Source organism: Acinetobacter kookii (assembly GCF_900096895.1).
GTDB classification, from domain to species: Bacteria; Pseudomonadota; Gammaproteobacteria; order Pseudomonadales; family Moraxellaceae; genus Acinetobacter; species Acinetobacter kookii.
The window spans coordinates 115344-226451 of record NZ_FMYO01000004.1 but is presented as its reverse complement, the minus strand read 5'-3'; the positions used below and the strand labels follow the sequence as shown (position 1 = coordinate 226451).

102 protein-coding genes, 1 rRNA gene, 6 pseudogenes and 1 riboswitch (1 of these 110 cut by a window edge) are annotated in these 111108 nt (G+C 41.0%); of the genes and pseudogenes, 55 read left to right on the top strand and 54 right to left on the bottom strand.

Going from position 1 to position 111108, the window contains the following annotated elements; all coding sequences use genetic code 11:
* The 3 genes and pseudogenes from rrf to BLP85_RS15175 all read left to right on the top strand — a co-directional run.
* Positions 1 to 87 (top strand): 5S ribosomal RNA (rrf, locus tag BLP85_RS08630); the annotation flags it as partial.
* A 233-nt stretch (positions 88 to 320) separates the two neighbouring features.
* Positions 321 to 434: pseudogene (locus tag BLP85_RS15180) on the top strand (DUF4256 domain-containing protein); the annotation flags it as partial.
* A gap of 20 nt (positions 435 to 454) precedes the next feature.
* Positions 455 to 571, top strand: coding sequence for a DUF4256 domain-containing protein (locus BLP85_RS15175; RefSeq protein WP_143002182.1), 117 nt, complete (start codon positions 455 to 457; stop codon positions 569 to 571).
* Positions 572 to 624: 53 nt separating this feature from the next.
* Here BLP85_RS15175 and BLP85_RS08625 read toward each other — a convergent pair whose 3' ends face one another.
* The 7 genes from BLP85_RS08625 to BLP85_RS08595 all read right to left on the bottom strand — a co-directional run bounded on the left by BLP85_RS08625 (position 625) and on the right by BLP85_RS08595 (position 7595).
* Complete coding sequence (locus BLP85_RS08625) at positions 625 to 1200, bottom strand: lytic transglycosylase domain-containing protein (RefSeq protein WP_092819704.1); 576 nt, start codon at positions 1198 to 1200, stop codon at positions 625 to 627.
* A 215-nt stretch (positions 1201 to 1415) separates the two neighbouring features.
* Entirely contained in the window at positions 1416 to 1958 is a 543-nt protein-coding gene (locus tag BLP85_RS08620) for a type 1 glutamine amidotransferase domain-containing protein (protein ID WP_092819703.1), read from the bottom strand.
* 362 nt (positions 1959 to 2320) lie between these two features.
* Positions 2321 to 2806 carry a GNAT family N-acetyltransferase gene (locus BLP85_RS08615; RefSeq protein ID WP_092819702.1) on the bottom strand — a complete coding sequence of 162 codons (486 nt, stop codon included), beginning with the start codon at positions 2804 to 2806 and terminating at the stop codon, positions 2321 to 2323.
* A gap of 95 nt (positions 2807 to 2901) precedes the next feature.
* On the bottom strand, positions 2902 to 4101 hold the full coding sequence (locus BLP85_RS08610) for an acyl-CoA dehydrogenase family protein (RefSeq protein ID WP_092819701.1): 1200 nt from the start codon (positions 4099 to 4101) through the stop codon (positions 2902 to 2904).
* Positions 4102 to 4125: 24 nt separating this feature from the next.
* Positions 4126 to 5412, bottom strand: coding sequence for an acyl-CoA dehydrogenase family protein (locus BLP85_RS08605; protein WP_171259686.1), 1287 nt, complete (start codon positions 5410 to 5412; stop codon positions 4126 to 4128).
* A 237-nt stretch (positions 5413 to 5649) separates the two neighbouring features.
* Positions 5650 to 7023, bottom strand: coding sequence for an ABC1 kinase family protein (locus tag BLP85_RS08600; RefSeq protein ID WP_092819699.1), 1374 nt, complete (start codon positions 7021 to 7023; stop codon positions 5650 to 5652).
* Between the two features lie 266 nt (positions 7024 to 7289).
* Positions 7290 to 7595: a hypothetical protein gene (locus BLP85_RS08595; protein ID WP_092819698.1), complete on the bottom strand. Its 306-nt coding sequence runs from the start codon at positions 7593 to 7595 to the stop codon at positions 7290 to 7292.
* A 205-nt stretch (positions 7596 to 7800) separates the two neighbouring features.
* On the opposite strand from BLP85_RS08595, the gene BLP85_RS08590 reads away from it, so the two are divergent.
* The 5 genes from BLP85_RS08590 (at position 7801) to BLP85_RS08570 (ending at position 12700) form a co-directional block, all read left to right on the top strand.
* Positions 7801 to 8166 carry a lysozyme inhibitor LprI family protein gene (locus BLP85_RS08590; protein WP_092819697.1) on the top strand — a complete coding sequence of 122 codons (366 nt, stop codon included), beginning with the start codon at positions 7801 to 7803 and terminating at the stop codon, positions 8164 to 8166.
* A 102-nt stretch (positions 8167 to 8268) separates the two neighbouring features.
* Positions 8269 to 9279 carry a 50S ribosomal protein L3 N(5)-glutamine methyltransferase gene (gene prmB, locus BLP85_RS08585; RefSeq protein ID WP_092819696.1) on the top strand — a complete coding sequence of 337 codons (1011 nt, stop codon included), beginning with the start codon at positions 8269 to 8271 and terminating at the stop codon, positions 9277 to 9279.
* A 12-nt stretch (positions 9280 to 9291) separates the two neighbouring features.
* On the top strand, positions 9292 to 10386 hold the full coding sequence (gene aroC, locus BLP85_RS08580; protein ID WP_092819695.1) for a chorismate synthase: 1095 nt from the start codon (positions 9292 to 9294) through the stop codon (positions 10384 to 10386).
* A gap of 111 nt (positions 10387 to 10497) precedes the next feature.
* Positions 10498 to 11040, top strand: a complete 543-nt coding sequence (locus tag BLP85_RS08575; RefSeq protein ID WP_092819694.1) for a GNAT family N-acetyltransferase — start codon at positions 10498 to 10500, stop codon at positions 11038 to 11040.
* Between the two features lie 178 nt (positions 11041 to 11218).
* Positions 11219 to 11307, top strand: a riboswitch (glycine riboswitch).
* A 148-nt stretch (positions 11308 to 11455) separates the two neighbouring features.
* Positions 11456 to 12700, top strand: a complete 1245-nt coding sequence (locus tag BLP85_RS08570; protein WP_092819693.1) for a D-amino acid dehydrogenase — start codon at positions 11456 to 11458, stop codon at positions 12698 to 12700.
* Between the two features lie 78 nt (positions 12701 to 12778).
* Here the strand turns inward: BLP85_RS08570 and BLP85_RS08565 are convergent, their stop codons facing one another.
* Together BLP85_RS08565 and BLP85_RS08560 are read right to left on the bottom strand one after the other, a co-directional pair.
* Positions 12779 to 13327, bottom strand: coding sequence for a hypothetical protein (locus BLP85_RS08565; protein WP_092819692.1), 549 nt, complete (start codon positions 13325 to 13327; stop codon positions 12779 to 12781).
* Positions 13320 to 13970, bottom strand: coding sequence for an A1S_1983 family putative colistin resistance protein (locus tag BLP85_RS08560; RefSeq protein WP_092819691.1), 651 nt, complete (start codon positions 13968 to 13970; stop codon positions 13320 to 13322). The genes BLP85_RS08565 and BLP85_RS08560 overlap by 8 nt, the downstream gene beginning before the upstream one ends.
* Positions 13971 to 14069: 99 nt before the next feature.
* Here BLP85_RS08560 and ispF point away from each other — a divergent pair, with 99 nt between their 5' ends.
* Complete coding sequence (gene ispF, locus BLP85_RS08555) at positions 14070 to 14561, top strand: 2-C-methyl-D-erythritol 2,4-cyclodiphosphate synthase (protein ID WP_092819690.1); 492 nt, start codon at positions 14070 to 14072, stop codon at positions 14559 to 14561.
* On the opposite strand, the gene BLP85_RS08550 is transcribed toward ispF, so the two are convergent.
* The 3 genes from BLP85_RS08550 to BLP85_RS08540 form a co-directional block, all read right to left on the bottom strand.
* Positions 14549 to 15073, bottom strand: a complete 525-nt coding sequence (locus BLP85_RS08550) for a protein tyrosine phosphatase family protein (protein ID WP_092819689.1) — start codon at positions 15071 to 15073, stop codon at positions 14549 to 14551. The two genes, ispF and BLP85_RS08550, sit on opposite strands and share 13 nt — an antisense overlap.
* Before the next feature lie 61 nt (positions 15074 to 15134).
* A complete protein-coding gene (locus tag BLP85_RS08545; protein ID WP_131272825.1) occupies positions 15135 to 16226 on the bottom strand; it encodes a 3-deoxy-7-phosphoheptulonate synthase in 1092 nt (363 codons plus the stop codon).
* 127 nt (positions 16227 to 16353) lie between these two features.
* Positions 16354 to 17244 carry a sulfite exporter TauE/SafE family protein gene (locus tag BLP85_RS08540; RefSeq protein ID WP_092819687.1) on the bottom strand — a complete coding sequence of 297 codons (891 nt, stop codon included), beginning with the start codon at positions 17242 to 17244 and terminating at the stop codon, positions 16354 to 16356.
* Positions 17245 to 17956: 712 nt separating this feature from the next.
* On the opposite strand from BLP85_RS08540, the gene lpxB reads away from it, so the two are divergent.
* Positions 17957 to 19156, top strand: coding sequence for a lipid-A-disaccharide synthase (gene lpxB / locus BLP85_RS08535; protein WP_092819686.1), 1200 nt, complete (start codon positions 17957 to 17959; stop codon positions 19154 to 19156).
* On the opposite strand, the gene BLP85_RS08530 is transcribed toward lpxB, so the two are convergent.
* The gene (locus BLP85_RS08530) at positions 19153 to 20076 is read right to left on the bottom strand and encodes a cupin domain-containing protein (RefSeq protein ID WP_092819685.1); all 924 of its coding nucleotides are present in this window, start codon (positions 20074 to 20076) and stop codon (positions 19153 to 19155) included. The two genes, lpxB and BLP85_RS08530, sit on opposite strands and share 4 nt — an antisense overlap.
* 192 nt (positions 20077 to 20268) lie before the next feature.
* Here BLP85_RS08530 and BLP85_RS08525 point away from each other — a divergent pair, with 192 nt between their 5' ends.
* The 9 genes and pseudogenes from BLP85_RS08525 (at position 20269) to BLP85_RS08485 (ending at position 28357) form a co-directional block, all read left to right on the top strand.
* The gene (locus tag BLP85_RS08525) at positions 20269 to 21483 is read left to right on the top strand and encodes an alkane 1-monooxygenase (protein ID WP_092819684.1); all 1215 of its coding nucleotides are present in this window, start codon (positions 20269 to 20271) and stop codon (positions 21481 to 21483) included.
* Between the two features lie 250 nt (positions 21484 to 21733).
* The gene (locus BLP85_RS08520) at positions 21734 to 22198 is read left to right on the top strand and encodes a MarR family winged helix-turn-helix transcriptional regulator (RefSeq protein ID WP_092819683.1); all 465 of its coding nucleotides are present in this window, start codon (positions 21734 to 21736) and stop codon (positions 22196 to 22198) included.
* A gap of 437 nt (positions 22199 to 22635) precedes the next feature.
* Positions 22636 to 23103: a Cys-tRNA(Pro) deacylase gene (gene ybaK, locus BLP85_RS08515; RefSeq protein ID WP_092819682.1), complete on the top strand. Its 468-nt coding sequence runs from the start codon at positions 22636 to 22638 to the stop codon at positions 23101 to 23103.
* Positions 23104 to 23347: 244 nt separating this feature from the next.
* A pseudogene (locus BLP85_RS08510) lies at positions 23348 to 24566 on the top strand (MFS transporter).
* Between the two features lie 212 nt (positions 24567 to 24778).
* Complete coding sequence (locus BLP85_RS08505) at positions 24779 to 25408, top strand: 2'-5' RNA ligase family protein (protein WP_409449182.1); 630 nt, start codon at positions 24779 to 24781, stop codon at positions 25406 to 25408.
* Entirely contained in the window at positions 25405 to 25923 is a 519-nt protein-coding gene (gene cobU / locus BLP85_RS08500) for a bifunctional adenosylcobinamide kinase/adenosylcobinamide-phosphate guanylyltransferase (protein WP_092819680.1), read from the top strand. The genes BLP85_RS08505 and cobU overlap by 4 nt, the downstream gene beginning before the upstream one ends.
* Complete coding sequence (gene cobT / locus BLP85_RS08495; RefSeq protein WP_092819679.1) at positions 25923 to 26975, top strand: nicotinate-nucleotide--dimethylbenzimidazole phosphoribosyltransferase; 1053 nt, start codon at positions 25923 to 25925, stop codon at positions 26973 to 26975. The genes cobU and cobT overlap by 1 nt, the downstream gene beginning before the upstream one ends.
* Before the next feature lie 27 nt (positions 26976 to 27002).
* Positions 27003 to 27611 (top strand): histidine phosphatase family protein, encoded by a 609-nt coding sequence (locus tag BLP85_RS08490; protein WP_092819678.1) that lies wholly within the window; start codon positions 27003 to 27005, stop codon positions 27609 to 27611.
* Positions 27608 to 28357, top strand: a complete 750-nt coding sequence (locus tag BLP85_RS08485; protein ID WP_092819677.1) for an adenosylcobinamide-GDP ribazoletransferase — start codon at positions 27608 to 27610, stop codon at positions 28355 to 28357. The genes BLP85_RS08490 and BLP85_RS08485 overlap by 4 nt, the downstream gene beginning before the upstream one ends.
* Before the next feature lie 68 nt (positions 28358 to 28425).
* On the opposite strand, the gene BLP85_RS08480 is transcribed toward BLP85_RS08485, so the two are convergent.
* On the bottom strand, positions 28426 to 29118 hold the full coding sequence (locus tag BLP85_RS08480) for an LrgB family protein (protein ID WP_092819676.1): 693 nt from the start codon (positions 29116 to 29118) through the stop codon (positions 28426 to 28428).
* A gap of 1 nt (position 29119) precedes the next feature.
* Positions 29120 to 29554: a CidA/LrgA family protein gene (locus BLP85_RS08475; RefSeq protein ID WP_092819675.1), complete on the bottom strand. Its 435-nt coding sequence runs from the start codon at positions 29552 to 29554 to the stop codon at positions 29120 to 29122.
* A 96-nt stretch (positions 29555 to 29650) separates the two neighbouring features.
* Between BLP85_RS08475 and BLP85_RS08470 the strand changes: the two genes are divergently transcribed.
* Positions 29651 to 30550, top strand: coding sequence for a LysR family transcriptional regulator (locus tag BLP85_RS08470; RefSeq protein ID WP_092819674.1), 900 nt, complete (start codon positions 29651 to 29653; stop codon positions 30548 to 30550).
* A gap of 171 nt (positions 30551 to 30721) precedes the next feature.
* Positions 30722 to 31204 carry a winged helix-turn-helix transcriptional regulator gene (locus tag BLP85_RS08465; protein ID WP_092819673.1) on the top strand — a complete coding sequence of 161 codons (483 nt, stop codon included), beginning with the start codon at positions 30722 to 30724 and terminating at the stop codon, positions 31202 to 31204.
* Positions 31205 to 31221: 17 nt separating this feature from the next.
* Here the strand turns inward: BLP85_RS08465 and BLP85_RS08460 are convergent, their stop codons facing one another.
* From BLP85_RS08460 to tusD, 4 genes are read right to left on the bottom strand one after another with little or no spacing between them, the layout of a single operon-like run.
* Positions 31222 to 31533, bottom strand: coding sequence for a TusE/DsrC/DsvC family sulfur relay protein (locus BLP85_RS08460; protein ID WP_092819672.1), 312 nt, complete (start codon positions 31531 to 31533; stop codon positions 31222 to 31224).
* 13 nt (positions 31534 to 31546) lie between these two features.
* Positions 31547 to 31831, bottom strand: coding sequence for a DsrH/TusB family sulfur metabolism protein (locus BLP85_RS08455; RefSeq protein WP_092819671.1), 285 nt, complete (start codon positions 31829 to 31831; stop codon positions 31547 to 31549).
* Between the two features lie 20 nt (positions 31832 to 31851).
* Entirely contained in the window at positions 31852 to 32202 is a 351-nt protein-coding gene (locus BLP85_RS08450; RefSeq protein WP_092819670.1) for a hypothetical protein, read from the bottom strand.
* Positions 32203 to 32244: 42 nt separating this feature from the next.
* Entirely contained in the window at positions 32245 to 32613 is a 369-nt protein-coding gene (tusD, locus tag BLP85_RS08445) for a sulfurtransferase complex subunit TusD (RefSeq protein WP_092819669.1), read from the bottom strand.
* A 264-nt stretch (positions 32614 to 32877) separates the two neighbouring features.
* Between tusD and BLP85_RS15155 the strand changes: the two are divergent.
* Positions 32878 to 33063 (top strand): annotated as a pseudogene (locus BLP85_RS15155) (site-specific integrase); the annotation flags it as partial.
* 36 nt (positions 33064 to 33099) lie between these two features.
* Here BLP85_RS15155 and BLP85_RS08435 read toward each other — a convergent pair.
* Both BLP85_RS08435 and BLP85_RS08430 read right to left on the bottom strand, forming a co-directional pair.
* Positions 33100 to 33361, bottom strand: a pseudogene (locus BLP85_RS08435) (transposase); the annotation flags it as partial.
* A gap of 85 nt (positions 33362 to 33446) precedes the next feature.
* The gene (locus tag BLP85_RS08430) at positions 33447 to 33827 is read right to left on the bottom strand and encodes a MerR family transcriptional regulator (protein ID WP_092819668.1); all 381 of its coding nucleotides are present in this window, start codon (positions 33825 to 33827) and stop codon (positions 33447 to 33449) included.
* 101 nt (positions 33828 to 33928) lie between these two features.
* Here BLP85_RS08430 and BLP85_RS08425 point away from each other — a divergent pair, with 101 nt between their 5' ends.
* Positions 33929 to 35005: an SDR family oxidoreductase gene (locus BLP85_RS08425; protein WP_092819667.1), complete on the top strand. Its 1077-nt coding sequence runs from the start codon at positions 33929 to 33931 to the stop codon at positions 35003 to 35005.
* Between the two features lie 886 nt (positions 35006 to 35891).
* Here the strand turns inward: BLP85_RS08425 and BLP85_RS08415 are convergent.
* A protein-coding gene (locus BLP85_RS08415) for an IS3 family transposase (protein WP_092819665.1) occupies positions 35892 to 37030 on the bottom strand; the annotation gives its coding sequence in 2 pieces (ribosomal slippage) (positions 35892 to 36772 and positions 36772 to 37030; 1140 coding nt in all).
* A gap of 209 nt (positions 37031 to 37239) precedes the next feature.
* The gene (locus BLP85_RS08410; protein WP_092819664.1) at positions 37240 to 37584 is read right to left on the bottom strand and encodes a hypothetical protein; all 345 of its coding nucleotides are present in this window, start codon (positions 37582 to 37584) and stop codon (positions 37240 to 37242) included.
* Between the two features lie 395 nt (positions 37585 to 37979).
* Between BLP85_RS08410 and BLP85_RS08405 the strand changes: the two genes are divergently transcribed.
* From BLP85_RS08405 to BLP85_RS08390, 4 genes are all read left to right on the top strand, one after another.
* Positions 37980 to 38987, top strand: a complete 1008-nt coding sequence (locus BLP85_RS08405) for an SDR family NAD(P)-dependent oxidoreductase (protein ID WP_092819663.1) — start codon at positions 37980 to 37982, stop codon at positions 38985 to 38987.
* Positions 38988 to 39119: 132 nt separating this feature from the next.
* Positions 39120 to 40514, top strand: coding sequence for a class II fumarate hydratase (fumC, locus tag BLP85_RS08400; protein ID WP_092819662.1), 1395 nt, complete (start codon positions 39120 to 39122; stop codon positions 40512 to 40514).
* Positions 40515 to 40828: 314 nt separating this feature from the next.
* Positions 40829 to 41029 (top strand): hypothetical protein, encoded by a 201-nt coding sequence (locus tag BLP85_RS08395; protein WP_092819661.1) that lies wholly within the window; start codon positions 40829 to 40831, stop codon positions 41027 to 41029.
* Between the two features lie 576 nt (positions 41030 to 41605).
* Complete coding sequence (locus tag BLP85_RS08390) at positions 41606 to 42007, top strand: DUF3147 family protein (protein ID WP_228143272.1); 402 nt, start codon at positions 41606 to 41608, stop codon at positions 42005 to 42007.
* An 89-nt stretch (positions 42008 to 42096) separates the two neighbouring features.
* Here BLP85_RS08390 and BLP85_RS08385 read toward each other — a convergent pair whose 3' ends face one another.
* Positions 42097 to 42525 carry a hypothetical protein gene (locus BLP85_RS08385; RefSeq protein ID WP_092819660.1) on the bottom strand — a complete coding sequence of 143 codons (429 nt, stop codon included), beginning with the start codon at positions 42523 to 42525 and terminating at the stop codon, positions 42097 to 42099.
* Positions 42526 to 42705: 180 nt separating this feature from the next.
* On the opposite strand from BLP85_RS08385, the gene BLP85_RS08380 reads away from it, so the two are divergent.
* The 3 genes from BLP85_RS08380 (at position 42706) to BLP85_RS08370 (ending at position 45480) form a co-directional block, all read left to right on the top strand.
* Positions 42706 to 43845, top strand: coding sequence for a GGDEF domain-containing protein (locus BLP85_RS08380; protein ID WP_228143271.1), 1140 nt, complete (start codon positions 42706 to 42708; stop codon positions 43843 to 43845).
* Between the two features lie 258 nt (positions 43846 to 44103).
* Positions 44104 to 44595: a hypothetical protein gene (locus tag BLP85_RS08375; protein WP_092819658.1), complete on the top strand. Its 492-nt coding sequence runs from the start codon at positions 44104 to 44106 to the stop codon at positions 44593 to 44595.
* Between the two features lie 282 nt (positions 44596 to 44877).
* Positions 44878 to 45480: a nitroreductase family protein gene (locus BLP85_RS08370; RefSeq protein ID WP_092819657.1), complete on the top strand. Its 603-nt coding sequence runs from the start codon at positions 44878 to 44880 to the stop codon at positions 45478 to 45480.
* Between the two features lie 90 nt (positions 45481 to 45570).
* Here BLP85_RS08370 and BLP85_RS08365 read toward each other — a convergent pair whose 3' ends face one another.
* Both BLP85_RS08365 and BLP85_RS08360 read right to left on the bottom strand, forming a co-directional pair.
* A complete protein-coding gene (locus tag BLP85_RS08365) occupies positions 45571 to 46776 on the bottom strand; it encodes an MFS transporter (RefSeq protein ID WP_092819656.1) in 1206 nt (401 codons plus the stop codon).
* Complete coding sequence (locus tag BLP85_RS08360) at positions 46773 to 47210, bottom strand: MarR family winged helix-turn-helix transcriptional regulator (protein ID WP_092819655.1); 438 nt, start codon at positions 47208 to 47210, stop codon at positions 46773 to 46775. Before BLP85_RS08360 ends, BLP85_RS08365 begins: the two co-directional genes overlap by 4 nt.
* Positions 47211 to 47501: 291 nt before the next feature.
* Between BLP85_RS08360 and BLP85_RS08355 the strand changes: the two genes are divergently transcribed.
* Genes BLP85_RS08355 through BLP85_RS08345 form a run of 3 tightly spaced genes read left to right on the top strand, consistent with a single transcriptional unit; the run spans position 47502 to position 50065 of the window.
* A complete protein-coding gene (locus tag BLP85_RS08355) occupies positions 47502 to 48941 on the top strand; it encodes a cytochrome ubiquinol oxidase subunit I (protein ID WP_092819654.1) in 1440 nt (479 codons plus the stop codon).
* On the top strand, positions 48938 to 49942 hold the full coding sequence (gene cydB / locus BLP85_RS08350) for a cytochrome d ubiquinol oxidase subunit II (RefSeq protein ID WP_092819653.1): 1005 nt from the start codon (positions 48938 to 48940) through the stop codon (positions 49940 to 49942). Before BLP85_RS08355 ends, cydB begins: the two co-directional genes overlap by 4 nt.
* A gap of 9 nt (positions 49943 to 49951) precedes the next feature.
* Positions 49952 to 50065: a DUF2474 domain-containing protein gene (locus tag BLP85_RS08345; RefSeq protein ID WP_086198210.1), complete on the top strand. Its 114-nt coding sequence runs from the start codon at positions 49952 to 49954 to the stop codon at positions 50063 to 50065.
* 127 nt (positions 50066 to 50192) lie between these two features.
* On the opposite strand, the gene BLP85_RS08340 is transcribed toward BLP85_RS08345, so the two are convergent.
* Both BLP85_RS08340 and BLP85_RS08335 read right to left on the bottom strand, forming a co-directional pair.
* Positions 50193 to 50747, bottom strand: coding sequence for a thermonuclease family protein (locus tag BLP85_RS08340; protein WP_092819652.1), 555 nt, complete (start codon positions 50745 to 50747; stop codon positions 50193 to 50195).
* Positions 50748 to 51112: 365 nt separating this feature from the next.
* Positions 51113 to 52030, bottom strand: coding sequence for a LysR family transcriptional regulator (locus tag BLP85_RS08335; protein WP_092819651.1), 918 nt, complete (start codon positions 52028 to 52030; stop codon positions 51113 to 51115).
* A 91-nt stretch (positions 52031 to 52121) separates the two neighbouring features.
* On the opposite strand from BLP85_RS08335, the gene BLP85_RS08330 reads away from it, so the two are divergent.
* From BLP85_RS08330 to BLP85_RS08305, 6 genes are all read left to right on the top strand, one after another.
* On the top strand, positions 52122 to 53366 hold the full coding sequence (locus tag BLP85_RS08330; protein ID WP_092819650.1) for an acyl-CoA dehydrogenase family protein: 1245 nt from the start codon (positions 52122 to 52124) through the stop codon (positions 53364 to 53366).
* A gap of 126 nt (positions 53367 to 53492) precedes the next feature.
* Positions 53493 to 54614 (top strand): phosphotransferase family protein, encoded by a 1122-nt coding sequence (locus BLP85_RS08325; RefSeq protein WP_092819649.1) that lies wholly within the window; start codon positions 53493 to 53495, stop codon positions 54612 to 54614.
* Positions 54611 to 55309 (top strand): histidine phosphatase family protein, encoded by a 699-nt coding sequence (locus BLP85_RS08320; protein ID WP_092819648.1) that lies wholly within the window; start codon positions 54611 to 54613, stop codon positions 55307 to 55309. The genes BLP85_RS08325 and BLP85_RS08320 overlap by 4 nt, the downstream gene beginning before the upstream one ends.
* Positions 55310 to 55335: 26 nt before the next feature.
* Positions 55336 to 56079, top strand: a complete 744-nt coding sequence (locus tag BLP85_RS08315) for an SDR family oxidoreductase (protein WP_092819647.1) — start codon at positions 55336 to 55338, stop codon at positions 56077 to 56079.
* A gap of 261 nt (positions 56080 to 56340) precedes the next feature.
* Positions 56341 to 57051 carry an SGNH/GDSL hydrolase family protein gene (locus BLP85_RS08310; protein ID WP_092819646.1) on the top strand — a complete coding sequence of 237 codons (711 nt, stop codon included), beginning with the start codon at positions 56341 to 56343 and terminating at the stop codon, positions 57049 to 57051.
* Between the two features lie 30 nt (positions 57052 to 57081).
* A complete protein-coding gene (locus tag BLP85_RS08305; protein WP_092819645.1) occupies positions 57082 to 57675 on the top strand; it encodes a uracil-DNA glycosylase family protein in 594 nt (197 codons plus the stop codon).
* Positions 57676 to 57696: 21 nt separating this feature from the next.
* Here the strand turns inward: BLP85_RS08305 and BLP85_RS08300 are convergent.
* The 3 genes and pseudogenes from BLP85_RS08300 to BLP85_RS08290 all read right to left on the bottom strand — a co-directional run bounded on the left by BLP85_RS08300 (position 57697) and on the right by BLP85_RS08290 (position 60679).
* Positions 57697 to 58178: pseudogene (locus tag BLP85_RS08300) on the bottom strand (pyridoxamine 5'-phosphate oxidase family protein).
* A gap of 201 nt (positions 58179 to 58379) precedes the next feature.
* On the bottom strand, positions 58380 to 58817 hold the full coding sequence (locus BLP85_RS08295) for a hypothetical protein (RefSeq protein ID WP_092819644.1): 438 nt from the start codon (positions 58815 to 58817) through the stop codon (positions 58380 to 58382).
* A 302-nt stretch (positions 58818 to 59119) separates the two neighbouring features.
* Complete coding sequence (locus BLP85_RS08290; RefSeq protein ID WP_092819643.1) at positions 59120 to 60679, bottom strand: phospholipase D family protein; 1560 nt, start codon at positions 60677 to 60679, stop codon at positions 59120 to 59122.
* A gap of 122 nt (positions 60680 to 60801) precedes the next feature.
* Here BLP85_RS08290 and BLP85_RS08285 point away from each other — a divergent pair, with 122 nt between their 5' ends.
* Complete coding sequence (locus BLP85_RS08285; protein ID WP_092819642.1) at positions 60802 to 61917, top strand: S-(hydroxymethyl)glutathione dehydrogenase/class III alcohol dehydrogenase; 1116 nt, start codon at positions 60802 to 60804, stop codon at positions 61915 to 61917.
* Between the two features lie 53 nt (positions 61918 to 61970).
* Here the strand turns inward: BLP85_RS08285 and BLP85_RS08280 are convergent, their stop codons facing one another.
* The 3 genes from BLP85_RS08280 to hppD form a co-directional block, all read right to left on the bottom strand.
* Positions 61971 to 63176: an amino acid aminotransferase gene (locus BLP85_RS08280; RefSeq protein ID WP_092819641.1), complete on the bottom strand. Its 1206-nt coding sequence runs from the start codon at positions 63174 to 63176 to the stop codon at positions 61971 to 61973.
* Between the two features lie 31 nt (positions 63177 to 63207).
* Positions 63208 to 64608 (bottom strand): amino acid permease, encoded by a 1401-nt coding sequence (locus BLP85_RS08275; RefSeq protein WP_092819640.1) that lies wholly within the window; start codon positions 64606 to 64608, stop codon positions 63208 to 63210.
* A 197-nt stretch (positions 64609 to 64805) separates the two neighbouring features.
* The gene (gene hppD / locus BLP85_RS08270) at positions 64806 to 65867 is read right to left on the bottom strand and encodes a 4-hydroxyphenylpyruvate dioxygenase (RefSeq protein WP_092819639.1); all 1062 of its coding nucleotides are present in this window, start codon (positions 65865 to 65867) and stop codon (positions 64806 to 64808) included.
* Between the two features lie 989 nt (positions 65868 to 66856).
* Between hppD and BLP85_RS08265 the strand changes: the two genes are divergently transcribed.
* Complete coding sequence (locus tag BLP85_RS08265) at positions 66857 to 67918, top strand: 3-deoxy-7-phosphoheptulonate synthase (RefSeq protein WP_092819638.1); 1062 nt, start codon at positions 66857 to 66859, stop codon at positions 67916 to 67918.
* A 335-nt stretch (positions 67919 to 68253) separates the two neighbouring features.
* Positions 68254 to 69450, top strand: a complete 1197-nt coding sequence (locus tag BLP85_RS08260) for a PilT/PilU family type 4a pilus ATPase (protein ID WP_092819637.1) — start codon at positions 68254 to 68256, stop codon at positions 69448 to 69450.
* A gap of 82 nt (positions 69451 to 69532) precedes the next feature.
* Here BLP85_RS08260 and BLP85_RS08255 read toward each other — a convergent pair whose 3' ends face one another.
* The 14 genes and pseudogenes from BLP85_RS08255 to plsB all read right to left on the bottom strand — a co-directional run bounded on the left by BLP85_RS08255 (position 69533) and on the right by plsB (position 86063).
* A complete protein-coding gene (locus tag BLP85_RS08255; RefSeq protein ID WP_092819636.1) occupies positions 69533 to 70714 on the bottom strand; it encodes an MFS transporter in 1182 nt (393 codons plus the stop codon).
* Positions 70715 to 71024: 310 nt separating this feature from the next.
* Entirely contained in the window at positions 71025 to 71399 is a 375-nt protein-coding gene (gene gcvH, locus BLP85_RS08250; RefSeq protein ID WP_092819635.1) for a glycine cleavage system protein GcvH, read from the bottom strand.
* A 71-nt stretch (positions 71400 to 71470) separates the two neighbouring features.
* The gene (locus tag BLP85_RS08245) at positions 71471 to 72499 is read right to left on the bottom strand and encodes a helix-turn-helix transcriptional regulator (RefSeq protein ID WP_092819634.1); all 1029 of its coding nucleotides are present in this window, start codon (positions 72497 to 72499) and stop codon (positions 71471 to 71473) included.
* A 108-nt stretch (positions 72500 to 72607) separates the two neighbouring features.
* Positions 72608 to 73057, bottom strand: coding sequence for a MaoC family dehydratase (locus BLP85_RS08240; RefSeq protein ID WP_092819633.1), 450 nt, complete (start codon positions 73055 to 73057; stop codon positions 72608 to 72610).
* Positions 73057 to 74910, bottom strand: coding sequence for an ABC transporter ATP-binding protein (locus tag BLP85_RS08235; RefSeq protein WP_092819632.1), 1854 nt, complete (start codon positions 74908 to 74910; stop codon positions 73057 to 73059). The genes BLP85_RS08240 and BLP85_RS08235 overlap by 1 nt, the downstream gene beginning before the upstream one ends.
* A gap of 200 nt (positions 74911 to 75110) precedes the next feature.
* Positions 75111 to 75371 (bottom strand): annotated as a pseudogene (locus BLP85_RS08230) (IS5/IS1182 family transposase); the annotation flags it as partial.
* 114 nt (positions 75372 to 75485) lie between these two features.
* On the bottom strand, positions 75486 to 76907 hold the full coding sequence (locus tag BLP85_RS08225) for a cryptochrome/photolyase family protein (RefSeq protein ID WP_092819631.1): 1422 nt from the start codon (positions 76905 to 76907) through the stop codon (positions 75486 to 75488).
* Positions 76908 to 76998: 91 nt separating this feature from the next.
* Complete coding sequence (locus BLP85_RS08220; protein ID WP_092819630.1) at positions 76999 to 78255, bottom strand: mechanosensitive ion channel family protein; 1257 nt, start codon at positions 78253 to 78255, stop codon at positions 76999 to 77001.
* 214 nt (positions 78256 to 78469) lie between these two features.
* The gene (locus BLP85_RS08215; RefSeq protein WP_092819629.1) at positions 78470 to 79006 is read right to left on the bottom strand and encodes a DUF2058 domain-containing protein; all 537 of its coding nucleotides are present in this window, start codon (positions 79004 to 79006) and stop codon (positions 78470 to 78472) included.
* Between the two features lie 14 nt (positions 79007 to 79020).
* On the bottom strand, positions 79021 to 79695 hold the full coding sequence (locus BLP85_RS08210; RefSeq protein ID WP_092819628.1) for a YoaK family protein: 675 nt from the start codon (positions 79693 to 79695) through the stop codon (positions 79021 to 79023).
* A gap of 33 nt (positions 79696 to 79728) precedes the next feature.
* Positions 79729 to 80922 (bottom strand): serine/threonine transporter SstT, encoded by a 1194-nt coding sequence (sstT, locus tag BLP85_RS08205; protein ID WP_092819627.1) that lies wholly within the window; start codon positions 80920 to 80922, stop codon positions 79729 to 79731.
* A 306-nt stretch (positions 80923 to 81228) separates the two neighbouring features.
* On the bottom strand, positions 81229 to 82959 hold the full coding sequence (locus tag BLP85_RS08200; RefSeq protein WP_092819626.1) for a SulP family inorganic anion transporter: 1731 nt from the start codon (positions 82957 to 82959) through the stop codon (positions 81229 to 81231).
* 101 nt (positions 82960 to 83060) lie between these two features.
* Entirely contained in the window at positions 83061 to 83378 is a 318-nt protein-coding gene (locus BLP85_RS08195) for an ArsR/SmtB family transcription factor (protein ID WP_092819625.1), read from the bottom strand.
* A gap of 183 nt (positions 83379 to 83561) precedes the next feature.
* Positions 83562 to 86063, bottom strand: coding sequence for a glycerol-3-phosphate 1-O-acyltransferase PlsB (gene plsB / locus BLP85_RS08190; RefSeq protein ID WP_092819712.1), 2502 nt, complete (start codon positions 86061 to 86063; stop codon positions 83562 to 83564).
* Positions 86064 to 86329: 266 nt separating this feature from the next.
* Here plsB and cysK point away from each other — a divergent pair, with 266 nt between their 5' ends.
* Both cysK and BLP85_RS08180 read left to right on the top strand, forming a co-directional pair.
* A complete protein-coding gene (cysK, locus tag BLP85_RS08185; RefSeq protein ID WP_092819624.1) occupies positions 86330 to 87328 on the top strand; it encodes a cysteine synthase A in 999 nt (332 codons plus the stop codon).
* A gap of 350 nt (positions 87329 to 87678) precedes the next feature.
* Positions 87679 to 88614, top strand: a complete 936-nt coding sequence (locus BLP85_RS08180) for a LysR substrate-binding domain-containing protein (RefSeq protein ID WP_092819623.1) — start codon at positions 87679 to 87681, stop codon at positions 88612 to 88614.
* A 22-nt stretch (positions 88615 to 88636) separates the two neighbouring features.
* Here the strand turns inward: BLP85_RS08180 and BLP85_RS08175 are convergent, their stop codons facing one another.
* The gene (locus BLP85_RS08175; protein ID WP_092819622.1) at positions 88637 to 89236 is read right to left on the bottom strand and encodes a TetR/AcrR family transcriptional regulator; all 600 of its coding nucleotides are present in this window, start codon (positions 89234 to 89236) and stop codon (positions 88637 to 88639) included.
* An 827-nt stretch (positions 89237 to 90063) separates the two neighbouring features.
* On the opposite strand from BLP85_RS08175, the gene BLP85_RS08170 reads away from it, so the two are divergent.
* From BLP85_RS08170 to BLP85_RS08145, 6 genes are all read left to right on the top strand, one after another.
* Positions 90064 to 91845 carry an acyl-CoA dehydrogenase C-terminal domain-containing protein gene (locus BLP85_RS08170; protein ID WP_092819621.1) on the top strand — a complete coding sequence of 594 codons (1782 nt, stop codon included), beginning with the start codon at positions 90064 to 90066 and terminating at the stop codon, positions 91843 to 91845.
* A 105-nt stretch (positions 91846 to 91950) separates the two neighbouring features.
* Positions 91951 to 93120, top strand: a complete 1170-nt coding sequence (locus BLP85_RS08165; RefSeq protein WP_092819620.1) for a thiolase family protein — start codon at positions 91951 to 91953, stop codon at positions 93118 to 93120.
* 118 nt (positions 93121 to 93238) lie between these two features.
* Positions 93239 to 94738 (top strand): succinate CoA transferase, encoded by a 1500-nt coding sequence (locus BLP85_RS08160; RefSeq protein WP_171259684.1) that lies wholly within the window; start codon positions 93239 to 93241, stop codon positions 94736 to 94738.
* A gap of 532 nt (positions 94739 to 95270) precedes the next feature.
* Positions 95271 to 95612 carry a DUF2147 domain-containing protein gene (locus tag BLP85_RS08155; RefSeq protein ID WP_092819619.1) on the top strand — a complete coding sequence of 114 codons (342 nt, stop codon included), beginning with the start codon at positions 95271 to 95273 and terminating at the stop codon, positions 95610 to 95612.
* 947 nt (positions 95613 to 96559) lie between these two features.
* Positions 96560 to 97060, top strand: a complete 501-nt coding sequence (locus tag BLP85_RS08150; RefSeq protein ID WP_092819618.1) for a pyridoxamine 5'-phosphate oxidase family protein — start codon at positions 96560 to 96562, stop codon at positions 97058 to 97060.
* Positions 97061 to 97798: 738 nt separating this feature from the next.
* Positions 97799 to 98989 (top strand): MFS transporter, encoded by a 1191-nt coding sequence (locus BLP85_RS08145; RefSeq protein WP_092819617.1) that lies wholly within the window; start codon positions 97799 to 97801, stop codon positions 98987 to 98989.
* A 96-nt stretch (positions 98990 to 99085) separates the two neighbouring features.
* Here BLP85_RS08145 and BLP85_RS08140 read toward each other — a convergent pair whose 3' ends face one another.
* Positions 99086 to 100519, bottom strand: coding sequence for an alpha,alpha-trehalose-phosphate synthase (UDP-forming) (locus BLP85_RS08140; RefSeq protein WP_092819616.1), 1434 nt, complete (start codon positions 100517 to 100519; stop codon positions 99086 to 99088).
* Complete coding sequence (gene otsB, locus BLP85_RS08135) at positions 100507 to 101304, bottom strand: trehalose-phosphatase (protein WP_228143270.1); 798 nt, start codon at positions 101302 to 101304, stop codon at positions 100507 to 100509. Before otsB ends, BLP85_RS08140 begins: the two co-directional genes overlap by 13 nt.
* Positions 101305 to 102445: 1141 nt before the next feature.
* Between otsB and BLP85_RS08125 the strand changes: the two genes are divergently transcribed.
* Both BLP85_RS08125 and BLP85_RS08120 read left to right on the top strand, forming a co-directional pair.
* The gene (locus tag BLP85_RS08125) at positions 102446 to 102715 is read left to right on the top strand and encodes a hypothetical protein (RefSeq protein WP_092819613.1); all 270 of its coding nucleotides are present in this window, start codon (positions 102446 to 102448) and stop codon (positions 102713 to 102715) included.
* 44 nt (positions 102716 to 102759) lie between these two features.
* Entirely contained in the window at positions 102760 to 103101 is a 342-nt protein-coding gene (locus BLP85_RS08120) for a hypothetical protein (RefSeq protein WP_143002181.1), read from the top strand.
* Between the two features lie 165 nt (positions 103102 to 103266).
* Here the strand turns inward: BLP85_RS08120 and BLP85_RS08115 are convergent, their stop codons facing one another.
* Positions 103267 to 103707, bottom strand: a complete 441-nt coding sequence (locus tag BLP85_RS08115) for a DUF2147 domain-containing protein (RefSeq protein WP_092819710.1) — start codon at positions 103705 to 103707, stop codon at positions 103267 to 103269.
* 590 nt (positions 103708 to 104297) lie between these two features.
* Between BLP85_RS08115 and BLP85_RS08110 the strand changes: the two genes are divergently transcribed.
* From BLP85_RS08110 to BLP85_RS08100, 3 genes are all read left to right on the top strand, one after another.
* On the top strand, positions 104298 to 106496 hold the full coding sequence (locus BLP85_RS08110) for an OsmC domain/YcaO domain-containing protein (RefSeq protein ID WP_092819611.1): 2199 nt from the start codon (positions 104298 to 104300) through the stop codon (positions 106494 to 106496).
* Positions 106497 to 106876: 380 nt separating this feature from the next.
* The gene (locus BLP85_RS08105; protein WP_092819610.1) at positions 106877 to 108040 is read left to right on the top strand and encodes a zinc-dependent alcohol dehydrogenase; all 1164 of its coding nucleotides are present in this window, start codon (positions 106877 to 106879) and stop codon (positions 108038 to 108040) included.
* A gap of 440 nt (positions 108041 to 108480) precedes the next feature.
* Complete coding sequence (locus BLP85_RS08100; protein WP_092819609.1) at positions 108481 to 109368, top strand: DMT family transporter; 888 nt, start codon at positions 108481 to 108483, stop codon at positions 109366 to 109368.
* A gap of 71 nt (positions 109369 to 109439) precedes the next feature.
* On the opposite strand, the gene pcaD is transcribed toward BLP85_RS08100, so the two are convergent.
* The gene (pcaD, locus tag BLP85_RS08095; RefSeq protein ID WP_092819608.1) at positions 109440 to 110219 is read right to left on the bottom strand and encodes a 3-oxoadipate enol-lactonase; all 780 of its coding nucleotides are present in this window, start codon (positions 110217 to 110219) and stop codon (positions 109440 to 109442) included.
* A gap of 103 nt (positions 110220 to 110322) precedes the next feature.
* Positions 110323 to 111108, bottom strand: partial view of a 3-oxoadipyl-CoA thiolase gene (pcaF, locus tag BLP85_RS08090; protein ID WP_092819607.1) — the 3' portion only. The gene runs 417 nt beyond the window's last position; the window shows 786 of its 1203 coding nt (coding positions 418-1203); its start codon lies beyond the right edge, outside the window — the gene reads right to left on this strand; the stop codon is at positions 110323 to 110325.

Sequence of the window (111108 nt, the reverse complement as noted above, 5' to 3'; positions counted from 1 at the left end):
CTGATCCCTTCCCGAACTCAGAAGTGAAACCTCTTAGCGCTGATGGTAGTGTGGGATTACCCATGTGAGAGTAAGTCATCGCCAGCTCATTATTCGAAAGCCCCCTCTAATGAGGGGGCTTTTTTTATGCGGGGAGTTTTAAAAAAATTTAGATGAAGAAGAATCAGTAAATTTTTTGGTATTTAAAAAGGATTTGAACAGAATGTGCATTGGCATAAATCCATCCATTATATCTTTATTGATTTGTCGTGTAGAGAGTCCATTTGGTCGAAGAAGTTGCTCTTATGCTTGAGAGGCATTAGCTTCTAAAAGCCAATAAACCTGACTGCTCTGTACCAGATATGCTTTCATATATGGGTGTCGAATTGCTAATAGAGCGTAATTATTATGAGCTTCAGACAATAGGTTCAATTGATATGAAAATTTTAACCTAGTTATTTAATCTGGAAAATATTTGAAAAAAAGTGGAGCTTTATTTGGTGATAAGCATTATAGTGAAGTTTTTATTTATCATAATGGCGCTGAATCATATTATATTGATCGTTATTTTCAGACTTTATCAAAAGTCTGAAAATAACTTAACCTAAAAACTTCTCTCATTAAATGGAAAATTTTAGGCTAAATTTATAAGGCATCTTTTAGTGTTTCTTGATGTTGTTTAACTTGTTCTGCATATTTTTCCCCTTGTTTTTTCATCTTACTATTGGAGTTATAACCCGTAGGACCTACATTATAATAAGCTAAAGCCTTTGGCCAACTCCCGGCTTTACTGTTGTAGGAGGCTAAAATATAAGTACCGCAATTGATATTATTATATTCTTCAATCAGATCACCTGGGCAAGTTTGTTGCCAATAACGTGGAATGACTTGAGTTAATCCGACCGCTCCAGCAGGTGAAATCACATAGTTTCTATAGCTTGATTCTTGGCGAATCACGGCAGCCAATAATATTGGATCCACATTATATTTATCAGCACTCTGAATAATCATCGGGGAAACACGGTTGGCAGTGTCTGGTGCTACTGAATAGGCTTTTTGAATGCCTGTTGATAATTTTGCAGACCGTTTAACAACTGAGTGGCTAGAAGAACATCCAGCAAAAGCTAACGTAGTAATAATGATAGCTACAGATTTAAATGTATATAAATGATAGTTTGAATTTTTTGACGATAAATGTGAGAAATATTGTGTAAACAACAAAGTTCAAAACCCAAAGTAAAAGTTTATTGCAGCTATGCTAATGGGCTAAATAGGATGAGTCAAGCACCCACATTTTGATGGATTCGATCAATGGATAAATATGGTCAGGCTCTTAAATTATAATTAAAACTAATTCAATTATTTAAACTAGAAATACATTGTTCCATTAGTTGAATGGGACTTTTCAGCTAAAGATATTTATTAAAAAATGTTTTTTAATGATCCAGTTCCTGCAAAATTGCCTGATTAAATGCAGGAATATCATCTGGAGATCGTGATGTGATCAACGGCCAATTATTGGTATTGCATCGATGTACTTCTTCATCTACCCACTTGGCACCCGCATTTTCCAAATCTAAGCGGATACTTTTATAAGAGGTTAAATTTTTATCTTTAATCCGCTGTGCATTAATTAAGGTCCAAGGGCCATGGCAAATAGCTGCAACCGGTTTGGCATTGTCGGTAAAGTGCTGAATAATTTTATGGGCATTTTCATTCAAACGGAGAGTATCAGCATTTACTGTCCCTCCTGGGATGACTAAAATATCATAATCTTCTGGAGAGACTTTAGCCAAAGTTGTTTGCGGAGTGTAAGCCATGGCATGTTCTTTATCACTCTTAACAGTTTGGACGTCTTTTTGTTCTTCTGCAGCATGAATGACTTCAATTCCTTTAGATTGTAGAAATTCAAGAGGTTTGATCAGTTCATCTTGTTCAACACCGATATTGGAAGTTATGAATAAGGCTTTTTTAGTCATGTTAATGATCCTGAATCATTTAGATAAACTTTGACATTAACAAAGCGACTCAATCAAGCTGTACAATTTTTGGCTTATTCTTGTTAAGGTTTGAAAATGTCAAAAAATAAGCCCCATAGCTGGATGAGGCTTATTTATCTTATGAGGGTGATTAACTTCTGTTTTAGCATCCTGCTTAGATCGTTTATTCTTTTTATTAGGGAAACTTCCTGCTTTCTGAGGCTTTTAGCATAAATTTATGACTCGATATACTGTAGAAGTTAATGAATACTTTCAGTGTAGGTAAAAGTAGACAACAAGGCGTCAATTCAATCGCAAGAACCCCTAATGGTTAAATGGATAAAACAATAAAATAAGACCGATTATAATTGCTTTTCCATCCAGATTTCGCAGGCATGGCTATGACCCGTGTTGCCTCTAGGTTGCTCTAAATATTGAAAACCTAATTTTTCATAGAGTTTTACTGCTTGCCATAGTTCCTTGGTTGTTTCCAGGTAACATGATTGAAAACCTTGCAGTTGTGCAAACTGAAAGGCTTTTTCTAAAAGTTGTTTGGCAAAGCCCAAGCCTCGGACTTCAGGCAAAAAATACATTTTCTGAATTTCTAAAATTGTAGGGTCGCCCTTTAAAAGTGATAAGCCACCGCCACCCAGAATTTTGCCCTGTTGATTTTCAATTACCCAGTATTGTGCATTTGCTTGCTGATAAACTGTATATAAATCATCTAAAACGGGATCGGCAACTGCAAAACCAGATTCGGGAGCGAGTCCAAATTCTTTAGAAACTTCGCGAATAACCTGTGCAATTTCAGCATTATCTTGGGGTTGAATAGGTCGAATTTGGTACATAAAGTTAAAGTGAAGGAATTCAAAAGAAGAGATGGATTCTTATAACAAAAAATCCATCTCTTGCAAGGTGTTTATCCATTAAACCTGTTAAAAACTTATTTTAATTCACTTGAACTCTTAGCTAATTCACGTCGTGCGATAATCAGTTGTTGAATTTGTTGAGTACCTTCAAAAATATCAAGAATTTTTGAGTCACGTGCCCATTTTTCTAACAATTCCTCTTCGTTATATCCCACGCTTGCTGCAAGCTCTACGCATTTTAAGGTGATTTCATTACAGATTCGACCTGCCTTGGCTTTAGAAATGGAGGCTTCTCTTGAGTTTGGCTTTTTGTTGTCAGCCATCCAGGCCGCCTTCATGGTGAGTAAACGTGCCGCTTCCCATTCAGCTTCCATTCGGTAAATCTGTGCGGCAATATGCGAGGTCTGTAAATAGGGTGTCCGGTAATTTTCATCTAATTGATCTTTGAAAATTTCCTTAATTCTTTCCAGGGATGCTTTGGCACATCCGACAGCCATAGCTGCGACCAGTGGGCGAGTATTGTCAAAAGTTTCCATGACGCCAGCAAAACCTTTGGCGACATCAATTTCAGCATGTCCCAACAGATTTTCTGCAGGCACGCGGCAGTCAATAAAGCGGATGACAGCGGTATCAGATGCTTTGATGCCCAGTTTATGCTCCAGGCGTTCTACTTTCATGCCGGGTGTTCCTTTAGGAACGACAAAGGATTTAATGGCAGCCCGGCCGAGTTTCTTGTCTAATGTTGCCCAGACCACTATAGCATCGGCACGCTCACCCGAGGTGACGAAAATTTTTTCACCATTGAGGATGTAGTCATTGCCATCTTTGGTTGCTGTGGTTCGAATGGCTGCCGAGTCTGAACCGCAACCGGGTTCAGTAATGGCCATGGCCGCCCATGTGCCTTTAAAGCGTTCTAGCTGTTCATCATTTGCGACAGCGGCAATGGCAGAGTTTCCCAAGCCCTGACGCGGCATACTGAGTAATAGGCCAGTATCTCCATAGCACATCTCGATCACGCCAAGTACAGTGGACATATTGACGCCATTTTTGTTGCCTGAATCTGTATTGCCACGCTTGCCCACTGCAGCACCGGCATTGATGCCTTCGCCCCCATCATTCATGCCATCAATGAGTGAGGCGAACATGTCGAGTTCCTTTGGATAGCTTTGTTCGGCTTTGTCATATTTTCGTGAAATGGGGCGTAGTACATTTAAAGCTGATTCATGCGCTTGATCAATCAGCATCTTAAACTTTTTAGGATTTTGTAAATTCATCTGCATAATTCCTGATCTGATAGATTAAGCATGTAAGCCTGAATGCAAAATTGCTGTAGCGCGTAAATCGCGATACCAGCGCTCAACGGGATGTTCTTTGGTAAAGCCATGGCCACCCAGAATTTGCACTCCATCAGTACCAATTTTCATGGATTTTTCAGCACACAGTAGACGTGCGAGATAAGCCTCACGATGAAAGGGTTTTCCTGCTTCAGCCAGACTGGCCGCATTTAAAATCAACATGCGCATGGCATCAATTTCAATGGCCATATCCGCAATCATAAAGGCAATACTTTGGCGATGTGAAATAGGCTCACCAAATGCAGTACGTTCATTGGCATATTGAATGCAGTAAGCTTTGACGGCTTCACATGTGCCAACCGCCATGGCACACCACATTAAGTTCCCCAGATCTAAAAATGCAAGATAATCAAAGTCATCATCACCTAACAGTTCAGCAGGCGTATTATGGAATTTTAAGCTAACGGTTTCGGTTGCCTTTAGACCCATAGCCGGACTTTTTTGAGCCGTAATACTGCTATCACGTTTAACAATAAACACTTCTGGCGAGCCATTGAGTTCAGCATTGACCAGAAACAGATCAGCCGTTTCACCCAGAATCACCAAGGTTTTTTCGCCATTAATATAGTATTGTCCATTAGCGGAACTGGCTTTGGTTTTTAGTTCCAGTGGGTTAAAGGCAGGCGTGGCTTCTTGGATGGCAAAGGTAGCATGTATCTCGGAATCATCTGCAAAGCTGGATAAATAGGTCGCTTGAACTGGTTCAGAACCCCATTGGGTAATGGCATTAATCACACTGAAGGTGGACAGGAGGCCTGTGCATAAGCTGAAATCACCCTTGGCTAAATGTTCGGCAATTAAAATATTGCTTAAAATATTCTTTTCAGCAGCTACACCGCCCAATGCTTCAGGAAGTGCGTAATAGTTTAGGCCTAGGTCAGCAGCATGTTGCCAAAGTATGGCTGGAAATTGCTCGTTATTGTTTGCCTCAGCTGCCAGTGGGTAAAGCACTTCGGATGCAAACTGCTCCATGGCATCACAGCTCATTTGCTGTTCTTCAGACAGGCTCAAATCAAAGAGTGATTTTTGCTGATTGGGTAAACGTTGCTTGCTGACCCCGGAACTGGCTTTAAAGACTTTTTGGGTTTTGCTTAAAGTTTTAAAACCCATTTTTGAGCTTTGATAGAGATATTTTTCCAGAAATTTGCGCAGTTTGAATTGATCAAGTACCTCGCTACCTGCAATTCTGGTAATGAGGGATAGCCCAAGTCCTTGAGCCTTGTTTACCATATTGGTCATTTTTAGTCATCCATTGGTTTTTGATTCTTTATATTTTTTATGCTGACATGTGAATATGGAAATGACTATGTCATCGCTGACAATTAAAATTGACTTGGATGAACGGTTAAAATGAAGTTTAAATTTGATTAAATAATTGAATATTATTTATTTTATTATAAGTAAAAAATGGGGTGAACAATAAAAATTGACTAGAATGACAAGACATCATTCTAGTCTGTGCACAGCTTATAGAAAATTCGCCACCATTTTCCGTACATTGGTTTTTGCATCAATGACGGTCATGAAGGTATATGCACCAATGAATTTACGGCTAATAAACATAAACTCTTTAGGGGGTACACTGAAATAACGTGATGCCATCGATTTTGAAGCACGTTGCATGACACGGCTATGAAGTTGACTTTTTTTCCAGTCATAGCGCTGATTTGCATCCATCACACCTTCCGGCAAGTCTGGATTATTCATTATGCTACTAAAGGCTTCGGTGGCCAATAAAAACACTTTAGCCATATCTGGCTTGATGCTTTGCGGAATGGAATCAAAAAATTCATAGCCAGTCATGGCATGAACCATTTCATCGATATTATGATCATAACCGGCTTTAATCAGGTTGCGGGCGACTTTCAGCAAATGTTCATCAAACTGGCGAATTGCCCCGAAATCCAGCAATACAATCTTGTCTTGAGCTTCTGCACCATCTCCCAAGCGGACCAGATAATTGCCAAAATTTGGATCGGTCTGCATTTCTCCCCATTCAAAGATCTCACGAACGGCAATCTCGAGAGAGGCTTCGCCTAACTGGTTGCGACGTTCTTGAGGAAGAGAGAGCATCACAGGGCTGTTGATCGGCACGCCACGCTCAAAAGTCATACACAGCACTTGATCGGTACAATACTCATCCACAATTTGCGGGACGATATAACGAGGATCATCTTTTAAACGGTCGGCAAAACGGCGAGTGGTCGCGGCTTCAATTTCATAATTGACTTCACGATGCATCATTTCACGAACTTCATCAAACCACTGATCAAATTCACGGGTTTGCGGCACCATACGGGTCAGTTTGAGCATGTTTTTAAACAGGCTCATGTCTGAATCAATGGCATCTGCCACGCCGGGATACTGGATTTTTAATACGATTTCCAAACCATCCGAATTGCGTGTGGCGCGGTGTACCTGGGCTAAAGAGGCGGTGCCCAAAGGTTCACGGTCTACGGTCAAATCATGCAGCTTGGCGCCGAGCTGCTGTTCCAGTTGTTGCTTGATGGCCGGCCAGGCAAGTGCAACGGTCTGATTGTTTAAGGTATTTAAAGCCTGAGTGATTTCTTCAGGTAAAAAATGTTCGCCATACAGGGCCATCATTTGCCCGATTTTTACAATCGAACCTTTTAATTTACCAATTTCAGAAACAAGATAATCGGCTTGTTCTTTCATGGCTTTTTTACGTTTCTTTTCTTTTTCTGCTTCGCTTGAAAATAGGGTGGTTGCACTCGATGCAGCCCAGCGCGTTCCTGCGAGTAAGGAGGCTTTAGCGATAGATAAGCGTCGATCCATGGAAGAAGTTTTGAGTTGTTTAAGCTTATCGTTCTGATCTGACATTAAACAAAATCCTTAATCAGCAAGTCGCAGAATATTTAATTGTAGCGGATATTACCGTTTATTCACGTATTAAAAAAGTTCAATGTGCTGAATGGAGAGTAAATATGTTTAATATTTCATTTATTTTCCATGAAAAGTGTCACGGTACTTAGACAAAATAGAATTCAAGTGACACCTGCGCTTTGATCATAGACTTCCGATGACATTTATCAGGATTAAAGATAGGGATAGAGCAGAAAACCTGCTGCTCAGGGATGAGCTGAGATTTACATCCGAAATTGAATTTTAATATCGCTTTTCTGCTTTAATAAATTTTTATTGTCCTGAATATGTTTAAAAATCATGGCTTGAACCGTGTCATGCTGAAAACCAAGCGCATAACCTTTAACAATAATGATGCTTGGAAAACTAAAAAACAGATATTTTGCATCATCCTCGGATGGGCTGCTATGAATGGCGTGTTCAAGTAAAGTGTGTTGAAAGAATTTTTTTTCCTTCTGTACCTGTGCAGAATCGGTATCATTCCAGTAGTTTTCACGCATTGCCATTAAATTATTGTGTTTGTAGCTCATAAAAATAAAAATATTTTGTAGAAAAAGAATTGAAAATATATGGGGATATTTTAGTCAGATTCAATATGCAATTTGAATGAATTTGTTATTGGAGCTGAGGTCATAAAGGCTAAGCTTATAGGAATTTGCACATGATTGATGTAGTATCAAAGGATAAGCACAATAATAGTATTTAAATTTGAGTCATTTAAGACAGGGGAATATTATGCGATTGGCAATATCTGTGATGCTGAGTCTGGCTGCTTTCTGGTCAAATTCAGTTTTAGCTCAAGGCTATTCTGACGAATATAATAAATGTCTCAACACTTCTTATGGTGAAATTGAAACAGTCAAAAAATGTGTCGACAAAGAACTGAAAAATCAGGAAAAAATTTTAAATAAAGCTTATAAGGGCTATATAAATAAGAATGTGGTTAATCAAAGTAGTATCGAGCAACAGCATAAACTTTGGCTTAACCGTGTGGATCAAAAATGCTATTTTAAAGTAACATCTACCTATATGGCCGTTAAACAATCCAAGTGTGTACTCGAAATGACAATGGAGCGTACTTACTATTACCAGGCCAAATAAATTCGCCATAGATATTTGTTTTTAATCTGGTCGAAACATTATAAAACCCCGCAAAACAAGGTATCATAAGGCGTTTTAAAATTGACCTTGGAGATGCCTTAAGTGGATCAACTGACTATTAGCCCTGAACATTTACAGGAAGCCGCTGAAAACCTAAGCACAATTCGCGATTTTATCCGTTTTGGTGTTTCAGCTCTACGTCAATACGATGCACACTTAGGTCAAGGTACAGAAGATTTTTTTGCTGAAAGCTCGGCTTTAGTCCTGCAAACACTGGCATTGGACTGGAATGCCAACCCGGAAATTTTAGATGCGAAATTGTTGCCAAGCGAAAAGGCAGAATTTATTAGCTTGCTGGAGCGTCGTATCAATGAAAAAGTGCCCACCTCTTATTTATTAAATCTGGCTTATTTCTGTGGTAAACCGTTTTATGTTGATGAACGTGTACTGATTCCGCGTTCACCAATTGCAGAATTGATCAATCAACGCTTTGCACCTTACTGCCTAGATGAACATGGCCAGATGCGTGAAGCTTTGAATAATCTTCCGGAAAATGATCAGCCACAAACTCCGCGTCGTATTTTAGATATGTGTACCGGTTCAGGCTGTATCGCAATTGCTTTGGCTTATGCATTCCCTGAATCTGAAGTGGATGCCACCGATATTTCTAAAGAAGCTTTGGAAGTGGCTTCTATTAACGCTGAACATCACAATATGCAATATCAGGTTGCCTTGATGGAATCCGACTTATTCGCCAAAATTCCTGCCGAAAATCAATACGATTTAATCGTATCCAATCCTCCCTATGTGGATGCTGAAGATATGGCAGATTTACCGGCAGAGTTCCTGCATGAACCTGAGCTTGCACTCGCTGCGGGTCAAGATGGTCTGGATCTGGTGCGTAAAATGCTGGCACAAGCGGCAGATTATTTGACTGAAGATGGTTTGATTGTCATTGAAGTGGGCAATTCTGAATGGGCGATGAAACAGAATTTTAATACTGTGGATTTCCATTGGCTCACTTTCCAGAATGGCGGTTCAGGCATTTTTGCTTTAACCGCAGAGCAATGCCGTAAATACCGTGATTTATTTGTACAATCTGTTCAAGCATAAGGAGTTGTGAACATGGCGGGTAATAGTATTGGACAACTGTTCCGTGTAACGACTTGCGGAGAATCTCATGGCGTTGGCCTGATGGCAATTGTCGATGGTGTGCCGCCCGGGATTGAACTGACTGAAGCCGATTTACAAAAAGATTTGGACCGCCGCAAACCGGGCACTTCCAAGTTTGCAACTCAGCGTAAAGAGCCGGATGAAGTCGAAATCATTTCCGGTGTTTTTGAAGGTAAAACCACAGGTACATCGATTGGTTTGTTGATTCGTAATACCGACCAGAAATCGAAAGATTACGGCAATATCGCGCAAACTTTCCGTCCGGGGCATGCTGATTATACCTATACGCAAAAGTATGGTTTCCGCGATTATCGTGGCGGTGGCCGCTCAAGTGCGCGTGAAACAGCAATGCGTGTAGCTGCGGGAGCAATTGCGAAAAAATATCTGGCTGAAAAGTTTGGTATCGTGATTCGTGGTCATGTGACGCAAATCGGTACTGAAAAAACCGAAAAACTGGACTGGAATGAAGTTCCAAACAATCCGTTTTTCTGCGGTGATATCGATGCCGTGCCACGTTTTGAAGCTTTAGTGACTTCATTACGTGAACAAGGTACCAGCTGCGGTGCGAAGCTGGAAATTCTGGCCGAGAATGTTCCTGTAGGTTGGGGCGAGCCGGTATTTGATCGTTTAGATGCAGATATTGCCCATGCCATGATGTCTATTAATGCTGTTAAAGGCGTGGAAATTGGTGATGGTTTTGCGGTTGCCGAACAGTTTGGTCATGAATCGCGTGATGAATTAACCACAGATGGATTTCTGGCCAATCATGCCGGCGGTATTCTGGGCGGAATCTCAAGTGGTCAAACCATTCGTGTCGCGATTGCATTGAAACCGACTGCAAGTATCACGACTCCAGGTAAAACCATTAACATTCAGCGTGAAGATACGGACGTGTTGACCAAAGGCCGTCATGACCCGTGTGTAGGCGTACGTGCAACGCCAATTGCGGAAGCCATGTTTGCCATTGTACTTATGGACCATTTTATGCGCCATCGTGCACAAAATGCCGATGTTGTTGCACCGTTTGCTCCAATTGAGCCTAAGTGAAGAGCTTTTGTGATCCCCTAAAAAACCAGACGCCAAGTCTGGTTTTTTATTGCTTGATTTTTTAGCTATTATTTATGATCGTTTCTACGAAACAGAAATGTTTAGAAAAAAATGAAAGCATTAAAATATAGATTGGCAAATGCCAATGATGTTAAAACGCTTGTTGTATTGATCAATCAGGCTTATCGCACAAATACTGGTCGCAGTTGGACCAATGAGCAGCATATTGTCACTGGAGACAGGATTAATGCCCAGCAGCTAAAGCAAACCTTGGCACAAGAGAATTTTTGTCTATTTATAGCTGAAATGGTCGAGGATTTAGAATCGGTTTTAGTGTCATGTATTGGCTTAACTTTTCTACAGAATAGTGTCGAAATAGGTACTTTTTGTGTAGCTTCAGCTTGGCAAAATCAGGGCATTGGAAAGCAGATGCTAGCCCATGCTGAAAGGAAAGCTTTAGAAATCTTTCCGGCATTCCAACAGTATGAAATGTATGTACTGCATGTAAGAACAGAGCTGATTCAATATTATGAACGCTGTGGCTATTCAAAAACAGCATGTGTTGAGTCTTATCCGATTGGCGCCAATGTAGGGCAGCCCTTGATTGATCTGCAATTACAACAGATGTCAAAACCGGTGCTAAAATTGGGATAGGTGAAACATTCAAAACAGTGCATCTTGTGGATATAAGAGTTTAAGCTGAATCATTAAATGAAATTTTTAAATATAAGTATTTGAAAATAATATTAATTTTTATTGAAATAACAGTGCTTAACAAATAAATGAATTTAGTGCTCGCGCATGGTATAAAAATTGCTCATATTAATAGAAGCAAATTATTGCAGGAGAGATGTTCTTCTGTGAACACGCCGAAGGAGCAACGACCCGGAAACTCTCAGGCAAAAGGACTGTAATAATTTCAAAAATCTGGAGAGAAGCATAGCAACATATATGCTCACCGAAGGGGATGGTCGACGTTATGGATAATAACGAGATGATCGAAGCTCTCAGGTAAAAATGACAGATGGGGCGCATAGAAATGTAAATCTACATTTCCAAGGAGTGTGCTATGTGTCATATCGTTGTGATTGGATCCGGCATTACCGGAGTTACCACGGCCTACGAACTCGCCAATTTAGGTTATAAAGTCACGGTTCTGGATAAGCATTTGTATCCTGCCATGGAAACTTCATTTGCCAATGGCGGACAACTTTCCGCGTGTAATGCGGAAGTGTGGAATCAAAAAGCCACCGTACTGAAAGGTATCAAGTGGATGGCGAATAAAAATGCACCCTTATTACTCAACCCATCTTTCGATTTGCATAAATATGGCTGGTTGATGGAATTCGTGGGCAATATCAAACATTATGAAGCCAATACCCGCGATACCGTTAAAATGGCACTTTTAGCGCGTGAGCATTTATTTGCTGTTGCTGAAAAAGAACATATTCAGTTTGATCTGGAGAAACGCGGCATTCTGCATTTTTACCACAGCAAGCTGGATTATGAGATCGCCACCAAAGTGAATGATTTATTGACCACGGGAGGGCTGGAAAGAATAGCAGTTACTCCTGCAGACATCAAAGCCATCGAGCCAAGTCTGAAAGGTGAATATTATGGCGGTTTTTATTGTCCTGGGGATGCGACAGGTGATATTCATAAATTTACCAAAGGTCTGGCTGAAGCCTCTGAAAAATATGGGGTGAAATACCTGTTTGGGATGGAAGTCACCGATGTAAAACACCATAAAAAAGGTGTCACTGTGCTTTACCATGCCAGTAATGAAAATATGCATTTGGATGCAGCTGTGGTGGAATCTTTAGAAGCTGATGCCGTGGTGGTGTGTGGCGGTGTGGGAAGCTATCATTTGGCAAATTTACTGGGTGATCGGGTCAATGTCTATCCTGTGAAAGGATATTCGATTACGCTGCATCTGAATGATGAAGAAAGTGTCAGAAATGCGCCGTGGGTCAGTTTGCTGGATGAAAGTGCAAAGATTGTGACTTCACGTTTAGGTGCAGATCGTCTGCGTGTAGCCGGAACGGCAGAATTTAATGGTTATAACCGGGATATCCGTGCCGACCGTATTCAACCGCTAACAGATTGGGTGAATAAAAACTTTAATATTACCACTGAAAATGTCGTCCCTTGGGCAGGTTTACGTCCGATGATGCCCAACATGATGCCGATGGTCAGTCGCGGTCGCCGTGAACGGGTTTTTTATAATACCGGACATGGCCATTTGGGCTGGACTTTGTCTGCAGCGACAGCAGTGATGATTAGTCAGCAAGTCGCGTCGCAGCATCCTGTTTGAGATATTAAAAAAGCATGAAGTTCATACTTCATGCTTTTTATGATTCTATCTATTTTGGTTAATTAAATTCTGTGAGATCTAAAAATGATAATTATAAGAACTTTTAAGCCAAATATTATTAAAATTTTCCCAGTTAAGTTTACCGTTTGGCGTATAGCCATCTAAAGAACCAATTTTGATTTTATCAAATAGGAAATCATAGTGAAGCTCTGTTAATTTATCGTATTCATGTTTTTGTTTATCGGATGGAACTGGATATTTACCATTCCAAATAATGGATTCAGTAAAAAATTTTAAAAATTTAGATTCTTCATCAGTAATATCTATTTGTGCATCTTTCGCAAGAATGATTAAGTTGTGAGTGGATTTAAATTTTATATCTTTTCTTACACAGATAGCTTTGTAAAGAACCTCTAATGAAAGTCCACATAACATGGGAAAAACAGGATAACAAGCGATCCCCATAGAAAAGCCACTGCCTAATTTTAAATGTTCAGCAATATTATTATCTGAATCCCTCATGGCAAACCATAGCGCACCAGCAGAGGCTCTTAAATCATTTGATTTGTTATACCAATATTGATGAGTCTTTTTTCTAAATTCAAAAAAACCGATATCTTCAATCATAAAGCCGGTATATACCTGCAAACCGTTCACAGCCTTTTTGTTTGGTTGTAACCGATAAAATTGCCTTGTTAAAATCGAAATGGTATTTGCAATCATGTTCGTTATCGACAATCTCACTTTTCTGGTCAGCCGTGGTATAGGCTAGAAAGGGGATCGTTTGTGTTTCCAGTTTATTGTTTGGATTACGGTAGGCAATCCCTTCAATTTTAATTTTATCTTTGGTGAGCTGATGCACCTGTAAATGTACAGGTTGAGTGGCAAATTGGCCATTTTCAAATTTTAAATAATGATTGGTCAGGCTCTGGTTTAATGAGGTATAAAAATTCAGATCTTCAATGCGTATTTCAAATTGCTGCTTATAACAGTCCAGACTTTTACAGAGTTGTAAACGTTTAAGCCATAAATGATGGGTATCTTCCAGTAAGCGAACTGGTGCATCGCTGACCAAAAATGCCGTAATATAGTGGTTACTCAGTTTTTCTCGCGATTCCGCAAAATTATCAGCGCAAATTTTTTTCATTGAGGCTGTATCAGGCCGTGTACAGTCAATGTCTTGAGCATATGCCATGGTTGAGCACAAACAGCCAATACTGAATAATGTGCCTAATGTTTTAATGAGATTAATATCGGTATTCACCAGCATGATCGCTTATAATTTCACTATGTTGCGCTGCCGTAACTATAGCGAAATAGAAAGCGTGAATACAACATCTCAATTATTTATTTCTTAAGGATGCTTAACGTGGTCGCACAAATTCGAATTGGTCAGGGAATGGATGTACATGCCTTTGAAGAAGGGGATTTTGTTACTCTGGCTGGGGTCAAGATTCCGCATACGCATGGCTTAAAAGCACATTCGGATGGTGATGTGGTATTGCATGCACTCTGTGATGCCTTGTTGGGGGCTTTGGCTCTGGGCGATATTGGACAGCATTTTCCCGATACCGATGCAAAATTTAAGGGAGCAGACAGCCGGGTATTGCTGAAACATGTTTACCAGCTGATTCTAGACCGTGGCTATGTATTGAATAACGCAGATATTACCGTCGCCTGTGAGCGGCCAAAGCTGGCCAAACATAATCTGGAAATGCGCCAAAGTATTGCAGACGTTCTGGATGTAGAAGTGACCCAGATTAGTGTAAAGGCAACGACTACCGAAAAACTGGGGTTTACCGGACGTCAGGAAGGGATTCTATCGATGGCAACAGTACTGATTTCACATCAGGCAAAATGATCTGGTTGGCTCAACGACTGTTGTAGTTCCTGGGTAGCTTTACGACCTTGCAGTTGTAGGGCTACTGCATGGATTAAACCGGTCCAGGTTTCATTCGGTTCCCAAATACTGTGCATTAACTCCTGTGCCGTAGGCATGTCCATATCCATATAATATTGACGATATAAATACATCAGGCTGCTGACATGATGGTTGGTTGCACAGTGAACCCAAACCATCTGTTCTTGTACTAAATGATTGAGCAGGTCCAATACCAGTAAACACTGGTCATCAGAAGGTGTTTCTGCTGAAATGGGCAGCTTAATATAATTTAAACCTAAACCTAAACAAATCTTATCTTCATGGTCGAGATGCGGCTCGGCATCAGACAATGCCAGATTTACAATGGTCGTAATTCCATATTCTTTAATCAGCTTGAGCTGTTCCGCCGTAGGCTGAGCAGAAGTGAATAGATGCTCGTGAATAAACTGGAAATTTTCAATATGGCTAAGGGCATTTTCAATTTCATTCATAAGAAAAAATTCCAAAGGTTAAAGTAGAAACGCCATCTGTTCAGATGGCGTTTTAAATCTCTTAGCGATTTGGTAAAACGTCTTTCAATGCTTCATGCATATCGAGCAGGGCTTTTTCAGTGGTTTCCCAATCGATACAGCCGTCAGTCACCGATTTGCCATATTCCAGATCATCCAGATTGTCAGGAATATCCTGACGACCACCTTTCAGATGACTTTCAACCATAATACCAACAATGGACTTGTTGCCATCCTGAATCTGTTCAGTAATGTTTTTCAATACCAGTGGTTGCAGGTACGGATCTTTGTTGGAATTGGCATGGCTGGCATCAATCATGATCTTGTTGCTGACTTTGGCTTTAGCCAAGGCATTTTCAGCTTCTGCAACAGAGCCTGCATCGTAATTCGGCTTGCCATTACCACCACGCAGTACCACGTGTGCATACGGGTTACCGCTGGTACGAATCACCGAAACCTGACCTTGGTCATTCAGGCCAAGGAAGCTATGGCCATGTTTAACCGACTGCATGGCATTGGTTGCTACGGTTAAGCCACCATCGGTACCATTTTTAAAGCCTACCGGAGAAGATAAACCTGAAGACATTTCACGGTGCGTCTGGCTTTCAGTGGTACGTGCACCAATCGCTGACCATGAAATCAGGTCTTGATAATATTGTGGTGAGTTTGGATCGAGTGCTTCAGTGGCACATGGCAATCCTTTTTCATTTAGTTCAACCAAAAGCTGACGACCAATACGAAGACCTTTTTCAATATTGAAAGAGTCATTCATGTCAGGGTCATTAATCAGACCTTTCCAGCCTACTGTGGTACGCGGTTTTTCGAAATAAACGCGCATGACAATATAAAGGCTGTCTTTCACTTTTTCGCTTAAAACTTTGAGACGATCGGCATATTCGTGCGCAGCGACAGTATCATGAATTGAGCAAGGACCAATAACGACAAATAAGCGTTTGTCTTTACCATCCAGGATATTGCGAATAGTTTCACGGCCTTTAAGGACGGTTTGATAGGCATGCTCAGTCAGAGGTAACTCTTTTTTTAATTCAGCTGGAGTCACAAGAGGCTGAATGCTTTGTACATTCACGTCGTCGATGTCAGATTGTGTAATAGGTTTTGACTGTAGTGTATTCATTGCCGTCACTGGTTCGATCATACAAAAGTTTATTTCATAACCCGAATATAACACGAATATACGTTCACAATGTTATAAAAAAGATCAATATATAGGTCAAAAAAAAGTGATGAATCGTATAGTTAAATTACACAAGCGCCGATTTTTCAACAATGATCACTTGCGCCGTAGCCGGTTTTGCAACAGGTTTTGCCTTGACCGGGTGCAGCATGAAATTCATGCCTAATGCAAATAGGGTAATACCCAGAATCTTGCGGATAATTTTCTCAGGCAGACGGGAACTGATTAAAGTACCCACCACAATTGCAGGAATGGAACCGACCAATAACCAGCCAAGCAAGTGTAAATCGACATTACCGGAACTCATGTGTCCAAGACCTGCAACCAAAGTCAACAATACAGCATGCACAACATCGGAACCGATAATCCGGATCATCGGTAAATTCGGGAACATCAGCACCAGTGCCATAATACCGAATGCACCAGCACCGACTGAAGATAAGGTAACGAATATACCCAATACAATGCCCATAATCACGATATAAGCACGTTTGTCTTTCGCCTGGAGATTGACCTTTTCCATATCCTGGGTCATATCCAAAGGGACATCTTTACGCAGCTTGTTAAAGAAGCGTTCAATATGACCGCGGAACACGATAGAAACACCGGTCAGGGTCAACATAAAGCCCAAAACCATGGTCAAGACAGCTTTGTAGCTACTGGATTGGCTAAGATAGTTTTCCAGTACCCAATGCGTTGCAAATGAGGCAGGAATACTGCCTACAGCAAGCCAGATCACAATTGGCCAGACAATATTCATTTTTTTTGCATGAACCAGAGACCCGCAGAATTTTGAAATCGCGGCATACAGCAAGTCGGTGCCAATGGCTATGTGCGGCTCGATTCGAAACAGGCTAATCAGGATGGGAGTCATTAAAGAACCGCCACCTACACCTGTAATTCCCACGCAGAAACCGACCAAAACACCCGCTAAAATAAATTCCAATGGACCAAACATGGTTATATGCCAAATATCAAAAAACGTGCATATGTTATGACTTTTCCATATAAGTCGTTGTCTTGATTATTGATTTGCTTATTCTAAAAAGAGATAAAGCAGGATGGATATTTTTTCTTTTACCTTATTTCGTGCGTTTAGGATTTTGTATCGTGGAGAGTATTAAACATAGAAAATTCAGCAGGATATGAATTCTTTAAATATAGATCGGAATAATGAAAGTTGATTATATGGCAGTTTAACTTAGACGATATTTGGGCGACTGTTATGGGATACTATTTTCATAAAAAGTTTCGATCGCCTTTTTTATAGTGGAACTATTCATATAGGTACAATTTGCAGTCTATTTTTTCATGAATATAAAGGATGCGATTTGCCTTTAAAACCAGAACTGGTGGCTGCTGTAGCGTCATGGTTTTAAGTTAAGCGGGAACCCTATATTGAGACAAAGTATAAGAATGAAGAACTGAACATTAATGCAGAATATCAGGCTGAAAGAAAATGTTTGTTTGCCCATCGCCACCGTAACTGAAAAAATGGTAAAACCTGTTGTTGAAGCCAAGTATGTATCGAACGCAAATTTTTCCCTTACACGACAACTAAATTGATTGCGTTGCTATCGTTTAAAGAGATCAATGCTTAGTCATGTAAACTCAAAGGACTATGCTAAAATATTGAACTATTCAGCCGAAGGACGTATGGGGAAAAACACTTGCAAAATAGAAAACTAAAAATTGGGATGGTGGTTGGTGAGGTTTCAGGCGATACCCTGGGCGCTAAGCTGATCCGTAGTTTTCGTGAGCAAGGCATAGATGCCGAATTTGAAGGCATCGGTGGTCCGCAGATGATTGCTGAAGGTTTCAAAAGCTATTATCCGATGGATATTTTGTCTGTTATGGGCATTGTAGAAGTTTTAAAAGATCTTAAAAAACTTTTTGCAGTGCGTGATGGCTTGCTTGAAATCTGGAGCAAAGAACCGGTGGATGTCTTTGTCGGTATTGATGCGCCAGACTTTAATTTAAGGTTATCTAAAAGCCTGAAACAGAAAAATCTGCCTATCAAAACCGTGCAATATGTCAGTCCTTCAGTGTGGGCATGGCGTCAGGGGCGGGTACATGGCATTAAAGCCAGTATTGATCTGGTGCTGTGTTTATTTCCTTTTGAAAAAACCTTTTATAAAAAATTTGATGTACCGGCTGCTTTTGTCGGGCATCCATTGGCTAGCCAGTTGCCTTTGCAAAACCCGCTGATTGAAGCGAAGCAGGAGCTGGGACTGAATGTGGAACATAAGCATATTGCACTGTTACCGGGTAGCCGACGTGGTGAAATTGAAAGATTGGGTCCATTGGTACTTGATGCAGCCAAAATCGTGAGTCAAAAGCACCCTGAATATGTGTTTCTGATTCCTGCAATTAATGATGCACGCAAACAGCAGATTGAAGCCTTGCTGCAACAATATCCTGCTGATTTAGTGGATAAAGTCTGTTTGCTGGACAATACCGATACGGAATCGAAAATTGGCCGTCAGGTGATGAATGCCTCTAATATTGTGGCCTTGGCTTCAGGAACGGCAACACTGGAAGCCATGCTGTTACATCGGCCGATGGTGACTTTCTATAAACTGAACTGGCTGACCTATCATCTGGTCAAGTTCCTGATCAAGATTCCATATTACTCCTTACCGAATATTATTGCCGGGAAAAAGGTCATTCGGGAACTGATTCAGCATGATGCAACGCCAGAAAATCTGGCTGCCGAAATTGAAAAACTGATGAATATTGAAACCGCACAAATTCAGGCCATGCAGCACATCACCATGCACAAGCAGTTACTTTCCGGAAATAGTGAAGATCCGGTTCAGGCGATTCTGAATATTTTAAATGCAGGCACAGCTGGATCAGGCATAACTTAATGGAACTGCTGGCGATATTGACTCGGGGTTAAATCAAACAGGCGTTTAAAGGTCTGGCTAAAGGCCGTTTCGGAAGAATAGCCGACCCGATGGGCAATCTGCTGTATGGATAATTGTCCTTCACGTAAATGCTGCGATGCCAAACGGAAACGGTATTGCTGTAGATAAGCCAGTGGGGTTTCACCGACTATGCTGCTAAACAAGGTGGCGAACTTGGAGCGGGACATGCAACATTGTTCAGCCAGACTTTCTACCGTCCAGGCCTGTTCCGGTTTGCCGTGAATCGCAGCTAAAGCATTGGCCAGTTCGGTATGGGAAAGTGCCCGTAGCCAGTTATTGGAATCGCTTAACTGGGCAATATAATCGCGTACGCATTCAATAAACAGAATACTGACCAGATGATCGAGAATTTTGTCGCGGCCTGGTTGAATTTGATAGGCTTCTACGGCCAAAAAATGTAATCCGATTTGTAGCCATTCAGGGGCGGTACTGCCGGTAATATGCTGAATATGGATGTAGTCGGGCAGGGCATTCAGTAAAGGACGTGCCATAATGGTATCAATATGACAACGAATGGCCAGAATCAGTGCAGGTTCACCACTGGAACTGCCAAATTCGATGGTTTCTTGCCTTCTTTTATCAAAAAAATCATTAATATTCAGTGCCTCAAGCAAATTTTCCTTATTATCACTGCGGCAAATATGGCTTTGTCCTGAAGGGATCAGGATTAAATCTCCTGCTTCTAGCTGCAACAATTTTTGTGATTCAAACTGGATGTTGAGGGTGCCCACCAGAACCACATAGCCAATCATGGCATCCTGCTCCTGATATGCATAGGCCCAGTGACCTTGTGGTTTTAAATAAATGTATTCAGATTTATTCAGATGAATATCGTCAAAAATTTTGCTTAAGGCATCCATGTCTTATCGTTCTGTCATCATCTAATAAAAATTATAAAAAGCCTTGATTGATATCCGCATGTGTTTTCAGGTCAAATATTGGCTAGATATGCCAAGGACGTTTGCATAGCTTTTTTGGACGTTTACAACTGTTCTTGAGGACCTATTTCTAGAAATATAACGTTAGAACAAAAAATAGGGAAGGTCGCCAACATGAATGCACCAGTAAATTTAAATCAAACTCCAATTCAGACCCTGCCGAATGCTTCAGGTTTAGCCCTCGATAAAAAACGCTACTGGTGGCTGCTGAGCCCCGGTTTACCGGTGATCGGGATGGGGATTCTGGCTGGCTACCAGTTTGGTCCTAAAGCCACGAAAAAAATCTTTGCTTTAGGGGGACCCTTATTGCTGCATGTGATTATTCCAACTGTTGATGCTATTGTGGGCAATGACAGTAATAATCCTAGCGATGAAGAAATCAAGTCACTGGTAGCAGACCCTTATTATGACCGCATTGTAAAATTGTTTATTCCCTTGCAGATGGCGGCGAACCTTTTTGCCGGTTATGTGGTGAGCCGTAAAGAAACTTCTTTTATTGACCAGATCCTGCTGGGTATTTCCATGGGCGCGATTAACGGTGTGGGTGTGAATACCGCACATGAGCTGTCGCACCGACCGGATAAAAAGGATCATTATCTTGCCCATGCGACATTAACACCGCTGTTTTATAATCACTTTCGTGTTGAACATCCGTATGGGCACCATAAACGTGCGGCCACGCCTGAAGACCCAGCCTCTTCGAAAATGGGTGAAACTTTCTATGAATTTTGGCCAAGAACGGTATTTGGTGGAATTAAATCCTCCATTGAAATTGAGAAAAACCGTTTGAAACGTAAAGGCTTATCTTTCTTTAGCAAGGAAAATGAATTGTTTCAAGGCTGGGCCATGAGTGCCGCTTTCCATGCCAGCATGCTGAAGCTGTTTGGTAAAGACGTGATTCCTTATTTGGCCACGCAGGCATTTTATGGAATCAGTTTGTTTGAAATTATTAACTATATTGAACATTACGGTTTAATGCGCGATAAAAAGGAAGATGGGACTTATACACGGACCATGCCTGAGCATAGCTGGAACAATAACAATATTACGACCAACCTATTTTTGTACCAGTTGCAGCGTCATTCCGATCATCATGCCTATCCGACACGTCCATTTCAGGCTTTACGTCACTTTGATGAAGCACCTGAATTGCCGAGTGGTTATGCTACCATGTTATTGCCGGCTTTAATTCCATCGCTCTGGTTTAAAATGATGGATAAACGCGTTTTCGACCACTATAAGGGTGATTTAAATAAAGCCAATATTCATCCAAAACGCCGTGCCAAGATATTCAAGAAGTTTGGATTGTCACTACAAAATGAAGAGTGATTAAAATAGTAGTGCAATGAAAAACATCATGAAAAAGCCCAGTTGTTGAATTAGGGCTTTTTTATTTTATAAGAATTCTGTTGGACAACATTAAATATTTTTGTAGACTTTTTAATCAATTTATAAGAATATAAATGCTTCAAATAAGCAATAAAAATAATTTAATATATTGCTAAAAAAACGACTTTAAAACAGACTTAAGAAATTTAAAATTATTTTAATTAAAACAATAGATTAGGGGTTTTTGACCATGACAAGTAAGTACAGTAAATTTTTTTCCGCAGCATCTGAATTTAATTTAGATAATTTTCCATACTACTGGATTACTCAAGTACATTCTCAATATGTGCAGAATGTGGATCATGCATTAAAAAAATACGGTTTAGACAATTCTCGTCGGCGTATCTTGTTAGCTTTAAAATCAAAGCCCAATGCGAGTGTATCCGACTTATCCGATATGTTGATTTTCAAGATGTCGACGACGACCAAAATTATTTACCGTTTAAAAGATGAAGGCTTGGTAGATACTTATTGTTGTGAAGAGGATGCGCGAATTACCCGTGTCGTTTTAACTCATATGGGCGAGCAAATGGTGGAAAAAATTAACGATCTGAGTCATATCGTTTTAGATCAGTCTTTTGAGGGGTTGACGCCGCTACAAATTGAAAAAATGTTGGACAGCCTTAAACTTATTTTCAGAAATTTGGCTCATTAATTTTAATCTTATCAATTTAATATCATCAAGAAAGCGTGGATGTCGTATCCACGCGTTCTTTTTCTTGTCGGCTTTGCTCTTTTAAATTAAAAATCATACTTTGATGCACTTTAATTTAAGCCTAGGCATCTCGCTATAGCAGCTTAGCTGGGGAAAATCCGTTCTCCCATTAAAAGAAGCCAGATATCAAGTATCACAATAAAGGCTTGTAAAAAATGCTGGGTTTGCTTGAAAGTGGAATAGGTATAGCAGCAGGCATTTGTTTAGGGTTTAGCCATATCCATCATCTGACTTTTAACATACATATCCTGAGAAAATTTTCAATTTTCATAAACTGATGAAATTTAATCATGAACTTAAAATAGCCTAAGTATGCTAAACATTCACTTTTAAAAAGCCTATAATTTATTTAACCTGTTTTTAATATCATCGAAGAAATGACCCCTGCTTGCAAAATTTTAAAATCCAATAAAATTGAATTCTCTATTCACGAATATGAACATGATGCCAATGCCAAAAGTTTTGGTCTGGAAGCAGCCGAAAAACTCGGTTTGAGTGTTGAAGAAGTTTTTAAAACGCTGTTGGTGACGGATGACAAGAACTATTTTGTCGCGGTATTACCGGTAAATCACCAATTGAATTTAAAGAAAGTCGCGGCAGCAGTCGGCTGTAAAAAACTGCAAATGGCCGATCCGAAAAATGCGGAACGCTTGACTGGCTATCTGGTCGGAGGAATTAGCCCGGTTGGACAGAAGAAACGCTTAAAAACAGTGATCGATGCTACGGCACAAGACTTGCCAAAAATATATGTCAGCGGTGGAAAAAGAGGCCTGGATATTGGCCTGAAACCGCAAGATTTAGCGCAGATTTTGAGTGCACAGTTTGCAGATGTGCTGGATTGCTAAAATATCAAATGAAGTGATTCTGATTAGCCCTAAAGAAATTTAGGGCTTTTTTTGTGCAAGTTTTGGCGATTGGCGGTACTGACAAAGCCCAGCAAGATGCGATTAAATAGGGTTTTGTTTACCCATACTGAACTTATGGCCAAGGCTCTGATCTGAAAGGTACTATCACATCTTAAAAACACCCGCATAGATTGCCTCTAATTGCTTGTAAATGTAGACCTGTATTAGGAATTAAAAATAAACAATGGATAAAAATAACAAAATCTTTATTGCAGCAAGTCTAGCCAATGGGGCAAGTTTTTCAATGATTTTACCTTTGCTGGCACCTCGGGTTCGCCAATTAAAGCTGTCGGAATTGCAAGGCGGTGCCATGGTATCGGGTGGGGCCTTACTGATGGCGATTGCGGCAATTTATATTTCTAAAAATCAAAATAAATTTTCGATATACCAGTTGCTTAGTCTTGGCTTTATGGGTATGACCATGACCTGGGGCATTTTTACTGTCGTGCTGTTTTATGGCCTGTGGGTTCAGGTCTCGTTAATCAGTCTGTTTGGCTTGCTCATGGCGGAGCGTGCAGGAACAGGGGGATTTATGGCTATGCCGCAAATTGCGCTACAAACCTATGTGATGACCCGTTATACCAATGAACAGCAACGCAGCCAGACCATGTCAACATTTGGTGCCTTAAATAGTGTAGGGGTAATCGTCGGGCCTTTTTTAACAACTTTACTATTGGCATGGGGCATCTTGGCGCCTTTATGGGCTGCGATTATCATTTTAAGCTTAATTAGTCTGGTGATTGTGTTTGGATATGAGCGAAACAGCTCATTGCAATCTTCAAAGCAGGACCCTGAGCTTTGGAAACCCGTCGCGATTTGGACTTTTCCATGCAGCAATGTTTTGTCTGGCTGCTGCTTGGTTTTAGTCTCTATTTGGCAATTGTGACAGTGAATCTGACGGCTGGTTTTTATATACAGGATCATTTTCACATGAGCATTGCACAAAGTGCCGTGTACTTTTCCCAGTGTTCTTTAATTGTCGGTATTGCCTTAGTGATTATCAAAGCCTGATTTCTAAGTATCTGCAATGGTCCGTTTATCGCCTGTTATGGGTGGGCCTGCTGTGCATGACCGCAGGACTGCTCATTTCTGTACTGACCGAGCATATCCGTATTTTTCAGTACAGTTATATTCTTTATGGAATTGCAGTGGCATGCCAAATTCCTGCTTTTACCACCGGAGCGGCACAAAATGCACCGAAAACCCTGCAAGCCAAGGTTGCCAGCTGGTGTACTGCAACCCAAGCCTTAAGTTTTGTTTTAGGCCCGATAGTGAGCACCGGCCTGTATCAGTGGCATAAAAGTTATCCCTATTATTTTTTGCTGTGCTTAATGCTGGGTTTAATGATCTATTTTTCAATGCAAGTATTGCTGCAGGAAAAGAAAAATATCATTGAATCATGAGAATATAACAGATGGCTAAAAATTTATCGGGCTGATCTCGAAGAGAGGAATATATAGGGCTATTGGTCTGTAAAAAATAGCCGTTCGCAGTAGAAGGTGCTGAAAGAGCTGAATAAATTTCAGCACAGGCTGAATATTGTTAAACCAATACTTTAATCAATTGCATCAAATTCATGGTTAAATAACGTAATTGAATTTAATGTGAATTTTACGTGTTTCTGAAACCCTCTATGCCGGTCGTGCCTACGCTTGCACAGGACTATCCTGAGTGGCATAAAGGGCGCACGGATTATTCACTCTGGTATCTGGAAATACAGCAGCCCGAATTGCTGCATTATTTACATCATCTTCGTCAGCACTTTTCCGACTTGCTGTACGCGCCAAATACGCGCCAGTTTCATATCACCTTATTTATTTGCGGATTTTTGACTGCCCACCCACAGGTTTGGGATGACGATTTTAGCCATCAGCAATTACAGCAGCAGATTGAAATTTTAAGGCCGCAACAAAGATCTTCATTTAAACTGAAGTCCGGACGCTTAAATAGTTTTGAAAGTGCACTTTTTATTGAAATTGAGGATATTGAAGGAAGCCTGGCCGAGATCCGTCAACAGTTATATGCCTGTTCAGAAGAGGTTGCACCCTTACAATATTGTCCGCATATCACTTTGGGTTTATATAAAGATACTATCAATAGTGATGCAGTTTTTGAGCGCATGCAACATATTTCACAGCAGCAATTTGAATTTCAGAACCGGCAATTAACATTTGGAACCTATCATGCACAAACGTTGCAGGGGCCATTAACACCGTACCATCAATTTATTTTGGGTGATGCATGATCCAACTCATTTTAGGCGGCGCCCGTTCTGGCAAAAGTCGTCTGGCAGAACAAACTGCCCAAGATTCAGGCCTGGCTGTAACTTACATTGCAACGGCCCAGGCTTTAGACACAGAAATGCAGCAGCGAATTGCCCATCATCAGATGCAGCGTCCTGCCGATTGGCAGCTGGTTGAAGAACCTTACTTACTGGCGGAGCGATTACAGCAAATTGATGCAGCCAATCAGTTGATCTTGGTCGATTGCCTGACCCTATGGATGAGCAATCTATTGATGCATGAAGATAAAACTCTGCAAGCCACCGAATGTCAAAAATTACTCGATGTGCTGCCAGGCTTACAATCACAAATCATTCTGGTAAGCAATGAAACCGGATTGGGCGTTGTTCCCATGGGTGAGATCAGCCGTAAGTTTGTGGATGAATCCGGACGGTTGCATCAGCAACTTGGCCAGATTGCCGACAAGGTGGTTTTTTGTGTGGCTGGTTTTCCAATGATTTTAAAAGGAGAGAAATAATGAACTGGTGGTTAGATGCGTGTAAAACGCCAAGTGCAGAAGCCAGACTACAGGCTGCAGAGCGTCAATTACAGCTCACCAAACCGACCGGTTCACTTTCCGAACTGGAAAATGTAGCGATTCAACTGGCCAGTTTGCAAAACACTCCGCGCCCGAACATTGATAAACCGTGGATTACCATTTTTGCCGGTGACCATGGGGTGATGGAAGAAAACATTTCAGCCTATCCGCAAGCGGTAACCCGGCAGATGCTGCAAAATTTTACCGGTGGCGGTGCGTGCATTAGCGTGATTGCCAAAGAATACAATGCCAAACTGCAAGTCATTGACTGTGGTTCTGTTGGAGATGCCTATGAATATGCAGGAGTAGAACGACATTGCATTATCCCGGGTACGGCCAACTTCGCCAAACAACCGGCCATGACCGAAGCGCAATGTGCTGAAGCCATGCTGCTGGGAGCAAAAAGTGTAGAGCAAGCCGTTGCGTCTGGGGCTTCTATTTATGTGGCTGGGGAAATGGGCATTGGCAATACCTGTTCTGCTTCAGCCGTTGCCTGTTTCTTGCTGAATGAGCCTGCCGAGCAATTGACCGGCGTGGGTACCGGCATTCGTGAAGAACAGCTCAATCACAAAAAAAATGTGATTAATCAGGCTTTGGCTTTACATCAGCAATATGTCGGTCAGGATACTTTCAAGGCTCTATGCGCAGTAGGTGGACTGGAAGTGGCTGCAATGGTCGGTGCTTATATTCGCTGCGCACAGCTGGGTTTGCCTATGGTGGTCGATGGCTTTATTACTACGGCATCTGCATTGGTAGCCGTACGCTTAAATCCGGCCGTACGTGAATGGATGCTGTTTGGTCACCAATCGGCTGAATATGGGCATCAGCGTTTATTGCAGGAACTGAATGCCAATCCGTTGCTGAAGCTGAATTTACGCCTGGGAGAAGGCAGTGGTGCCGGTGCAGCTTTAGGAATCATCAAGTTAGCCTGTAGCCTGCATAACAATATGGCGACTTTTGCCGAAGCCGCCGTGACGGGTGAAAAAGTTTAATCTACCTGGATTTAAAGGTGATTTAAGATGTACAGGATTGATCTACTGCGTCATGGCGAGACAGAGCTGAGCCATACTTTGCGTGGATCGACTGATGATGCCCTGACGGATTCAGGCTGGCAACAAATGCGCCACACGGTAGATCAGTTCTTAAAAAATAATTCACCTAACCCCTGGGATATTGTGTTTAGTTCACCTTTGCAGCGCTGTGCTTTATTTGCAGATGAAATTGCAAAGCAGTTACAGCTGGAGCTAATCCAAGATACCAATTTACAGGAAATGCATTTTGGCGATTGGGAAGCGGTTTCGACTCAAGAGATCTATGAAAAGCAGCCGGAGGTATTGGCGCAGTTCTGGGAAACGCCAACCCGATTTAGTCCACCCAATGCAGAAACCATGCAGCAGTTTCAGCAGCGTATATTAAATGCAATGCGACAGATCCAAGGTTCCATGCAGCAAAGTCACTTGAGCCATGCCATGGTCGTGACGCATGGCGGGGTGATTAAACTGTTAAAATGTCTGGCATTACAGCAACCCCTAGATAATATTTTAAAAATGTCTGCTGAACTGGGGCAGTTGAATCATTTTATTTTGCATGATGATTTAAGCCTTGAATATGTGGAGCAATCCGGATGACACCATTTTTTATTGCGCTGCAATTCTTAACCACATTTCCGGTTCAATTAAAACAGATGCCAACTAAACAGCAAAATGGTCAATCATTGCTGTTTTATCCAGTGGTCGGTTTACTCATTGGATTCATCTTGTTTGCACTTGCAAATCTTTTACATGCTCTGCCCATCATTTTATTAAGCAGTGTAATTTTAGTGGCGTGGATCTGGCTGACAGGTGGCTTGCATCTGGATGGTCTGGCCGATACTGCCGATGCCTGGGTGGGGGGATTTGGTGATCCTGAACGTACCTTGGCCATCATGAAAGATCCGAGCTGTGGCCCTATTGGCGTGCTCAGCTTGATTATTCTGTGCCTGCTGAAATGGTCTGCGCTGTATATATTATTGCAGCAGCACTTATATTCAGCCCTGATTTTATTTCCGCTATTGGGTCGTTTAGCGCCGTTATTTTTATTTTTAACCACCCATTATGTGCGCGAAAAAGGTTTAGGGTCTGCAATTGCAGAATGTATTCCGAAAACTGCCGCCCTTATTGTATGTGCATTAAGTTTGCTTGCATCGGTATATTGGGGATGGGCTGGCATCATGAGTGCCATAGTGATGACAGCTAGCCTGCTGTATTTAAGACACAAATTTATCCAGCGTATTGGTGGTATTACCGGTGATACGGTAGGGGCAAGTATTGAAATTTGCGAGGCGGTGAGTTTTTTGGGCTTCGTTGTAGCGAGTTTTTATTTAACCCTCACATGATTTGAAAATGGGAAGTGAGCAGCCTGATCATCTCGACAGCATCACTTCCGTATCATGGGCATTGTCATTTATAAATAAGTGACGACCATGGAAACAATTGCGGGTCCAAGCAGCACCATAAACACGCCTGAAAGAACCATGGTCAAGCATGCGACCACGCCTTCCTCACGATGACGCATAAACGCTTTACTGGTCCCAAACCCATGCGCTGCATTACCAAAAGATGCACCCTGAGCAAAACGTGAATTGAGTTTAAGTGCCAGTAGAAGCAGATCGCCCATGGCTACGCCGGCAATTCCGGTAATCATGGTAAATAAAATCACCAGTTCAACCGAACCGCCTATATGGGAAGTAAGTTCCATGGCAAAGGGCGTCGAAATGGAACGGGCCATTAAACTGTAAGACGTGGCCTGGTCAAAATGAAATACTCTTGCCAGATAAAATGCGCTGATCACCCCGACAATCATGCCCACCACAATGCCTAAACCAATTGACAATGCATGTGCCTTAATCACTTGACGATATTCATAAATCGGAATGGCAAAGGCAATGGTCGCAGGTCCCAACATCCAGATCAGCCACTGATTTTCCAGCATATAGGTGTCGTAGGAAATATTGAAGGCCAGCATCAATATCATCAGGATAAAGGGCACAAAAATACCCGGTGCTAATAGCATATAGGGATATTTTTTATGCAGTTTTTTAGCCAGTACATAACAGATGAGTGTCCCGATAAAACATATAAACGCAGTCAGGTTCATGTTATTTCCCCTGTTCTAACAGGTGTCGGGATTGTGATTTATGCTTTAAACGGTCTTCCAGTTTAAAGCCGAAATATACGCTATAGGCGGTAGCCAGCATCACGCAGAAAGTGCCGATGACCACCGATAAAATCAGTTGCCAGCCTTGAGTTAAAAGCAGGTCTTTATATTTAATGATGCCAACCACACAGGGAATAAATAACAGCACCAGTTCACCGAGAATAAAATCTGAACCGGTTTTAATCCATTGCAGTTTAAACAGGCCGCTCAGCAAAGCCATGAACACCAGTAACAGGCCAATAACCCCAGCAGAAACCGGTAAATCAAGCGCTTGTTGAATGAGTGAGGAAAGCCACCAGATGAGGATCAGCAGGCTAAGCTGTAGCACAACCTGGGCAATATAAATTGGTTTAGAAGATCGTGAGGAAGTAGACATAATCAGCAAATATAAAAACTTGAAGTTATTTTAAATTTGACCCTGTGCTCATATTATGAATAATAAAAAAAAGATTATGCTTAAATGGAATGATAGGTGGATATCAAGAGTCTGACCATGTTCGTTAAAATTGTGCAATTGCAAAGTTTTACCCGAACTGCTGAGGAGATGTGCCTGACCCAACCCACCATCAGTAAGGCCATACATCACCTGGAACAGGAAATTGGGGTGGCTTTATTTCATAAGGGAGATGCCGGGCGTAAGCGTGAGGTTGCCTTAACCTATACCGGTGAACAGGTGTACCAGCATGCTTTGGGCATACTGGAACAGCAACAGCGTATTTTTGAAACGGTGGCTAAAATCCGCCAGCTCAAACAGGGCAAATTGACCTTGGGTTTACCGCCATTAGGTTCAGTTTTACTGAGTAGTTTAATTGCCAAGTTTCACAAGCAATATCCACATATCGAATTAAGTTTTCTGGAAGTCGGTGCCGCTGCAATTGAAGAGGCCATTTTGGCGAAAAAAGTCGATGTGGGCATTTTACTGGGGCATTTAAAACCTGTGCTGAGCGGTATCCCGATTATGGATTCGCCCTTATGTCTGCTTTCTCGAAAAGAAACCCAGTGGAAGAGCCGACAAACCGTAAAATTGATTGAATTAAAAGAAGAGTCTTTTTTACTTTATGATGATTCCTTCAGTTTAAACAATGTGATTATTCAGGCAGCGAATTACGCCGGTTTTGAACCGCATGTGGTCTGCAAAAGTAGCCAATGGGACTTTATTGCCAAAATGGTCGAATCGGATGTCGGGATTGCTTTATTACCCAAAATTTATTGTGAACAGCTGGATCAGAAAAAATATAACATCAGCCTGCTGGAAAGCCCTCATCTGAACTGGACGCTGAGCATGGCCTGGAATACCACTGTTGCCATGAATCCAGCCACGCGAGCATGGTTAAAAATTATTGAGGAAAATCAGGATGAAATTCATTTTTAAACAATATTTTAAACAAGATGTTTGGTAAGGAAAGGGCACTAAAAATATGCTCTGGCTACAGGTTAAATCTGGAAATTTGAACTAAACTTTATACAGATTCAGATTACATGTCTTTTCATCTTCACAGGAATACGGTAACTTTTCTGAGCTAACTTTTGTTGATGATTTTTTATGAAATGGGATGAGATTGGAACGCAACCATGTTCAATTGCCAGAACCTTATCGGTGATTGGTGATCGCTGGACATTATTGATTTTGCGCAATGCCTTTTTGGGCACGCGCCGTTTTGAATCCTTTCAACAGAATTTAGGCATCACCCGGCATGTATTGTCAGAACGTTTAAAGCGTCTGGTCGAACATGGCATATTGAAAAAAATGCCTTATGTGGAGCGTCAAGAACGCTACGAATATCATCTTACTGAAAAAGGTCTAGCACTTTATCCAATTTTAATGTCTATGGCGCATTGGGCAGATCAGTGGATGAATGAAGGTTTAGGACAGCCCATGCAATATATGCATAAAAGCTGTGGTCATAAAATTACCCCGCGACTGGTGTGTTCCGAATGCCATGAAACCCTACATGCCAAGCAGGTTAAAGCCGAATTGACGCAAGATTATTACGACTATCTGGAACGGCACAAAATATCGTCCTGAATCTTGAGCTTCAGAATTTATAGGCAATTCGGCGGTTTTGGAATACCGGCCAGACGGCTTAAATGGCGTGCCACCAGACCGGTATTAAATTGCTCTTGCAAGACGGCATTATTAATCTCGGCACTAACAGTTTTCATCAGGAACTTGATCAGCGGGCGTGTTGCCGGTGAATGCCCAAACTGTTGGTAAAACTGGCGTACGGCATGTAAAATCTCAAAATGCCACGCTGTAAGTTGCAGCTCCAGCGTATTGGCTAATTCTTGAGCCACTGCTTCATTCCAAATGGTGTAATCGACGAGGTGACCATCTTGATCGAGTTCTAAATTCATCATTAATCTCAAATTAGTTCAAGCGAATACAGCGGCTATGGTCCAGGCAGAGATCTGCAAATTCTGCATAAGAAATCAGCTTTAAATTTTCGGTGGTTTGTCCTGCCAGAATTTCCGCATCGGTGTCCAGTACATAGACCTTGTTCAATGCTTGCAGAAAAGGATGCTGTAGTTGCAAGACCGATTCACCCATCATCACAACCGTATCTTCAGGGCTGTAAAGCTGTTGCAATTTGCTCAAAACATTCGGGGTCGCTGAAAAAGTACTTTGCACCAAATATAAGCTTTTATTCGACATAATCAGTTAACTCTTCAACTTTACCAGTACAGCACAAAATCAAAACTTTGAATGAAATCAGGATTTAACTCAACAAATTCAATCTCCTGTTGAGCATTGGCTACAAAGTGTGAATGTTGATGTCTGTTTTCGACCAAAATCGGGCTAAGGTCATAAAATTCAAAGCTATCGACCATGTTGGATGCCACTTTAAAGGCATGTTTAAGCTGCTCGAATTGCAGTTCGGCATTGAGTAAACTTAAGGCGGCATCTTGAAGTAAAACTTTTACTTCACAACCAAAAGTTGCCAGTACCATGGTGGCAGACAGGCTTTCATGCACCTGCAAGTTGGCCAGATTGGCTTGGGTCAGAATAACGAGTACAGATTTCACACAATTTACCTTTTAAAAGCCACAAATACCAAAAATATCGTCTTAGAATTGAATCAGACGTTGTGTGGATTGCACTGCATCGGCAAGTTCACCCAGACCAACCAGTTCAAAGCCTTGCGCAAGATTGTGTTGGCTAATTTGATGTCGTTTGGCATTTTCCTCATCGCTAATGCCACGCGCCAAAGCAGCACTCACACATACCGGTAAGCGAATTGCCAGTTTTTGCCATTCTTCAGTCAGGTTACGCTGATCGTCTGGAACCCATTGCAAGGCATTCGCTACAGCGACACCGTCCTGATAAAAAAACACGCGAAATGCCCGGTTTTTAGCGTGCAAGGCCTGAGCCAGACCCAAGGAATGCCAGGCATAGATCGAGGTCGGAGCGGAGGTAATTAGTAATAAGGTACTCATCGAAATTCACTTGAAGAATGCCCAATCCAATATTGATGCATCCAAACTTCATAAGAAAAGGGTAGTATACAATGATTTTATGTTGTATCTAAAGAATTCAGCATCGGATGTTAAAATTATTTTAAAAATAATCATTTAAAAACAATGTGTTATTATGGTGAGTAAAAATTAAAAGTCATAAAACCTGGTTTTTATCTGCACGAAATTCCCTGTATTTCCTTTGACTATATTATCTATAGAATAAAAGCCAATCTGCACCAAAAAATGAAACTTCCAAAACCCATACAATGTGGGGCAGGTTGGCGTATCACGTTCACTTCTGAAAACAAACGATACTCAGTAACCAGAAATACAGCAAAAGAATGTGAGCACTGGGCATCAATCAAGCGACTAGAACTTAAAACAGGTAAGGCTAATCTTGAGCAGGGAATTAAGCCAGCATATCCATTTTTTGGTCGTGTAGTCTGGTGCTGTCCAATCTAATCAATAAAGTTTAATGAGGCTCTGAACAGAGCCAGTGAAGTGACCATTCGTAAAGAGAGTCGAAATAGAGACTTAATTATAAGACAGCCTTAAATAGCCTACCCGCATCGGAATAGGTTTGATTTTGTCCGTGTTTATCTTTTACTTGTACCTACCATTGAGTATTGGCATCAAACCAGATCGAGAGATTTCCTCGATTCATCAGAGATTGATTGTACATTTGCCAGTTAGAGGTACGAAAGATTTTAGGCGTAGGCTTATTCATTTGAGAATTATATTGCTGAATAAGCCCTTAGCGATAGATTTGTGAAACACAGCCGTTCTTTTATAAATGATTTTTTAATCAATCATCAAAGTGAATCGTAAATCACATCACAGCCTTTTTTGAATGGGCAAGGTTCTCTCTCCATCAGGTTTTCCAGCATCGTCTGCATCTGCTGCAATTGCTCAATCTTCTCCCGAACTGTATTGAGCTTATCCTGCAGAATTGCTTGAAACTGTTCGGCAGGAATTTCACTTTCATTCGCCAAATGGATAATCTGCCTAATCTCAGCAAGAGTAAATCCCAGATTTTTCGCAACCTGTATTAGCTGCAGCTGCTGCAGCGTTTGTTCAGGATAATCCTTATAGCCGTTATTGCGAACCAGAGGGTGGATCAGCTGCATTTTTTCATAAAAACGGATGGTATCCCGGCTCATATTCATCTGTTGTGATAATTCACCAATCAGCATGTGTAAAGTCCCTTTAGGATTAATTTTTTAAAAACTGCTTGACCATAGAGTGTACTCCATACTTTAGCTTAAGTATGAACAATTCGACTGATTACACATTTATGCACATTTCAAATCAGACAGCCCTCGTAGTAGGCGCAACAGGCTTTATCGGTAAATTTCTCATAGCACGCCTGCTTAGAGATAATGTTCAGGTATTTGCCTTATGCCGCAATCTCGATCAGCAAGCTCCACAGCTTCAGCAATGGCTGACACAGCAGGGCATTATACATCAACAGTTAAATTTCATTCAGGGCGATATTACCCTGCCCAACTTAGGGCTGTCTAAGCAGGACTGGCTGCAGCTCAAAACGGTCAATTATCTTTATAATACCAGCGCCTTATTTGCATGGCACTTAACGATGCAGCAGGCTAAGGCAGTCAATGTTAATGGGCTTGAACGATTGCTGGCCTGTGTCAGCAGGCATTGTCAATTAGAACGGGCAGTACATCTGTCAGGCTATATGCTGACTTTGGATGCGCACTTACAGGCAGCGGGTATTTATCGCGAGCATATTGGGCAGACTGATTGGCCACAGGTCTATGCCAGATTGGGGGCGTATGAAGCGTCTAAAATACAAGGGCATTTCACTTGGATTAAACATGCCAATCAGCATAATATCCCATGGACAGTTATCCACCCAGCCACTGTTATTGGTGATGAAACAACCGGAGAGATTCCATCTCATCAACCGATTGCACATCTAATCCGGCAAGTGAAACAAGGAAAAATGACGGCTATTCCTGGAACGCGGCAGCACTCGTTACCATTAGTTTCGGTGACGATGTTGGTTGAGGCTATAATTCATGCTGCCCAAGATCCATGTACGCATCAGCAGGAAATTCTAGTGGCAAATCCAGAGCAAGTTTCCTTTCCGGAATTGATTCAGATAATTGCACAGCATCTGCAGGTCAAGGCGCCGCGCCACTTTATTTCACTAAAATTACTTCAGCCGATTTTAAAATGGCAATGGTTAGCGCGAAAACTGGATATGTCTACGGAAATGCTGAATTTCCTTAGAACCGAGCAGCTTGATTTGAAGCGGTTTATCACATTGAATCAACATTGGAATATTCCAAATACCGATATCAGAAGCAAAATAGTAAAGACAGCGACATGGGTTAGCCGACCATCCTGAAAAAGCACAAGTCCTTAAGTGAGCCGCTAAGAAGGCATTTCAAACAATATGAAATACCTTCCTCTTGCTTATTTAGATTTTTTTAACATCAGTTTTATTGAATTCATCATTACTTTTTTTGGAATTTTCAGTTTTTATATTTGTGGATTCTGTTGCAAAATCCAGATTGTGGAGAATGGGCATTGCCCATGCTGAGACAGATACAAAAGGAGATAGAATCATTAAGATTGCGAGAAAATTGCGTTTTGAACCGAACATAATATTGCCTTAAAAATAAAATAAAGAATATTTAATCTAACTAATTAAATAGTTGTTTGATTTAATAGAGAATATTATGATTTGAATATCACCAAAACTTGGTATTTTATATTATGCAGGGTAGTGCTTATGTCTAATAGGAAATATATTGACATCAACTCTTAAACTGGATTAGTAAGGATTAAGAATCTGCATTGGTGTTATTAAATTTCTCAATTGAGGTCTATAATTAATCTTTTATTGTTAAATGATTTGCTAAAAGGAATGTTTCAATTTTATTAATAATTTCTACTGTTTCTTGGATCATTTCCTCAAGGTTTTTATATTGAGTAATTTTTTTATTGGATTGAATGAAAGTATAAACATCAACTTCAATAGAAAGTTTTGATTTTAAGTTATAAATCATATCTACAGGTTTTATTATTCCTAAGCTTTCATAAGTTTGATAGGGTTTCTGATATGTTTTATTTTTTTATAAGTTGCTAATTTAAATAAATTTATCATAATAATTCATATTTTCTGAGGATCTTGGCAATATCAACTCTGATTTGACCAATATGATTCTCTAGGGATTCCTATTCTTCGTAAATATCTGGACTGCTCCCAGTATCCTAGACACGAGACAGCCTCATTTTGAAGCTGCCTCAAAGGCTTCTGGACTCATCCCATCGAGATGCGAATGACGCCTGATTCGATTGTAAAACATCTCGATGTAATCAAACACATCTGCACGAGCCATTTCTCGTGTTTTGTAGATCCTCTTTTTAATTCTTTCCTTCTTTAAGCTGCTAAAAAAGGATTCAGCAACGGCATTATCCCAACAGTTTCCTCTACGGCTCATGCTGGGTATTAAGTTATGTTTCTGACAGAATTTCTGCCAGTCTCTACTGCTGTATTGGGAGCCTTGGTCAGAGTGTATGATCACAGGTTCATTTGGCCTACGTCGCCATACCGCCATAAGAAGTGCATCCAAAACGATATCCTTGGCAAGCGTAGGTTTCATTGACCAACCGATGACTTTTCTCGAATATAAATCAAGAACCACAGCCAGATATAACCAGCCTTGCCATGTGCGAATGTAAGTTATATCAGTCACCCAAGAAGTATCAGGTGTGTTTACAATAAACTCTCGATTTAAATGGTTAGGTAGCACAATCTGAGGACGACCACGACCATAGCTTTTATGTTTCTTATATCCTCGAACAGCGGCAATACCATTGTTCTTCATGATCTTCAGCACACGATTGGGCCCGCAGCTTTCACCCAATTCTTTTAGATCTAGCGTAATGCGACGATAACCATAGATGCCATAGCTGGCATCATAAGAAGAACGGATGAGCTGTAATAACCGCTTATCTTCAATAGTCCTGCCTGATTCGGGTTCATGCAACCAGGCATAGTAACCAGCACGAGCGATCTTAAGGACCCGACACATCGTTTTAATCTTAAATTGATGGCTGTATTCCAGGATAAACTGATACTTTACTCGGGCAGGCTTGCAAAGTACCTTGCGGCCTTTTTTAGAATATCCCGTTCCTCTTCAGTCTGTTTAAGCTGACTTTTAAGACGTAGGATTTCTTTCTTTGCTTCGAGTAGTTCATGTTCATCAGGGTTGTTGCGTAAAGGCTGTACGGCCTTTAGCCATTTATAAATGCTGTGCTGTGATACGCCTAAACGTTCTGCTACATCAGTGACAGAATATCCACGTTCGGTAATCAATTTAACAGCTTCATCTTTAAATTCTGGGGTATATCTTTGTCCACTCATAAGGTTCTCTCCTATGCAAAAAGAATAGACGAAATTTGTCTAGGAGAGTGGTGGCAGTCCAAAAGATGGTTATGTGTGTCTAGAATTTTGGTGGCTATTCAATCTATATTTTTTTTAAAAACTACATTTGTTTAAGTGTTTGATATTTGGAGCTGGTTTAAAAATATCTTTTTTAGGGCTAAAGCATACATAATTAATATAACTGGTATTCAAAAAGCGAAATTTTCTACATGTCTTAAATTGATCAGTATTTCTAGTAACCATCTCAGCTCAAATCTGATTGAAACTAAAAGTTCTAATATTGGAAATGCAAAATCTTTAGCTGATTGAAAATCTACTTCTTCTCGCCAGTCATTCAAAAGATAGGCTGCAATAAAAGATGCACCCAATGTGGCAGCCGCTCCAAAATAACTACCAGTAGTGTTTAGAGCATCTTTTATAGTATGAGGTCCTGAATATACAAATATGCAAAACGTAACCATTAGAAAGGTAAATGCTATTGATAAGCTTACAATAAAACTAAATGTGATAGTTTTAAATCTACTTAACTCCACACCTTGCTCAAAACCCTAAAATTACTTTTCAGTCCCAAAGCCCAACCATGTTCCTTGCAAAAAATTCCCCATTATTTACCGTGTACTCGATATAAAAGTACATCCATGTTTTCATTTTTATTTCTTTCAGCTGTTTACAATGGTGGTTCGGTCTTTTACAAGATAATTAGGTGGTTATTTCTTGTCGTAAATAAAATACATTTCATAGCCATAACTGTAACACATGCATTATTCCAAACCTTTAAAATGGCGATATAGTGCTCTTGCAGATTAGCCGACGCAAGAGAATTTTAAGTCGGTTTTTTGCTTTTAATATCTGTAGATAAGTTGTTGTGAATACCAAAATTTCACCAATAAATTGCAAGGTACTGATTATTATAAGGAGTATCTAAACAATGATTTTAGTGACTGGTGGTTTAGGCTTTATAGGCTCACATATTGCGTTAAGCCTGATGGCTCATGGACAAGAAGTCATCATTGTCGACAATTTATCCAATGCAACTTTACAAACCTTAGAACGCCTAGAATATATTTCCGGCATGTATGTGCCTTTTGTCAAAATTGATATTCGAAATACCCCGGCCTTAAATAAAGTTTTTGAACAATATTCTGTTGAAGCGGTCATTCATACCGCCGGATTTAAATCGATAGAAGAATCTGTACTTAAACCGCTAGAATATTATAACGATAATGTCAGCTGTATCATGAGTCTGCTGCGCGCAATGCAGCGTACCGGCATTCGGACCTTAATTCACTTATCCAGTTTAGCTGTTTACGGCCAGTCAAGTTTAATCCTGACCGAAGATCTTGCTTTTAACTATTCTTATCCCAATCCCTACGTGAAGTCGCAACAGATGATTGAAGAAATCATCCGCGATACTGCTTTGACAGACAGTGAATGGAAAATTGCCATTTTAAGGCTGTGCAATATTGCCGGTGCATTTGAACATGGCGTGCTGGGGGAGTTTGTGGCGCCATTGCCGAAAAACATTATTCCATTGGCTTTACAGGTTGCGGCGAGGAAACGTGAGTATATTGAACTGCGCCAGCAGGCACAGACGTTAGATCGTACCGTGGAACGCAGCTTTCTGCATGTATTGGATTGCTGTGATGCCATTTTTGCGACTCTACAATGGTTAAGGACTCAGCCTTATACCTGTGATGCTTTTAATATTGCCGGGCAGAATATATCTATTCGTGCCTTGCTCAGTGAAATTTCAAAAGTCACCCGGGTAGAAATGAAAACTGTTGATGCGCCGTTTTATGCCTATGCTGAACTTGATCAGGTGGGGGCGACCTCAGGAAAAGCCCATGAAATTTTAAAATGGCAACCTAAACGCAGCATTACTCAAATTATTGAGGATGCGTGGCGTTTTTATCAGCAAACGCTTAAGGGAAATTAAACCAAGATGAATTTTAAAATATATGAAAATAATTATCATTTACATCTATAGGGTGTTTGATTAAGATCATTAAATATGTCAAAACAATTGAATTGGCTTAAATCATAAAACGATATGGATATGAGGTTGAAAATGCAAACACGTATTGAACATGACACTATGGGAGAGGTAGAAGTTCCAAGTGAAGCAATGTGGGGTGCGCAAACGCAGCGTAGTTTGCAAAACTTTAAAATTGGCCAGGAACGTTTACCACGACCGATGATTCGGGCGATGGGGCTGGTCAAAAAAGCCGCGGCTATTACCAATGCCGAGTTAGATCAAATTCCGCATGAGCTGTCACATTATATTGTGGGTGCAGCAGAAGAGGTGATTGCCGGGAAGTGGGATAGCCAGTTTCCGCTGGTGGTATGGCAAACCGGTTCGGGTACGCAAAGCAATATGAACTGCAACGAAGTGATTGCCAATATTGCCAACCAGAAACTGGGCAATCCTTTAGGTTCGCAAAAGCCAGTACATCCGAATGACCATGTGAATCGTGCGCAATCGACCAATGATTCTTTCCCGACAGCCATTCATGTGGCAGCAAGCCTGCAAATCAATGAACTGCTGATTCCTGCGGTACAACGTTTACGCGATACTCTAGAGGCTAAATCTAAAGCATTTTCAGATATTGTGAAAATTGGCCGTACCCATTTACAGGATGCAACGCCCTTAACGCTGGGTCAGGAATTTAGTGGCTATGTATCACAACTGGATCATGCCTTAAAACGTCTGCATTATGCCTTACTGGGTTTGTATGAATTGCCTTTGGGGGGAACAGCAGTTGGAACCGGTTTAAATGCTCATCCTGAATATGCGGTTAAAGCAGCAGCACAACTGGCCAATTTAACCGGTTTGCCATTTGTGACGGCTCCGAATAAATTCGAAGCTTTGGCGGCCCGGGACGCTGCAGTATTTGCCTCTGGAGCCTTAAAAACGTTGGCAGCAAGTTTAAATAAAATTGCCAATGATATTCGCTGGCTGGCAAGTGGTCCGCGCTGTGGGTTTGGCGAAATCCGTATTCCTGAAAATGAGCCGGGTTCAAGCATTATGCCGGGCAAGGTCAATCCGACCCAAAGTGAAGCCATGACCATGGTGGTGGCACAGGTGCTGGGGAATGACACGACTATTAATGTCGCTGGAGCTTCGGGCAACTTTGAGCTGAATGTGTTTATGCCGGTCATTGCCTTTAACCTGTTGCAATCAATTCAACTGTTGGGCGATGCATGTAACAGCTTCAATGATCATTGCGCCGTTGGCATTGAGCCAAACCGGGAAAAGATAGATCATTTCCTGCATAATTCACTCATGCTAGTCACCGCTTTAAATCCGGTGATTGGTTATGAAAATGCTGCGAAAGTCGCCAAAACAGCTTATAAGGAAGGTAAAACCTTAAAGCAGGTTGCGGTCGAATTGAATCTGGTTACTGCGGAACAGTTCGATGCCGTGGTGATTCCTGAAAATATGGTGTCTCCTAATGTGAAATAGGCATCTAAAGGCGAGAACAGCTATCATCAATTGCTCATCAGTGTTTTTTCCAGGGTAGATATCCGTACAATATAGGAAGAAATTAACTGCCGATGATTAGACTTCTTTCATAATTGTGCACATCCTCTTTATTTTTCTCTTGCGCTTGATTTTAAAGCACTGCTTAAAACCGAGCTCAGGGGGAAATAAAAGGAATTTATGAAAGAAGCCTATTGATTATATTTAATATTTTGATTTAAACGCTCGCCAAATAGTGGGCTTTTTTCATCTTTATGTTAAATTAATTGCACAATTAAAAGCCCATGGAGATGTCTGTGAAAGAAGCACTAAAAGAATATCGCATTGCAAGAACCAAGCTTGAAGATGAAATTCAAGAGTTTCTTAGCCAAAAATTTGCAGAATTTAAAGAAAAGACGGGGGCTGAAGTTATTCATTTAGACGTAAACATTGAAGTACTGGATGATCATGAAGCAGATGCTTTTATTGAAAGTGTGTTTGTCAGTACAGATTTATAGTGAATAGCCAGAAAGTAGAAGCCCAACGAAAGGTAGGCTTTATTTAATCCACAGAAATTTACCTAACATACACAAGCTATCGAACTGGGCTTAGAGTGCAATCGGTATAAGTTTGAGCCATATATGCTTGGATTTCTAATCGGTTGAGGTAAAAGATGAAATTATTCACTTTGATTGGGGCAGGGTGACGGCTAGATATTATTATAAGAAAGTTAAAAAAGAGAAAGCAAAATAAAAAAGCCAATAACTTACGAAAAATAGAGGAACCAATCAAGGCACAAAATATCACTGTTTAATTTATGAAAAGGCCTTACAACTTTGTGAGGCTTGGTTGATTTTCCAGAGCCATGATTTTGAGTATACAGCTAAATTTTTTTGATACTGATGCAATTTAAATAGATGATCAGAATGATGATTATTGTCTATCCATAACGAAAGAAATAACCCAAAATAAATGCTTGAAAACAGTTCCTCTAATTGCCCTATACTTTTGTCACTCAAAGCATGTGGCAAAGGGGAAAAGAAGGATAAATTTCTTGTCTATTGAGCAATTAATAGGTCGAATAAAGCGTATAGATGATTGAAAGAACCTATAAAAAGAATTTTTTATTTGCTAAAGGAAATGCAATGGTTTGGCTTATTGCTAAATATGCTATAACTGCTGGGATGGTCATACTAATTTCAGAAGTTGCTAAACGTAGTGACCGTCTAGGGGGACTAATTGCCGCCTTGCCTATTGTCACGGTACTTGTGCTGATATGGATGAAAATTGAGAATCAGGATCCCCAGAAAATTTCCAATCATGCTTGGTATACCTTTTGGTATGTAGTACCGACCTTACCTATGTTTTTGGCATTTCCGATACTTTATCAGCGTTATGGATTTTGGCTGTCTTTAGCCATCTGTTGCATAATGACTATCCTGATTTTTCTTGCCTGGGCTGTGATTTTGCGCCATTTCGGCATTGATTTAATGTAAAGTATTAAAATGATTATGAACTCCCATCACTTCTGCTAGGGCTTTTTATTTGAATCACAATTCCGCACTTTGTTTATTGAGGGGTTTTTTTATTTCAGCAAAGCATCTGTTGTTTTGGATTCAGAAGTTATATGCCAGCGTACTAAGTAACTCGCAAACCAAATGCCTGGAATTAAAAGTAGACCTAAGCCAATCCATAAGCTAAGCGTAACAGCGAATATAGAATTGATTATTCCGCAAAATGAACCTAAATAGATAAGATATGGATGAATTTTCTTATTTATTAACCAGCCAATGTTCATGGCTAAGAATACTAAGATTGCAATCCAGACAGTGCCAGGAAAGAGAAACTGGTCGAATAATTGAGTGGGGCTTAGTACTGTTAAGTTAGGTAAATCATTTAGATGTTCACGAAAGCGATCAGGATTTCCACCCTTTAAAGCCATATAGAAAAAGGGAAGAGTAAATAACCAGACTATACTGGTAGTCACAATTTTAATGATTATTACATATTTCATTATTGGACACTTCTGAGCATTGCTAGCCGGCAATTAGAAAAAATAGTGAATTAACGAATGACTCAAGCACAGTAATGATAAAAAAATACAGCTTTTATTATTAAAAATAAATATTTATTGAATAATTTTAGCTAAACAATTTAGAATAAAAACTACACAGCTCTAGGTGTCATTCAGTCCGTGAATCTGCCAGATACCCAGTATTTTTTATTAGTTTACCCGATTTGCTTAATGCTCATTGGGACTGTCTTTATTGTTGCACATGTATGGTTTAAAGCTCCAAAATATTTATTGTGGATGGGGCTGAGCTGTGTTTTGCCATCAGTGGCATTGGCTGCACAGACACTGATGACAAATGTACAATTGAAACTGACTGCACCATGGTTTGCACTTTTCTATTTAGGTGGGGCTTGGGCAGTCACACATGGAATGCTGTTAAAAGCCAATTCCAGGTTAAATATGTTTGCAGCTTCTTTCTTTATGATAATGGCAATGTCTTTTCTTTTATATTTCAAATATATCGATGAGCAGTTATGGCCACGCATAGTCACAATTAATATAGCAATTCTATGCTTAGAGGCATTGGCACTTCCGAAAGTGTATACCTTATTGAAAAGAACAGACCTCCTGGAAAAGCTTTTATGCTTTAGCTACTTTCTCTTAGTTGCTTATGCCGTTATCAGAACTTTAATCGTCATTGTATACCTTCAAAATGTGCAACTGGTCACCTTAGCCACAACAAAGTGGTGGATGATGATGATTGCAGTAAATATACTCTTCAGCCTGTGGTTTGCAATTGTCGTTTCAGCTGTAGCTGTAAAAGAAAGGTTTAGTATCATTAACGAACAGAGATTGAAAGATCCTTTAACGCAGCTGTATAACCGTAATGGTATTTTAGAAAAAACAGGAGACCTGTTTAAAAACTTGCAGCATGGTGAAGTTTATCTGGTGATGTGTGATGTTGATCATTTTAAGATTATAAATGATACATGGGGACACAACGTAGGGGATAAAATCTTGTGCACAATTGCGGATATATGCAGATCCAATATTCGGCAAGGTGATATTGTCGGCAGATATGGCGGAGAAGAATTCATTATATTGCTGCAAAGTTCAGATGAAAAATCTTCATTAGCTTTAGTTGAACGCTTACGCAAAAAAATTGAAGATCAACTTTTTATTAACAATATTAGAGCTACCGTAAGTTTTGGTGCAGCTCGAATAGATGCAGAATCTCAGTTCATTACTGCTTTAGAGATAGCAGATGAACGTTTATACAAAGCTAAAAACGCTGGCCGAAATAGGGTTTACTTTAATTAAACTTTTTGCACATATGCTCAATATAAAAATACAGCCCAGGTTTCATTGTGTTGTCTTAATTTTTTATTGAGATATCGAAATAAGAACGGATGGACCAAATGGGTGAGCTTTATAGCGCTTAATTTAGCGTTGAATAAATTGTCATAATTGCTAAAATGCATTTCGTTTTTTATTACTGTTTTGCAATTATTTTGCATTAGTTTTGCGAGGTGAAAAATAAAACCTTGAAAAACAGTAATCTATCTAGGAAAATTTTTAATGTTCGATATTTATTTAACAGATGTTCAGAAAAAGGTGCAATTTAAGGATTATCCGGGTGAGCATCCTGTTAAATTTATTTTGAATTTTAAAAAGATTTTTCCAAGTGTGATGGAATTATTGCTTCCGGTTCTGCCTGGCGATGAAAATCTGGATGAAATGACCTGGGAATCGACCAGTGAAGATTTTGAATTGTTCAAATTATTACTCAGTGGTTGGGGCGTAATTGAATTGCGTTTAAATGCAATTTCTCAATTTAAAAATAAAAATTATGCCGACCAGCTGGTCAAAACTGCGCAGCAAAAGCGTAAAGAATTTGCGAAAAATAACCATAAATTAACCACTGTAGAACTGGATTATCTGTTCATGCATGAAATTCATGCACTGATTGATGCAGAACTGGTTGAAATTGGTGAAAAATTCTATTTACCAACACTGCGTGATCTCTGGAAGCATAAAGTGCCGCAAAATGTGTTGAATGCTAAATTTTAGACCCGTTTAAAATACGATAATAATCCTCCAAATATTGGGGGATTTTTTATGCCAATTTTAACTGTAAAAAGATCAGCTTAAGCTATTTAAGTGTGTCTATATAAAAGATTAAAGATTTAATTATCAATAAAATGTACTAGTAATTAGAATTATGATTGCATATGGTAAGACCACAACACTTTGACCTGAATATTGTTATAAAAGTAGATATTTCACATTTTATTAACAGTGAGGGTATGGTGTTCCAAATCTTCCCGAAGAAATACCACAGGATTTCATTGAATGTCGAATCAGTTTTTAGATTTAATTAATAAACGCCGTACCATTTATGCGGTGGGTAAAAATGTAGAGCAAAGTCCCGAGTATTTAACTGATTTGATTAAGCATGCCATTAAGCAGAGTCCGTCATCTTTTAACTCGCAGTCTTCACGTGCGGTGATTCTGTTTAATGCCGAGCATGAAAAATTTTGGGATTTAGTCAAAGAAAAACTCAAGTCTTATGCCAAAGATGAAGAAAGTGCGGCAAAAACCAGTGCCAAAATGGACAGCTTTGCAGCAGGTGTGGGCACCGTTTTATTCTTTGAAGATATGGATGTGATTAAAGGTCTGCAAGAGCAGTTCCCGTCTTATGCAGAGAATTTCCCGATCTGGGCAGAGCACTCAACAGCGATTGCCCAGTTCGCGACCTGGACAGCCTTACATACGGATGGATTAGGCGCTTCACTTCAGCACTATAACCCGATCGTGGATGAACAGGTCCATGCTGAATGGAACATTCCGGCATCCTGGAAACTGCGTGCTCAGCTGGTCTTTGGTTCAGTCGAAGGCGAAGCCAAAGAAAAAGCTTATATAGATGATGCAACGCGTTTCAAAGTGTTCAAGTAATTTATAATTTTTTGAAATCCCCTTTATGAAAGGGGATTTCGCACATTTTAGCCAATGGTTTTAATTTTTTCCGGTGCTATTGGAAAATGATTAAGCAGCGTTAACGGCTTTGCTTTTCACTTTATGTCCATGCAGCACATAGTAGAAACCAATACAGATCAAAGCTGCAATCGCGCTATACATATACAGCTGCGCGTAACCGATATAATCCAGCGCCATACCAATAAAGTAAGGACCAAAACCAAGACCTGCATCGAGGAAGATGAAGAAGGTCGAGGTGGCAAAGCCCATACGGTTCAGTGTGGTACTTTTCACCGCAACGGTCTGGCAAACCGACTGAATGTTGCCATAACCCAACCCCAGCAAGCCTGCACAAAGCAAAAGTGTGACCGGACTATGTGCCTGACTGAGCAGATACAAGGCCAATGCCATAATGATAAACGCCGGATACATAATGATATTTTCACCTTTACGATCCATCAATGGACCGGTAAATGGACGCGAAAATAAAATCGCAATCGCATACATCAAGAAGAAGAAAGAAGCTGTTTCAACCAGATCAATTTCTTTGGCATAGAAGTTAATAAAAGATAAAACCCCGGAATAACAGATTGAAGTCAACAACATGATGATCGAAATCGGCAAGGCTTTTATTTCAATAAACTGCGAAATGAAATCTGGTTTTTTGATATTGACCTGTGTTTCAACCGTTTTGGTGTGTTGCGGCAGCTTAGGCACTTCAATCATTAAAGCCACCACCAGGCAGCTTACTGCGACAAGGCTCGATAAGGCAAAAATTGAACTATAACCGACATGCAGCATCATCCAGATAGCCAGAAACGGGCCAATCGCGGTACCCAGAGTACTGCTCATGCTGTAATAGCCAATGCCTTCACCACGACGGGTCGGCGGTAAAATCTGTGCGATGATGGTGCCCAATACGGTCGATGCCATGCCCATCATAAACCCGTGCATGAAACGCACACCCAGCAAGGCAGCGATATTCATGGGAATAAAATAGAATCCTGAAAAAATCAGAAATCCGATTAAACCCACAATCATGGTGGTCTTTTGGCCAAAACGTTGCAGAAACTGACCGACAAGCAAACGGCCAATCAGGGTGCCGACAATGAACAAACCTGAAACCAGACCTGCCTGAGCCGTGGTTGCTCCCAGTTCAGCAACGGCATAACCGACAATGACCACCACCAGAAGATAAAAGGTCAGGACCAGCTGAAAGTTAATGGCACTGACAAGAATGAAATTTTTGCTCCATAAGGGCGTATGTTCACTCATGACTGACCCCCTTTCATCTCTTGCAGATGTTGCATAAGTTGATGAAGGGTGCTTAAGGTACTATTTTGAGCAGCCTGATCCAAGGGCAATAGCAGCTGTTGTTCAAACAGGTCCAGTTTTTGAGAGCATGTGGCAAAAAGCTGTTGGCCTTTAATGCTCAGGATCAGTTTCTTTTGCCGTTTGTCTTCAGTATCGACCTGATCCAAAACCTCCAGTTGCATCAGGGCATGAATCCGTTTTGCAATCGAAGGCTTGGAAACATTCAGATATTCAGCAATGTCGATAGAGGTACAGCCTTGCTTAAGCTGTATGACATACAGTACCTGCCACAAGGAATAATTTAGCTGATGTGGAAGTAAAATAATGTTGATTTCATCGCTCATTAAACGTGCACAGCGCAGTAATGAAGCACGGAAGTTAAGTGGATTTAGCATAATAGTTAGCTAGGGTAACTAAATTCAGTCAACTTTACGCCTGTTTAGTTGATTGTTCAAGTATTAAGCAAGCATCCCTCAAAATTTATTGTTAAACATGGCTCAGTCATATCCGCCATTTCAATTCATTGATGAATCATATTTCAAGCCAGCTGTAAAACCAGGAAATAATAAATCAACATACTTTGCTTAAGATTTAGGCGTATCCTGAATAAGGTCAAAACAACAACAGCATATTATTAAGTCGCAACGTGCTTAATCACCACATCAACGAATTAAAAAGGTGATGTTATGAATTTAGGACTAACCGCACTTGAACTGGCCCGAGTTCAATTCGCTTTCACTGTATCGTTTCATATTATTTTCCCCGCCATTTCCATTGGTCTCGCAAGTTTTCTGGCTGTTTTAGAGTGGCGCTGGCTCAGAACCCAAAATCCGGTCTATCAGGACCTGTTTAAATTTTGGGTCAAAATATTTGCCATTGCCTTTGGTATGGGCGTGGTTTCAGGCGTCGTCATGAGTTACCAGTTTGGTACCAACTGGAGTGAATTCTCGCGGGTTTCAGGCAGTGTAACGGGACCGCTGCTGGCCTACGAGGTGCTGACGGCATTCTTTCTGGAAGCAGGCTTTCTGGGCATTATGCTGTTTGGCTGGGGACGGGTGGGGCCTTATGCACACTTCTTTTCTACGGTTATGGTTGCGCTCGGAACATGTATTTCCATGTTCTGGATTCTTTCATCCAACAGCTGGATGCAGACCCCGCAAGGTTTCAGCATTGAAAATGGCATTATTGTTCCGCAAGACTGGCTGGCCATTATATTTAATCCCTCTTTCCCATATCGCTTGGCACATATGGCAATGGCCGCATTCCTGGTTTCCGCCTTACTGGTCGCAGCGACAGCAGCATGGCATTTGCTGAAAGGCCGCAGGGATGAACTGGTCAAAACCTCTTTTTCCATGGCCTTATGGATGATTTTAGCGCTTACGCCTTTACAGGTTTTGATTGGAGACCTGCATGGAATCAACACCTTAAAACACCAGCCTGCAAAGATTGCCGCGATAGAAGGACACTGGGAAACCAATCATAATGAAGGTATGCCTCTGTATTTATTTGGCATTCCAGATATGCAGGCAGAAGAAACCAAGTACGCCATCGGTATTCCAAACGCGGGAAGCCTGATTTTAACCCACTCCCTGAATGGTCAGGTTCAGGGCTTGAAAGAATTTGCACCTGAGGACCGGCCAAATTCCACCATCGTATTCTGGAGCTTCCGGATTATGGTGGGGCTAGGCGTACTGATGCTGTTATTGGCCCTCACCGGTTTATGGTTAAGACGCACAGGTCGCTTCTATGAAAGCCCCGGGTTCCACCGTTTTGCTTTGTGGATGGGACCATCGGGCTTTATTGCCTTGCTTGCAGGCTGGTTTACTACCGAAGTCGGGCGTCAGCCTTGGGTTGTTTATGGCGTGATGAGAACGAAAGATGCCTTATCCCCAGTTTCGGCAGAACAGGTGGGATTAACCCTGATTATCTTTGTCGTGGTCTATTGCGTGGTCTTTGGCATTGGCATTTATTACATGCTCCGAATCATGCATAAGGGTCCGGAATTTGTTCATTTCGTGCCGCATAGTGAAGAAAGGGTTATTCAGGCTTCGCATCGTCCATTGGGCAGTACCGATGAAGAGCTGGATGGTCAGCCGCTCGACAATCAGCAGGAGAATGACAAATGATTGATTTATCTTTTATCTGGATTGTAATTATTGCTGTCGGCGTGCTGATTTATGTGGTGCTGGATGGCTTTGACCTGGGTATTGGCATCTTGTTTCCTTTCTTTAAAACGCAGCAAGAACGTGACGTGATGATGAATACTGTTGCTCCCGTATGGGATGGCAATGAAACCTGGATGGTACTGGGTGGGGCAGGCCTGTTTGCGGCATTTCCCCTGGTGTATTCAACAGTGCTTTCTGCGCTATACCTGCCGATTATTCTGATGGTGGTCGCGCTTATTTTCCGCGGAGTGGCCTTTGAATTCCGTTTCAAATCCAGACGAAACCGACATCTTTGGGACATGGCCTTTATTGGCGGCTCGATTTTAACCGGATTTTTTCAGGGCATCATTCTCGGCGCTTATATTCAGGGCATCAAAACCACCAATGGCGTTTATACGGGAGGTGGACTGGACTGGCTTACGCCGTTTTCAGTATTTACCGGAATTAGTGTGGTGGTATTGTATGCCACTTTGGGCTGTGGATGGCTGATCTTTAAAACTGAGGCAGACTTGCAAAATCGAATGTTTCAACTCATGCCGAAGCTGATTGTTGCCTTATTCATCATTTTCGGTGCGGTCAGTATTTATACGCCTTTGGCCCATCCTGAAATTGCCGAACGCTGGTTTAGCCAGCCTCAGCTCACCTATTTCAGTCCGGTGCCCATTCTGGTTCTGGTCTTTACCTACCTGGCTTTGCGTGCCTGCAAGCAACGTAAAGAACTGAGTCCATTTATTTATACTCTGGCACTGGTATTTCTGGCCTATACCGGATTTCTGATCAGTTTATGGCCATATATCATTCCACGTTCAGTCACTATCTGGGATGCTGCTGCCCCACAAAGCAGTCAGTTATTTACCCTGATTGGTGCATTACTGCTCATTCCAATCATTATTATTTATACCGCTTTGTCTTACTGGGTATTCCGCGACAAAGTGCGCATTGGTGACCAGGGTTATCATTAGGGAGTAACTATGAAACTTTCACAGACGCAGTGGTTTATTGTGTTGTGGCTAGGTGGATTTTTTGCTTTAGCATTGATTGCTGGAGCATTCCGGCTGCTTGTTCAACTGGCTTATTATCTTTAACTGTTGATCATAAATTTTAAAGTGGTTGGTTTTAGACAAGCCACTTTATTTTTTAACCCGCAAGTTTGATCCATGAGATCAAACTTAAATCTATATTTGAAGATGATTATTTATCTATTCTGAAATTCTATTTATTTCGCTTACGGTAAACACTGGGGCGTACCGGATGCGAATTTTTCCATAAACCTTTTTTCTGCTTCTTGGCCTGATTTTGAAGGGCCAGCCATTTCTGTTTTTGCGTCGGATTTTTAATATATTCCTCATACACCCATGCCGCGCCCCGTTTGACCAGTTCCTGATTGATATTGCGTTTAAAACGGTAAATGACGCCAACACAGCGCCCGTAACGATCGACATCGGTAATTTCGACACGGACCAGTTTGTAATACACCATTTTTTTCACCAGACGCTGAGATTCCTTGCCATAGGTTTGCGTCGACTCTGGAGCATCCACGTAGGCAAAACGCAGTTTGGTTTCTGAGCGACGCAAGTTAAACCGTGTACAGGTTAGGGTATCGCCATCACTCACCGCAATTACTTTGCACCAGTATTTTTTCCCTTTTTTGAAGGGCTTAAATAGGTCAGTAAGGAAAGCATAAATTTTGCGGAAGATAAAAAACAGCACTGCACACAGCAGCATGCCCAATACAATAAGCCAAACAGGGGAGAGATTTGCCAACATAGAAAAATTTGTGGAATCGGACTTGAAAATACCCGCCCAGATTCAACAATAAAAAGATAAAAAAATGAGCTGCTATATTAAGGGAAATCCTGAAAAATGACGGCTTGAGAAATAGCCAAACAAGCTCAAAACCCTTGCCAATGCAGTATTTCGGCTACTTATTCAGCAAAAGGTGATACCGGAATAAATAAATCATTCAGATCTATAAAAATATCCAAAATAGCCTAAGTAGTATTGAATTGATCAATTCAAGATGATTATTCACTATGCAAAAAAGAGTCATAAAACGCTTCATTTCTAAAGATGGCAGCTGCTAATTGTATTTATAAATAGCCTAAGCAAATTAAATATTCTATCAAAATAGCCTAAGCGAAAATTTTAGAAATTTCGCTGCGCAAAAACTGATGACGCGAATTATCTTTCAGATCTTTATGCCAATACATCCCCAGATAAATAAGCGGCAAGTCTACAGGTACCGGAAAAATATTTAACGATGGAGGAACTTGTAAATGATCCAGCAAATTTTGAGGAATAGTTAAAACCGCTTGAGGGTTTAGCAGCAAAATCTGTAAAGCTGTTGAATAGTGCTGACAGCGCAAAAAAATCTGCCGAGACAGCTGTTTACGGTTTAAATAAATATCTTCTACTAAAACGCCAGTACGACGAGAGGAAACGCCAATATGCGGAGCAGCCAGGTACAGCTGTTCAGTCATTTCCGGTTGCTGGGTACACACCACAAACTGATCTTGTAGCAGCTTCTGAAATTGAATTTTCTCACCAAAGTTTTGTTCCAGATCAATGACAAAGTCTATTTGCTGGGTCGCGAGGTCAGTCGCCATGCTTTTACGGTCGAGCTTGCTGCTAAAAAATTGTATGTACAGATCCAAGCTTTGAAAGTGCTGAACCAGTTTGGGAAAAATGATCGGTTCAATTTCATCATGTACTGCAATTTTTAAACTTTGCACCATACCAGGTTCAAAACTCTGTTTTTGCATTGAAATGTGTTGAATGGCAAACAGTGCATTTTTAATGACGGGATAAATTTGCTCGGCAAATGGAGTAGGCAACATTTTGCTGCCGGCACGTGCAAATAAATCGTCCTGTAAATGCTGTCTTAAACGCTGTAAGGCATGGCTGGCAGCAGATTGGCTAATACATAAAATCTGTGCAGCCTTGGAAATGCTTTTTTGTTCATAAACTGCAATAAATAAGGGATATAAATTAATGTCTATGCGATGAAAAACACCCAGATCAACCATGGCTTTATTATGAATACTGTTCATAGTTTTGTATTGAATTAAATCATTTCATTCATAATAGGTTTCAGGTTATGTTGTTGTAAAGATCAGATAATATATTTTGAGGGAAATGACCATGTTCGAGCTGTCAGCACGTGCACAGGATTATATTGAAAGAACAAAAAAGTTCATTAAGGAAGAAATTGAACCGGTGGAAACCGAGTTCTGGAATGATGTTCATGAGCTCAATCAAGGAGGGGATTGGACAACATGGCAATGGCCCACTCAACTGGAAATATTAAAAAACAAGGCCAAAGAAGCCGGTTTATGGAATATGTTTTTGCCCGATCCTGTTCTGGGGCAAGGGCTTTCCGTTCAGGAATATGCACACATTGCCGAGCTTTCCGGCCGTAGTTTAATTGCACCAATCGTATTTAACTGTAATGCGCCCGATAGCGGCAACATGGAAGTATTGTGGCGTTATGGTTCTGAACAACAGAAACAACAGTGGCTCACGCCATTGCTTGAAGGAAAAATCCGTTCGGTTTTTTGCATGACTGAACCTGCTGTAGCATCCTCTGATGCCACCAATATGCAGGCAACGGCGGTTATCGAGGGAGATGAAATTGTTTTGAATGGCCGCAAATGGTGGTCATCCGGTTTGGGCGATCCCAATGCCAAAATCATCATTTTTATGGCCCATACGCCTGACGCAAGCAAAGACCGTCATCATCAACATTCCATGGTACTGGTTCCGATAGATACTGCCGGGGTGAAAATCGAACGTATGCTGCCTGTGTTTGGGGATTATGATGCGCCTCATGGTCACGGCGAAATCAGCTTTAATAATGTACGTGTGCCTGTAGCCAATTTTATTGGCGGTGCAGGCCAAGGGTTCGAAATTGCCCAGGGTCGGTTGGGACCAGGCCGTATTCATCATTGCATGCGCTGTATTGGCGCGGCGGAAAAATCTTTAGAGCTGATGATTGACCGGGGTATGAGCCGTACTGCTTTTGGCAAGGAAATTTTAAAACTGGGTGGTAATCTGGAGCGCGTTGCAGAAGCGCGTGTAGCCATTGATCAGGCACGATTACTTACACTTTATGCTGCTTACAAGATGGATACTTTAGGTAATATGGCAGCACTGACTGAAATTTCAGCGATTAAAGTGGTTGCGCCAAGCGTGCTGGAAAAAGTCGTTGATATGGCCATGCAGATACACGGGGGTGCTGGCGTATCACGAGATACGCCACTGACCGGTTTCTTTGCCCAGGCACGCAGTTTACGTCTGGCCGATGGTCCGGATGAAGTGCATAAAGGCATGATTGCCAAACTTGAACTGGCTAAACGCGGTTATCGTTCAAGTCGTAAAAAAGATTAATTAGCGAAATATAGGCTGAGGCTTCTTACAACTTACCTGAAAATTTTGCTGTTTATGAACAGTGAATTAGGTATAAATAAGCAAGCTAAGAAGTCTTTTTGAAATTGAAGATTTAGGGAAAAAACAATGTCAGTGATTGATGTGGGTGGAACGGTCCGTCAGGGTGAAGAGCTAGATGTCATGGCTGTTGAGCATTGGCTCAAAGCACAAGGCATTGATTTACAAGGTCAGGTCGAAGTCACGCAATATTCAGGTGGGGCGTCTAACTGGACGTATCGTTTAAAATATGATAACACGGACTTGATTTTACGTCGCCCGCCTAAAGGGACCAAAGCCAAATCTGCACACGATATGGCACGTGAATATAACGTGCAAAAAAATCTGGCACCTTTCTATCCAGTCTTGCCGGAAATGGTGGCCTTGTGTCAGGACGAATCTGTAATTGGCTGCGACTTCTATGTCATGAAGCGAGTGGAAGGCATTATTCCACGCGCCAATTTACCCAAAGCGCTCAATTTTAATGAATCCCAGGTTCGGGAATTATGTATCAATGTCATCGATAAACTGATTGAATTGCATCAGGTGCCTTATGCTGGGACAGAACTGGAAAAGCTCGGCAAGGGCGACGGATACTGTCGCCGTCAGGTAGAAGGTTGGGATGCCCGTTATGAAAAAGCCAAAACCTTAAATGTGCCTTCCTTTAAATATGTCCGTCACTGGCTGAAAGACAATATTCCTGCCGATTCCACCAGCTGCATTATTCACAATGACTGGCGTTTTGATAATGTGATTTTAGATCCGAAGCATCCGACTCAGGTGATTGGGGTGCTGGACTGGGAAATGGCTACTCTTGGTGATCCTTTAATGGACCTAGGTTCAGCTCTCGCGTATTGGGTTGAAGAAAGCGACAATCATATTTTTAAAGCGACGCGTCGTCAGCCCACTAATTTAAAAGGCATGTTCACACGTCAGGAAGTCGTGGATTATTATTTGCAAAAAACCGGCTTACAGACCCATAACTGGACCTTTTATGAAGTGTTCGGCATTTTCCGTTTGGCTGTAATTGCACAGCAAATCTATTACCGTTATTACCATAAGCAGACCAATAATCCAGCCTTTAAAGATTTCTGGGTGGTGATTCATGCCTTGCATATCCGTGCACTTAAATTGATTGGTCTGCAAAAAATTGAAGCCAATGAACTGGCACAAAAATATATCGCGAAATTTAAGGAACTGATGCCAACATGACCACAATCTATCTGATTCGTCACGGACAAGCTTCATTTGGAGAGGAAAGTTATGACCAACTTTCCCCAAACGGCGAATTACAGGCGAAATTATTGGGACAATATTTCGACCAAATTCTAAAAGAAGCTCCTTATGTGGTGTCAGGCTCAATGCAGCGTCATCAACAGACAGCCAATCTGGCTTTGGCTGAATGTTTTCCTGAAACCGAGATTCAGACTGACAGCGCATGGAATGAGTTCAATCACCAGCAGGTTTTTGCCAGATACGAGCCACGTTTTAATGAACCGCATCTGTTAAAGCAGGATGTCGCCAAGGAAGATAATCCTCGGGCTTATCTGGCCAAAATTTTTGAAGGGGCGATTGAGCGCTGGACGGGTGGTGACTATCACCATGAATATGATGAATCCTGGCCGCATTTTAAAAACCGGGTTGAAACAGCATTGCAAAATTTATGCAATGAACTGGCCAAAATTAAACCGCGTTATGCCGTGGTGTTTACTTCGGGTGGGGTGATTTCGGTGGCTGCAGGAAAACTGTTAGAGCTGAATGCCAACAGGACTTTTGCCTTAAACTGGGCAATCGCCAATACTAGCATCACCACACTGCGTCTGGTGGGAAATGAACCGCAATTACTGAGCTTGAATGAACATCATTTTATTAAGGCCGAAGATCCAAGCTTACTGACCTGGATCTGATTAAAAAAATAGCAAAGGAAGAAAACATGGCAAAAACAATTTTAATTACCGGGGCAAGTTCAGGGATTGGTGCAGGTATGGCACGTGAATTTGCACAAAAAGGCTATAACCTTGCCATCTGCGCCCGTCGTTTGGAGCGTCTGGAAACTTTAAAACAAGAGCTGGAAAGCAAATACGGCGTAAAAGTCATTGCAAAAGCATTAGACGTAACCCATTACGACCAGGTGTTTGAAGTGTTCCGTGCATTTAAAGCGGAATTTGGCACCATCGACCGTATTATTGTCAATGCCGGTGTGGGGGAGGGTCGCCGGATTGGTAAAGGCAATTTTGAAATTAACAAGGCGACCGTCGAAACCAACTTCATTTCTGCTTTGGCACAATGTGAAGCTGCGGTGGAAATTTTCCGTGCGCAAAATGCAGGTCATCTGGTGATGATTTCATCCATGAGTGCGATGCGTGGCATGCCGAAACATTTAACCGCATATGGCGCCAGCAAAGCCGGAGTGGCTCACCTGGCTGAAGGCATCCGTGCCGAACTGATTGATACCCCGATTAAAGTCACCACCATTTTCCCGGGTTATATTCGTACAGAACTGAATGAAGGGGCCAAAAAACTGCCTTTTGAGGTGGATGAAAAAACCGGTTCGCATTTACTGGTCAAGGCCATTGAAAAGGCACCAGTCAAAGCGTATGTGCCACAGTGGCCATGGTTGCCTTTAGGCTTGGCCATGAAAGTATTGCCGCTGAAACTGGTCAACAAGTTGGGTTAATTTCGAATTATAAACAGCCCATTCGATGGGCTGTTTTTATATTGCTTAGATTAGCATTTGAAGTGCAATACCATCTTCTTGCCATCATACCTGACTTGGAATTTTCAAGCAGATGGCAAAGATTATCAGCCCTAGATTACTACTGACCTGATGCAGCACATTTACTATTTAATTCGATGAAAATTATTATAATTTAAGTCAATGCTTCTCACCCCATAAACTCCTATATTGATACGCATACCATTTTGAATTTCATTGTTTATGCTGCTAAAAATTTCAACTATCGTGCTGATTCCATCGCTGATTATTCAAGGCAATGCCGTTAAGAAGAATACTCTACGTTTAGCAGAACCAGCAGGACCACGTCAGGGGACGGTCGGAACTGGAAAAGCGCTGTCTGTTTTAATTATCGGAGATTCGGCAGCCGCTGGAGTCGGTGTTGAAACTCAGGAAGATGCTTTACTCGGTGCAGTGTTGAAGCAGTTACAAGATGCTTATGAAATAAGTTATCAACTTGAAGCCACCACCGGTCATAGCAGCGGACAAGTAATTCAGACGGTAAAGAATATGTCCCATCAACACTTCGACGTGGTCATTACTTCTGTCGGGGTGAACGATATTACAAAACTGATGCAGCCTAAAGACTGGATTCAAAAGCAGCAACAACTTTATGCAGAAATTAACCGGAAATTCACGCCTGAATTGGTTATTGCGTCTGGCGTACCACCGATGAACAGGTTTCCGGCATTACCTCATCCACTGGCCTGGTTATTTGGGCAATATGCCAAAGGCATGAATAAAAATCTTGCCAAATTTGTGCAGCAGCAGAGCAATATGCAATGGATTGAATATGATTTGCAGCGTTTCAAGAGCCTGAATCTGGAAATGGCAAAGGATGGTTTTCATCCCAGCAAGGAAATTTATACACTTTGGGGCAAGCAGGTAGCAGATAAAATCCGTCAAATGTTTTAAATTAAACTGAATACGGATAAATGGACTGTTATGAGCACCGAACTGGAAATAGAAACTCATCCACTGGAACCTTTTTTACCTGCAAATGCCAAATTGCTGATGATGGGCAGCTTTCCGCCGCCTAAAACCCGCTGGAAAATGGAGTTCTATTATCCAAACTATCAAAATGACATGTGGAAAATTTTTGGTTTGGCATTCTTTGGTAATAAAGAACACTTTTTAGATATTGCCAATAAAAACTTCAAGGAACAGCAGATCCGTGATTTCTTGATGCAAAAGGGGATCGCAATTTTTGATACGGCCTATCAAATTATTCGTTTAAAAGGCAATGCTTCGGATAAATTTCTGCACATTGCTCAAGCGACCGATTTAAGCAAACTTCTACAGCAAATTCCTGAATGCCACAGCATTATGACCACCGGCGATAAAGCAACAGATACCCTGATGCTTTCCATGCCCGAAGCTACGGAAAAACCGAAAATTGGACAGCCCTCCAAAGCCTGTTTTGCTGAACGCGAGCTGACTTTATACCGAATGCCATCTTCATCCCGAGCCTATCCACTTGCTTTGGAGAAAAAGGCCGAAGCTTATACTCAGTTATTTAAAGAGATAGGCTTACTATAAGTAAGTTTGAAATATCTGTTTTTAGGCGAAAGGCATCATTTTCGGATATTTAACCCATCTAAAAGCCTGCACCTGAAAATCACATACATGGGTAAAATCGGACCAGATGAGCTGGCTGCCTTTTGTCCATTTTAGACTTTGGATACGTCGTGAAATTTGAGCCAGTTCTTCGGCATTGGCAAGTCTAAGATCACCAATTTCCACGTACAGTCGAACGCCAGGATAATCACTAAATTCGCCTTTAAATAAGGCTTTTAACCAGAATAAGCGGCTACTGTTGACTGCCTGAATGCAGGCTTTGCTATTTTTCGGCAAATTCTGTTGCAACGATTCAGTATAGGTATCAAAGAAAAAACGTTCTGGTGATCCTTTAAAAATAATGTGCTTATAGGGCAGATAGTGGGCTGCATATGTTGATCGACTGTAGCAATCGAACAATGCATTGCAGCACGTTGTGCATCATTCACCACTTTGCAGATATGTTGCCATTCTTGTGTTTTCATTTTATTTTTTCCTTTTTATTTTTTTAATATTGTTCAGTAAGATGAATATCAACCATTTAGATCATTTAAACATGAATGAGGCGTTATCTACATTCATTCACTTGACTGGTTATTCATAGCAATTTTAGGCAAATGTGCAGGATGCATGTATTAAATAAAAACTATTAAAACATGAGATTTGAGTTTGAATAGTCCACAAAGCTATCCATCATATTCGACATAGTCCCATAAATTTAATCGGGCTTTAATTTCTTTACGGATATTTGGCAACATCGGCAGCAGGATTCCGTCAATCCATAGGCTTAAGGCCTGAGCAGAAATCAGTTGTTCATCGGCATCAATCAGTTTTGCACCCTTGACCATCACCAGGGTTTCTTCACTCGCTTCGGTTTCAATACCCTTAAACAGGACCTGAAGTTCAAAACCGGTATCCTGAATCAGCCATTCCAGTTCCAGCTGTACATTTTGAGTGGATTTTAAAACGGCCTGGCCTTCAATCAATTCTGAATCGGACTGGCAATCGTGCTCGACCCGAACTTTCGCCAAAAACCAGTCTTGAGCACCCAAATCGTCAAGCGTTTTATACGGCGTTAAAATATCACTTAAATTAAATTGACGGCTTAAATCAAAAAATTGCATTGCAGAAGATCACGATAGGGAGAGAGTTGAGTTAAATACTCGAAAAGAGGAATGTTAAATCAAATCTGGAAACGAGTAAAAGCTTTGTGTGGATTGATCTAAAATATGTATAAATCTCCGTTAATCTCTTATAAGTCATAACAAGCAGGTAAATTAAGGTAATACCAGGTTTGATAGTTGCGAGATGAAATAGGTCGAAACAGGAACATTAAACCTGTTCACATGCAGTAATCTTTTTTAGCGTTGAGATTGTATTAAAAAAGACGAGCTCATTTTTGTACTCAAATGTCATTGGTTTGTCATTACATCATCCATTCAATTGGAAGGTATGACACCATTTGCATGCTAAAACGCTGAAATCTGGTGGATTGAGGATCATGTAAATACTCTGTGCGGGTACCATCTTTATGATGCTCTATCCAGATCACTTCACCTTGTGGATTAAGTTTCAATTCATAGGCAATGAGCGGTAAATATTTATCTAAAGAACTGGAAATTTGTTGTTGCAAGTCATCGGACTCGACCACCAGTCCTACTTCGCTATTTAAATTGGCGGAACGGGGATCAAAATTGGCAGAACCAATAAATACCTTGCCATCTATATCCAAAAACTTGGCATGCAAACTGGAGGCATTTTTCCCTTTAGCTGGAATGACATTACCTGTCATCACTTCATACCAGGTGCGTTTATTGCGTTCGATATAGGGCTTAAATTCATATAGTTTTATCCCGTTTTTCAGTAAATCATGGCGATATTGTCTATAAAAGGCATGTACCAGAGGAACGTCATTGGCGAGGAATGAATTGGTAAGCACTCGAACATTCACGCTGTTTTGGGCTAAACCGGTTAAATAGTCCGTGCCTTTTTGGGTAGGTACAAAATAGGCGGAGACCAGTTCCAGATGTTGTTTCGGTTCGTCCATAATCTGGAAGATCTGACGGTAAATCATTTGATCATTAGATGCCTGGCCGTGAATTTTCCCGGGAGGATCTGCGACAAAATGTGCTTTTGCCCAATTAATCGGGCGATCTTTTAAATGTTCATTGATCTGTTTTTCAGCCAGTTCGATCCGCTTTTTGAGTTGATCTTTTTGTAAGGCAGTCAATTCATAATATTTACGTAATTTGGCAAGCTGTTCTGGACGGCTTTTACCCAGTAGCAATGGGACTGGGTAACTTAAATCATCATACCAAAAGTCATGCAAAACCTTGTTGGCATGCTTCACGGCAGTGCCATAAAACAGAATATCCATATCGGTAAACTGAAAATTGTCACTGGCTTCAAAGTATTCGCGGCTGATGTTGCGACCACCAGTCACCGCTATGGCACCATCGGCAATAATCAGCTTGTTATGCATACGGCGATTGATTTGCTTGAAACGAAAAACATAATCAAACACGCGCAATTTTCTAACCCTGAAGGTGTAGGGATTAAAGATTTTAATTTCAAAGTTTGGATGTTGTGCCAGTTGTTTTAAGGTTGGATCGAGCTGGGAACCGTTCTGGTCATCAATCAATAATCGGATTTTTACCCCTCGGTCTGCGGCCTTGAGCAATTCAGCCAGCATCAGGTGACCAATCGAGTCATCTTCCCAGATGTAGTACTGCAAATCGATATTATATTGCGCCTTATTAATCAGATGCAGCCTTGAAGCAATACTGAGAAAAGCATCATCTAAGGCAAGATAGGCGGTTAAGCCCTGGATAATTTGTGCATCAACATTGGAACCGTTTAACCAGTGCTCGGCATGCACCTGAGTAGGAGACTGCTTTTTGGATTCATTCGTCGGCAAACTGCACCCCGTCATGGTAAAAATTGTAACAGCAAACATGACAGCATGCATGGATGGTCTAATCTGCATAATTGTTATGAAGTCATAAAGTTATAAGTACATATTATCATCATGTTATAGGTTGAATCGGACAATAAAAAGAGGTTACTGTAGCTCATCTGTTAAAGAACCGAACAAAGGATGAATCATTCATGAAATCACGTGCTGCAGTCGCATTTGGTCCAGGTCAACCACTCCAAATTGTTGAAATTGATGTTGCCCCGCCAAAAGCAGGTGAGGTTTTGGTGAAAATTAGCCATACTGGCGTATGTCATACCGATGCGTTTACTTTATCGGGTGAAGATCCTGAAGGTGTTTTTCCGGCGGTATTGGGCCATGAAGGTGCAGGTGTAGTGGTTGAAGTGGGTGAAGGCGTAACCAGCGTGAAACCGGGCGATCACGTTATTCCACTGTATACTGCCGAATGTGGTGAATGTTTATTCTGTAAATCGGGTAAAACCAACCTGTGTGTCGCGGTTCGTGCAACACAAGGTAAGGGTTTGATGCCAGATGGCACCACCCGTTTTTCTTATAATGGTCAGCCGATTTACCACTATATGGGCTGTTCAACCTTCAGTGAATATACCGTAGTCGCTGAAGTATCCCTGGCGAAAATTAATCCTGAAGCGAATCATGAACATGTCTGCTTGCTCGGTTGTGGCGTGACTACCGGTTTGGGTGCGGTGAAAAATACCGCCAAAGTTCAGGAAGGTGACACGGTTGCCGTGTTCGGTTTAGGCGGTATTGGTCTGGCCGTCGTGCAAGGTGCCAAGAAAGCCAAAGCCAGCCGCATTATTGCCATTGATACCAATCCTGAAAAATTCAAGCTGGCTGAACAGTTTGGTGCGACAGAGTTTTTAAACCCTAAAGATTATGACCGTCCAATTCAGGAAGTGATTGTTGAGAAAACTGGCTGGGGCGTAGATCATTCTTTTGAATGTATTGGCAATACTAATGTCATGCGTTCTGCACTGGAATGTGCTCACCGTGGTTGGGGACAATCCATCATTATTGGGGTAGCCGGTGCAGGTCAGGAAATTTCAACCCGTCCATTCCAGCTGGTCACTGGCCGCACCTGGAAAGGTACCGCTTTTGGTGGCGTTAAAGGCCGCTCGCAATTGCCGGGTATGGTGGAAGAAGCCATGAAGGGGGATATTCAATTGGAACCTTTTGTCACTCATACCATGGGACTGGAAAAGATTAACGAAGCCTTTGACTTGATGCATGAAGGTAAATCGATTCGTACCGTAATCCACTTCGAAGACTAAGCCATCTTCAAATTAAAAAACGGGCAATTTGCCCGTTTTTTTATCCCTTGAATTTAAGCCGTGGCTTTAATGACTTCGGCAATGGATTCAGCCACATAATCAATATTGCTTAAATTTAAACCTGCTGCGCACATGCGGCCACTACGTACCAGGTAAATGCCGTATTGATTTTTGAGAATATCGACCTGTTCAGCACTCAGGCCGGTATAGCTAAACATGCCTTGCTGTTTGACCAGATAGCTAAAGTCACGTTCTGGCAAAGCCTGACTGAGTTTATCTTTTAGAATCTCACGCATTTGAATAATACGTTCACGCATTTCTTGCAGTTCAGCTTTCCATAATGCAGTCAGCTGTTCATCATGCAAGACATTATTCACGAGCAATGCCCCAGTCGTTGCCGGACTTGAATAGATACGGCGTACTGTCGCTTTTAGCTGGCCCAATACTTTTTGTGCAGTGGCCGAATCATCACAGACAAAAGTTAAACCGCCGACACGTTCGCCATAGAGCGAGAAAATTTTGGAAAATGAATTGCTGACAATAAAATTCATGCCGGCCTGATCGAGTACGCGAATCGCATAGGCATCTTGCTCCAGGCCTTGACCAAAACCTTGATAGGCAATGTCGAGGAACGGAATCAGATCCCGTTTTTGCAAGACTTCAATCACCTGATCCCATTCCGCAGCGGTTAAGTCTGCGCCGGTCGGGTTATGGCAACAAGGGTGTAATAACACAATGCTTTTTGCCGGAAGCTGGCTTAATTTTTCCAGCATTGCTGGCACATTAACGCCGTTGGTTGTGGCATCAAAATAAGGGTAGAAATGCGAGTGAATGCCGGCACCGTTAAAAATGGCAATGTGGTTTTCCCAGGTCGGCTGGCTGACCCAGACATCAGATTCCGGAAAATATTTTTTCAGAAAATCCGCACCGACTTTGAGTGCGCCAGAACCGCCTAAAGTCTGGATGGTAACCGCGCGTCCATCACGGCGCGCCGGACTGTTTTCTCCCAGAACCAAAGCTTGAGTGGCCTGATTATAAGGTTTCAAACCATCCATTGGTAAATACAGCTTGACCTGTTCATTGCTTGCTTCAATATTCTTATAGGCTGCTTTGACCGCTTCAAGTTGAGGCACAATATTGTCTTCATTGTAATAAAGTCCAATACTTAAATTCACTTTTTGTGTCCGTTCATCTTTAGCAAATTCTTCCATCAAAGAAAGAATCGGATCACCTGCATATGCATCAACATGTTGGAACATGAATACATCCTTCGTTATGGAGTAAAACAAATCAAGCCTTCGGTATAGAACGCATTTTATCTTTTAATGCTAATTGATGGTCCGAAATTTTCTTATTTTTAAAGAAATAGGCAATCAAGAGTAATGAAATCCAGACCGGAATCATCAGAACCGCAATACGCATATCGGGAGTTTGACTCATAATCAGCAAAATACCGCCCATAAAAACAATGCAGACATAATTTGTAAACGGGTAGGCAATGCTGGGAAATTGGGTTGAAGCATTCATGGCTAGCATGTGTTTTTTGAATTTTAAATGCGTATACGAAATAACCACCCAGTTAATTACAATTGCAGCAACCACCAGCATCATCAGTAAATTAAAAGCTTTTTCGGGAAATAGGTAATTGATGAGTACGCAGATTAAAGTAAAAAAAGCAGAGACCATGACAGCATTGACCGGAATGCCACGGGGATTAATTTTACGCAAAAATCCAGGCGCATTGCCTTGTTGTGCCAGGCCCAACAACATGCGGCTGGTACAATAATTGGTGCTGTTATATACAGAAACAGCCGCAGTCAGAACCACAAAATTTAAAATCGTCGCCACTGTTTGACTGCCCAGGGAATCAAAAATAAGGACAAAAGGGCTGCCGCCTTGTGCCATTTGGTTCCAGGGATACAGCGACAAAATAATCACCAAACTCAGGATATAAAATAACAGAACCCGATAAACAATTTGGTTGATGGCTTTGGGTAAAGTCTTTTGCGGATTATCGGTTTCCGCAGCTGCAACACCGACCAATTCAATACCGCCAAATGCAAACATGATCATCGCCATGGCCATGACCAAACCCATGACACCATTCGGGAAAAAACCGCCCAATTCCCATAGGTTTTGCATGCTGGATTGTGTACCACCGCTACCGCTTGCGAGTAAGTAACTCCCAAAGGCAATCATGGCGATGATGGCCAATACTTTAATAATGGCTAACCAGAATTCCATTTCACCAAACAATTTAACATGTAAAAGATTAATCACATTAATAAAAATAAAGAAGCCTAGGGCGGAAACCCAGGTCGGAATTTCTGGCCACCAATAATGAATGTAAAGACCAATTGCACTTAGTTCGGCCATACAGACCAAAATATTCAATACCCAGTAATTCCATCCCGACATAAAACCGGCAAATTTGCCCCAGTATTTATAGGCAAAATGACTAAACGAGCCGCTCACTGGCTCTTCTACAATCATTTCACCCAATTGGCGCATCATTAAAAAAGCGATCAGTCCGGCTATGGCATACCCTAAAATTACCGATGGGCCCGCAAGCTTAATGGTTTGAGCAATACCCAGGAATAGTCCGGTGCCAATGGAGCCACCCAGTGCAATTAGCTGGATATGACGGTTACTTAAACCTTTTTTCAGGTTTCCTTGTTCAATTTGCTGCATTTTCTATCTTCATCCATGCTGAGATAGTGCTCTATTGAGATGAATGCAATTATATTTAATTCTTGTTTTATTCAAGCATCAGAGCAGTATCAGAAATATTATTGAAATCATTTAATTCAGAGGTAAATCTACTATGTACACAGCCATGTATGTACATAGAAAATCATCACAACTTTGATTAAAAGATTGAACTGAGATTAAGCTTTTGAAATATCCAGTACACCACGTTTAATCTGGTCACGTTCAATCGATTCAAACAAGGCCTTGAAGTTACCTTCACCAAAACCGTCATCATCTTTACGTTGAATAAATTCAAAAAATACCGGACCCAGCATATTTTCAGAGAAGATCTGCAACAACAAACGCTTGTCGTCATTTTGTGTATTGCCATCCAGCAGAATGCCACGCTTTTGCAGTTCATCGGTCGGTTCACCATGATTGGGTAAACGATCTTGCAGCATTTCATAATAAGTGTTGGGTGGCGGCGTCATAAATTTGGCACCCAAAGCTTTTAATTTATCCCAAGTTGCAATCAGGTCATCGGTAATAAAAGCAATATGCTGAATACCTTCACCATTAAAATCACTTAAAAATTCGGCAATTTGACCATTGCCTTTGTCAGAATCTTCATTCAGCGGGATACGGATTTTTCCATCAGGCGCGGTGAGGGCTTTTGAAGTTAAACCGGTATATTCACCTTTAATATCGAAATAACGAATTTCCTGAAAATTAAAAATTCTTTCATAAAAATCTGACCAGTATTGCATACGGCCTTTATAGACATTATGGGTTAAATGATCGATTTCTTTTAATCCTGTTCCTACCGGATGTGAATTGACATCATTAAAGAAGATGAAATCGCTTTGGTAAATATCACGGTCGACCAGGAAAATAGGCGAGCCACCAATCCCTTTAATGGCCGGAATGTTGAGCTCCATTGGACCAATTTTTGAATAAATCGGCTCTGCACCTAATTCAATGGCCTTATGAAAGGCTTTGGCGGCATCTAGGGTTTTAAAGCCCATTGCGCATGCAGAAGGTCCGTGTTCTTTAAAGAAAAATGCTGCATAAGATTCTGGTTGATAATTGAGAATGATATTAATGTTGCCTTGACGCCATAAATACACATTTTTAGACTTATGCTTTGCAACTTTGCTAAAACCAAGCGTTTGAAAAATTCCATCTAGATCGCCATCTTTAGATACGAATTCAATAAACTCAAATCCACAAAGTTCTAAAGGGTTTGCTAGCTTATCCATACAACATCCTCATTTTCTTAAAGCAATCCTATTGCCTGTTTTTTAAGAGATTCACTTTTAAACAAACGAGAAAAATCATATTAATCATTTAAATTTTTATGACAAATCCGTTTGTCTCATCCTTTATTTATCGCTGTGGTTCCCAGGTGAAGTGCAAACCTTATACGATAAATTCGATTTATTTTCACATCATACGGTGGGCTTTTTATTATGCAATACATAAGTAAATTACGTATTATGTAATATTTTGACTTAATGGATTTATCTTATAACATAAAGTAATGATATATATAAAATATTGTTTTGTATTTTTGAGGTTCATTTTCTGGGTCAATAATTGTTTTTTTTTGTAACTGTAATTATCGCTTAAGCACTAAAATTGCTTTATCAGCTTGTTATTTATATAAATTAAATGTCTATTTTAGAAATGAAGAAATTGAATTTCGATCGAATAAAAATAATTTAGCCCATTGATGCGGTGAGAGCTAAAAAAGTAATGAGCAGAGGATTTACACGTTTTTTAAAACTGGTCCAACTGCAGCGTTTAAGGGCAGTTTTTACACCAGGTATAAACAAAAGTTTAATGATTGATGTCGTTTTATTTTAAATAAAACTATTGTCAAATATGGCAATACAGCGTATTTTAATTTCAAGATACATACTTTTTTGAAGCAATAAAGATGTTAAAGCAACCTGTACTCTCAAACGCAACTTATTACTTTTGGCAATTTAGATAATTGCCTGAATGCGTTCGGGCAAGAAAAGGTTGCCCACCCAGTTTATAACCTGATCGGCAACCCTGATCAGGTTTTTTTATGCTTTATTTTTCTTATACTTTTTGGAGCTTACTCATGAAAACATTAAATTATTCATACTTTAGCAACTTTTATTGGTTTTACTTTAGTCAATTGATGACTCTGCACACCCAATCCATTAGACCCATAACGCTCAAATAAAAGATTGGACTGAATAGTCCCCAGGAAAGACCAATGAATGCCTTAAATACTGCTTTACAACAAACTCAAACAACTGCAAAAGAAACCGCTTTAACTTTGCCTCATCAATTGAAGGCGCAATTGCCTTTATCAAACAAACTGGCGCAACAAATTGCTGAGCAGCGTCAAATCATTGAAAATATCTTGGCAGGCAAAGATCATCGATTGATGGTGGTGACCGGTCCATGCTCGATTCACGATCCTGTTGCTGCACTTGAATATGCACAAAAATTACAACAATTACAAAGCCAGGTAGCAGACCAGATTTTCCTGGTAATGCGTGCCTATATTGAAAAACCCCGTACCACCATTGGCTGGAAAGGCTTCCTGTATGACCCAGATTTGGATGGTTCATCCAATATGCAGTTGGGCCTGGAAAAATCACGTGCCTTGTATTTACAAATTATTGAAATGGGTTTGCCAATTGCTGCTGAAATTTTAAGTCCAATGGCAACAGCCTATTTTGACGATTTACTGGCTTGGGGCGCCATTGGCGCGCGTACCAGTGAATCCCAGATTCACCGTGAAATTTCAAGCCATATGCCATACAGCATTGGTTTCAAGAATGGCACCGATGGTTCCATTCAAATTGCACTGGATGCCATTCAGTCTGCATCGAATTCCCATCAATTCCTGGGTCTGGGCCAATCGGGATTACCTTGTATCCTGGAATCGAAAGGCAATCCGAAAGCACATCTGATTTTACGCGGTGCAAATTCGGGTCCTAATTACCAGCTGGCTGAAATTGAAAAGATCAGAGAAAAATGCAAAGGTGAATTGCCTGCTTTAGTCATTGATTGCAGTCATGGCAATAGCCACAAAGATCCGCTCTTACAGCCCCAGGTGCTCAAGACAATTATTGAGGAACGTACACAAAGTCAGGTTCGTGGGGTAATGCTAGAAAGCTATCTGGTGGATGGTCAGCAGAAGATTTCCTGTGAGATGACCTATGGCCAATCGGTAACGGATGGCTGCCTGGGCTGGGACAAAACCCAGCAACTTTTGCTGGAGGTGGCAGATTCAGTGCGTCTATCTGAATTAAAACGTAGTGCGTGATTTTATAAGAAAAAGTTATAGACCATCAAAGATTTATACATAACATTACTATAAAGCCCCCTGAACTTAAGGGGCTTTTTTCTGTTTAAAACCATAGTTATGTTATCTGGTTAATTTTAAATCAGCTGTTCATTGATGGTGTTTGCAATTTTTATTAATACTTTTAACTAGTTAAAAATAACAAAGTTGAGCACTTTACTATGTTTATGCACAATAGGGAAAAATAGTAATCAATAAAACATGAATTGTTTCTTCACGACTGAGATGAGCATTTAAATAAATTAAACCAATCTCGGTATGCGTGCATCCTAGAAACAATTCTCATCGGGGAAAATATGTATAGTACGGAATTACTGGAAGAAGCACGCAAAATAATGTTCCATATGCTGACCAAGGTGGTGGAATATGGCGGTTCGGATTTATTTATTTCAGCAGATTTTCCACCGAGCATTAAACATCAGGGCTTAATGAAACCGATTGGCCAGCAGGCATTGACTGCCGACAAGACCAAACTGTTTGCCTATAGTTTAATGAATGAAAAACAGCGGCTTGAATTTGAAAGCGAGCTGGAATGTAATTTTGCCATTAGCGTTCCCAATGTTTCGCGTTTTCGTATCAATGTTTTTCAGCAACAATTACAAGTGGGGATGGTGATACGAACCATTACCGCAGAAATTCCAAATTTTGACCAGTTAAAACTGCCTGAATCCTTAAAACATGTGATGATGGCAAAACGCGGTCTGGTACTTGTAGTCGGTGCAACTGGCTCGGGTAAATCGACTTCTTTAGCGGCCATGATTGATCATCGTAATGAAAATTTTGCCGGACATATTATTACCGTGGAAGATCCGGTGGAATATGTGCATAAACACAAGAAATCGATGATTACCCACCGTGAAGTCGGCGTAGACAGCCATTCATGGCACAATGCCTTGAAAAACACCCTGCGTCAGGCACCGGATGTCATTTTAATTGGTGAAATCCGGGATACCGAAACCATGGAGCATGCCATTGCCTTTGCCGAAACCGGACACTTATGTTTAGGTACTTTACATGCCAATAACGCCAACCAGGCGCTGGATCGCATCATTAACTTTTTCCCTGAGGAACGTCGCAATCAATTATTGATGGACTTATCTTCAAACATGAAAGCGATTATCTCCCAGCGTTTGGTGCGAACTCAGGATGGGCGTGGTCGTCGTGCAGCCATTGAAATTTTGCTGAATACGCCATTAATTGGCGATCTTATTCTGAAAGGCCATTTTCATGAACTCAAAGAAATCATGAAGAAATCCCGTGAATTGGGCATGCAAACATTCGATCAGGCTTTATACGATTTATACAATGAGGATGCAATCAGTTATGAAGAAGCGCTGCGTAATGCTGACTCCATGAATGAATTGCGCTTGCAGATTAAATTGAAAAGTAACAGACAGGATCAAACGGTTCCAGGCTCAGCGACATCCTTCAGTATGGTGCAAGATAAAGCTCCGGAAGAGAATCAAGCCCAAAGTGACCAGGACGCTTCTTAATTCGGATACTTCTTTTTATAAAATAGGCATTAACCCAAAGCGATTAATGCCTATTTTATTGATTTAAAGCTTTATTTTTGTATTATGCAGACTTGGGTTGATCGATAAAAAACTTATAGAAAACCAGACTCAGTGCGGTGATTGCTGCACAAAGCAGATAGGTAAAACTATAACCTTGATCAGCAATAATCATCCCTAACAAGATTGAACCAATAGCGATACCAATATCGTAAAAGGTAAAAAAGGTGGAGGTGGCATGTCCAATGCGGTCTTTGGGTGAGTGCTGAATGGAAATGGTTTGTAAGCAGGGTTGAGCTGAACCAAATCCCATACCGACAAAAACTGCAGCCAGCATTAATCCAGTCACTGTATTAACTTGGCTTAAAACCATCAGCCCAATAGCAAATAAGGCAATAGCGGGATAAACCACGTAATTTGCACCTTTTCGATCATAAATTTTACCAGTAATAGGACGTAAGCTCATCATCGAAATGGCAAAGATCACAAAGAATAAACTTGCATAAGCCAGTAAATTTTTTGACTCTGCAAAGGTCGAAATGAACGACATAATGCTGGCATAAGAAAAAGAGATGATCATGGCCATAATTGAAACTGGCAAAGCTTTCTTTTCAACAAAGTCATGAATGGATAATTTACGCTTAATGGGTTCAGCCTGCATTTTTGGCATTGCTTGAATGGGGATCAGGAAACAAAAGATAAAGCCCAGACAAATAAGGGCAGCCAGAATCGCAGTAACGCTCGGATAAGAAAGTTGCTGAATAAGCGTCAAACCGATTAAAGGCCCCAACACAATCCCTAGATTAATAGACATGACAAAATATCCCATACCTTCACCTTTACGGTTTGCAGGAATAAAATCATTGGCAATGGGGACGGCTACCGTGGTTAAAATACTGAACCAGATCCCATGTAATAGCCGAATGGCCAAAAGTACGTTCAGGTTATCTGCAAAAATATAGGCAAATGAAAACAGACAGAATAGCGTTTCAGAAATATAAAGTGCTTTCTTGCGTCCGATTTTTTCAATAATCAAACCGCTAAAGGGACGAACCGCAATTGAGGATGCCATAAACAGGGTCATGGCTAGACCGGCTTGCGCCAAACTGTCATGCAAGTCTTTTAAAATATAAATAGGTAAGATGGTGGTTTGGGCAAAATAAAAGATAAACAAAAATAAATTGTTAGCCAGACATAGAATAAAGGATTTATTCCATAAATTTTCAGCATTTACAGCAGAGGACATAATTTACCTAGATAATCATCAGTATTAGACGACGCAGCAGACTTAAGGTAAGAATGAGGGTGACTCAGTTTTTATAGTTATAAAGATAAGGGAGCTGGTCGAATGAATGCTCGAATTTTAGCTAATTTTAATGGAAAAGTATACCTATGTAAGAATTAATCAATAAAAAATATTTATTTTTAAATTTATTTTGTTGTTAATATCATATTGTGATTTTTTCCCTTTTTTATGAGAGATCTATGTCTTAAAAGCCATCATTTAAAATAAAAAAATCAGCCACCAAGGCTGATTTTTCTTATTTAAGGCAGTCTTACAAACCTGCTTCGTATTCACTGCTTGAAAGTAATTTTTCAACGTCTGCCATATTGTCTGGCTTAATTTTATAAATCCAGCCCTTGCCATAAGGGTCATCATTAACAAAATCAGGATCATCTTCAAGTGCTGAATTCACTTCAACCACTTCACCTGAAACAGGCGCATGAATATCAGACGCGGTTTTAACCGACTCAACTACACCAGCCTGTTCACCGGCAGTGACTTGCTGACCCACTTCTGGGGCTTCTACATAAACCAGGTCGCCCAATGCATCCTGTGCATGGTCCGAAATACCGGTAATAACCAGATCACCTTCAATTTTGACCCATTCGTGCGTACTGGCGTACTTTAATTCTGAAGGGTGATTCATGGATGACTCCTTTAAAATATTCAAATCATTTTTGCCATGTTTTATACATGTTTTTTGATGAAAACAAAAGTTTATAGATAAGGATCTTTACGCCAGTTGCTTGGGCTGCGACCACTCCAACGCTTAAAGGCCCGGCTGAAATTGGCAACATCGCTATAGCCAATTTCATCGGCAATCTGCTCCAGGGTGTAATCGGTACGTGAAAGCAGGGAAGTTGCATGCCGATAACGCACTTCATCCACCAAAGTGGAAAAGGAGGTGCCTTCAGCTGCCAGTTGGCGTTTCAGGGTGCGATCTGACATATGCAGCCGATCCGCCACATTTTCAATACTTAAATAGTGCTGTTCAGAATTGGTCAGAATGTCACGCACCCGCATGGCCAGACGGCGACGTTCACCCAGTGCAGAAAGTTCAGCTTCACACTGGTTAATCGCAATCTGGCTGGCAATTGGGTCTGCATTGACCATCTTTAGGCCCAGATATTTTTTATCAAAACTGAACAACAAATGTGGCTGTTCAAAACGGAACTGATGCGACGGAAATTTTGCCATGTAACGTTCAAAACCGGCAGGTTTGGGAAAATCAAAATCAATTTCCCCGGACAGATCTTCACAACCGGTCAGGGCTTTGGCCATGGTGATAATACCAAAGGTCAGGGCAATGGCAATTTCAGTGCGTAAGGGTTCAATGTCGAAGTCACATTGCAACTGTAAGGTTGCTTTTTCGCCAAAGGTGGAAAAATAAAGCTGTAAAAAGGGCATACGCAGCTGGATAAACCGGTTCGCCAGAATCAGGGCATCGGTAATATCACGTGCCGTCATAATGGCATAACCAATAAAGCCATGAATCGAGATACGCATCTGGGTGCCCAAATGGAAACCCAGTGTCGGTTCACCGGTTAAACGTAGTGCATGTTTGACCAGTTCATTGGCAACGGGTGTGGGAATACGAAAGTTGGGGTCTGCCAGCTGTTCACTGTTTAAATGAAACGGGGTAAAGAGTGCTTCAGCATTATAGCCCCAGCGGGAAACTACATCTAAAAGCAGCAGTCCATAAACACCCGGTATGCCTTGATCCTGTCTTGGAGAAATCGTTTTCATGCGCCATCCATTGCATTCATTCGTTTTTCTAATTGTAAGTGCCATATTGGCACGAATAGGAAGACTATCCTCTTAAAATTGTTGGACAATATTTTTAAAGCCTGAAAATTATTCAGGCTGAACGTCTTTTTTAAAGACCACAATTTTAGTGGTGGAAATAAGTAACATATCATTATTCTGATTGAATGCCTGGGTCACATAACTGACTATAGCGCGGTCATTTTTACTTTTTGATGGCGTAATTGCCACAATTTCGACCTCGACATGAATCTTATCGCCAGGACGGGTCGGACGCGGCCAGCGCAGACTGGACTCTGAACCAATCAGGCCGTAAGCAACCGGAAAACACTCAGTCCATAAACGCATGGTGACTGCACAGGTGTGCCAACCGCTGGCAGCAATACCCTGAAAAACAGGATGTGCCTGGGCTTCATGTTCATCGGTATGAAAAACTTGAGGATCATAAGCATGTGCAAACTGTTTGATTTCTTCTAAGGTCATTTCATATTCGCGGCTAATGAAACGATCCCCCACTTTTATATCTTCTAAATACAGCATCAATGCATATCCTTTTTCTTTAATGCTTGTTGTTCTATCAAAAAACTACCCGTCTGTCTTTGCCACAAATGTGCATAAATACCGCCCAGCGCGACCAGTTCATCATGCGTACCTTGCTCGGCAATGTGACCTTCATCCAGCACAATCAAGCGGTCCATTTGTGCAATGGTAGAGAGTCGGTGCGCGATGGCAATCACGGTTTTGCCTTCCATCAATTCATCCAGACTGGATTGAATTGCCGCTTCCACTTCAGAATCTAAGGCACTGGTGGCTTCGTCTAAAATCAGGATTGGCGCATCTTTTAAAAACACCCGGGCAATGGCGATACGCTGACGCTGACCCCCAGACAGTTTGACGCCACGTTCACCCACATAGGCTTCATATCCAGTTTTGCCACGTAAGTCTGTGAGCTGTGGAATAAAATCTTCCGCCTTGGCTTTGCGTACGGCTTCAAACATCTCTTCATCTGTTGCATCGGGTCGGCCATATTTAATATTTTCGGCCACGGTACGGTGTAACAAAGAGGTATCCTGAGTGACAAAAGCAATATTTTTTCGCAAACTGTCCTGAGTCACATCTTGAATATTTTGACCATCGATCGAAATACGACCTTGGTTGATATTGTAAAAATGCAATAACAGTTGAATCAGGGTTGATTTTCCTGCACCAGAACGGCCGACAATGCCAATTTTTTCACCCGGTTTAATGGTCAAATTAAAATGATCAATCACATTTTTATTTTGATAAGCAAAACTGACATCTTCAAACTTGATTTCTCCATGCCGTACCTGCAAGGGTTGCGCATCCGGTTTGTCCTGAATATGAATCGGACGTCCCATAGTTTTCATGCCGTCCTGGATGGTACCGACATTTTCAAACAGAGCGGATGACTGCCACATCATAAATTCGGCAATACTGTTGAGTTTTAAGATCATAGCTGTTGTGGCAGCAATAATACCGAGTTCAGCCTGGCCGTTAATCCAGAGCCAGATAGCCGTACCTAAGACCCCACCATATAAAACCACACTGAGTAAATTGATGCTGATCTCATACTGTGCACCCAGGCGCATTTGCTTATATACCGTGACCATGAAGTCTTGCATGGACGCTTTGGCATACTTGCTTTCACGGCCGGCATGGGCAAATAGTTTCACGGTTTGAATATTGGTATAGGCATCCGTAACACGACCGGTCATGACTGCACGGGCATCGGCCTGCTTACTTGAAATCTGGCTTAAACGGGGAATAAAAAAGCAGGCAGCGCAAATAAACAGCACCAGCCAAAGCAAGAGCGGCACAATCAGCAGAGGGGAAATTGCCGCCAGGACCAGACTAATGGTGGTAAAGTAGATGAGAACATAGGCCACCATATCCCCTAAAATCACCCAGAATTCACGTACTGCAAGCGAGGTCTGCATCACTTTGGCAGATAGACGTCCGGCAAAGTCATTGTGAAAAAAGTCCAGGCTTTGCTGTAACAGTAAATTATGGAAACGCCAGCGTAAACGCATGGGAAAAGTACTGTATAAAATTTGATGCTTGATAATCGATTGCAGGCTGGCAAACAGAATGTTTGCCAGTAGAATGCAGCTCAGGATTGTAAGATTTTGGCTATGTTGAGCCAAAAAATTCTCAGGTTGGCTTTTGCTTAGCCAGTTGACCAGATCGCCGATTTTGGAATAAAGAAAGGCCTCAAAACTTGCAGCAGCTGCGGTAAACATCACCAGCAACAATAAATAAGGCCGCACACCTTGGGCGGCTTGCCAGACAAAAGGGAAAAAACGGGTAGGAAGTGGTTCGTTTAAACCTTTGGATGGATAAGGGTCGACGAGTTTTTCAAACCACTGCAACATGCGAATTTCCTTGAGTAAATGGCTGTTAGGCTGAATATTATTGCAACTTTAATAGTATAAATAATAATTTAATGAATATCTAAAAGTCTGATTAAATCAGTAAACTTTTCATTTTAACGGCTTTGTTACATAAATATTTAAAAGCTGAATTTACTCCAAATCATTAAAATTTAGGAGATCACTTGGGTATGAGGTCTACCTCACTCGGTAAATTTGTTCAGTACAGCCACACATACATGAATTTCATTAACCTGGCTTTGAAAATGTCTTGAAGTTAATTGATCACCTAACAATTTGATACAGTGCATTTTGGCGTCAGCTAAACTTCGTCGATGATAGCCCGACCATTTTTTTCAGAAAGTTCTACCTGAGAAACACTGCTTCGCAAGATTAATGGTTTGAATTAATTCATTTCGATCAATTGAACTGATTTTAGAATCTTTCTAGGGCTTGGCATTCTTTTAGGTGGATTCTCCTTGGCACCTTAGAGCAGCATTCAACTGAAACGATTTGTAGATTGCAGTAGTTTTGGGTCTCGCCCTGATTGAGCAGGGCGATTCTTTAATATTTCCAAGTCAGATTGCCTTAAACGCCTCTATAGCACGCTTGCGCGATAAGCTTAAATCCACAATTGCCCGTGGGTAATTTAATTTTCGCACCTGTGGGTAAGCATAAGGATCATGGATTTTTTTTGCATCCAGATGCGCCAGTTCCGGTACCCATGTGCGGATATAATCGCCATTTGGATCAAACTTTTGCGATTGGGTGATAGGGTTGAAGATTCGAAAATAGGGTACTGCATCGGTTCCCGTTGAAGCACACCACTGCCAGCCTCCATTGTTGGCTGCCAAATTGCCATCAATTAAATGCTGCATGAACCATTTTTCACCCAGACGCCAGTCAATCAGCAGGTTCTTGGTCAAGAACATTGCTGTAATCATACGAACCCGATTATGCATCCAGCCCGTTTGCAGCATTTGACGCATACCCGCATCTACAATCGGGATTCCGGTCTGACCTTGTTGCCAAGCATGCAGGTCTTGTTCAGCGTTACGCCATTGAACCTTTTGAGTATTACTTTTAAAAGGCTGATGTTTAGAAACGGCAGGAAATTGATAAAGAATATGTTGATAAAACTCTCGCCACAACAATTCATCTAGCCAGGTTTGTTGTCCCGCATTGTCTATATGAAAATGACCATTTTGTTTTCTAAACACGGCTTGTAAGCACTGCCTGATTGAAACTGTACCGATATTTAAATAAGCAGACAATCGGCTGGTTGAATTAAGATCAGGAAAATCCCGTTCCTGTTGATACTGCTGTATTTTAGAGTCAACAAAATGATTCAAAATATTCAGAGCATAGTCTTCCGTCACAGGCCAAAGCTGCTGTAACTGATCTGATGCAGAGCTTTGCATATAGGTTAATGCACTGATTTTTGTATTTTCTGATTCCAGGTTCAGCTCTATTTTTTCCTGCTTTGCGACTGCTGGATAACATTGCGGTAGGCCAATGCTAAGGAGTTCATAACAGCGCTTTTTAAAAGCACTAAACACTTGATAAGGTTGATTGGATTTATTACAGATTGAACCGACAGGAAAAATTGTCTGATCATGATAAAGCTCAAACGGGATTTGATGCTTCTCCAGTTTTTCTTGCATCTGAGCATCGCGTTTTAATTCATTCACGCCAATTTCAATATTGGCATGCACAGCGTCAATACCCAATCGCTGACAAAGCTGCAGCATTTCATGCGGGACATCTTTCCATAAAGGAATATGTTTAGTCAGCAGGGGGATGTTCAGCTGATGAAGCTGTGATTTGAGCGTTTCCAGTTGGCGTAAATAAAATATTTGTTTGGCAGGACTGTCATCATGCTGTTGCCATTGCTCCGGTGAGAGAATCACCAGGGCAACACAGTTTCCAGACCGAGTTGCATGCCAAAGCGCAGCATGATCTTGTATACGCAAATCCTGTCTAAACCATATCAATTGCATGAACGGGGGATGCCTTATTTTCAGTTAAACGCTTCAAGTATAAATAAAAACAACAGTAATATGCTTTAAAGATTGCATCACCCGCCAAGTTTTAAATTTCGGCCTGATTTGCCGAACGTGCCGTGAATTGCCTGAAATCAGCACCGGAGGGCGCCTGATAAACGCTTAAACCGAATTCCGGGACAATAGCAAGTAAATGATCAAAGATATCAGACTGTATCGCTTCATAATCCTTCCATACGGTGGTATTTGCAAAAGCATAAATTTCCAGGGGTAAACCTTCACTGGTCGGTTGTAACTGTCGAATAATCAGCGATTGATTTTGCGCGATGCCGGAATGCTGTTTTAAGTAAAATTCAACATAGGCACGGAAGGTACCTAAATTGGTTAAACGGCGCTGATTATATAAAGATTGGTTCGAGAGTTGCTGATTAAAGCGTTCCAGCTCATCATGTTTACTATTTAAATATTGATCCAGCAATAAAAATTCTTTCAGCTTTTGCTGTTCAGTCGGGGTCATAAAATGCACGCTGCTCTGATCGATAAAGATTGATCTCTTAATCCGCCGGACTCCCGCATAAGCCATACCGCGCCAGTTTTTAAAAGTATCGGTCACCAGCTTGTTGGTGGGAATAGTGGTTAAGGTCTTGTCAAAATTCTGAACGGTAATGGTATGTAATGACATATCAATGACATCGCCGTCAGCATTCAGTGACGGCATCTCTATCCAGTCACCAATTCGCACCATGTCATAAGATGAAATTTGTACTGATGCGACCAAAGAAAGAATGGTATTTTGGAAAACCAACATCAATACTGCTGCCATGGCACCAAAACCTGCCAGCAGGGTAAACACATCTTTTTTAAGGAAAGTACCTAAAATCATCAAGCCACAGACAATAAAGATAATCAGCTTAACCAGCTGTAAATAACCTTTAATCGGCTTGTTTTTTGATTTTGGATTACGTTGATAAACCAGATTGAAAATGCTTAAAAATTCACTGATGGCCAAAGCAAGGGTGAGAAAAATAAACGCCTGTGCCGCCATCTGGATAAAAACAGTTACTTTTTCTGAAAGATGCGGAACAGTGACAATACCGTTCATAATCACAATGGCTGGCACAATGTTGGAAACCCGGCGAATAACATTGTGCTGGGTAAAAATGTCCTGATTGAAAAATTTCATCTTGGAAATCAGTTGGCGGATACCGCGAACCACGACTTGCTTGGCAATAAAATTTGCCAGGAGGGCCAGTAAAATTAAAATACTAAGAGAGGTAAGCATTTCTAGCCAGGGATATTGATCTGACCAGTCCCGAATATTTTGTATAAATGCCAATTGTTCCAAAAACTTAACCTTAAATTTTAAAATTATGGAATAGTGTATAGCGTTATTTTTTTATTATTATAAAGATAACGTTTTACATACATGAACTAAAACAAAATTCACCAGCTGGCCTGATACTCGAATGGCTTAATTTTTTCTTATTATTCTATTCTTGTAGTCTATGCCAATACGAATACTGGCATAGGGAATTCCTTTAACTGTTGATGAACCGGGCTTACCACATTAAATCATCAGGAATGACGTAAGCTGCATATGGATCGTCTTCATCTGTAGTCTGTTCATTTTTTTCAGAATTGTTGACAATAATAAAGCCTTCCATTTTTTGATTAATTCGCTCTGCCAGGGCCTTAGGTAAAACAGCATAACCCTCGGTTTCTTTGGCAATAATGAGTGAACCTGCAACCAGGGCATTGTAAATCTGCTGATTGAGATAAATCTTTTTGACTTTATTGTCATCAATAAACTGGTAGGCCATTTCGCCATCGGTATCTTTAATTTTGTGCTGGTTGATCATTTGAACAATGGCAGCTTTTAATTCTTTACCCTGTAACAGGCGTTTTTTCTCTAAATCCAGTGCCTGGTCGCGAGCCAGTTTTTCCTGCTGGTCTTGGGCAATTTTGGCCTTTAATTCAGCTTCGTTGCTTTGTCCGGTACGTTGCTCATGGACTGCCTGTTTTGACAGTTTTTTAGCCTTTTTATTATCGACTAAACCCGCTTTTAGCAATTGAGCCTGTAATGCATTTTTGACCATAATAAATTCCGATATTACTCTTGAGTCTGCCGATAACGATAATAAATTACCCAATAAATCGAGCTAAGTGTCCAACTTAATATTGCTGGGACGAGGTAGGCGTTCAATTTTAAATAAGGATAAATCACGCTGGCAAGTAAACCGCCAATGAAAAATCCAAATAAAATGAGCAAGTGCAGAATAATGCGTCTACGTTCTACCTTTAGTCCCCGTAACCTGTAGCCTAAAGCCAAGCCCAAATCGGTCAAAACACCCGATAAGTGCGTGGTCCGAATAATGGTACCTTTATAATGGCTGACCATGGCATTCTGGATACCCATGGCAGCACATGCCCAAAGTAAGGCATAACGCGGGAAATAGGGAAGTAAAAGCCAACATAACAGGATAAAAAAAGCCACCAGGCTTAAAGGTAAACCGTAGCGGCTTCCCAACTTGAACTGGCTATTGCCCAGAATAAATCCACTATAAAATGAACCAATCACATAGCATAGAATAACCAGAATTAAGTAAAGGATGGTTTCAGGTTGCCACTTGAGTAAGGCCATGGCCAACATGCTGACATTTCCGGTCATATGGGAAACGGACTGATGCAGCACGGTCACCAGTCCGAGAACGTTAATCATTCCTGCATTGACTGCAAGAAAAAAAGCCCCTAATTGAACCCACAGCGGTAAAGTTTGAAAAGGCATAACGTCACAAAAAAATACTTAATAATGACTATCTTAATCCAAACTGCGGTCAACGGCAGCAGTAAATAGCACATCTGTTGAAGAATTTAATGCAGTTTCGGTCGAATCCTGCAATACGCTAATCACCATACCAATGGCTACCACTTGCATGGCAATATCCGAACTGATCCCAAACAGGCCACAAGCAACAGGAATCAGCAATAAAGAACCGCCGGCTACACCGGAAGCACCACAGGCTGAAATGGTCGCAAGTACCGATAAAACCAGCATGGTGGTGAAATTAACAGAAATACCCAATGTATTGACAGTGGCTAGGGTGAGCACGGTAATGGTAACAGCAGCCCCCGCCATATTAATCGTTGCTCCTAAAGGAATGGCAACGCTGGCTGTAGATTCATTCACACCTAAACGTTTGGCCAGATCCAGGTTAACCGGAATATTGGCTGCTGAACTACGGGTAAAGAAGGCAGTAATGCCACTTTCGCGCAGGCACTGAAAAACCAGTGGGTACGGGTTGGTGCGAGTAACAAAAGCCACCATCATGGGATTGACCACCAAGGCTACAAAGAACATGGTACCAATCAATACGGCTAACAATTGTGCATAGCTTTCAAGCGTACTTAAACCGGCTTCAGCAAAAGTCACGGCGACCAGGCCAAAAATACCGACAGGGGCGAAGTTAATGACCAGACGAATCACCTGGTTTACTGCAGTGGCAGCATCGGTTAAAAAGGTTTTGGTGCTGTCCGATGCATGACGGAATGCAGCACCCAAAGCAACAGCCCAAGCCAAAATACCAATGAAGTTGGCTTCGCTAATGGCAACCACTGGGTTTGCTACAAAGCTGAGCAGCAGATTTTTTAAAATCTGTACCAGGCTACCCGGTGCTTGCAGGTCAGCTTGTGCAGGGACATCCAAAAATAACGTACTTGGGAACAGCATACTGGCAACCACGGCACTTAATGCGGCCAAAAGCATACCAACTGCATACATCAGCATAATGGGTTTGATGTTCGCGCTATGTCCGACTTTAAAATTAGCAATGGAAGATAAAACCAGGACAAAAACTAAAACGGGTGCAACAGATTTAAGTGCTTTAATAAACAAGTCACCCAGCAGGCTTAAATAAGGAGCCAGATTCGGGAACAAAACAGCAACACCAATACCTAAAATAATGGCGATAATAATTTGGGAGACTAAACTCAAACGCATTAAAGCAGAAAACATAAAGATGCCTTGTTACAAATACGAGGGCTAAAAAAAAATCACAGAGATAGGTGGCATTTTATACCTAAAAGTGTTCTTGCTAAAAAATAATTTCCATATAAAAACTAACTGTTTATTTTTAAAGTCGATATTCTCAGTTTTTAATCAAATTGGTATATTTTTTTAAATATTCAAATAATACAAATACTTCTGATCATTCTGCTCAGTTTTATACTGCTAAGCCATTCTTTTTTGGTTTTTAATTCAAACATCACCGGTATTTTTAAATAGCACCCCCGAAATTGAGGGTGGCCATATTTATCCAATTTATCTTAAAAAAACTTCCGGGGAAAGTTCTTGCATGGCCTGAAAATGGGACAGATAAATCCGGCCACTTAAATGATTCAGCAGTTTTGAATGCCGTAATTTATCCATCACTGGACCCTTAATTTCGGAAAAGTGCAGTTTAATGTCCAGTTTATTGAGCTCGGCATTCAGGTCTTCCAGCATTTCCAGCGCACTCAGGTCAATGGCGCTGATACTGGAGCAGTTAATGACCACATGCTCTAAATCCGCGTACTGACTCATGGCATTAATCAGAAAACCTTTAAAAGTATTGGCATTTAAAAAGGTCAGGTTTTCATCTATACGCATGGAAAGGACTTTGTTTGACGTTAGCACATGATGGCGCTGGATGTTTCTAAAATGCTGGGTTCCTTCGACCAGACCAATGACGGCAATATGCGGACGGCTGATCCGCCACAGTAGCAGAATAAAGGTTGAAACAATACCCAGTAGCAAACCGGTAGAAATATCGATGCAGAGTACGCCAAAGAAGGTAATCCACATGGCAATGCCATCTGCTTTGGAATAACGCCAGGTTTCAATAAATGGCTTAAAATCAACCAGTTTCCAGATTGAGACGATGATGGTGGCTGCCAAAATGGCCAAAGGCAGGTCACGGAAAAAACCGGTAAAATAAAGGCTGACCACCACAATAAGCAGGGATGAAATGACCCCTGCCAGCGGTGTCTTGGCACCGGCATCTGCATTGACCACCGTGCGCGATAGGCTTCCGGTGACCGGAAATGCTGAACTGAGGCCAGCACTTAAATTGGATAATCCTAACGCGACCAGTTCCTGGTTGCTATTTAAATGACTGCGCTGCTGTAAGGCAGTCGCTTGAGCAATAGATAAAGACTCGACAAAGCTGATCATGGCAATCATGGCTGCACCGGGAAACAGGGTGATGACCAGATCCAGATTCCAGTAGGGCATACTCAGCGGGGGAAAACCGGAAGGGATTTCTCCTACCGTTTTAATGCCTACGGCTTTTAAGTCCAGAAAATACACCGCAGCAATCGAAATCACCACCAAACATAAAGGCAAGGCTTTCGTCAGAAATGCCGTCGAACCTATTCGACTTTGTACTGCATTGGACTGTAAAACTTTAGGAAGATAAATCAGAAAAATGAGCGCAAGCAGGCCAAAGATTAAAGATGCCGAATTGCTATATCTGATATATTGCCAAACGCTGAATACAAACTCAGGGATATTATTGGCCTTTAAAGGCACATCAACCAGAAATTTGAATTGGCCCAAAGCAATCAGCAAGGCAGAGGCAATAATAAAACTTTTGATGACCGGATGACTAATCAGCTGAATCAGAAATCCAAATCGAAAGATTCCTAATAAAAGTGAAATAATACCCACCATCACGGCAAGCAGACAGGCAGCCTGGATGTAAACGGGCGAGCCGACCTCAAACAAGGGATTGAGGGTCGCGAAGGTCATCATGGAAATAATTGCGACCGGACCAATAGACAGCGTCGGGCTGCTTCCGGCCATGGCATAAATAATCATGGGCAGAATACTGGCATACAGTCCCATAATGGGCGGTAGTCCGGCCAGCATGGCATAGGCCATGCCTTGCGGAACCAGCATGGCAATGACAATAAGAGCGGAAAGAAGGTCAGATTTAAACTTGTCTGGACTGTAGGTGCGTAACCAGCGCCAAGCGGGTAATAGCGTCGTTAATCGAGAATTTAAATCTGACATATCTAAAGCTAAATCACTATTTTAGATATATTATGCATAAAAAATGCTAAGAAGTCTTATCCGGACGGTGATCTCGACTCAATTTTCTTTTATTTATAGGATTAAATTAAATTTTTAGGACAATACAGTTGATAGAGGGTATTGAGCACCTGAACCAGTTTCTCATCTTTAATGGAATAAAAAATCTGTTTGCCCTCGCGGCGTGTGGTCACCACGTCGCTTTTACGGAGCATCATCAGTTGCTGTGATAAGGTAGGCTGGCTTATTTGTGTCATCTGTTCTATTTGCGAGACATTTAATTCCTGTTTGGCAAGATGACATAAAATAAGTAAACGATCTGGATTGGCTAATGATTTTAATATTGTGACAACAAGATCAATAGACTCATGCATAGAAGCAATTTCAAGATCGGTATTCATACAGCATTTCCATACTACGCAACAGTAACCTAGGCAGTATACTGCCTGATTAATCTCATATAGGATGAAAATGTAACATTTTCAATGGTTTTTAATGAAGGTAATTATCAGATATTCTTATATCCATTGAAATGAGGCATTTAATCTAAATTAAATGCCTAGCTGGAGTATAAATAAAACCTATTAATTCTTATGGCTCTGTTTAAATCCTTTTAATTCTTTTTCATTAAAATGAACTGCTTCAGTAATGGCCTGGCGTGTTTCAGGATCATACCAGTTAAAAATGGCAGACATTTTTTCTTCAAAATCATCACTAATGACAAAATGATTTTCTTGAGTACTGAGCAGACCATTTTGTTTAAGAATAGCAATAAAGCTTTTCAAGGTTGCGCTGTCAAAATAATAACCGGCCTGAATCTTTTTGGTTTGCGACAGCTTGTTCAGTACTGCTTTGCCCATTTTCTCCAGTTCTTTCAGGCTCAGTGCTTGCAGCGGAGCATAGTGCTGAAGTAATGTAGCAATCATGGTCATGTTATTCAGGCTGGAAGCAGACAAATGTGCCAATGTGACAAGCTGGTTTTGCATGTGTTCATCGGCTGGAATAGAAAGGGTTTGATCCTGACGAACAATCCAGCCTAAATGTTCTAAACTGCCTATAATGATGGTGATTTCTTTTTCTAATTCATCCATAGACCATTTTAAGAAAAATTCTTCCTTAAAATAAGGGTAAATATTTTTAAGGGTATCGGTTAAATAATGGATAGAAATTTTTTTATACGAATGCACCAGCATTGCAATGAGTGCCGGCAGAATAAAACAGTGCAGAATATTATTACTAAAATAACTTAACAGAATTTTTTGACTTTCAGCAACGCGCACCCAGTTTTGATCATTTTGGCTAAAGATCTCAACCTGTTTTAATTTTGCAGCATATTGAATAATCTCTGCACTCGATAATTCCGTCATGATCATTTTTGCATCATATTTCGTCGTTTTTAATACATGACGATATTGATCAATTTTGGCAATTAAATCATGTTCAGTTAAAGCATGATGTTCAGCATTCAATAAGATCAGTGAGATTAAAGAGATCGGATTAATCACTACGGCTTTATTAATATTTTCCAGGATTGAATTGGCCACCTGATTGACGGTTTGAATCACCGGTTGAGGTAATTCATCATGAATATTGAGTTTAATTTGCTTGGCCTGATGTTCAGCTAGAACCTGATCGAGAAAAACCGGTTCACCAAAATTGACATGTACCTGGCCAAAAACTTTTTCAATTTTACGGACTGAACTCAAGATGCCCCAGATCGATTCGGCTTCTTTCGGTTTGCCATTCAGTTCATTTAAATAAGAGGTGCCTTCAATCAGCTTTTCATAACCAAAATAGGTGGGAATAAAGGCAATCGGCTTGGTTGCACCACGCAAATGACTTTGGACCGTCATCGACAGCATGCCTTTTTTCGGGGGCAACAGCAGACCGGTACGTGAACGGCCGCCTTCAATAAAGTATTCCAAAGGGGTGTTGCGCGACAACAAGCTGTGAAGATATTCTTTAAAAACAGAAGTATAGAGTTCATTACCGCTAAAAGTACGACGGATGAAATAGGCACCGCCACCACGCATGATCTGACCGACCACAGGTAAGTTGAGGTTAATGCCGGCGGCAATATGCGGAACCATCAAGCCACGGTTAAAAATCACATAGGACAGCAGTAAATAGTCAATATGACTGCGATGGCAAGGGGTATAGACAATTTCGTAATCTTTGGCCAGCTCGCGCACGGTATCGAAATTATGTACTTCAATTCCATCATAAAGTTGCGTCCAGAGTTTGGTCAGCGCCAGTTCGGCAAAACGCAGGGTAGAATAGGAAAAGTCCGAAACCACTTCGGTTAAATAGCCCTTGGCGCGGTTTTCCGCTTCAAACATGCTGATTTTGTTGTCAATACTTTCTTTGCGAATGGCATCCTGCACCGTTTCGGTTTTCATTAACTTGTTAATGAGATTGCGGCGGTCCGATAAGTCGGGACCTAAAATCGCTTCTTTATATTTATTAAAATTGCTATTGAGTTCCTTGACCACAGAATGTGCCGGGGAAAAGTTTGGATATTCAATTTTAGATTTTTCTATAGCTGCTCTTAGGGAAATCGGTTTGTGAAATTCAATATAGTTTTCACGGCTATATAAAGAAATATTCAAGGCCTGCTTTAATTTGGACGGTGTCGCCCAGGCATCGGCAAATAAGGCTTTAAACCAAGAGTCTTCATATTCGGGTGAACGGCCCCATAAAACCGTCACCGGAACCAGTTCAATATCGTATTCGGGATATTTTTCCAAAGCTTCAATGAGGCGAATCAATTTTGCTGAATAATGATAGGCCTCATTTTTCGAGTTGGGCACATTTAAAGCCAGAATGGAATCATCTTCCTGATATTCTTGAATGCTTAAAGGTGCAAAAACGGAAGGCAGTTGACGTGCCTTGGCTTCAGTATCAATTAAAACCGTATTACTCAGGGATGCATCTTGTAATACATAACAAATTATTTTTTTATCTAACTGTTTTTTTATATTATTTTCTAATTCTTCAGTATTGCCCAAGACTTGAGGAGTCACGATTTTATCTAAAATTTTCTGTGTAAATTGTCGATAGAACCGGCTATAACTCTTATGAGACATTTGATTCCCTAAATCAGTTTTCATTTGCTGGATATTGTGTGCAATTGCATGAATAAATACAAACTTTATTGATGACAATTGCGTCATTTAAGTTGTAACGATTTGGTGGATATTACAAGCTTATGGGTTTAAAAAATATTGTTTTTTAAATTGAAATTGCACCTTAAGTTGAATAGGTCTAACAAGAGAAAAACTTATCTTGAAGGTCTAAATGGCTTATGATGAGCGCATAACTTTAAAATCAAAAGACAGCTCAAGGAGTTCAAATGAGTACTGATTCTGCTTTTCCAGCACCGAACAATTTAGGTATAGCGGTTTATGGTAATAATGCTGAAGCAATTGGCAATACCCCATTAATTCGCATCAACCGTGCCATTTCATCCGACGCAACCGTATTGGCAAAAGTTGAAAGCCGTAATCCGGCATTCTCGGTGAAGTGCCGGGTAGGTGCTGCTTTAATTGCAGATGCTGAAGAAAAAGGCTTGCTTAAACCGGGCATGCATATTGTCGAGCCAACCAGCGGCAATACCGGTATTGCTCTGGCATTTGTTGCGGCTGCCAAAGGTTATGACATTACCTTGACCATGCCGGCAAGCATGAGTGTTGAGCGCCGTAAGGTTTTAAAAGCGTTTGGTGCAAATCTGGTGCTGACAGAACCGGCCAAAGGCATGAAAGGTGCGGTAGATGAAGCGGTACGTTTAGCCACTGAACAACCGGATGTGTATTTTTTACCGCAGCAGTTTGAAAACCCGGCTAACCCGAAAATCCATGAACAGACCACAGGCCCTGAAATCTGGGAAGCGACTGGCGGCAAGGTGGATATTTTGGTGTCTGGCGTCGGTACGGGCGGTACCATTTCCGGTATTTCACGTTATTTTGAGCAGGTAAAAAATCAGCCGCTGTATTCGGTTGCTGTGGAACCTGCGGAATCACCGATTATTGGCCAAGCGAAACGGGGTGAGCCATTGACTCCGGGACCGCATAAAATTCAGGGTATTGGCGCCAACTTTATTCCTAAAAACCTGGACCTGGATTTAGTGGATGAAGTGATTGCCATTGAAAGTGCTACGGCCATTGAATGGGCACGCAAAACAGCCACCCATGACGGTATTCTGGTCGGTATTTCAAGTGGTGCAGCCATGGCAGCCGCGGCTCAACTGGCAGCACGTCCTGAAAATGCGGGTAAAAACATTGTGGTGATTTTACCGGATGCAGGTGAGCGTTATTTATCTTCAGTGTTATTTGAAGATATTTCAGCAGAATAATTGTTCATACCTTAAGCTTTGACTTAAATTTGAAGCGTTCAGGTTTAAGTCAAACCGTTTGATTGATGTGTTTCTTTAGATTTCTTTCATCCATCCCTTTGATTTTTCTTACGCAGACTTGAAATACATTTCAATTCTGCCCAAGGAGAAAAATAAAAAGAGGGTGTCAACCATGATGAAAGCGGTCTTTTGTGTTATTTTGGTTTTTATTGATAGAATTCATTTTATAGGCTTCAGCTGAAGCGTATCCGCATGACAGGCTATTTCGGTATAAATGGACATTGGAAATAGCCCGCAAAAGGCAGATGATATATTGCCTCTACAAATTGAAGATTTAGGGATTTGAATCGGTGTTTGAGCTCGACTGTAAATTACTCAGTGTTTTTCTTTATATTTATAAATATAAAAGTGTTTCTGTCGCAGCTGAATATCTGGCCATGAGCCAGCCCACGGTCAGCAATATCCTGAATAAAATCCGTCAGCATTATAATGACCCGCTGTTCTTGAGAATCGGCAATGAAATGGTGCCGACTGAACTGTCGAAACAGCTGTTTCCACTGGTCAGTGAAGCCTTAAGCAAAGTTGAAATCATTAATAATTTTACCGTTGATTTTGACCAGACCACCTCACAGCAAAAATTCACCATTGCCATGACCGATGTGTCGCACTTGGTGTTATTGCCGAAGATTTCCCAATATTTAAAACAGCATGCTTCACATATCCGTTTAAATGTCCGGGCCATTACTTCTGAAACCAGTTATCAAATGGCCAATGGGGAAATTGATCTGGCGATCGGTTTTCTGCCCAATCTCGAAAATGGTTTTTATCAGCAGAAACTGTTTGAGCAATATTATGTGGTGATTGCCGCCAAAAACCATCCGCGGCTCAGCGAAAACAGCTTAACTACCGAACAATATATCAATGAACCCCATATCGATATTGATGCCGGAATGGGGCATTACCATATTGAAAATGAACTGTTAAATTTAGAACTGAAACGCAATATCTTGATGCGCTTGCCGAGTTATCTGGGCGTTGGACTAGTGGTTCAGGAAACTGATGCGATTGCCACCGTACCTTATTATTTAAGTGAAGTGTTATTGTCGCGCGGCAATTTGCAGATTTTTGACGCACCGATTACTTTTCCCACTTACGCCGTCAAGCAATATTGGCATATGTCCTGCCATCATAAGACCAGCCATCAGTGGCTGCGGCAGATGTGTTACGAGTTGTTCTCGAAAATGAATGACCTGGATGACCCTATGCATAAAATCATTCATCAATAACTGATTTATTGAAACCCGGATATCAAGAAATTTTATCCGGGGTCATTAAGGCCTGGTTGATATACAGCTTGATCAGGCGTTCACGTGAACCAATGGCTTTCTGGTAATGGGTCGAATTGAGCAACAAGGAAGCACCATAAGTGACGGTCCAGATATAAGACAAATAGTCGCGAATTGACATGGCACTATTAAAGGACTTCAGATAATCATCGGTCATGTCTTTAATTTCGATAATCCGTTCTTCACGGACTTTATAGAGTTGTTCAAATAATTCTTTTAGCTTGCGTTCATTATTGGTTAAGCGTTCTTCAATTACATGCAGTAAAATGGTCCGGTTGGAATTTAACATGTTGTAGAGCATGTACTGTGAAACATAGGTTTTAATATTATTTTTATATTTTTTCGAAATTTCCAATAATCTTTTTTCATTCAAGATAATGAGTTCTAAATAGAGCTGATTCTTGCTTTTAAAATGTTTATAAATGGTGCCTTTGGCAATATCCAGTTCAGACGCAAGTTCTGCCAGGGTAATGTCCTGATTATTATCCAGCAACAGTGTTTCTGCCATGGCTAAAATTTTCTCTTTGCGTAATTGAAAATTTTGTTGGCGTACCGTATTCATCGTAAGTCCCAGAAAGACATAAATAAGCCAATTCAACATATACCGATCTTATGCATATGACAACCCAACTAATGTCTGATATGAGCTAAAAAACAAAGCATTGCTTTGTTTTTTAGCGCAAGAAAATAAAAAAACACTGCTTTGTTTTTTGGCGCAAGAAAATAAAAAGCGCTGCTTTATTTTTAGCGCAAGAAAATAAAAAGCACTGCTTTGTTTTTAGCACAAGAGAATAATAAAAAGCACTGCTTTGTTTTTAACGCAAGAAATTAACAAAGCGCTTTTTTGTTTTAGTAGAAGAGAGGCAATATAGACTGAAGGTCAACGAAGCACATTTAATCAGCTTAGATTTGCAATGGCATAGCCAAAAATAAAAGTCAATCTGGGAGAACCTGAGAGGTCAATAATCATCAATAAAATTCCAATTACCGCATAATTATTTTATTGTCTTTTTACGTTGAAAAAAGGGACTAGCCCATAAAACGCAAAGAGCAGATATGCTGATTTAACCGTATTCCATTCATGTATTTAAGCTTCGGTTTGAGGGTGGATGGTTCAGTTTAAAGTGATTTACAGAAACCATGTTTTATTCATTGCTCATTGGAGTAATGATGAATAGATTCTTAATATTCGAGCTGATGAGTAAAGTATTTTAACCTGATTTTCGCTACGTTCATTTCTCCTCATGGATGCTGAAAACCATGGAAATACCCGGAATTTGCTTAGAAAGATGGACGTTGGAATAAATCCGTTATTTCAGTATAGGTTCTTACAACTTTAAAAAGCACTTCACTATTTTTAATGCGAAGTCTTCACATAAGGAAAGCAACATGCCTATTTATAACGCCCCCCTTAAAGACATGGAATTTATTTTAAATGATGTATTTAAGGCAGATGAATTCTGGCAGGGCAATGAAAACCTCGCTCATTTAGATATGGCAACGGCGAATGCGATTTTAGAGGAAATGGCCAAGTTTTCTAAAAACGTCATCCTGGATTTAAACCGCAGCAGTGATGAAGAAGGTGGCGCACAGTTCAATAATGGTGTGGTGACTACACCTAAAGGTTTTAAAGAAGCATTTAAACAGTTTGCCGAAGGTGGCTGGGTTGGCCTGGGCGCGCCTGAAGAATGGGGAGGTCAGGGCATGCCTAAAATGCTGACGGTACTGGCGGATGAAATGATCTGGAGTACCAACCCGTCATTTATGCTGTATCCCTTACTGACTGTGGGTGCAGGCATGGCGATTAATGACCGTGCTTCCCAGGAACAAAAAGAGACGTATCTGCCAAAATTCTACACTGGTGAATGGTCAGGTACCATGTGCCTGACAGAACCACATTCTGGTACCGATTTGGGCATCATTAAAACCAAGGCGGAACCGAATGAAGATGGTTCTTTTAACATTACAGGGACAAAAATCTTTATTACCAGCGGTGAACATGATCTGTGTGAAAACATCATCCATTTGGTGCTGGCAAAAACACCGAATGCACCGGCTGGCTCTCGTGGTATTTCCTTATTCATCGTGCCGAAATTCCATGTCAATGCAGATGGATCGGTGGGTGAGCGCAATGCCGTGTCTGCAGGTTCCATTGAACACAAGATGGGGATCAAGGGTTCTGCGACTTGCGTAATGAACTTTGACGGCGCTAAAGGTTATATCGTGGGGAAAGAAAACGAAGGTCTGGCCGCCATGTTCGTGATGATGAACTACGAACGTTTATCCATGGGTATTCAAGGCATTGGTGCGGCTGAATTTGCCTACCAGAATGCTGCGCAATATGCCACCGACCGTTTGCAAGGCCGTGCCGCAACCGGTGTAAAATCGCCTGAAAAACCGGCAGATTCCATTTTAGTGCATGGTGATGTGCGCCGTATGTTGCTGAATGTTCGCGCCAATAACGAAGCATCACGTGCCTTTGCGGTCTATGTAGGTCAACAGCTCGACATTACCAAATACTCAACCGATGCTGAAGCAGTACGTAAAGCCAATGACCGTGTGGCATTGTTAACACCAATTGCTAAAGCATACCTTACCGATAAAGCTTTGGATTCGGCTTTAGAAGCCCAAATGTGCTTTGGTGGTCATGGTTATATTCGTGAATGGGGCATGGAACAGTGTATTCGTGACTTGCGTATTTCCCAAATTTACGAAGGCACGAACGGCGTTCAGGCCATTGACCTGATTGGCCGTAAGACCATCAAATGTGGTGGAACATACATAGGTGAATACATTGCAGAAATTCGTGAATTTGCACAAGGTCTGGATGATGGCTTGAGCATTAAAGCCGCTGTACTGGATGTCTGCACACAGGTTGAAGACATTACTGCCTTCATTGTGGATCAGGCAAAAACAGAACCTGATTTCTCCAATGCCGTGGCAGTAGATTACTTGCATGTGGTGGGATTGCTCAGCTTTGTCTATATGTATGCACGTATTAGCCAGGCCGCCCAACCGAAAGCTGAAGCGTTCTTCCAGAACAAACTGGTGCTAGCACAGTATTATGTAGCCAAGATTTTACCTGACCTGGCAGCACGTGTACAACGTATTCAAGCCGGTGCCGATGTAGTGATGCAGTTACCCGAGGAATATTTTACTGCCCAATCTTAAGTTTGGCACATTGCTTTAATACAGGTTGAACAAAGATGGAAATGACATGAGCTGAGGGTATAAGTTCATGTCACACAACAAGATTCATAAATTAGGATGAAAAAAATGATTGTTATTGTAAATGGTGTTCGTACCGCAATGGGTGGCTTCCAAGGCTCACTTTCTTCATGTACAGCGCCAGAACTAGGTGCAGCAGCCATTAAAGAAGCTGTAGCGCGTTCAGGTTTGCAACCGACAGATATTGATGAAGTCATTTTTGGCTGCGTTCTTCCAGCCGGCTTAAAACAGGGACCGGCGCGTCAGGCCATGCGTCAGGCAGGTTTACCTGACAGCACGGGTGCAACCACCATTAATAAAATCTGCGGTTCGGGTATGAAAGCAGTGATGCAGGCTGCCGATGCAGTGAAAGCAGGCTCAGCAGAGATTGTCGTCGCAGGCGGCATGGAGTCGATGAGTAATGCACCTTATTTGCTGGATAAAGCACGTGCCGGTCACCGTATGGGACATGGCAAAATCACCGATCACATGTTTCAGGAAGGTCTGGAAGATGCTGAAACCGGTCTTTCCATGGGTATCCTTGCCCAAGAAATGGCCGACAAGAAAGGCTATACCCGCGAACAGCAAGATAACTTTGCAATCAGCTCGTTGAGCAAAGCGGTAACAGCCATCAACAATGGCTATTTTAAAGAAGAAATCGTACCTGTAACCGTGTCTACACGTAAGGGAGACGTGGTAATTGAGCAAGATGAACAACCGCTGAATGCCAAGGTCGACAAAATTCCTACTTTACGTCCGGCCTTTAAAAAAGATGGCACCATTACTGCTGCCAATTCCAGCTCTATTTCAGATGGAGCATCTGCTTTAGTCATTACTTCAGAGGAAATTGCTGCAGAGCGCGGTTTGGCGCCAGTGGCGAAAATTGTGGCTTATGCATCTCATTCACAGCACCCGACAGAGTTCAGCATTGCGCCAGTCGGAGCGGTTGAAAAAGTGTTGAAAAAAGCCGGTTGGGATGCACAAGAGGTTGATCTTTGGGAAATTAACGAAGCCTTTGCCATGGTGGCTATGGCTGCTATGGATGCTTTCAATTTAGATGAAGCAAAAGTGAACATTAACGGTGGTGCCTGTGCACTCGGCCATCCTTTGGGTTCCTCAGGCTCACGCATTATTGTGACTTTATTGCATGCTTTAAAACGCACCGGTGGTAAAAAAGGCATTGCCAGCTTATGTATTGGCGGTGGTGAAGCAACTGCGGTTGCAGTTGAACTGATCTAAGACGTTTCCATACGGCAGAACAATAAGCAACGAATTGGAATTCGATAAGCAATAAAAGCCACCTTTTTAGCATGCTGGAAGGGTGGCAACCAATAAGTTTATTTTTGAGATTTTTATTATGAATGGTTTAGATCGCATTCGCTTAGTCTCCCTTCGCGACAAAGTTATGTCAGCTGAACAGGCGATTGAATTGATTCAAGACGGTGCTGTAGTGGGTTTAAGTGGTTTTGGCGGTGCAGGTGAGGCAAAAACGGTACCGCTGGTCCTGGCTGAACATGCCAAACAACATCCCTTAAAGATTACCCTGGCGACAGGTGCAAGCCTGGGCAACAAGATTGATGGTCGTCTTAATGAAGCCCATGCGATTGTGCGCCGTTATCCTTATCAGGCTGATCCGGGTCTGCGTAAAGCGATCAATGCGGGTGAGGTGATGTATATCGATCAGCATTTATCGGAAATGGCAGATAATATCCGTCATCATAACTTGCCGCGAATTAATGTTGCCGTGATTGCAGCAACAGCGATTACTGAAGATGGTCAGATTATTCCCACCGGTTCATGTGGTAACTCGGCCAACTTTGTGGAAATGGCAGATCATGTAATTATCGAAATTGACAACACCATCCATCCAATCCTCGAAGGGGTACATGATATTTATGTGCCTAAAGCCCGTCCAAACCGCGCGCCGATTCCCTTGATTCATGCAGGAGACCGGATTGGCACGGTAGGCATTCAGGTCAGTCCGGAAAAGATTTCTGCCATTGTCCTGAACGACCTTCCCGACACTTCATTCAATATGGATGAACCGGACCAGGATACGTTGGCGATTGCCAAACACCTGATTCAATTTTTTGAAGCTGAAGTGGCAGCAGGGCATTTACCGCAAAATCTGGGTCCCTTGCAGTCTGGAGTCGGTTCAATTGCCAATGCCGTTTTTTCAGGTTTTGAACATTCCAATTTTCATCATCTGGAAATGTATTCCGAAGTTCTACAGGACTGTACGTTTGACTTGATTGATTCGGGTAAAATGACATTTGCTTCGGGTTGTTCCATGACCTTGTCCGATTCTTGTGCACAACGGGTGATGCAGAATTTTGAGCAATACAAAGACAAGATTGTGCTGCGTCCGCAGGAAATTTCCAATAATCCTGAAATCATTCGCCGTCTGGGGATTATTGCCATCAATACCGCACTGGAGTTTGATATTTACGGCAACGTGAATTCTACTCATGTGAGCGGAACCAAAATGATGAACGGAATTGGCGGTTCGGGCGACTTTACCCGCCATGCACATATAGCGATTTTTGTGAGCAAATCGGTGGCTAAAGGTGGAGCCATTTCATCTGTAGTCCCGATGGTCAGCCATACTGACCATACCGAACACGATATTGATGTTTTGGTGACAGAAAACGGTCTGGCGGATTTACGCGGTCTGGCTCCGCGTGAGCGTGCCCGCAAGATTATCGATTTATGTGCGCATCCGGATTATCGCGATGAACTGAATGATTATTTTGAACGCGCTTGCCAGCGTGGCGGGCAAACCCCGCATCTTCTTGAAGAAGCCTTGTCCTGGCATGCGAAATTTGAAGAGACCGGAAACATGCATAAAACTGCATAAAAACCGCTGATTATGTAGAACAAAAAACCCATCTCATGATGTAATGCTGATCAGTTAAGGAGTTTAGAAATAAACTCCTTAATTTTTAGTGAGTCATGGCGGAGTCTTCCCATTTTTAATCAAACTCTTGCAGCTCATTTATTACTTTGGTTTCGCCCAAAGTAACCAAAGGCATTTGTCATCCGCAAAACTCGTCAGCCACTATCAACTAGCAAATTTATCGCAGAAACAATCATTTTTTAATGTAGTCCTGCCTCAAACAGTTGCGGATGACTTTCCCACATATCAAATACAGGCATGAATTTAAAAAAGAAAATGTCAGTCAATTTCTTAACTGACTGGCATTAATCTCATGATGGGTTTTTTAATTGCCAATTTCAGTTTTTATGGATGAAATGTGGATATAAATTTCAAAAAATGACGAAAGCAAAACAGAGACCGTACTGCCGAAACGCTTTGCCTACAACAAGCCCCTTAATCAGCAGCGTGTTCTTTTTATAATGGCCGCGTCGTAACATTCAAGGTCTTAGTTTTGAAATATCTTCAATATTTTTCAGCAATCTCACTATTACTATTATTAACGGCTTGTACCAAGGAAGCACCGGATTATCAGGGAACCTGGAAAAATACCGTGGAAAATCCAAAACTTGAAAATTCTCTGGTGATTGCCAAAAATGGTGACCATTATTTCATTACCAATACTTTAAAAGATAAAGAGACAGGTAAAATTGAAAAGAAAAATCCTGTTCCTGCTTCAGTGGGTGAAAATGGTTTTCTTGAGGTGAATGCAGGTGCCGGTGTGGTTGATTTTGCGATTGACGAAAAAACCGGAAATCTGGTGGGTTCTGGCTCTATCTATAAGAAAGCAAAATAATCATAGACACATACATCTACAGAAGATGTCATGAATGCGTATGATTCATGACATTTTTTGCTGAAAAAGCGAATAAGGTCGCATCATCTTCAAACCAATAATCGACTTTCGCTCGAATTTTCTTTATTTCATATGCTGAATCTTGATTATAGATCAATGATAGCGATGCTTATGTCATTGTGAAAGGGGAAATGGTGAAAATGGATTTAGGCGATGTAATATATTTAGCGTCATCGTTGAGAGCAGAATGACATTGCCGTTTGACATAACCGATTAAGCCAGCATTTTGCGATCGCAGATTTCTGGCCAAACCATCGTCAAAATTATCCGTGTGACCTTTAATGAACCAGATCAGGTCAAAAATCTGCAAGACCAGAAGCTAAGGAAACAACTTGGTGCAATAGCCTGACATCAAGATATAAGATTTAATTCAAATATAGATGGATTCCACTGAAAAGCCTCATATTTTAATTTGGGGCTTTTTTATTTTGCAGAAATCATTCATTTTGTTTTTTTGGCATAGTTTCTGCTTTATATAAATTACCAAATAAACAGAGGAGAGCCATTCATTTGATCACTCAAAAACAATCATCGGTCAATTCCGTATGTATAAAAAAAAACCGTACATGCGCTATAAAATGAAAGACCTTGATGAATCAATCAAACTTAGTTTAAAGCAAGTTTCAAACAGCCCCAAGTTAAGCACTAGGGGCTTTTTTTCTGTATCTCATTTTCATTCTTATTTGTTTCAAGAATCTGAAAACCTTCCCAGCTGAATGTAACAGAATGGGTCTTCGTTATTTCTTATGATCATTGCTACCAGCTTTTATTATGCAAATGTATAAAATCAGTGAGATAGGATATTCAAACTGAAAAATATAATTAATCTGGAACAGAAGTAAACCGTAAAACTAGAGCATTGATAGGCTTGTTTGAGGAGAAAAATGATGACAGATAGTCAAAATCGCGAAAAATTATGGAAATTGATTAAAGAAGTACGCTTTTCCATGATCAGTCATACCACTGAAACGCAGGAAATCCATTCCCAACCCATGACCATGCTCAACTCTAAGCAGATGGATGAACACCAGAATCTGTATTTTATCTTGCGAGATAGCAATGATCTGGTGAATGCGATTGAGTCGGGCAGGAATCATATTGGGCTCTCCTTTGCCAAGCCTTCAGATGATATTTATGTGTCGATTAGTGCACATGCACAGATCAGTACTGACCCTAGCCTGATTGATGAACTCTGGAATCCATGGGCTGAAAACTGGTTTAAAGGAAAGGATGATCCGAGTGTACGGGTTTTAGTGGCAAGAGCCATTAGCGCAGAATACTGGAATGTCACTGACAATAAAATCACTCATCTGTTTAAGGTGGTAAAAGGAAGTATCACGGGTAAAACTGATGAACCGGATGCAGACCATCAAAAAATGAATCTGTAGCACTTTAACCTTGCCTGATTGAAGATCATTAGCCTAAAAAATAAATCAAAATACTGGTATTTAAAAAATGAGCTCTGTAGCTTAAAACCTATAGAGCTTTTTTATCGGATCATCGAGATAATTGAATAATCATTTTACTTTTCAAAGGAAAGGTGAAAGAAGGTTATTCACCGATAAAACTTGGTCGATGTGAGTATTAAAAAATAAGCTCAAGGTGAGTTCATGCCTGCAGGTAGAGGCTTACCATAAAATTAAGATATTGAATCTTTGGGTGATTTTATAATTAAGTCTTATATCCTATAAAATAAATATAAAAAATAGTGATGAACAACAAATTTAAATTTAGTTTTCCTTCTAAATAATGGCCATAAAACTCTGTGAAAAAATCAGGAAAATTTTTGGAATAATTTTTATAATAATTTCAATCATCTTATGAGGTTGATAAAAATTTAAAAAATATAAATTATTGTTTTGTTTAAATTATTTTAATTCTGATTAAAGCTTTTAATTTATTGATCGCCTAACGCTATGAGCTGATTATATCCCCATGTCAGTTACAAAATATTTTTTAAAATGGCTAAAAAATAGGATTGATTTGTTCTTTTTTTGTGTATAATTTCGCCAAATTAAAGCCCTTGTAAATTTATAGAAAATATCTATAAGTCTGCAGGGGTTTTTCTCTGGGAATTATCCTGAAAAGGGACGGCCAAAAAACCTATTTCTTGTGGTGGCACACATATGTTTTTAACTAAAACAGCACATCTGGATCATGCAGCTCAGCACTCTGCACAGCGTTTATCGACTTTACTGAGCTTCTTCAGTTTAGGTCTAAGTACCGCAGCATGGGCTCCGCTTATACCTTATGCGCAGCAGCGACTTCACCTGAATCATGCCGATTTTGGTACTTTATTGCTATGTATCGGTGCAGGTTCCATGCTGGCAATGCCTGCAACAGGTTTGCTGATCCAGAAAGCGGGTTGTCGTGCCATTATTTCCGTAGCCCTTTTATTGTTGCTGATGGTTTTGCCTACCTTTGCCTTAACCAGCAGTATCTTGATCATGGCCATTGCTTTGTTCCTGTTCGGTACAGCTGCAGGTAGCCTGGGTGTGGCAATTAATTTACAAGCTGTCATTGTGGAAAAAAACAGCGCTAAAAGCATGATGTCCCAGTTTCATGGCATGTGCAGTTTAGGTGGCCTGACCGGAGTCATGACTGTTACTGCCTTACTTGCAACAGGTGTGAGCCCCTTGATGAGTGCTTTGGCCATTTGTCTTTTATTGGTGGTTTTGAGCATATTGGCTGTGCCTAACAGTTTATCGGTCATTGAAAAGGAACAAAAAACTGATACGGCTGAAGCTGAAAGCAAGACTAAAAAATTACCCAGCCCCTTAATTATTTTGATGGGTCTGGTGTGTTTTATTGCATTTCTTTCAGAAGGTTCGGCAATGGACTGGAGCGGGATTTATCTGATCAATGAATATGGCGTAAAACCTGCTTTAGCAGGTCTGGCTTATACCTGCTTTGCAATTGCCATGACTTCGGGGCGTTTTGCGGGACAGTATTTAATCAAGGCTTTAGGTGAAAAAAATATCATCATCTACAGCGCAATTTGTGCAGCGCTTGGACTGTTTACGGTGGTTGTTGCTCCACACTGGATCGTGGTTTTATTGGGCTATGCTTTACTGGGTTTAGGATGTTCTAATATCGTTCCTGTAATGTTTTCACGTGTAGGCCGTCAAAATGTCATGTCCAAAGCAGCCGCATTGTCATGTGTTTCTACCATGGCGTATACAGGTTCATTACTGGGACCTGCTTTGGTGGGGATTAGCAGCGAAATGATGGGTTTGTCTGTGGTTTTTGGGTTTATTGCGACCTTACTGTTAACGATTGCTTTCTTGAACCATTTTACTCAAGTTAAAACAGCCTGATGTTTTAATTGACCTTGTTTAATTGAACGAGCATATCCAAATGGATATGCTCGTTTTTTTTTACAGGTCAAATATAAACTTTTCGTTTTCGATAATTTAATAATTTGCAATTTTAGAAAAGAATTTTTTAGTGACAGGCGGGAGGATATTCACTTTTTCAACGCCTTTCAGGTCGGCTAAAAATGCATTACGCCAGTCATTGATATCAAAACTTTTTAAACCATTCATCAATTGCTGATAACGTTCCAATCGTTCAGATTTTGCCATGGTTAAAGCTTTTTTTAATGCCTGAATCATGCTGTTGCAATTTTCAGGATCGACGATTAATGCTTCAGACATCTGTGCTGCTGCACCCGTGTATTTTGAAAGAATCAATACCCCGGGATTTTCAGGGTCCTGTGCAGCGATAAATTCTTTAGCCACCAGATTCATCCCGTCACGCAAAGAATTTACCCAGCAAATATTGGCCTGCCGATAAATTTTCATTAATACATCATGTGAAATGGTGGCATGGGTACAGTTGATCGGTAACCAGTCATCTTGTGAAAATTCCTGATTAATCCAATCCACCTTGGATTGTAAATGATCAAATAAATCTTTATATGCAGCAATTTCCATACGGCAGGGACAGGCAATCTGGATGTCGGTAAGATGTTTATGATATTCAGGATTGCTCTGTAGAAATGCTTCCAGGGCACTAAACCGTTCGATTAACCCTTTGGAATAATCAATGCGATCGACACTAATAATGGTTTGCTGATCATTTAGGTTCTCAAATTCAAATACGGCAGCAGTATTTTCATCTTTTTGTTCGGCGACTTTTTGAATCAGTTCAGGGTTAACCCCGATAGGATAGCATTGCACAGTAACCTGATGATGATTAAAGTTTAACATGTGGGTATTGATAGGCTGGGTAGCCAGGTAATGACTACACACTTGCATACACTGCTGTTGGTCATGTTCAGTTTGCAGACCCACCACATCATACTGGCAAAGGTCCTGAATCAAGGAAAGGGCCGTTGGAATTAAACTCCAGATTTTTAAGCCGGCAAAAGGGATATGCAAGAAAAACCCAATTCTATTTTTCATGCCCATTTCACGACAGTAACGCGCCACACTTAAAAAATGATAATCATGCACCCAGATTAAATCGTCGGGTTCGGCCATTTGTTTGAGCTGTCTGGCAAATAGCTGATTAACCTGTTGATAGGTCGTATATTGCTGAGCCTGGTATTCAATTAAATCGGCGCGATCATGCATTGCCGGCCATAAAGTATTATTGGCAAAACCGCAATAATAATTTTGGTACTGTTCTTCGGTTAAAGGACATGTAACGTATTCCACACCTTTATATTCGGTTTGATTAAAATGCGGTTGTTGATGATTGGCAATTTTTTCACCATTCCAGCCTAACCAGATTCCACCAATATCTGCAAGTGCATCCTGCAATGCCACTGCTAATCCGCCAGCGGTAGACTTATCGGGATGGGGTAAACTGACACGATTCGATAATACGATTAATCTAGACATGCTTTTTCTCCATCTGATACTTGAGACAGTCTCAAACAATGTGTTTTTAAGAATTGTGAAAATAAGTCAAGAAAATCAGCAACATCTTCAACATTTTTCAGTCGGTAATGTGCCTGGGTAGGTTCTGGTCCAACTTTTATACTGATCCCTTGCAAATGATTGATTACCTTGAAACCGGATTCATCGGTTGTGTCATCGCCAATGAAAACAGGTAAAACATCCTCAAAATTTAAATATTCCAATAGCGTTTGAATCGCTTGGCCTTTATCTGCCTGTTGGGGCAGCAATTCAAATACACATTTGCCTTCATTTATTTTCAGTCCTGGATGGGTATTCAGGACCTCTTCAGCAATTTGTCTTGCAATATCGGCCAGTTCAGGATATTGACGATAATGAATGGCAACAGAATAAGTCTTGTTTTCAATCAACAGTTGAGGGTAGGGGCGACAACGTTTCTGAACATCATGTTGCAGTGAAGAAAAATGAATGTCATCTGTCGCAATGCTGAATTGAGTGTGGTCATCGATTTTTATTTCCAGACCATGCGTACCCGCAATAGGCAGTTGTAAAGGAAACAGGAGTTCTGAGGCAGCCTGGACTGAACGGCCAGTAAGGAAGATGACCGAAACATTCGAATCACTTAACTGCTGTATAGTGTTTAAGGTGGTGAATGGAATAAAGCTTTGAGCGGGATCAGGATGAAATTCTGATAATGTTCCATCAATATCCAGAAATAAACAGTACTTTTTATCACGGGATAAATAAGGGATTATAAACTGTAACAAGTTATGAGAATAATATTGATCAGGGGGGTAATAATTACTTGAGCTACACATATTAACTGTCTATTAATTGTTCGATTAATTTATAAATATCATTAAAAAAATGATTGAGGGATAAAATTATTATTAAAGCTACATAAAATAAATAAATTTTACATAATTTATTCTTATTTTATTTTTATCGAATTTTGCATCTGTGCCCGATTAAAGGTTGAAAAATTTTAAATTTTAAGGTGTTAAAGAGTGAAAGTGTAGATTAAGTCTCATTCTAATTATTTTATTACATTTGAAATTAGATTAAAATTCTTGCAAAATTCGCAAGAAAACAAATTGTAAGCTTTGATATTTAATGAATATATAGTTGAAAAATAAAGTATTAAACTTTCCATTTAAATATTGTTCTATTACATAGTTACATTCTATATAACTTTGATTACAAGAATGTACATTGACGCATATTTGTCACAATGCAATATTTTTGCAATGAAAATATATTGAAATATTAAATGCATCATTGAATTGGATATAAAGCTGCTTTCATAAATTCCCTTTAATTCTTCCTATGGTAAAAATAAGGAGGGTGTAAACAATTATGAAAGAGATTATTATCTTTAAGCTTTTAACTGGTGTTATTTTGAAATAATTTTTCAAAATATTAGGAATGTCTTCGGCTTGATTATAAATTTTAATTAAAAAATCATTACCATTTTTAGGAGGAAGTTAAAATTTATTGTTCTTAATTATTTTCGTGAGCAGATGCTTATTTATTTGGTTTTCATTTAATTTATAGAAATTTTGACCATGATTACTTTAGAAAAAATATTGTTATGGGATTTATCGTGTTTAATTTGCAATTTGGTTAAATCTGAATGTGAAACAAATAATATTTATGAAGATAAAGCTGAGTACTTCACCAGATGTTTAATAAAGTATACAGAAATAAAAGGCTACGAATATTTAATTGTTAAAACACATTTAACTATAACTTTGATCATTAATGAATTTAAATTTACTTTCTGGGTTGTCGAAATTCCTGAAATTCAATCATGGAGATTATTTAAAAAATACGTTTTTAAAGAACTCAAATACAATTTCTATAAAATCTAGTTAAATCAATCTAAACATATTTACACAGGCGAAAAGCATGAATATGCAAAATGAATTATGTACTTTGGAACAAATCTATAATTTTTTACTTATGCGTCCTTATTTTCATAAGCACAGCCAGTTTGAGAAGCTAAAAGAATTTTTTTATGAAATCCATGAAATGAATGGCGGTTTTTTTGAAGTTAAAAATTCTTATAGCTTTTTAGGGACATTTAACGGTAAGCAAAAGGTCATAGATTCAACCCATTCTCCTGATTTTCTTGATAAAAAAATATTCTTACAATGGGTGATTAAACAGATCAATTAAAGGCAGGATAAAAAGTATTTTATGCTCTCTAGCTTGGAAATGTGATGGATGGAATAAATATGGTCAAAAAATATATAGGCTTGGTTGCAATCGCATTCCTTGGATTAGTGGGATGTCAAACGCATAATATGGATAAAACCTCATTGGTTATGATTACAAAATCATTAGGAACCAAACAGTGTTCGGAGGTCAATGCCGATAATCAGCTTCAGCAACTGAAGCGTGAATTAGAACAGGCAAATATTAAAGTTTTTGCTGCTGAAATCGGTACGGATCAAATGTCGCATATTGCTTTATGCGGTGCAGACGACGGTAAAATCGCGATTTTCAAAATTAGACAAGCGTCCGTTATTAGTGCTGAAAACATGGGTTATAAAATAAAATAGCGGATGAATAATGATTGCCGATTTAATTTTATTGAAATGACAAGTCAACAAGCTTAGGGAAAGAGAGGAGTACGGCTTTTAGGAGAGCTGTTTCAGAAAGATTGTGTGATTTGCAATGAAAAGCGACTGATGAAAGTCGCTTTTATTTGATTCAATCTCATGCTGTTAATAGATACGTACCCAAGTCTGGCTGCGGCCTAGGGCAGATATGCCAATATAGCCACGGCCATTTAAAGTTTTGCCATCTTCCGAGAGTCTGGCATTAAAGCTATAAGTTTTACCATTTTTAGGATCGGTAATTTTTCCACCATCATAGCTATTGTTTCCGGCTTTTTTCAGTCCGGATACAATCTGTACGCCTTGAAGCGGTTTATTAAAAAATTTACCCTTGCACTTGGTACATTTTTCTCCTTCAGTGCCTTCCAATACATCTACAATCTTTGCTGAAAGCACGCCCTTGGATGTTTCAGTAAATTGAACCACAGATAAGGGTTTCTTGGTCACATCATCAATCGTTTTCCATTTGGTTCCATGTAATGGATCGGCAGCCAGAGCCAGTGTGGAAACGAGCGACAGTCCGATTATGCTTAGCGTTGTTTTTATCATCATTTGACCTCAACTGATTTGAGTAAACTTTTTTTGTAGAAATGCTTGAAGTCAGGGTTCGAGTTCAGACTTCAACAGGCACAAAATGCAGGCTTGCAGTTTGTAGCTCAAATCTTATTGAAAGATTTGGTATCTATTGTGGAAATTTTTATGCGCTTGTGTGTTGAACCCTTTAATTGGATGTAATTTTTATTTTCTTTTTCTACATAATTTGATTGAAATTTACTTTATTTCACAATTCATGCTGAAGCTCCACATCATGTCCAGTCATGGTTTATGCCTGAGTAAGACTTATAAGACCTATATATAGTAAAGGGTCTGGAAATATTGTCTTGATACTGCTTGCTCTAAATTGTCCTGTTTTAAGCATTTCTCATCAATAGGCGAGAACAGCAGACAAAAGTTATCAATCAGGCAAAATCCCTCTATAATACCGTCCATCATTTCTAGGGTCGGTCGTTTACTCTGCTATACGAATGGCACTAGTCACACTATTTTTTTAAGCCAGTTTCCTGTCTGTGATTCGGCTTATATTTTATTTTCTGATTTTTATGTGTTGCACTGACACATAAGAATATTTAGGTGCCCGCATGGAAATTAAGGTCAATTATCTTGACAACCTTCGACAAGAAGCCAAGTTCGATGATTTCACGGTAATCGCCGATCAACCCATCCGCTATAAAGGGGACGGTTCAGCGCCAGGTCCCTTCGACTATTTTCTCGCCTCATCAGCCTTATGTGCCGCTTACTTTGTAAAGGTGTACTGTGCGGCGCGTGACATTCCAACCGATAACATCCGTTTGTCACAAAACAATATTGTAGATCCGGAAAACCGTTACAAGCAGATTTTTAAAATTCAGGTTGAACTTCCGGCCGATATTTCCGAAAAAGACCGCCAGGGTATTTTGCGTTCAATTGATCGCTGTACGGTAAAGAAAGTGATTCAAACCGGTCCGGAATTCGTGATCGAAGAAGTGGAAAGCATTGATGCCGATGCACAAGCCTTGCTAATGCCGAGCTTGACTTCGGAAAGCAGCACCTATATTCCGGGTAAAGACCTGCCTTTAGAAGAAACCATCGCCAATATGTCCGGCATTATGGCGAACCTGGGGATGAAAATTGAAATCGCATCATGGCGCAACATTGTACCGAATGTGTGGTCTTTACATATTCGTGATGCCCAATCGCCAATGTGCTTTACCAACGGTAAAGGCTCGACCAAAGAGAGTGCCCTGGCTTCAGCTTTGGGTGAATTCATTGAGCGTTTGAACTGCAACTTCTTTTATAACGACCAGTTCTGGGGGCAAGATATTGCCAATGCTGAATTTGTTCATTACCCGGATGAAAAATGGTTCCAGCCAGGTCCAAATGGGGAATTGCCAAAAGAAATTCTGGATGAATACACTTTAGAAATTTATAACCCTGAAGATGAACTGCTGGGCACACATTTGTATGATACCAACTCGGGTAATACTATGCGCGGAATCTGTTCATTGCCATTTGTGCGTCATTCTGATGGTGAAACGGTTTATTTCCCATCCAACCTGATCGAAAACCTGTATCTTTCCAATGGTATGAGTGCGGGGAATACCTTGGCCGAAGCCCAGGTCCAGTGTTTATCTGAAATTTTTGAACGTGCCGTTAAACGCGAAATTTTAGAAGGTGAGCTTGCACTTCCGGATGTGCCTGAACATGTACTGGCAAAATATCCAAAAATTGTTGAAGGGATCAAAGGTCTGGAAGAGCAAGGCTTTCCGGTACTGGTTAAAGATGCGTCTTTAGGCGGCCAGTATCCGGTAATGTGTGTGACTTTGATGAACCCACGTACCGGTGGTGTATTTGCCTCTTTTGGTGCACATCCGAACTTTGAAGTCGCTTTGGAACGGAGTTTGACTGAACTGCTCCAAGGTCGCAGTTTTGAAGGCCTGAATGATCTGCCTAAACCGACATTCAGCAGTAACGCGGTAACCGAGCCGAATAACTTTGTCGAGCACTTTATTGATTCCAGCGGTGTCGTGTCATGGCGTTTCTTTAGTACCCAGTCTGACTACGCGTTTGTAGAGTGGGACTTTACCAACCAAGGTCAAAACTCCAATGCTGAAGAAGCGGCAATGTTGTTCGGCATTCTGGAAGATATGGGCAAGGAAGTGTACATGGCCGTGTACGAGCATTTAGGTGCAACCGCTTGCCGTATTTTAGTACCGGGTTATTCGGAAATTTATCTGGTTGAAGATTTAATCTGGGATAACACCAACAAAGCCTTATTGTTCCGTGAAGATATCCTTAACTTGCACCGTTTGGATGAAGACCAGCTGGTCGCTCTGGTTGAACGTCTAGAAGATGTTGAAGTAGATGATTACACTGAAATTAGTACCTTGATTGGTATCGAGTTTGACGACAATACGGTATGGGGCCAGCTCACCATTCTGGAATTAAAACTGCTGATTTATATAGCTTTGCAAGAGTTTGAAGAAGCCAAAGAGCTGGTGGAAACTTTCCTGCAATACAATACCAATACCGTTGAGCGTGGCTTGTTCTATCAGTGCATGAATGTGGTGCTCGAAGTAGAACTTGACGATGACATGGACCTGAATGATTACGAAATCAATTTCCGCCGTATGTTTGGTGATGAGCGTATGGATGCGGTAATCGGCTCGATGGACGGCAGTATCCGCTTCTATGGTTTGACTGAGACCAGCATGAAGCTTGAAGGGTTGGACCGTCATTTACGTCTGATTGATAGCTACAAAAAACTGCACGCAGCGCGAGGCAAAGCTGTGTCGAAGTAAACTCTTATTGAGGAGGACTCGGGTTTTCCTCTAATAACGAATATCCGCAAAAAACGGCTTGTTCATAATGAATAAGCCGTTTTTATTTTCGAAGCCGTTTTAATTATTTCCTGATGTTCTTTAAAAATTAACTTTATGAGGTTGAGAGGTGTAGAGGATTGAATGCTAAATTCTATTCAAATTTTGTTCCAGATACGACAAACCCACATTTAATAACTGGAACCTTGTGTTTTATACATTTCTGAACAGTAAAAATTCTTTTTCTATACATCTCTTTGCAGTCTGATCTTTCAATATAGAAAAGGCACAGCAGCCCAAAAATTTAAAACAATATTTACACCTTCCCGTCTACTGCACAATAAAACCAAGAGGAATAAATCATGCGCGCACTTACCTATCATGGTAAACATGATGTCCGAGTTGAGTCGGTTCCCGATCCTGTAATTCAGGAGCCGGATGATGTCATTCTAAGGGTGACGGCTACGGCGATCTGCGGTTCAGATCTGCATCTGTATCGGGGAAAAATTCCTGCGACCGAAGAAGGGGATATTTTTGGTCATGAATTTATGGGAATTGTGGAAGAAGTAGGGCCAGCAGTAACAGAAGTCAAAAAAGGGGATCGGGTGATTATTCCTTTTGTGATTGCCTGCGGCCAGTGCTTTTTTTGCGAGCACGAGTTGACTGCTTCCTGTGAAAATACCAATACCGGTCGTGGTGCCATTTTAAACAAGAAACAGATACCACCGGGTGCCGCCCTGTTTGGCTATAGTCATCTATATGGCGGAGTTCCAGGCGGGCAGGCCGAATATGTACGGGTACCGAAAGGAAATGTAGGACCGTTTAAAGTACCGGGATCTTTATCGGATGAAAAAGTCCTGTTCCTGACCGACATTTTACCGACGGCCTGGCAGGCAGTGACCAATGCTCATGTAACTAAAGGCTCTACAGTGGCTATTTATGGCGCAGGTCCGGTGGGTCTGCTTTCAGCGGCATGTGCACAAATGTTGGGTGCTGAGCAAATTTTTATCGTAGATCATAACCATTACCGACTGGAATATGCTCGAAATACTTATAGGGCAATTCCTGTGAATTTTGACAAGGTGGATGCAGCAGAGTTTATTATCGGCAATACGCCGGGTCATCGCGGTGTAGATGCGGTCATTGATGCCATTGGCTTTGAAGCCAAAGGCAGTACGCTGGAAACCGTACTCACCAATCTGAAGATTGAAGGTTCAAGTGGAGCTGCTTTACGGCAATGTATTGCAGCGGTTCGTCGTGGTGGTGTAGTGAGTGTACCGGGTGTTTATGCTGGGCCGATTCATGGTTTTCTGTTTGGCGATGCCTTTGACAAAGGACTGACCTTTAAAATGGGGCAGACCCATGTGCATAGATTTTTGCCGCAACTTTTAGAGCATATTGAAAATGGAGACTTGTCTCCAGAAATCATTATTACCCATCGCATGAATCTTTCCGATGCGGCTGAAGGTTACCGTATTTTCGATCAGCGAGAGCAGGAATGCCGTAAAGTGATTTTAACCCCTTAAAACCTTAAGATTGCCAAGCAGACCTGAAATGACAGCCCTGCATAGATAAAACTGTTTAGGCAAAGGGAATGATTTCAGGTCATCATAGGCAAGTTTTATCTATTCAATGCAGCTTTATCCTTATATTTTCAGCTCATGTTTCAAGTCTGGATTAAGGGCTTTGATTGAAAGTGTTCAGCCGCTGCAAATAAATTTTAGCAACTTGGGAAGGCTGTAAATAGTAAGTAAACATATGAATTTTTTTTGGTATTAATTATAAGCCTGATACGCTTTGTAAGATTAAATTTCCGAAGCTGAAAATAGCCAGTGCTTAATATTTTTTTATGGTTCAGGGTATCAAACCAAACTTTGCGCTATCAAAGCCCATCCCATTTTTAATTAGTCATGCCTTCGGCTAGAGCATAGAATGAGTTCACTTTTGTTGTAATGGCGCTAGGCATATGGCAGTAAGCTGGATTTTCTTTACTTTAATGGCAGCATTTATGCAGGCCTGGCGTAATGCCTTTCAAAAACAGCTGAGTACCACGGTCGATGTCTGGGGAGTCACACTGGCCCGGTTTATTTTTGGATTGCCATTTGCTGCTCTTTACCTCAGCAGTCTGTATTATTTCAAGCCGGTTGAAAGTATAGTCCACTTCACGCCAAAGTTCTGGGTCTACATTGTGATTGCAGCTTCCAGCCAGATTTTAGCCACTGCACTGATGGTGCAACTGTTTAAGCAAAAAAATTACGCGATTGGGGTAGGACTGGCTAAAAGTGAAGCAATACTGGCAGCGATTATTGGGGTAACTTTCCTGGCGGATCATTTGTCCTTTCTGGCCTGGATTGGGGTGGCACTGGGTGGTTATGCGGTATTTTTGCTGAGTAAAGGCCAGCAAATGATCGGGTTTTCAGCCAAAACGCTGGCAATTGGCATCGGAAGCGGTTTAAGTTTTGCCATTACTTCACTGCTGGTACGGGAAGCCAGTCTGGAGCTCACAAATTTACCAAATTTACACCGTGCAGGATGGGTATTATTGCTGGTGATCAGTTTCCAGTGTATCAGCATGCTGCTTTATCTGGGGCTGTTTAGTCGCCGTACTTTAATCGCCATGTGGCAACGTCTGGGTCTCACCTTTAAGGTAAGTGTATGCAGTTTTATGGCATCGCTTGGCTGGTTTACTGCCATGAGCATGATGAGTGTACCGGTGGTCAAAACCTTGGGCCAAATCGAGATTCTGTTTAGTATGCTGATTTCCGCTTATTTCTTTAAGGAAAAACTGGCCCGTGCCGAGCATTGGGGATTGGCCCTGGTAGTGATTGCGGCAATTTTAGTGATCTGGGCCTGATGCGAGAAAAAGATTGAAAAGATAAAAAAGCCACTTCGAAAAGTGGCTTTTTTGCTTTTGCTCTATGCTTTTTAAGCTGCAATAAATTTTTGCACCGCCTGATTAAAGGCTTCAGGTTGCTCTACATTCGAAATATGTGAAGCATTGATTTCAAACAGCTGGCTATGGGCAATACGTTCTTGCATGAACTGGCCATCAACCACTGTGGTTACCGGATCTTGCTGACCTGCAATTACCAGTACCGGTACATTAATATCTTTCAGCTGTTCGCGTAAATCCGCTTTAGCCAAAGCTTCACAACAGCTTGCATAACCTTCGGTGCTGCCAGCTTCCAAGTCGTTTTGAAGATTTTCAACTACTGTTGGGTTGCTTTGGATAAAGGGTTCGGTAAACCAGCGTGATGCTGCGGTAGACGCAATTGGTTGTAGACCTTGCTGACGTACCAAAGTGGCACGCTCATTCCAGGCCTGTTCCTGACCAATTTTGGCTGCCGTATTGCAGACAATCACGTGGCTAAAACGTTCGGGCTTATTAATCGCTAACCATTGACCGGTTAAACCACCCATTGAAATACCACAGAACGCAGCTTTTTCAATTTTTAAATGATCAAGCAGGTTAATAACATCTTGACCCAGTTGATCAAGGCTATACGGACCTTGTGGCGCAGATGAAGCCCCATGACCACGGGTATCATAGCAAATCACAAAATAATCCTGTTTGAAGTGATTAAACTGTTTTTGCCACATCCCGTAATTGGTGCCGAGTGAATTAGAAAAAATCAAGGCTGGCTTGGATGCATCACCAAAGGTCTGGTAATTGATCTGGGCATCGTTAGATGTAAAAGTTGGCATTTTTTTAGAATCCTTAATCTTATAAATCCCCCTAAATCCCCCTGAGCAAGGCTTAAGCATTGCTTTAAGCTGAAGCGCAAGAAAGGGGGACTTTGAATGAGGATTAAACGCGTTCAATAATCAAAGCGATGCCTTGACCGACACCAATGCACATAGAGCATAGTGCGTATTTACCACCAGTCTGTTCCAGCTGGTTCAGTGCTGTGGTCACCAGACGCGCGCCTGAAGCACCGAGTGGATGACCTAAAGCAATCGCACCACCGTTCGGATTCACTTTCTCTGAACCATCTTCAATGCCTAAGTCACGGGTACAGGCCAGTGCTTGTGCAGCAAAAGCTTCGTTCAGCTCGATCACATCCATCTGCTCTAAAGTCAAACCGGTTTGCGCCAATAGTTTTTTGATGGCCGGTGCAGGACCAAAGCCCATAATACGCGGTTCAACGCCCACAACGGTTGAACCGATAATTTTGGCACGCGGTTTCAAACCGTGTTGAGTAACAGCTTCATCAGATGCAATGAGTAGGGCAGCCGCACCATCATTGATCCCGGAAGCATTACCTGCCGTTACGGTACCATCGGCTTTCACCACAGGTTTCAGTTTTGCCAAAGCTTCTGTCGTGGTCGCACGTGGATGTTCGTCTTTATCAACGACGACCGGATCACCTTTACGCTGTGGAATCACCACAGGAATAATTTCTTTATCAAAGAAACCACGTGCTTGTGCAGCAGCGGTACGTTGCTGGCTGGTCAAGGCAAACTGGTCCTGATCGGCACGGTTAATATTGAACTGTTCCGCCAGGTTTTCAGCGGTTTGCGGCATGGTTTCCACGCCGTACATTTCTTTCAGTTTCGGGTTAATGAAGCGCCAGCCCATGGTGGTGTCTTCAAT

What these genes read in the sequence shown, in the direction of transcription:
- cydB (WP_092819653.1), top strand. Translation starts at nt 48,938, where the DNA reads ATGATTGATTTATCTTTTATCTGGATTGTAATTATTGCTGTCGGCGTG.
- BLP85_RS08175 (WP_092819622.1), bottom strand. Translation starts at nt 89,236, where the DNA reads ATGAATACGGTACGCCAACAAAATTTTCAATTACGCAAAGAGAAAATT.
- BLP85_RS08340 (WP_092819652.1), bottom strand. Translation starts at nt 50,747, where the DNA reads ATGTTGGCAAATCTCTCCCCTGTTTGGCTTATTGTATTGGGCATGCTG.
- gcvH (WP_092819635.1), bottom strand. Translation starts at nt 71,399, where the DNA reads ATGAATCACCCTTCAGAATTAAAGTACGCCAGTACGCACGAATGGGTC.
- BLP85_RS08425 (WP_092819667.1), top strand. Translation starts at nt 33,929, where the DNA reads ATGCACATTTCAAATCAGACAGCCCTCGTAGTAGGCGCAACAGGCTTT.
- BLP85_RS08460 (WP_092819672.1), bottom strand. Translation starts at nt 31,533, where the DNA reads ATGAATTTAGAACTCGATCAAGATGGTCACCTCGTCGATTACACCATT.
- BLP85_RS08110 (WP_092819611.1), top strand. Translation starts at nt 104,298, where the DNA reads ATGGAAATTAAGGTCAATTATCTTGACAACCTTCGACAAGAAGCCAAG.
- BLP85_RS08570 (WP_092819693.1), top strand. Translation starts at nt 11,456, where the DNA reads ATGTGTCATATCGTTGTGATTGGATCCGGCATTACCGGAGTTACCACG.
- BLP85_RS08610 (WP_092819701.1), bottom strand. Translation starts at nt 4,101, where the DNA reads ATGAATTTACAAAATCCTAAAAAGTTTAAGATGCTGATTGATCAAGCG.
- plsB (WP_092819712.1), bottom strand. Translation starts at nt 86,063, where the DNA reads ATGTCTCATAAGAGTTATAGCCGGTTCTATCGACAATTTACACAGAAA.
- BLP85_RS08590 (WP_092819697.1), top strand. Translation starts at nt 7,801, where the DNA reads ATGCGATTGGCAATATCTGTGATGCTGAGTCTGGCTGCTTTCTGGTCA.
- BLP85_RS08265 (WP_092819638.1), top strand. Translation starts at nt 66,857, where the DNA reads ATGAATGCCTTAAATACTGCTTTACAACAAACTCAAACAACTGCAAAA.
- BLP85_RS08605 (WP_171259686.1), bottom strand. Translation starts at nt 5,412, where the DNA reads ATGGTAAACAAGGCTCAAGGACTTGGGCTATCCCTCATTACCAGAATT.
- BLP85_RS08345 (WP_086198210.1), top strand. Translation starts at nt 49,952, where the DNA reads ATGAAACTTTCACAGACGCAGTGGTTTATTGTGTTGTGGCTAGGTGGA.
- cobT (WP_092819679.1), top strand. Translation starts at nt 25,923, where the DNA reads ATGAACTGGTGGTTAGATGCGTGTAAAACGCCAAGTGCAGAAGCCAGA.
- BLP85_RS08240 (WP_092819633.1), bottom strand. Translation starts at nt 73,057, where the DNA reads ATGCTGTATTTAGAAGATATAAAAGTGGGGGATCGTTTCATTAGCCGC.
- BLP85_RS08115 (WP_092819710.1), bottom strand. Translation starts at nt 103,707, where the DNA reads ATGATAAAAACAACGCTAAGCATAATCGGACTGTCGCTCGTTTCCACA.
- BLP85_RS08275 (WP_092819640.1), bottom strand. Translation starts at nt 64,608, where the DNA reads ATGCAGCAAATTGAACAAGGAAACCTGAAAAAAGGTTTAAGTAACCGT.
- BLP85_RS08170 (WP_092819621.1), top strand. Translation starts at nt 90,064, where the DNA reads ATGCCTATTTATAACGCCCCCCTTAAAGACATGGAATTTATTTTAAAT.
- BLP85_RS08600 (WP_092819699.1), bottom strand. Translation starts at nt 7,023, where the DNA reads ATGTCAGATCAGAACGATAAGCTTAAACAACTCAAAACTTCTTCCATG.
- cobU (WP_092819680.1), top strand. Translation starts at nt 25,405, where the DNA reads ATGATCCAACTCATTTTAGGCGGCGCCCGTTCTGGCAAAAGTCGTCTG.
- BLP85_RS08120 (WP_143002181.1), top strand. Translation starts at nt 102,760, where the DNA reads ATGGATGGAATAAATATGGTCAAAAAATATATAGGCTTGGTTGCAATC.
- BLP85_RS08145 (WP_092819617.1), top strand. Translation starts at nt 97,799, where the DNA reads ATGTTTTTAACTAAAACAGCACATCTGGATCATGCAGCTCAGCACTCT.
- BLP85_RS08595 (WP_092819698.1), bottom strand. Translation starts at nt 7,595, where the DNA reads ATGAGCTACAAACACAATAATTTAATGGCAATGCGTGAAAACTACTGG.
- BLP85_RS08490 (WP_092819678.1), top strand. Translation starts at nt 27,003, where the DNA reads ATGTACAGGATTGATCTACTGCGTCATGGCGAGACAGAGCTGAGCCAT.
- BLP85_RS08315 (WP_092819647.1), top strand. Translation starts at nt 55,336, where the DNA reads ATGGCAAAAACAATTTTAATTACCGGGGCAAGTTCAGGGATTGGTGCA.
- tusD (WP_092819669.1), bottom strand. Translation starts at nt 32,613, where the DNA reads ATGAGTACCTTATTACTAATTACCTCCGCTCCGACCTCGATCTATGCC.
- BLP85_RS08390 (WP_228143272.1), top strand. Translation starts at nt 41,606, where the DNA reads ATGATTGAAAGAACCTATAAAAAGAATTTTTTATTTGCTAAAGGAAAT.
- ybaK (WP_092819682.1), top strand. Translation starts at nt 22,636, where the DNA reads ATGACCCCTGCTTGCAAAATTTTAAAATCCAATAAAATTGAATTCTCT.
- BLP85_RS08125 (WP_092819613.1), top strand. Translation starts at nt 102,446, where the DNA reads ATGAATATGCAAAATGAATTATGTACTTTGGAACAAATCTATAATTTT.
- BLP85_RS08310 (WP_092819646.1), top strand. Translation starts at nt 56,341, where the DNA reads ATGCTGCTAAAAATTTCAACTATCGTGCTGATTCCATCGCTGATTATT.
- BLP85_RS08540 (WP_092819687.1), bottom strand. Translation starts at nt 17,244, where the DNA reads ATGTTTGGTCCATTGGAATTTATTTTAGCGGGTGTTTTGGTCGGTTTC.
- BLP85_RS08480 (WP_092819676.1), bottom strand. Translation starts at nt 29,118, where the DNA reads ATGAACCTGACTGCGTTTATATGTTTTATCGGGACACTCATCTGTTAT.
- aroC (WP_092819695.1), top strand. Translation starts at nt 9,292, where the DNA reads ATGGCGGGTAATAGTATTGGACAACTGTTCCGTGTAACGACTTGCGGA.
- BLP85_RS08255 (WP_092819636.1), bottom strand. Translation starts at nt 70,714, where the DNA reads ATGTCCTCTGCTGTAAATGCTGAAAATTTATGGAATAAATCCTTTATT.
- BLP85_RS08305 (WP_092819645.1), top strand. Translation starts at nt 57,082, where the DNA reads ATGAGCACCGAACTGGAAATAGAAACTCATCCACTGGAACCTTTTTTA.
- BLP85_RS08335 (WP_092819651.1), bottom strand. Translation starts at nt 52,030, where the DNA reads ATGAACAGTATTCATAATAAAGCCATGGTTGATCTGGGTGTTTTTCAT.
- BLP85_RS08325 (WP_092819649.1), top strand. Translation starts at nt 53,493, where the DNA reads ATGTCAGTGATTGATGTGGGTGGAACGGTCCGTCAGGGTGAAGAGCTA.
- fumC (WP_092819662.1), top strand. Translation starts at nt 39,120, where the DNA reads ATGCAAACACGTATTGAACATGACACTATGGGAGAGGTAGAAGTTCCA.
- BLP85_RS08370 (WP_092819657.1), top strand. Translation starts at nt 44,878, where the DNA reads ATGTCGAATCAGTTTTTAGATTTAATTAATAAACGCCGTACCATTTAT.
- BLP85_RS08285 (WP_092819642.1), top strand. Translation starts at nt 60,802, where the DNA reads ATGAAATCACGTGCTGCAGTCGCATTTGGTCCAGGTCAACCACTCCAA.
- BLP85_RS08200 (WP_092819626.1), bottom strand. Translation starts at nt 82,959, where the DNA reads ATGTCAGATTTAAATTCTCGATTAACGACGCTATTACCCGCTTGGCGC.
- BLP85_RS08245 (WP_092819634.1), bottom strand. Translation starts at nt 72,499, where the DNA reads ATGAAAACGATTTCTCCAAGACAGGATCAAGGCATACCGGGTGTTTAT.
- BLP85_RS08615 (WP_092819702.1), bottom strand. Translation starts at nt 2,806, where the DNA reads ATGTACCAAATTCGACCTATTCAACCCCAAGATAATGCTGAAATTGCA.
- BLP85_RS08320 (WP_092819648.1), top strand. Translation starts at nt 54,611, where the DNA reads ATGACCACAATCTATCTGATTCGTCACGGACAAGCTTCATTTGGAGAG.
- BLP85_RS08195 (WP_092819625.1), bottom strand. Translation starts at nt 83,378, where the DNA reads ATGAATACCGATCTTGAAATTGCTTCTATGCATGAGTCTATTGATCTT.
- BLP85_RS08545 (WP_131272825.1), bottom strand. Translation starts at nt 16,226, where the DNA reads ATGAATACACTACAGTCAAAACCTATTACACAATCTGACATCGACGAC.
- BLP85_RS08430 (WP_092819668.1), bottom strand. Translation starts at nt 33,827, where the DNA reads ATGCTGATTGGTGAATTATCACAACAGATGAATATGAGCCGGGATACC.
- BLP85_RS08550 (WP_092819689.1), bottom strand. Translation starts at nt 15,073, where the DNA reads ATGAATGAAATTGAAAATGCCCTTAGCCATATTGAAAATTTCCAGTTT.
- BLP85_RS08165 (WP_092819620.1), top strand. Translation starts at nt 91,951, where the DNA reads ATGATTGTTATTGTAAATGGTGTTCGTACCGCAATGGGTGGCTTCCAA.
- BLP85_RS08105 (WP_092819610.1), top strand. Translation starts at nt 106,877, where the DNA reads ATGCGCGCACTTACCTATCATGGTAAACATGATGTCCGAGTTGAGTCG.
- BLP85_RS08385 (WP_092819660.1), bottom strand. Translation starts at nt 42,525, where the DNA reads ATGAAATATGTAATAATCATTAAAATTGTGACTACCAGTATAGTCTGG.
- BLP85_RS08330 (WP_092819650.1), top strand. Translation starts at nt 52,122, where the DNA reads ATGTTCGAGCTGTCAGCACGTGCACAGGATTATATTGAAAGAACAAAA.
- BLP85_RS08210 (WP_092819628.1), bottom strand. Translation starts at nt 79,695, where the DNA reads ATGCCTTTTCAAACTTTACCGCTGTGGGTTCAATTAGGGGCTTTTTTT.
- BLP85_RS08280 (WP_092819641.1), bottom strand. Translation starts at nt 63,176, where the DNA reads ATGTTCCAACATGTTGATGCATATGCAGGTGATCCGATTCTTTCTTTG.
- BLP85_RS08405 (WP_092819663.1), top strand. Translation starts at nt 37,980, where the DNA reads ATGATTTTAGTGACTGGTGGTTTAGGCTTTATAGGCTCACATATTGCG.
- BLP85_RS08160 (WP_171259684.1), top strand. Translation starts at nt 93,239, where the DNA reads ATGAATGGTTTAGATCGCATTCGCTTAGTCTCCCTTCGCGACAAAGTT.
- BLP85_RS08575 (WP_092819694.1), top strand. Translation starts at nt 10,498, where the DNA reads ATGAAAGCATTAAAATATAGATTGGCAAATGCCAATGATGTTAAAACG.
- BLP85_RS08100 (WP_092819609.1), top strand. Translation starts at nt 108,481, where the DNA reads ATGGCAGTAAGCTGGATTTTCTTTACTTTAATGGCAGCATTTATGCAG.
- BLP85_RS08620 (WP_092819703.1), bottom strand. Translation starts at nt 1,958, where the DNA reads ATGACTAAAAAAGCCTTATTCATAACTTCCAATATCGGTGTTGAACAA.
- BLP85_RS08235 (WP_092819632.1), bottom strand. Translation starts at nt 74,910, where the DNA reads ATGTTGCAGTGGTTTGAAAAACTCGTCGACCCTTATCCATCCAAAGGT.
- BLP85_RS08565 (WP_092819692.1), bottom strand. Translation starts at nt 13,327, where the DNA reads ATGATTGAAGATATCGGTTTTTTTGAATTTAGAAAAAAGACTCATCAA.
- BLP85_RS08375 (WP_092819658.1), top strand. Translation starts at nt 44,104, where the DNA reads ATGTTCGATATTTATTTAACAGATGTTCAGAAAAAGGTGCAATTTAAG.
- BLP85_RS08475 (WP_092819675.1), bottom strand. Translation starts at nt 29,554, where the DNA reads ATGTCTACTTCCTCACGATCTTCTAAACCAATTTATATTGCCCAGGTT.
- BLP85_RS08485 (WP_092819677.1), top strand. Translation starts at nt 27,608, where the DNA reads ATGACACCATTTTTTATTGCGCTGCAATTCTTAACCACATTTCCGGTT.
- BLP85_RS08290 (WP_092819643.1), bottom strand. Translation starts at nt 60,679, where the DNA reads ATGCAGATTAGACCATCCATGCATGCTGTCATGTTTGCTGTTACAATT.
- hppD (WP_092819639.1), bottom strand. Translation starts at nt 65,867, where the DNA reads ATGGATAAGCTAGCAAACCCTTTAGAACTTTGTGGATTTGAGTTTATT.
- BLP85_RS08365 (WP_092819656.1), bottom strand. Translation starts at nt 46,776, where the DNA reads ATGAGTGAACATACGCCCTTATGGAGCAAAAATTTCATTCTTGTCAGT.
- pcaD (WP_092819608.1), bottom strand. Translation starts at nt 110,219, where the DNA reads ATGCCAACTTTTACATCTAACGATGCCCAGATCAATTACCAGACCTTT.
- sstT (WP_092819627.1), bottom strand. Translation starts at nt 80,922, where the DNA reads ATGTTTTCTGCTTTAATGCGTTTGAGTTTAGTCTCCCAAATTATTATC.
- BLP85_RS08140 (WP_092819616.1), bottom strand. Translation starts at nt 100,519, where the DNA reads ATGTCTAGATTAATCGTATTATCGAATCGTGTCAGTTTACCCCATCCC.
- BLP85_RS08360 (WP_092819655.1), bottom strand. Translation starts at nt 47,210, where the DNA reads ATGCTAAATCCACTTAACTTCCGTGCTTCATTACTGCGCTGTGCACGT.
- cysK (WP_092819624.1), top strand. Translation starts at nt 86,330, where the DNA reads ATGAGTACTGATTCTGCTTTTCCAGCACCGAACAATTTAGGTATAGCG.
- BLP85_RS08215 (WP_092819629.1), bottom strand. Translation starts at nt 79,006, where the DNA reads ATGGTCAAAAATGCATTACAGGCTCAATTGCTAAAAGCGGGTTTAGTC.
- BLP85_RS08355 (WP_092819654.1), top strand. Translation starts at nt 47,502, where the DNA reads ATGAATTTAGGACTAACCGCACTTGAACTGGCCCGAGTTCAATTCGCT.
- BLP85_RS08260 (WP_092819637.1), top strand. Translation starts at nt 68,254, where the DNA reads ATGTATAGTACGGAATTACTGGAAGAAGCACGCAAAATAATGTTCCAT.
- BLP85_RS08225 (WP_092819631.1), bottom strand. Translation starts at nt 76,907, where the DNA reads ATGCAATTGATATGGTTTAGACAGGATTTGCGTATACAAGATCATGCT.
- BLP85_RS08560 (WP_092819691.1), bottom strand. Translation starts at nt 13,970, where the DNA reads ATGCTGGTGAATACCGATATTAATCTCATTAAAACATTAGGCACATTA.
- BLP85_RS08455 (WP_092819671.1), bottom strand. Translation starts at nt 31,831, where the DNA reads ATGTCGAATAAAAGCTTATATTTGGTGCAAAGTACTTTTTCAGCGACC.
- BLP85_RS08520 (WP_092819683.1), top strand. Translation starts at nt 21,734, where the DNA reads ATGACAAGTAAGTACAGTAAATTTTTTTCCGCAGCATCTGAATTTAAT.
- BLP85_RS08150 (WP_092819618.1), top strand. Translation starts at nt 96,560, where the DNA reads ATGACAGATAGTCAAAATCGCGAAAAATTATGGAAATTGATTAAAGAA.
- BLP85_RS08295 (WP_092819644.1), bottom strand. Translation starts at nt 58,817, where the DNA reads ATGCAATTTTTTGATTTAAGCCGTCAATTTAATTTAAGTGATATTTTA.
- BLP85_RS08525 (WP_092819684.1), top strand. Translation starts at nt 20,269, where the DNA reads ATGAATGCACCAGTAAATTTAAATCAAACTCCAATTCAGACCCTGCCG.
- BLP85_RS08530 (WP_092819685.1), bottom strand. Translation starts at nt 20,076, where the DNA reads ATGGATGCCTTAAGCAAAATTTTTGACGATATTCATCTGAATAAATCT.
- BLP85_RS08465 (WP_092819673.1), top strand. Translation starts at nt 30,722, where the DNA reads ATGAAATGGGATGAGATTGGAACGCAACCATGTTCAATTGCCAGAACC.